Source organism: Thioclava sp. JM3 (assembly GCF_002213185.1).
Classification (GTDB): Bacteria; Pseudomonadota; Alphaproteobacteria; order Rhodobacterales; family Rhodobacteraceae; genus Thioclava; species Thioclava nitratireducens.
On record NZ_NBOB01000005.1, the window covers coordinates 110,663 to 219,451 of the forward strand.

Genomic DNA, 108,789 nt, shown 5'->3' on the forward strand with positions numbered 1-108,789 from the left:
CAGCCGCCCGTGATCGGCCTCCTTGCGCTCGGGCGGGGCGAGCCCTTCGTCGATCTGGGACCGGCGCAGCTTGATGTCGTCGGGCCCATACAGTGTCAGCGTCTCGGCGGCGGCACCGTCGCGACCCGCGCGCCCGATCTCCTGATAGTAAGCCTCGATGCTCTTGGGCAGATCAGCATGGGCGACCCAGCGGATATCGGGCTTGTCGACGCCCATCCCGAAGGCGACCGTCGCGACCACGATCAACCCGTCTTCCTGCTGAAAGCGGGTCTCCACAGCGCGGCGGTCATCGGCCTCCATCCCGCCGTGATAGTGACAGGCGAGATGCCCGGCCTCGCTCAGCGCCTTGGCCAAGCTCTCGGTCTTCGCCCGCGTGCCGCAATAAACGATGCCGGATTGCCCTTTTCGCGCGGCCGCGAAGCGCAAAATCTGTTGGCGTGGCTGATCCTTGGGCGAAAAGGCCAGATGGATATTCGGTCGGTCGAAGCCGCGCAGGAAGCTCTCGGGGGGCTGGCCGTCGAACAGGCGCGTGACGATCTCGGTCCGGGTTTCTTCGTCGGCAGTCGCGGTAAAGGCCGCAAGCGGTACGCCAAGGCTGCGGCGCAGCTCGCCGATGCGCAGGTAGTCGGGGCGGAAATCATGGCCCCATTGGCTGACGCAGTGCGCCTCGTCCACCGCGATCAGACTGACGCCTGCGCGCTTCAGCAGGTGCTGCGCCCCGCCAGAGGCCAGACGTTCGGGCGCCATGTAGAGAAGCTTCAGCCGTCCTTCGTCGATCGCGGTGAAGACCTCTTCGGTCTCCTCCTCGGTATTGCCCGAAGTCAGCGCGCCCGCCTCGACACCCGCCTGCCTCAATGCGCGGACCTGATCGCGCATGAGCGCGATCAGCGGCGAGATCACCACGGTCACGCCCTCGCGCGCCAGCGCAGGCAATTGATAACACAGGGATTTCCCGCCGCCCGTCGGCATGATCGCCAGCACGTTCCGGCCCTCGATCACCGCGCGCACGATCTCTTCCTGACCGGGTCGGAAGGCGTCGAACCCCCAGACTCGCGCCAGTAGCTCTGCGGGGGCTTCGGCTGCCACAGCCGCAGGCATCAGAAGCTGTTGCCGTAGAAGAAGGCCGCGTTGTTGAACAGCGCCTGACGGATGATGATCAGGATGATGAAGGCCACCAGCGGCGCCAGATCGAGCCCGCCCGTGTCGGGCAGGAAGCGACGGATGCGCCCGTAGATCGGCTCCAGCAGGTTATTCAGGCCGAACCAGATTTGCGCCACCAAGGGTTGGCGCAGGTTCAGTACCTGAAAATTGATAAGCCAGCTCATGATGATATGGGCGATCATGACGAACCAGATGACGTTCAGGATCAGCACCAGGGCCTGAAAGAGCGTGACCATCGAAACCTCCGCTTTGGATCGCAAAGACAGGTAAGCGAGGCGCCGCGGCATTGCAACCGCAGGCTCACGCGCATTTTCCGTAACGTCTCTCTTGACCGTCCCGCGGCGTCGCAGCACCAGTGCCCGCATGTACCCCGTTATCCGTATGGCCAAAGAGATCGTGAAGTTCCGCAACGCCCCGGCGCTGCCGATCACGGGTACCCATGTCAGCCAGCATATCTGCTGGCCGTGGGACATCGACCTCTGGATGGAGCTGAACAACGGGCGCACGCTGACGCTCTACGATCTCGGGCGAATTCCGCTTGCGATCCGCACAGGGCTCTGGGGCGCACTGAAGCGCAACAAATGGGCCATCGTGGTCGCCGGGAACACCACGCGCTATCGCCGCCGGGTGCAGGCCTTCCAGAAATTCGAGATGCGCTCGCGCTGTCTTGGCTGGGACGATCGCTGGATCTGGCTAGAGCATGCGATGTTCACCGAAAGCGGCGAATGCACCTCGCATGTGCTGATCCGTGGTGCCGTGACCTCGAAGAAGGGCATGATCCCACCGGCGCAGGTTCTGGGCGAGATGGGGCAGGACGCGACCTCGCCGCCGCTGCCCGAATTCGTGACCGCCTGGGCCGAGGCCGACCTCAAGCGTCCCTGGCCGCCGCAGATGTGACACTGCCGCGCCCGCGGCATGCCCCGACCGTCGAACCCCTTGCCAGACCGTCCCTTTTCGGGCTTGATCGCCGCAATTGCTGGCGCGGCGGGGAGAGGGCGACATGATCACGGCGAAGAAACGCATCTGGGGCTGGTGGTTCTTCGACTGGGCGAGCCAACCCTATAACACGCTGCTGATCACCTTCATCTTCGCGCCCTTCGTGAAAGACCTGATGGGCTCGGGCACCGCAGCGCAGACCGTCTGGGGCTATGGCGTGGGCATCGCGGGGATCATCATCGCGCTCGGCTCGCCCTTCCTCGGCGCGATTGCCGACCGGTCGGGGCGGCGGATGCCGTTCATCTGGGTCTTCTCGGTAATGTACGTTCTGGGCGCGTGGGGGCTATGGTACGCGGTGCCGGGCGATTTCAAGCTGATGGCGATCATGATCAGCTTCGCCATCGGCATGATCGGTATGGAATTCGCGACCACCTTCACCAATGCGATTCTGCCCGATCTGGGGCCCCGCGAAGAAATCGGGCGCATCTCCGGCTCGGGCTGGGCGTTCGGCTATATCGGCGGAATGATCACGCTGTTCATCATGCTTTTGCTGCTGCAGGCGAGCCCGACGACCGAGAAAACCATGCTCGGGATCGAGCCGCTGTTCGGCCTCGACGTCGCCACGCGCGAGGACACCCGCGCGGTCGGGCCGCTCACCGCGATCTGGTACGCGGTATTCATGATCCCCTTCTTCCTCTGGGTGCGCGAGCCGCGCAAAGCCGACGCGCTGCCCATCGGCACGGCTCTGCGCGGCGCATGGCCGGAACTGCGCGCGACGCTCCGCGCGCTGCCACATCGGCGCTCGCTGACCTCGTTCCTGCTCAGCTCGATGTTCTATCGCGATGCGCTCAACGGCATCTACACCTTCGGCGGGCTCTACGCGGCGGGCGTGCTGAACTGGTCGATCACCCTGATCGGCATCTTCGGCATCCTCGGCACGATCACCGGCGCGACTTTCGCATGGCTCGGCGGCAAGGCGGACGACCGCTGGGGGCCGCGCACGGTCATCATCACGACGCTCGTGATCCTCACGCTCGTGGTGCTCGGCATCGTGATGATCTCGCGCGAAAGCGTCTTCGGCATGGCCGTCACCCCCGACAGCAAACTGCCCGACATCGCCTTCATGGTACTTGGCGGCATGATCGGGGCCTGCGGCGGCGCGCTGCAATCGGCCTCGCGCACGATGATGGTGCGTCAGGCCGACCCGGAAAAGATCACCGAGCATTTCGGCCTCTACGCGCTGTCTGGCAAGGCCACGGCCTTCATCGCGCCGCTTGCAATCGGGATCACGACGCAGATAAGCGGAAATCAGTCGACCGGCATCACGCCGATCATCGTTCTTTTGCTTTTGGGCCTGGTCCTGCTAGGCTTCGTGAGAAGCCACGGAGACCCTGCGCCCGAAGGACCCCCCTCACCATGATCGCGAAATTACTCGCCGCCGCTCTTTCTTTCAGCCTGATTGCCGCCCCCGGATTCTCCGAACCGCTCGCCCGCCAGCTTTTTGGCGCGGAAGCGGTAGCCTCGGCGCAGGCGCCCTCTGCCATCGGCTTCTATTCGCGCGGCTGCGCCGCCGGGCTGCAACGGATGCCCGAGAGCGGGCCGACATGGCAGGCGATGCGCCTGTCGCGCAATCGCAACTGGGGCCAGCCTGCAATGCTGACCTATCTGCAGGACCTGTCGCGCTACGCCGCGACCCTGCCGGGGTGGAACGGGCTCTATATCGGTGACATTTCCCAGCCGCGCGGCGGCCCGATGACCGGCGGCCATGCCAGCCACCAGATCGGGCTGGATGCCGACATCTGGATGCTGCCGGCCACGAACCTCAATCTCAGCCGCGCCCAGCGGGAGAAGATCTCCTCGATCTCGGTGCGCACCGCCGACCAGCGCCATATCAACGGCAACTGGACGCGGCAGCATCTCGAGCTGATGCGCCATGCCGCCGCCGATCCGCGGGTCGACCGCATCTTCGTCGCCGCTGCGGTGAAAATCGCGATGTGCAACACGGTGCCGCGCAACGACCGCGCTTGGCTGCAGAAAATCCGTCCGATGTATGGCCACAACACCCATTTCCATGTCCGCCTGAAATGCCCGCCCGGTGCGCGCTATTGCCAGACGCAGAAGCCGACCGTGGCGCAGCTGTCGAAGGGAGGCGACGGCTGTGACGAGACGCTGAACTGGTGGGTGACGGATTACCTCAACCCGCCGAAAACCGCAGCGAAGCCCAAGCCGAAAGGGCCGCCGAAAAAGAACGCCAAGACCTACGTCATGTCGGACCTGCCTAGCCAATGCCGCGCCGTTCTGTCTTCGCGCTGATCGCGGGGGCGGGGCTGGCGGTTCTCGCGGGGCTCGCGCCGGCCGGACCGGAACCGCGCGCCCGCTTCCTGCAAAGCTATCACTGGACGATGCCGGGCGTGAGCGTCTTCGGCGGCTTCTCGGGGCTCGAGCTGGGCCCCGACGGGCGCAACTTCATCACCCAATCCGACCGCACGACAATCTGGCGCGGGCGGCTGGACCGGGACGCGCAGGGCCGGATCAGCGACGTCGAAATCACCAACGGGCCGAACTGGCTTCACAGCTCCAAGGGCCGCGTGCTCAACCGCCATCAGGGCGACAGCGAAGGCTTGGCCCTGGCGCCCGACGGCTCGGTCTACATCTCCTTCGAAGGGCTGGCGCGGGTGTCGCATTTCCCGACCGACGGCGGTCCGGCCGAGCTACTGCCGCGCCCGGATGCCTTCGCGAAGATGCAGAACAACTCCTCGCTCGAGGCGCTGGCGATCGACGATCAGGGCACGCTCTACACGATGCCCGAACGCTCGGGCGCGAAGGACAGGCCCTACCCGGTCTGGCGCTATCGCGATGGCAAATGGGATCAGCCCTTCGCCATCCCGCGCTCCGATAACTGGCTGCCGGTCGGTGCGGATTTCGGGCCCGATGGCCGCTTTTATCTGCTGGAGCGCGACTTCTGGGGCCTTCTGGGCTTCCGCTCGCGCGTGCAGGTCTTCGACATCAACGGCGATTCGATCTCGGGCGGCGAGGTTCTGCTGGAAACCGGCGCGGGACGACACGACAATCTCGAGGGCCTGTCAGTCTGGCGCGACGACGAGGGTGCGATCCGCCTGACGATGATCTCCGACGACAATTTCCGGTTCCTGCAGCGCACCGAAATCGTCGAATACGTCCTGCCCAACACGCGCCGCACCGCCAAGAAGGATTGACGCGCGCGTCGTGACGGCGTATCGCGCGCCCTTGCCCGGGCTGATCCGGGCCATGTCTCCGCTACCATGTAAAAACGGTTGAACATCATGACCCGCTATATTCCTGGCATCATTGCCATGGCCGCAATCGTCGTGGCCTCGAACATCCTGGTGCAATTCCTCGTCGGCGACTGGCTGACCTGGGGCGCCTTCACCTACCCCTTCGCCTTCCTCGTCAATGACGTGATGAACCGTGTCTACGGCCCCGGTGCCGCGCGTCGCGTGGTCTTCGCGGGTTTTGTCGTGGGGGTGATCTGCTCGCTCATCGGCAGCCAGATCATGCTGCAGGGTGACGGCTTCACCTATCCGGCGGTGACGCTGCGCATCGCGCTCGGCTCCGGCGCGGCCTTCCTCGTGGCGCAGATGACCGACATCTTCGTCTTCGACAAGCTGCGCGACGGCGTCTGGTGGCGCGCCCCGGCGATCTCGACCCTGATCGGCGCCTCGCTCGATACGCTGATCTTCTTCTCGGTGGCTTTCTCGGCCGGGCTGACCTTCCTCGATCCGGGCAACGACGTGTCCTGGGCGAATGAGACCCTGCCCCTGTTGGGCGTCGGGCCGACAGTGCCGCTCTGGGTGTCGCTCGCCACCGCCGACTGGCTTGTCAAACTTGCCCTGACTTTGATCGCACTGCTGCCTTTCAAGGCACTCGTCACGAAACTTTCTCCAAGACTTGCGTGATTTTTCTTGCCACACACAAAATCTGTGGCACGCTGTGGATAACGGCAACGCATGAAAGGAGGTGGTCCAGTGTCTAGAGTGATAGTGGAGAGAGGTGTCGGGACAGTGAGGGGGGCCGTGGCCTGAGGGCAAACCCTAGGGCAAAGAACCCTGACTGGGACGGCTGGATCCTTCGGACCCTAACCGGACCATCTCCGTAGATCTCGGAGGGTCATCTCGAATAGAGATGGCCCTTTTCGTGGGGCGCTCCGTAGCATACGGGGCGCCTTTCTTCGTTGACGCCGATCACAGACGTGATCACGTTTCGCGCCTACCCTTCCCCTGCGTCATCTTTGTGGGAGGATACAATGCGCTTCACTTACCTCATCGCCGCGGCATGTCTCGCGGCGACGCCGGCCATCGCTCAGAACGCCGATGTCGGCAAAGTTCTCTACGACCAATATTGCGCCAGCTGTCATGGCGACGACGGCACCGGCACCGGGCCGATGGCCGAATATCTGACCGTGAAACCTGCCGATCTGACCGGGCTTGCCGCCGCGAATGACGGCGCGTTCCCGATGCTCAAAACGATCCACATCATCGACGGGCGCACGGGCGTGCGGGCACATGGCGGGCCGATGCCGGTCTTCGGCGAGGTGTTCATGGACCAGGGCGGGCACGGCGCGCCGTATTACACCGACGTGCTGGCCACGCGTGGGCGCGTCCTCTCCCTCGCGACATATCTCGAATCGCTCCAGAAATAGGCGACAAGACGTTCACTGCTGGGCCGGGTTCGCGGGGTGATCTCGACTCCGCGAGCCGGATATGGTTTGCAGGAAGCCGGGCGTCAGAGCCTTATTGGACGACATATCACCGGGAATGCAGATTGATGAGCGATATTAACGCGCTGAGCTTCGAAGAGGCGATGAAGGCCCTCGAGGAAGTCGTGGGCAAACTTGAACACGGCGACGTGCCCCTCGACGAGTCGATCAAGCTCTACGAGCGCGGTGCCAAGCTGAAAGAGCATTGCGCCAAGCTTCTGAAGGAGGCCGAGGCGCGGGTCGAGAAGATCACGCTCAATGCCGACGGCGCACCGCAAGGCACGGCCCCCGCCGAAGGTCTGTAAATGTTCTCCTCCCGTTTGAAAGAGGTGCAGGCGGCCGTTCAGGTCGCGCTCGATGCCGCCGTGGCGCGCCAGCCGGAGGGGCCGTTGCGCGACCCGATGCATTACGCGCTGCAGGGCGGCAAGCGGCTGCGCGCCTTCCTCGCGATCGAAAGCGCCGCGATCTTCGGAATTCCCGAAGCTCAAGCGATGCCCGCCGCCGCCGCGGTCGAGGCGCTGCACGCCTACAGCCTCGTGCATGATGATCTTCCCTGCATGGATGACGACGATCTGCGCCGCGGCCAGCCGACGATTCACGTGAAATGGGACGAGGCCACCGCCGTGCTCACCGGCGACGTGCTGCAGACGCTTGCGTTTGAGCTTTGCGCCGATCCCCTCCTCGGCCCGGCAGAGCGGCGCATCGCGCTCAGCCTCGCGCTTGCGAAAGCCTCCGGCGCGGCGGGCATGGGCCACGGTCAGGCGCTCGACATCGCGGCGGAAAGTGCCACCAATCCCCTTTCGCTGAGCCAGATCACCGCGCTGCAGGCGGGCAAGACCGGGGCGCTGATTTCGTTCGCGTCGCGCACCGGCGCGATCCTCGCGGGCGAAGACGAGGGCCCTCTGAGCGATTTCGCCGATGCGGTCGGTCTGGCCTTTCAAATTCACGATGACATCCTAGATGTGACGGGCTGCGAAAAGGCCGCCGGGAAGCGGGTCGGCAAGGACGCCGAGGCCGGCAAGGCGACCTTCGTTTCGCTGCTCGGCCTTGCTGGCGCGCGGCTCCGCGAGGGCGAGTTGATCGACCAGGCGATAGACGCGCTTTCACCTTACGGCGAGGAAGCGGAAAACTTGCGGGCCGCTGCGCGTTTCGTTATCTCCCGCGAAATGTAGCGCGCCTAGGGGGCAGCCAATGAGCGACAACCCGAACGACCAAACGGCCACGCCGCTCCTCGACAAGGTGCGACTGCCGTCCGATCTGAAAGGCCTTTCCGATGCCGAGCTGAAAACGCTCGCCAACGAGTTGCGCGCCGAGACGATCTCGGCGGTGTCGCAAACCGGCGGGCATCTGGGCGCGGGTCTCGGCGTCGTCGAGTTGACGGTCGCGCTGCATGCCGTGTTCGACGCGCCGCGCGACAAGATCGTCTGGGACGTCGGTCACCAGTGCTACCCGCACAAGATCCTGACCGGGCGTCGCGACCGCATCCGCACGCTGCGCACCAAGGGCGGGCTGTCGGGCTTCACCAAGCGCTCCGAATCTCCCTACGACCCGTTCGGCGCGGGCCATAGCTCTACCTCGATTTCGGCCGCGACCGGCTTCACGATGGGCCGCGAGCTGGGCGCTGAAACTGGCGACGCGATTGCCGTGATCGGTGACGGCGCGATGTCGGGCGGCATGGCTTTCGAGGCGATGAACCACGCAGGCCACCTGGGCAAGCGCATGTTCGTCGTGCTCAACGACAACGAGATGTCGATCGCCCCGCCCGTCGGCGCGCTGTCGAGCTATCTCACGCGGCTTTACTCCGAGGCCCCGCTGCAGGACCTGAAATCCGCCGCCAAGGGCGCGGTCGGTCTGCTGCCGGTGCCGTTCCAGCTGGGCGCGCGCCGCGCGAAAGAGATGCTGAAAGGCATCGCGATGGGCGGCACGCTGTTCGAGGAGCTCGGCTTCTCCTATGTTGGCCCGGTCGACGGACACGATCTCGATCAGCTTCTGCCGCTGCTGCGTACGCTCAAGGCGCGCGCGACCGGCCCGGTATTGATCCATACGCTGACGAAGAAGGGCAAGGGCTATGCCCCCGCCGAGAGCCGCCCCGATGGCGGTCACGCCACCGCGAAATTCGACCTCAACACCGGCGAGCAGAAGAAATCGCCCTCCAACGCCCCGAGCTACACCAAGGTCTTCGCCGAAAGCCTGATCAAGGAAGCGGCGAAAGACGAGAAGATCGTCGGCATCACCGCCGCCATGCCGGACGGGACCGGACTGAAGCAATTCGCGGGCGTCTATCCGCGCCGCTGTTTCGACGTGGGCATCGCCGAGCAGCACGCCGTCACCTTCTCTGCCGGTCTCGCGGCCTCCGGTATGAAGCCGTTCTGCGCGATCTACTCGACCTTCCTGCAACGCGGCTACGACCAGATCGTCCATGACGTCGCGATCCAGCGCCTTCCCGTGCGCTTCGCCATCGACCGCGCCGGTCTGGTGGGCGCGGATGGTGCGACCCATGCGGGCTCGTTCGACGTGGGATTCATGTCCTCGCTGCCCGGCATGGTCGTGATGGCCGCCGCCGACGAGGCGGAGCTGGTCCATATGGTCGCCACCGCCGCAGCATATGACGACGGCCCGATCGCCTTCCGCTATCCGCGCGGAGAAGGCATGGGCGTCGACATGCCCGAAGAAGGCGTGCCGCTGGAGATCGGCAAGGGCCGGATGATCGCGGAAGGCGCGCGCGTTGCGATCCTCTCCTACGGCACCCGTCTCGCCGAGGTTCTGAAAGCCCGCGAAGCGCTGCAAGCCCGCGGCCTTGCGCCGACCATCGCCGATGCGCGTTTCGCGAAACCGCTCGACACCGATCTGATCGACCGGCTGGTGGCGGAGCACGAGGCGCTGATCTGCATCGAGGAAGGCGCGGTGGGCGGCTTCGGCAGCCATGTCGCGCAATACCTCTCGGATCAGGGCGTCTTCGATCACGGATTCAAGTTCCGCTCGATGGTGCTGCCCGACACGTTCATCGATCACGCCTCGCCCGAAGATATGTATCACTCGGCGGGCATGGATGCGCCGCAGATCGAGGCGAAGGTGCTCGAACTTCTGGGCGTTGCGGTCGCGAAACGCGCCTGAGATAAGTTTTCCTTATTTTCGAGGCGGCTGCATAAGTTCAACTTATGCGGCCTCCGCCTCCTCCAGCAGCCCTTCCTCGACCAGCCGCCGCGCCCAGCCTTCGGGCCCATCGAAAAGATGCGTCTTCCAGCCGAAGGTATGCGCCGTCGCGATATTGTCGGCGCGGTCATCGGTGAAGATCAGATCCGAGCCGGACAGCCCCGACGCGTCCTCGACCATCTGATAGATCTTCGGATCGGGCTTCGTGACGCCCATATGGCCAGAGATGAAATCGCGGTCGAACTCGCGCAGGAACGGGTAATGCGTTGCCGCGAAATCGTAGCTTTCGATCCCGAAATTCGTCAGCGAGAAGACCGGTATCCCCTTGGCCTGCAGGGCTTTCATCAGCCGCTGCGAATGCGGGATACCCGGCGAGGCCATCTCGATCCAGTCGTCGTGCCAACGCCGGATCGCATCGCGCCAGCTCGGGTATTTCTCGGCCCATGCGTAGATCGTCTCGCGGAAGGGCGCGCCGCGGTCGATCTCGTCATTCATGCCGTGCAGATCGACCTCTGTGAACATCTGCTCGCAGGTCTCGCGCGGCATGATCCGGTCGTAATGCCGCTCGGGTTGCCATTCGATCAGCACGTTTCCGATGTCGAAGATAACTGCCTCAACCATTCTTAACCTCTCTTGCCGCCGCCCGCGCCACCCGGTCGAGCGCATCCGAGAACCGCGCCCGATCCGCCTTGGAGAACGGCTTGCCGCCGCCCTGCCGGAACGGATCGGCAGAGCGCAGATCCGCCATCAAATCCCGCGTTGCCAGAACGTTGCCGATATTGGCGGGCGTCAGCGCCTCGCCATCGGGGCGCAGGACGCGCGCGCCGGACTCGACGCATTTTGCCGCCAGCGGAATGTCATTGGTGATCACCACATCACCCACGGTCGCCCGCTCGGCGATATACATGTCGGCCACGTCCGGCCCCTGATCGACATAGACCATCTCGACCAGCGGATTGGGCGAGGGCCGCAACCCGCCATTGGAGACCAGCATCAGCTTGATCCCGAGACGGGTCGCGACCTTCTCGGCCTCGGCCTTCACCGGGCAGGCATCGGCATCGACCCAGATCACGCCCAGAGCGCCTCGGCGTGGAACTCGATGTGATCGGGAATGAAGGTCGAGACGAAATAGTAGCTGTGATCGTAACCTTCCTGAATCCGGAAGGTGCCGGGCTGACGGCGCGCGGCCATCGCCTCGGCAAGCGCCTCGGGCTTCAGGAGATCGAGGAACTGATCCGAGCCGCCCTGATCGATCAGCACTTCGCCGTCGAACCCACGCTCGCGCATCAGAAGCGTGGCATCATGCGCGGCCCATGCGGCCTCGTTGTCGCCCAGATAGGCGCTGAACTGCTTGCGGCCCCAGTCGCTTTGCGTCGGGTTCGCGATCGGCGCGAAGGCCGAGACGGACCGGAAGCGCTCGGGCTGGTGCATCGCCAGCGTCAGCGCGCCATGCCCGCCCATCGAATGGCCGGTGATCGCCTGCCGCTCGGGATCGATCTCGAAAGCGGCGTCGATGGCGTTCGGAAGTTCCTCGGCGATGTAATCCCACATCCGGAAATGCGGCGCCCACGGATCCTGCGTCGCGTTGACGTAAAAGCCCGCGCCCTGCCCCAGATCGTAATCCTCATGGTTGGCGACGCCCTCGCCGCGCGGCGAGGTGTCGGGGAACACGAGCGCGATCCCGTGCTCGGCCGCGAAAGCCTGTGCGCCCGCCTTGGTCATGGCGTTCTCATGGGTGCAGGTCAGTCCCGAGAGATACCACAGCACCGGAACCGGCCCGTCCTCGGCCTCGCGCGGCAGGAACAGCCCGAAGGTCATCTCGCAATCGTTGACCTTCGAGGCGTGCGAGTAGACGCCTTGGACGCCTCCGAAACAGCGGTTTTCCGAGATCGTTTTCATCAGAGCCTCCTTAGCCGTGAACCCAGTGGATGACCGCCGGAACCGTGAGGATCGAGACGGCGGTCGAGACGAGGATGGACGCCGAGACGCGCTGCGGCGCCACCCCGAAATGCTGCGCCAGAATATAGACATTGCCCGCGACCGGAAGGGCGGCGGCGGCGATCATCACGCCTGCCGCGAAGGGATCGACGTCGAAGATCAGAAGCGACGTGATCGCGATGGCCGCCGGATGCAGGAAGAGCTTGCCGAAGGACAGCCAGACCGCCGGCGCGGGTTTCTCCGCCGATTTCCCCGCGAGCGACGCGCCAATGGCGAACAGCGCGCCCGGCGTGGCGGCGGCGCCCAAAAGCGTCATGAATTCCTCAAGCGGACCCGGCATCGGCAGCTTCAGCCCCGCCCAGGCGAGCCCCGCCACCATCGAGACGATCATCGGGTTCTTCACAAGCCCCAGCGCGATCGGCGCGAGAGAGACCTTCCCGTGCCGCGCGGCGGTGATGAAGATCGTGATGATCGAGGAGAAAACGATCAGATCGCAGCTCAGCACCATCAGCACCGGCCCGACCGCTGCCGGTCCCAGCAGCACCACCAGCATCGGCACGCCGAGGAAGCCGGTATTGCCGGTCATCGAGGTATGCGCCTCCATCGCCGAAAGCGCGGTGGGAAGTTTGCGCGCCTTGGCGACGGCGAAAGTGATCAGCCAGACCGCGCCGGAGCCGGTCAGATACGCAAGGATGAACTGCGGATCGACGAGCGCGTCCAGATCGAGATTGGCGGAGAATTTGAACAGCATCGCCGAGAGCGCGAAGTAGAAGACGAACTTCGTCAGCCACGCGGTCGCCTCGGCGGTGAAAAAGCGGATCTGTCCGGCGAACCAGCCAAGCCCGATCAGGGCGAAAAAGGGCAAGGTCTTCAGAAAGATCTCGAGCATGGCCAAGGGCTAGCATGCGCCTTTGGCAAGTGCCAGATACGGAATGTGACCCATGTACCCGTGGAAAGGCGGGGATGCCTCCGGCGGGGATATTTTCGCCAAGCCGAAGGCAAATCGCAGGTCGGCGTCAGCCGCCGCCGATCAAGACACCGGCCGCAAAGACCAGCGCACCACCGAGCACGACCTGGAAGGCCGCGCGCAGGAAGGGCGTTTCCATGAAGCGGTTCTGGATCCACGCGATCGCCCAGAGCTCGATGAACACGACGATGATCGCGATGGTGGTCGCGGTCCAGAAATCGGGGATCAGGTAAGGCAGCGCGTGGCCCAAGCCACCCAGCATGGTCATCACGCCCGAGGCGATGCCGCGCTTGATCGGCGAACCGCGGCCCGAGATCACGCCGTCATCATGCGCGGCTTCGGTGAAGCCCATCGAGATGCCCGCGCCGACTGAGGCCGCGAGGCCCACGAGGAAGGTGGTCCAAGGATTTTGGGTCGCGAAGGCGGTGGCGAAGATGGGCGCGAGGGTCGAGACCGAACCGTCCATCAGCCCGGCGAGCCCCGGTTGCACCCAAGTCAGGATGAACTGGCGATGGGCCTGACGGTCTTCTTCTTCCTTCTCGCTCTCGGGCAGATGCGTGCCGGTCAGCTCTTCGGCCTTCTTCTCGTGGCCGAGTTCGGCTGCGGCGAGATCGCCCAGCAACTCGCGCGTGCTGGCATCAGAGCTACGCTGGGCGGCGAGCGTATAGAACTTGCCCGCCTCGCGCTCCATCGCCTCGGCCTCGCCGCGGATCGTATCGAGTGATAGGTTCTTCGTCAGCCAGATCGGTTTGCGGTTGTAGAAGCCCGCGACATGCTCGCGACGGATCAGCGGGATTACCTCGCCGAAACGCTCCGTGTGCCGGGCGATCAAGAGGCGGCGATGCTCGTCTTCCTCTTTCGCCATCTCGTCGAAAATCTTCGCGGAGCCCGGAAACTCATCGCGCAGATGCTCGGCATATTGGCGATAGATGCGCGCGTCGTCCTCCTCGGAGGAAATCGCGAGCGCAAGCACTTCCTGTTCGGAGAGATCGTCGAAACGGCGGCGTGACGCGAAACCGGGAAGCATGGGAGGCCCTCTTTTTTAGAACGGTTCTAAAATAGGCGGCTTTGCCTCCAGTGCAAGGCAGTATTTTGAACCATTCAGTTCATTAGGTCTTGATTTCCGAACCGAACGGTTCATATTGCATTCCGAACCAAGTAGTTCAGTTATGGAGAACCGCTATGAAACGTCTCGCTTACGCCCTTGTTCTGTCCGTGTTTGGCGCGACTGCCGCGTCGGCTGGCGTCGGGGATTTCTCGCTGCCGCGTCTGGACTTCCCGACCACCGGCGCTCCGACCGTCACGCAAGGCTGCAACGATCTGACGCAGGTCTGCGCGGATAATTAATCGCGTCCGAGATGCGCTTCGCCCCGCTCGGCGGCGAGGCGCATCTGACGTTCGCGCTCGCGGAAGCGGTCGCGATCGGCATCGGAATACTCGCCGATGCAGCGGTGACAGGAGACGCCTTCCTCGTAATCGGGGTGGCGTTTGTCTTCCGCGGAAACCGGACGGCGACAGGCGTGACAGCTGTCGTAATCGCCTTGCTTGAGGCCGTGGCGCAGGCTCACGCGCTGATCGAAGACGAAGCAGTCGCCCTGCCAGAGCGAGCCGTCTTCGGGCATGTCTTCGAGATATTTCAGGATGCCGCCCTTGAGGTGATAGACCTCGGGCACCCCTTCCGAGAGCAGGAAATTCGTCGATTTCTCGCAGCGGATACCGCCGGTGCAGAACATCGCGACGCGCTTGTTATGGAAGCGATGCGCATTGTCGCGCCACCATTGCGGAAATTCGCGGAAGCTCTTCGTGCCGGGATCGATGGCACCCTCGAAAGTGCCGATCTCGATCTCGTAATCGTTGCGCGTATCGATCACCACCGTGTCGGGCGAGGAGATCAGCGCGTTCCAGTCCTGCGGCTCGACGTAATGGCCGACGCGGGCTTTGGGATCGATATCGGGCTCGCCCATCGTGACGATCTCGCGCTTGAGCCGCACCTTCATCTTGCCGAAAGGCATCTCGGCCGCCGCGCTTTCCTTCCACTCCAGATCGGCGCAGCCCGGCAAGCCGCGGATATGCGCCAGCACCGCATCGATCCCTTCACGAGTCCCGGCGATCGTGCCGTTGATCCCTTCGCGCGCGAGCAGGAGCGAGCCTTTCACACCTTGCGCGCAGGCAAGCTTCGCCAGCGGGGCCTTCAAGGCCTCGGGGGACTCGAACCGGGTAAAATGGTAAAGGGCGGCAACGGTGAACATGGGCCCCGCATTAGCGCCGTGCAGGGGCATTAGGCAAGAGCCGTTGACCATGTGGGGCCCGCGCCCTACCCATGGAGAGACCCGCGGGAGAGACAAAATGACCAAAGCCCTGATCGTGATCGACGTGCAAAACGGTTTCTGCCCCGGCGGCGCGCTGGCGGTAGCGGGGGGCGACGAGATCCTTCCGCGCGTGAACACGCTGATGACCGAGTTCGACACCGTGGTGCTGACGCAGGATTGGCACCCGGCGGATCACTCCTCTTTCGCGAGCCAGCACGAAGGCGGCGCGCCCTTCACGCAGATCCACATGGAGTATGGGCTGCAGACCCTCTGGCCGGACCATTGCGTCCAAGGCAGCAAAGGGGCGGAGTTCCACCCCGATCTCGCCGTGGACCGGGCGCAGCTGATCATCCGCAAGGGATTCCGGCGCGGCGTCGACAGCTATTCGGCTTTCTTCGAGAACGACCACAAGACGCCGACCGGGCTTGCAGGCTATCTGCGCGACCGGGGCGTCGAGGATCTGACCTTCGTGGGGCTCGCCACCGATTTCTGCGTCGCGTGGTCGGCGCTGGATGCGGCGAAGCTGGGCTTCCGCGCGACCGTGATCGAAGGCGCCTGCCGGGCGATCGACCTCGACGGCTCGCTGCAGGAGGCGCATAGCGAGATGCGCTCTGCCGGTGTAAAGCTGGAGGCCTGATCCATGGTCGACATCGCGAGCCGCGTCTATAACCACAAGTGGAAGATCGACCCGATCGTGCGGTCCCTGATCGACACAGATTTCTACAAGCTATTGATGTGTCAGTCGATTTTTCGCAACAAGCCGGAGACGCGGGTCAAGTTCAGCCTGATCAATCGCAGCAAGTCGATCCGGCTGGCGGAGTTGATCGACGAGGCGGAACTGCGCGAGCAGCTCGATTATGCACGCTCGTTGAAATTGTCGCGCGGGGAGAGCACCTGGCTGCGCGGCAACACGTTCTACGGCAAGCGGCAGATGTTCCGCTCGGATTTCATGGAATGGTTCGAGGGCTATCAACTGCCGCCCTACCATCTGGAAAAGCGCGACGGGCAATATGAGCTGACCTTCGAGGGCAAGTGGCACGAGGTCATGCTCTGGGAGATTCCGGCGCTCGCGATCCTGATGGAGCTGCGCGGCCGGGCAGTGCTGAACACGATGGGGCGGTTCGAGTTGCAGGTGCTTTATGCCCGCGCGATGACGAAGGTCTGGGAGAAGATCGAGGCGCTGCGCGAGTTGGATCACCTGCGGATCGCGGATTTCGGCACACGGCGGCGGCACAGCTTCCTGTGGCAGGACTGGTGCGTGCAGGCGATGCTCGAAGGCTTGGGCGACATCTCCGAAGGGGGCGCGTTCACCGGGACCTCGAACTGCCTGATCGCGATGCGGCGCGACATCGAGGCCGTGGGCACCAACGCGCATGAGATGCCGATGGTCTATGCGGCGCTGACCAATAGCGATGCGGAGCTGGCAAAGGCGCCCTACAAGGTGCTCGCCGATTGGCACGAGGAGCATGACGGCAACCTGCGTATCATCCTGCCCGACACCTACGGCACGAAGGGTTTCCTCGATCACGCACCGGATTGGCTGGCGGGCTGGACCGGTATTCGCATCGATTCGGGCGATCCGGCGACCGGCGCGGATATCGCGATCGACTGGTGGAAGGCACGCGGCGAGGATCCGCGCCAAAAGCTGGTGATCTTCTCGGACGGGCTGACCGTCGACAAGATTCGCGAGTTGCACGCGCAGTTCGCCGGGCGCGTGAAGGTCAGTTTCGGCTGGGGTACGCTGCTGACGAACGACTTCCGCGGGCTGGTGCCGCATGACGCGCTTGCGCCGTTCAGCCTTGTCTGCAAAGCGGTCGAGGCCGATGGGCGTCCGACGGTGAAATTGTCGGACAATCCCGAAAAGGCGATGGGGCCGGAGGCGGAAATCGCCCGCTACAAGCGCGTCTTCGACGTCGGCCAGCAGCAGGCGATGAAGGTCATGGTCTGAGCGATCAGGTCATCGCGTTGAGGATCAGGTAGAACACCGCCGAGAGCGCGGCCGAGGCCGGGACGGTCACGATCCACGCCGTGGCAACCGTCATCATATGCGAGCGGCGCACCAGTAGGCGGCGTTTGCGCTCTTCCGGCGGGACGGGTTTGCCCTTGCGGGTGCCCAGCTCACGCGCGCGTTTCTCGGCGTGCCACTCGCGGTAGAAACCCACGCCGAAGATGCCGCCGACCGCGATATGCGTCGAGGAGACCGGCAGACCCAGCCAAGAGGCCACGATCACCGTGATTGCCGCCGAGAGCGCCACGCAATAGGCGCGCATCGGGTTGAGCTTGGTGATCTCGTTGCCGACGAGGCGGATCAGCTTGGGCCCGAACAGCAACAGACCGAAAGAGATGCCAAGCGCACCCACGGCCATCACCCAGAACGGGATGTCGACCTGCGCCGCGATATCGCCCTGCTCCACCGTGTGCACGATGGCGGCGAGCGGACCCACCGCATTGGCGACGTCATTCGCACCATGGGCGAAGCTCAGCAGCGCAGCAGAGACGACGAGCGGCAGGCCGAACAGCGTCTTGAGGGACTTCTTGCGATTCTCCATCCCCTCGGATTGGCGGCGGATCATCGGGATCGTGATCAGCCAGCCCACAAGACCGACGACGAGCCCGATCAGAACGGCCTCGACGATCGTGATCTTGAACAGGTGCTTCAGGCCCTTGAGCGCGAGATAGGCAGCGAAGGCCCCCGCCATGATCCCGATCAGGATCGGCACCCATCGCCGGGCGGCCGCGATCTTGTCGTCGACATAGATCACCTTGGACTTGATAAGCGCGAGGAAGGCCGCCGCGATCACCCCGCCGAGGATCGGCGAGATCACCCAGCTTGCCGCGATCATCCCCATCGATGCCCAGTCGACCGCGCCGAAGCCCGCGGCCACGATGCCCGCGCCGACGACGCCGCCGACGATGGAGTGCGTGGTCGAGACCGGCGCGCCCAGCCATGTCGCGAGGTTCAGCCACAAGGCCGCCGCCAGAAGCGCCGCCATCATCGCCCAGACGAAATGCCCGGAATCGGGCAAGGCGGTGGGTTCGATGATGCCTTTCGCGACGGTCTTGACGACATCGCCGCCCGCGACGAGCGCGCCCAAGCTTTCGAAGATGGCGGCGACGATCAGCGCCCCGATCAGCGTCATCGCGCGTGAGCCCACGGCGGGGCCCATGTTGTTGGCCACGTCATTGGCGCCGATGTTGAGCGCCATATAGGCCCCGATCGCGGCAGCGAAGATCACCACCAGCTGGCCAGGCTGACCTCCCACCAGCACGGCCGCCACCAGTCCGGCGAGCACGATGAAGGCCAGCGCGACTCCCGGCGCAACCATGCCGCGCGCCACGAATTGCGCGGCGCTTTCGACACGACCGATCCGCTTGAGATCCTTGTCGAGCGTTTTCCACTGATTGACGCGGGACTCGTTGTCTTGATTGGCCACCGTCACGAACCTGTCATCTAATTGTCAGAACCCGCGCGGGGTAACGGGTTTGACCCGCTGTGACAAGGCGTCAGGCCCGTTTCGGCGCTCAGAGCTTGCGCAGAATTTTTTGCAGCCCCTCTTCCGCCACAAGCTTCGCGGCCTCCTTCGGCGCGAACCATTTGCGCTTGCGCTGATGTTCTTCGGGATAGGACTTCATCAGGGTCTCCACCCGCAGCGGGAAGACGACGACATCGGTGGGCGTCGCCAAGCCGCTATCGAGGATCTTGTCATAACGGAATGCGCCGGCGGGCTCCTTGTCGATCTTGCCGACGACTCCGGCCTCTTCCCACGCCTCCTGCTTGGCTGCGCCGGACAGCGAGCGTCCCCGCATCGGCCAGCCTTTGGGGATGACCCAGCGCCCGGTATCGCGGGAGGTGATCAGCAGAACCTGGGTCTTTCCGTCACGGATGCGCAGACAGAGCGCGCCCACCTGCAAAGAGGCGGGACGATAGCCCAGCAGGCCCTTGGCGACGGATTTCGCCCATTTCATCGACTGGTCTCCCATGGCGGCGTACGGTTCTCCAAATGCTGTGCGAGATCAAGCGCACGTTCTACATATAGTTTTTGGCGCGGATCGGAAGGCAGGGCCCGGGTCACAATCCAGCCAGCGGAGGCGAAGGCCCTCAGCGCCACGAAAAGCGGCAGGAGTGCCTCCTGATCGGGCGGAAGCGGTCGCAGGCTGCGATAGCCCTCGACGAGCCCTGCCGCCTGTTCGCCCCAAAGCGGGTCGCCCCAGCCCTGCACCAGCGCTGTCGCGAGGTCGTAGAGCCGGTAGCCCGGCCCGCAATCGTCGAAGTCGATCAGGGCGAGCCCGTCCGGCGTCGACAACACGTTCTCACGCAGGCAATCGGCGTGGATCGGACCATAGTCCTGTGCCTGTGCCAAAAGCACACGCGCAAGGTCGCGGCCCGAGGACAGCGTTGTGGCCTCAACTTCCGAAAGCTGAGGATGTTCCCAGAAACGACCCCAAAGCGGACGCTCCCCCAGAAACCCCTCGCCATCCCACGGGTTCCGGTCGAACCCGTCGGGCGGGGCGGCATCGCTGCTGATGTGAAGCTGCGCGATGAGGCGACCCAGCGCCTGGGCCTCGGCGCGCACTGCTTCTGGCGTCCCGGCGAGGGGCTGATCGCCCGCGCCGATCGGCGTCCCGTCCAGCCAACCCACGCAAGAGGTGACGCGGTCCTCCACGAGCCCTGTCAGAGCGCCCTCGCTCGTGCGCACCGGGCGCGGCACCGGCATCCCCTGATCGGCGAGGCTTTCGCACCAGCGCAACTCGGCCTCGACCCCTTCGCGGCCCTGATAACCGGGCCGGTGCAAACGCAACGCGACATGGCGACCATCCTTCAGATACGCCTCGAAGACGATATTCTCGCGGTTCTTCACCAGTCGCGGCGGCTCGGGCGCACCTCCCCATGAAGCGAGGGCAGACTCCGCCATCGCCTGTGCGGTCTCGTCCGAGATCATGCAGGAAGCTCCTCGAAACTCTGCGAAAGTTTCTCAAGCATTTCATCGGCATCGCTGCGATTGAAGACCATCGGCGGGCGGATCTTGATAATGTGTTGTGCCCGGCCCACGCGGCCCATCAAGACATGGCGCTCGCGCATCGCCTCGACGATCCGGCCCGCGGCTTCGCTGGCGGGCTTGCCGTCCTGCGCCAGTTCGATCCCGAGGAACAGGCCAAGGCCCCGCGTGTCGGCGATCAGCGGATGGGACAGGTCGCGCAGCCCTTGCAGAAGGTAGTCGCCGACCTGTGCCGCGTGCTCCTGCAAGCCTTCGTCCTCGATCACCCGCAACGTCTCCATTGCGGCTGCGACCGAAACGGGATTCCCGCCGAACGTATTGAAATAGCCGAAAGCCTCGCGGAAGGCGCCCATCACCTCGGGCGTCGCAACAAGGCCCGCGACCGGGTGCCCATTGCCCATCGGCTTGCCCATCGTGACCACGTCAGGCGTGACGCCCAGCCATTCGTGCCCCCAGAAATGCGAGCCGATCCGGCCGAAACCCGGCTGCACCTCGTCACACAGGATCAGCCCGCCCGCGCGGCGGATCGCCTCGACGGTCGGGTCTAGGAAACCGGGCGCGATGCCGGGCATCCCCTCATTGGCGAAGATCGGGCAGAGCATGAGCCCCGCGAAGCCGTGGCCGCTCTCTTCCAGCTCGGCAATCGCCTGCGCGACGTTGGCCGCAAAGGCTTCGGACTGCGCCTCAAGCGATTCGCCCAAGGGGGTAAGACTGTCGGGCGCCGGCACCCGGCGGATATGGTCCGGCCAGCCTCCGATCGGCGGGCGACGCGTCGACAGATGCGCCACGGCGGTGGTGTTGCCGTGATAGGTGTTGTCGGTCGCGATGAAGCCGCGCTTGCCGGTCACCGCCTGCGCCATGCGCAAAGCGACGTCATTGGCCTCGGACCCGGTGCAGGTCATGAGAAGCTGGCCGTCAAAGCCGAACTTGCCCAGCAACGCCTCGGCATAATCCAGAATGCCCTCATGCAGATAGCGCGTGTGGGTGTTGAGCGTCGCGGCCTGTTCGCAGATCGCCTTCACGATGCGCGGATGGCAATGGCCGCAATGGGCGACGTTGTTATAGGCGTCGAGGTAGCGCTGGCCGTCGGCGTCGAAAAGCGAAGCGCCCTCTCCCCGCACGATCTCCACCGGGCGGTCGTAGAAGGTCGGCACGTTCGGCCCTAAAAGCCGTTCGCGCCGGTCCAGCAGATCACTCCCCATCCGAGACCTTCCCGCGCAGCGCTTTCTTCTCGCCGTGAATCGCCTTCGCCTTCAGACGCCGCTTCTTCGAGCCGAGCGTGGGCCGGGTCGGGATGCGTTTCTTGGGCTTTTCGCAGGCCTTTCGGATCATCTCGGCGAGGCGGTCGCGCGCGATCTCGCGGTTGCGCGCCTGACTGCGCGTGTCCTGCACCAGCAGCAAAAGCGCCCCGTCGCTGGTCCATCTGCGCCCCGCGATCCGGCGCAAGCGGTTCTTCACCGGTTGCGGCAGGTGCGGCGAGCGTTCGGCCTCGAAGCGCAGCTCCACCGCGGTCGAAACCTTGTTCACATTCTGCCCCCCTGGACCTTGCGCCCGGGTGAAGGTTTCGGTGATTTCCCAATCCTCGATGGTTATCTGATCGTTGATCCGCAGCATGGGCCACAAGCTAGCTCACGCTGCGAAAAACGAAAGCCCCCTTCAGCCCGCCAGCAACCGCGCCCCGTCATGGCCAGTGATGCGCACGCTCATCAGCGTGCCTTCGGGCTGGTCCGCCTCGAACGTCACCTCGGCAAAGCCTTCGGTGCGCGCGACGCGCGGGGTCTCGGTCAGCACGCGCTGTTCGGTGCCGACCTGCGCGTCGAGATGGGCGGCCAGCGCGGCCTCGCCCTTCGCGCGCAGCCGGGCCGCGCGCTCCTTGACGATGGGGCCTTTCACGGCAGGCATCCGCGCGGCGGGCGTGCCCTTGCGCGCGGAATAGGGGAAGACATGCAGGAAGGTCAGCCCGCAATCGTCGACGAGCCGCAGGGAGTTTTCGAACATCTCCTCGGTCTCGGTCGGGAAACCCGCGATGATGTCCGCGCCGAAGACGATCCCGGGGCGCAGCTTGCGCGCTTCCTCGGTAAAGGCGATGGCGTCGTCGCGCAGGTGGCGGCGCTTCATCCGCTTGAGGATCATGTCGTCGCCCGCCTGAAGGCTGAGATGCAGATGCGGCATCAGACGCGGCTCACTCGCGATCGCCAGCATCAGGTTCTCATCCGCCTCGATCGAGTCGATGGAGGAGATGCGCAGGCGCGGCAGGTCCGGCACGAGGCGCAGGATTCGCATAACCAGATCGCCCAGACGCGGCTCGCCCGGCAGGTCCGCGCCCCAGGAAGTCAGATCGACCCCGGTGAGGACGACCTCGTTGAAGCCGCGATCCACGAGGCGCTTGATCTGCTCGACCACGACGCCCGCCGGGACGGAGCGCGAATTGCCGCGTCCGAAGGGGATGATGCAGAAGGTGCAGCGGTGATCGCAGCCGTTTTGCACCTGCACATAAGCGCGATGGCGGCCGAACCCATCGATCAGGTGACCGGCGGTCTCCTTCACCGACATGATGTCGTCGACCATCACCCGCTCGGTCTCGCCGATGAAATCGGGGCCTTGCGGGGCGAGCTGCGCCCAGGTGTCGGCCTGCATTTTCTCGTGATTGCCGATGATCTTGGTGACCTCGGGCATCACGGCGAAGGTGTCGGGCTCGGTCTGCGCAGCGCAGCCGGTCACGATCACCGGCACGTCCGGATTCTCGCGCGCGAGACGGCGGATTTCCTGCTTGGCCTTGCGCACGGCCTCGGCGGTCACGGCACAGGTATTGACGACCACGGCTCCTTCGAGCCCGGCGCCTGCAGCCAATTCCTTCATCGCCTCCGTCTCATAGGCGTTGAGACGGCAGCCGAGAGTCGAGAAAACGGGCGGTTTCATATCGCGTCCAGAAAATCTTGGGTGAGGGTCGCATCGAACACATGCGCGGTGGGGCCGGTCATCCAGACGCCATCGTCGCGCCAGTCGATCTCCAGCTGGCCGCCATCGACATCGACGAGGACACGCTTGCCGGTGAGGCCACGCAGATGCGCGGCGACGGCGGTGGCGCAGGTGCCCGAGCCGCAGGCCAGCGTGATGCCGGTGCCGCGCTCCCAGACGCGCATCCGCAGATGGTCGAGGCCGATCACGCTGGCAAATTCGACATTGGTGCGCTCGGGGAACAGGGGATCATGCTCGATCACCGGGCCCTGGCGATCCACTTCGACCGCCTCGGCATCGTCCACGAAGAAGACGCAATGCGGGTTGCCCATGCCGACCGCGATCGGGTCGCCGCCCAGCGGCAGATGCGCGGGATCGATGCCGGGCAGAATCGGAATTTGCGCCGCTTCGAGAATCGGCGCGCCCATATTGACCGAGACCATCCCGTCCTCGCGCCGCACCGCGCTGAGTTGCCCGCGTTCGGTGAGCAGCGTGACATCGGCCCGACCAAGCTGGCGCATCATGTAATCGCTCACGCAGCGGGTCGCATTCCCACATGCACCCGCCCGCGTGCCATCGTTGTTCCAGAAATCGAGCGTGAAATCAGCCCCTTGGGCGGGGCGGATCACCGCGAGCTGGTCGAATCCCACGCCGCGATGCCGATCACCGAGCGCACGCGCGAGCGAAGGCGTGACCGGATCGACGCCCGCGCGGGCGTCGATCACGACGAAGTCATTGCCGAGCCCATGCATCTTCATGAAGGGCAGTCCGCTCTGTATGCGCTTTGTATTCATGGCGCGCGATATACGCCCGCGCCAAGGTTTTTTCCAGATGTGCAATTTTTGTGAATTTTATGCCTTGACCCCCCCGGCGGGGGTTTGTAGAGACGCGCCCTGTGATGGGCCGTTAGCTCAGTTGGTAGAGCAACTGACTTTTAATCAGTGGGTCGCAGGTTCGAATCCTGCACGGCTCACCATCACCCTCAGAAACCCGGGCTTCGGCCCGGGTTTTTGCGTTTTGGGGTCTGCGGTTACGTGAGCCGCCCTCGGCGTCAGAAATAACTGCGCACCAAGGCCCCCGAGAGCAGCACCCAGCCGTCGGCCACCACGAAAAAGGCGAGCTTGAACGGAAGCGCCACGACCGCAGGCGGCACCATCATCATCCCCATCGACATCAGCACCGCCGAGACGACGAGGTCGATGATCAGAAACGGCAGGTAGACGAGGAAGCCGATCTGGAAGGCGCGCGTGACCTCGGACAGCATGAAGGCGGGCACGAGGGTCGAGAGCGGCGCGGCATCGAGGCTTGTCGGGGCTCCCGTCGCGGCGGTGCCGTTGCGCAGATCGGCCAAGGCCGCGAAGGTGTCGGGATTCGTGCGCCCTGCCATGAAGATGCGGAAAGGCTCTATCCCCTTCGTAAACGCCTCCTGCCAGTCGATCGCGCCTTCGACCAGGGGCTGGCCCGCGACGCGCCAACTCTCAAAGAAGACAGGCTCCATGATGAACCATGTCAGGAATAGCGCGAGGCTGATGATCAACATGTTTGGCGGCGACTGCTGAAGCCCGAGGGCTTGGCGCAGAATCGACAGCACCGTGACGATGAACGGGAACGCAGTCACCATGATCGCGAGCCCCGGCGCGAGGCTGAGAAGTGTGATTGCCGCGATGATCAGCAGCGAGCGCCCGGCGAGGCTGTCGCCCTCCCCGACAGAAAGCGTGATGTCCTGGGCCTGCGCCGGCAGGGCCGCGAGGATTAAGGTTAAGGCTGCCAGCAGGACAAACCTTGGCGCGGGAGAGCGCGCGAGGCGGACGTCGGGAACGGCAAAGGGTAGGCGGCGAGGCATGTCACAGGCCGTTTTGCAGATCGGCCACCTCGGTGAGCCGTACCGCAAGCTGCCCGTCGCTGCCGTCAATCTCGGTCAGTTCGCCGCGCGCGATCAGCTTGTCTCCCACGTAGAGTTCAACCGGGTCGTCCACTTTCCGGTCGAGGGACAGCACCGCATCGCGCTTCAGGCGCAGCAAATCGCGCACCAGCGGGCGGGCCTTGCCGACCGAGATGGTGATCTCGATCGGCACCTGCGTGAAGGGATTGGCGGTCGAGGCATTCGGCGCGGTCTCATTCATCGGGCTTGTCCTTCGCGGTGGCGGTGAAATAGGTCGTGACCGCGCGCGAAATGGCGGCGATGACGGCGTCGAGATCGACGCGGGTCTCGGTATCGGCGAAGCGCAGATAGACCTGCCCTTCGCCAAGGCTGGGCTCCGCGACGAATGCGAGCGGCAAGTCTGCGCGCGGCGCCAGCGCCTCTTGGATCTGCGGCAATGCGGTCGGATTGCCGACCACCGTGATCGGCCTCGCGCAGAGATCCCCGGCAATCGGCATCAATTGCTCGGCCACGACGGCGCCAAGCGACGCACGCGCGAACTCGGGCAACAGTTTTCCGCAGATCTCGAGCAGAAGCGGCTCGAGCGCACCGAGCATGTGCTGGCGCGCCTCGTTATAGGTGAAGCCCAGCGCCTGCAGGTTGCGCCCGAGATCGCCGTGAAGTCGCGCGGTTTCGGCGTTTTGCGCGGCGACCGCATCGTCCCAGCCTGCCTGGTAACCGGTCTCGAACGCAGCCAGCTTGGTCTCTTCCAACTCGGCCGGGTCGAGCGCGATTTCACCCGCCTCGCTCGCCTTCGGCTCAAAGGATTCGAGTTTCAGCTTTTGGCCCATCACGCTTTCTCCGACGGTTCTTCCATCCAGCTACGCAGGATTTCGACGGTTTCGGCCTGACGCTCCTCGATCATCTTCTTGAGGCGGTCAACCGGATCGGCAGGGCGGTCGAGATCGAAATCCGTCTGTCGCGCCATCGGTAGATCCCCGAGGTCGAAGTCGGACACCAGCTGCATGTTCATATCGGGCATCTCCCCATCGTCGATTTCACCGGTGAGCGTCGTTGAAGACCGGGAGTTCTCCTCTGACGTGGCATTTGGCGCCGGCAGTTCCGCGGCTCCTTCTCGGTTTTTCTGCAGCAGGATCGGGCGCGCGACGAAGAGGCCGAGCACCAGCGCAACGATTGCGAGCACCGCGATCTGGATGATCTGCGTCAGATCGAGGGCCATGCTGTCGATGAATCCGGCGCCAGCGAGGGTCCCCGCTTCCGGCAGCGCCTCGAACTGCATGGAGCGCAGCGTGATCACGTCGCCCCGCGCCTCGTCGAATCCCACCGCGGAGGCCACGAGCTCGCGCAGATCGGCCAGTTCGGCATCGCTGCGCGGCGTCCAGCTAGGTGTCCCGTCGGGATTGGTGCCGCGCACCCCATCGACCAGCACCGCGACGCTAAGCCGCTTGAGAGCGCCGGGCTTGCGAAGCAATTCACGACGCGTCTCAGATACTTCGAAGTTGGTGCGCGCGCGCGTCTCGCTCGTACGGCTTTGCGACTTGCCGGTCGCGCCAGTCCCGTTGTCGGGCAGGTTGGAGGCCACGGTCGTCGCCGGGGGTGTCGTCGAATCGGAGGTTTTCGAGGTTTCGGACGTGTCGGTCGCGATCGCCACCCGGCCCTGCGGGTCGAAGCGACGCTCGGTGATCGCCTCGCGCTCTGTCACGGTGTCGAGCGCCACCTCGACCACGGCATTCCCGGGACCGACGCGCGCCTCCAGCAGCCGTTCGACGTTCCGCTTCAGCGCCAGAGCGCGAGTCTCCCCGCCGCCGGGCAGCGCGGGATTGTCGCTGAAGGGAATGAGCCCACGCGCCGAGTCGATTACCGAGACATCTTCGGGCGTCATGCCGGTTACCGCCGAGGCCACGAGATAGCGAACGGCCTTCGCCTGCGCAGCGCTCAGCCCCGCAAGAGCCGGCGTGATCGTCACAGAGGCCGTCGGCTCAAGCGTTCCGCGAAAAGGCGCATTCGTCGGATGCGCGATATGCACGCGCGCCGACCGAATAGACGGCACCGCAGCGATGGTTCGCGCCAATTCCCCTTCTTTCGCGCGCCAATAGGCGGCGTCAAACATCTGCGAGGTCGTGCCGAAGCCCGAGAGCGAATCGAGCAGCTCATAGCCCGCGCCACCGGTCGCGGGCAGACCTTGCGAGGCGAGAGTCATGCGCAATTCGTCCCGCTTCGGCGCGGCGACAAAGATCGAATCGCCACGCACCTCGTAGGCCACCCCGCGCTGTTCGAGCGCGGAGATCACCTCGCCCGCCTCCGCGCTGCCGAGGCCCGCGTAAAGCAAGGCCAGCGTCGGCTTCGACGCGATCGATCCGATTGAGAAGACCGTGGCGACCATCGCAATCACACCGAAAACCGCGGCGAGTTTCCGGCGCATATCCAGGCCAGCCCAAGTGTCGATGAGTTGCTGCAAGACGAACCTCCAGAGAGCGGGCGTTCTGCCCGGCGTCACGGGCACCTTCCTTCATTGCGATTAACAATCGGTTAGTCCGACTCGGCTATTCCAAGCCTCGACCCGACACAGCGAGGCCCCCATGACGGAAGCAACTGCCGAGGCGGATGAGCCGCCGAAGAAGAAGACCAAGCTGATGCTCCTGATCGGCCTCGTCCTCATGCTTATGCTGGGGAGCGGTGGGTTCTACGCGGTCTATTCGGGGCTGGTTCTCGCGCCTCCAGAGGCCACGCATGCCGCCGCTGCGCCGGAGGCGCATACACCGGAGGCACTTCCCGACATCGCCTATGTCGCACTCGACCCGCTCGCAATTACGCTGAGCGGCGCCTCCGCGCGCCATCTGCGCTTCGCGGCGCAACTCGAAGTGCCGAGCGCCTATGAACATGACGTAGAGCTGTTGAAGCCGCGCGTGATGGACGTGCTGAATGGGTATTTGCGCGCCGTCGACGTCAGCCTTCTGGAAGACCCGAGCGCGATGATGCGCCTGCGCGCGCAGATGTTGCGACGGATTCAACTGGTCACCGGAGACGGGCGCGTGCGCGACCTTCTCGTCATCGAATTCGTGCTGAACTGAGGGAGAGGCTGATGCAATTCCTTGCCGAAATCACATCCGGGCTCGCAGCCTTGGCGGCGGCGACCTATTGCTTCGTGCTCGCGCGCAGGCTCAAGCGTTTCAACCAACTCGAAACCGGGATGGGCGGGGCCATCGCCGTGCTGTCCGCGCAGGTCGACGACATGACTCGCGCGCTTGAACGGGCGCAGGCCACCGCGGGCACATCCGAGCGACAATTGCGCGCGCTGACCGAACGCGCGGAGGCGGGGGCGGAGAAGCTCGAGCTGCTTCTGGCCTCCCTGCATGATCTTCCCGAAGACGGTGAACCACGCCGCCGCGTGCTGCGCCGGCGGCAACGCGAAACGGATATCGAGGCCGCGCAATGAACCGCGCAGCCGAACGCAAACCCGGTAGGCGCAGGCCCCGCCCGGGCCGCGGTGCCCTCTGGATCATCGCTGCGCTTTTTGTCCTCTCCGGCGGCATGCAGCTTGCACAGAGCGGAGCTTGGGCGCGCGATACCGCGGAACCAGTGCACGAGACAAAGGCGACAAAACCGCAGGACGGTTGTATCGACGACGCCGGGTTCACGGCGATGCTCGCCGATCTCAAGGCGCGGGAAGCGAAACTGGTCGAACAGGAAGGACTGCTTACTGACCGCCGCAATGCGCTCGCCCTTGCCGAAACCCGCTTGGAAAAGCGACTGAACGATCTCGTCGCGGCGGAAGAGGCGCTGTCCAAGACCGTCGCCGTGGCGGAAGAGGGTGCCGACAAGGATGTCGGAAAGCTCGTTGCGCTGTACGAGAACATGAAGCCGAAACAGGCCGCGCCGCTTTTCGCCGAAATGGACCCGAATTTCGCCGCCGGTTTCCTCGCGCGCATGCGCCCCGCCGTCGCTGCTGCGGTCATGGAGAGTCTCGAACCCAAAACGGCCTACGCGATCAGCGTGCTGATGGCAGGCCGCAACGCGGGCGCACCGCGCAACTGAGCGAGCGTTTAAGGCTCTTGGGCCTTTCTTAAACCGAATCATCCAAAGTCGCCCGAGAGAAACGGAAGGGGCTTTCCATGATCGGCGTCATCGGGATCGTGATCATCTTCGTGATGGTGTTCGGCGGCTATGTCGCGGCGGGCGGCAAGATGGGGATTATCCTCAAATCCCTGCCTTTCGAGATGATCATGATCGGCGGCGCAGCTGTGGGCGCCTTTGTACTCTCGAACGACCTGGCCTCGATCAAGCATACGCTGAAGGATGTCGGGAAGGTCTTCAAAGGCCCCAAATGGAAACCCGACGACTATCGCGATCTTCTGTGTCTTCTGTTCGAATTGATCCGGCTCGCCCGACAGAACCCCGTCGCAATCGAAGAACATATCGAAGATCCGGAAAAATCCTCGATCTTCGGAAAATATCCGAAAATCCTCCACGATCACGAGGCGGTCGACATCATATGTGACACGATGCGATCGGCTTCGATGAACTACGACGATCCCATGCAGGTGGAAGAGGTGCTCGACAAGCAACTCGAGGCAAATTACCACCATGCCATGCATTCGAGCCACGCTATGCAGTCGGTGGCCGACGCGATGCCCGCCCTCGGGATCGTCGCGGCAGTGCTCGGCGTGATCAAGACGATGGGCTCGATCGATCAGCCTCCGGAAATTCTCGGCAAGATGATCGGCGGCGCGCTTGTCGGAACCTTTCTCGGCGTGTTCATCGCCTACGGATTCATCGCCCCTTTCGCGAGCCGGATGAAAGGGGTGACCGACGAAGACAGCCACTTCTACAAGCTTATCCGCGAGGTGTTGATCGCCAACCTGCACAACCACGCGACCAATATCTGCATCGAGGTCGGTCGCCAGAACACGCCCCACCATATTCGCCCCAGCTTCTCCGACCTTGAGGAGGCCTTGAAGTCGGTGAAGTCGGAGGCGGCATGAGGCTCTGGTTCGCACTTCTATTTCTGCTGCCCCTCGCGCCGGCACATGCAACGGTGATTCCGGTCAAATCGGGGGAGCATGACGGCTTTTCCCGCCTTGTCGTCTATCTACCGGCATCGGCGAGCCGGGCGATTACGCCTGTCGATGGGGGGATACGGATAGATACTGACGCCCCCGAGCCGCAATTCGCGACCCAGAACGTTTTCGAGTTGATACCCCGTGACAGATTGCAGGCGCTCGCGGCACAAGCCGATGGCGGGTTGTTTCTGAAACTCGCGCCCGGGGTCGCGCCTGAAACCTTCTCGCTCGAGAGCGGCGCGTTTGTCATCGACCTCAAGGATTCTTCTCCAGGTCAAACCGTCCCCCCGGTAATTGCGACGGGTGAAGATCGATCGCAGACCACGTCAACGAAGCCCCCACCAGCCTCTCGGCCCCGCCCGAAAACCGTTCAACCCGTGAGGATCGGAGACGACTACCTCGACCTGTTCTGGCGAGCTACGACTGCACAAGAGGAGCCTGCCAACGCGCCGGTGAATATCTCTGATGGCGCGCCCAAACCGCCCCTCCCCCCGAAACCCGATCCACGGCTCGATGGCATTGAAGAGCGCCTTCTACGCCAGATGTCGCGCGCGGCATCGCAGGGGCTCGTCACGCCACAGATGACGCCGACCGTGGAAAAGCCCGCGCAAGGGCGACACGCTGCACCACCCACAGGCGACAGGGCCGCCGAAACGGCTGAAATTCCGCAGGCGCCTCAGGGCCCGACACCTCCACCGCATCTTGCGATCGACTCGGTTACAGCGATCGACCGTGACCAACTTGCCACAGGCCTTCAGGCGCCTTCCGAGGTATCCGGGTGCCCGCCCGACCGATATTTCGAGCTCGCGAACTGGGTCGACGAGCGTCCGGCCTTCGCTCAGATCAGCGATGCGCGAAAAGGCCTCTTGGGCGAATTCGACGCACCCAATCCACGTAAGGTGACAGCATTGGCGCGGCTTTACATCGCCTTCGGCTTCGGGACGGAGGCCCGCGCGCTGTTGCGCGATATGGGCAAGGATGGACCGAGCAAAAATGCGCTGCTATTCGTGGGAGCGGTGCTCGACGCCGATCCTACCGCCGCCACCTCGCCGCTTGCTCAGCTCACCGATTGCAATGGCGCGGTCGCGCTTTGGGCCTTCCTCGCAGCTGACCCGCTTCCCGAAAAACGCGATGTTGCCTTCGCGGCGCTTCGCCGACATTTCGAGGCGCTTCCAGCCGATTTGCGACGGTCTCTGGCGCCAAACCTTGTGGCCCGCCTCACGCAGATCGGAGCGGCGGATGTGGCACGATCGCTCGAGCCGGCTGTCAGCCGGATCACGACCGGGGATCGACGTGCGCTCGACACGATGGAAGCCGAAATCCAAGTGGTGGAAGGCGATCCGCAAGCTTCGGGGCGCCTTGAAGCGCTTTCGAAGACGAACTCGGCGCAAGGGCTGCGCGCGTTGATCTTGTGGCTAAACAGCCAGATCGACGCGGGTGGAGCGGTCGACCCGGCAGCTCTCGCGAATGCAGAGGCCTTGGCTTTCGAACTCGCCGACGCGCCGGAGGCTCCGGAATTGCGTCGTATCGCCGCGATTGGCCACGCCGCGAATTCCGAATTCGGCAAAGCCTTCGAGATTTACTCAGATGCGACCGAGATCGCGGATTCGAAGGGCACGCTCGAAGCGATATTCTCGCGGTTGGTTGGGCAAGCCGGCGACGGGGATTTCCTTCGAACCCTTTATGACCAATTGCCCCTAGCCGAGAAAGCCGCGCAGACCTCCGGGCTGCGACAAGAACTGGCCGGACGTGCAATATCTCTGGGAATGCCTGCCGTTGCCGTGCGCCTTCTCGGACAGGCCGATCCGTTGTCGGTGCAGGACAAAACTCTGCTCGCGCGGGCCGCGCTCCTCGAACTGGATCCAGCTGCCGCCGTCGCGCATCTGAAGGATTTGGAGGGTAAACAGATCGAGCAGATCAGAGCCGCTGCCTTGTCTCGACTCGGTCGCCACGACGAGGCGCGCGCCGCCTACCTTCGCGCGGGCAATCCGGAAGGGGCCCGCGCGCAATCCTGGCACAAGGGCGATTGGTCAAGCCTGGACGCCCCTCCAGATGCGGTAGAACAGCGTTTTCTGGAAACTTTCGGGGCGACGTCCTCACAAACGAAGGAGGTGAAAGGCGGGCCGCTCACGCGGGCCCGCAGCCTGTTGGAGCAAAGCCAGGCAGAACGCGAAACGCTGTCGAAAATGCTCGATCGCCTTGCTTTGCCCCCTGTTCAGCAGTGACGGGCAAAATCTTCGGAAACGGATTCTAAAGCTTTGCCCGCTAGGTTTGGGGTCGCAAGAATTGCACTGCAAAGGGAAAATCCCATGCCTTGGTTTCGGCGGGCACTTTATATCTTATGTCTTACCCTCACCCCGCTATCCGCGGCGGGACAGCCCCAGCTATGCGAGGCCGCCGCGAAACAAGCGTCGCGCGAAAGCGATGTGCCTTACGCGGTGCTCATGGCGATTTCGTTGAATGAGACGGGTCGCAAGGGAGCAGGTGGCTTCCAGCCCTGGCCCTGGACCGTGAACATGGAGGGCGCGGGACACTGGTTCGATTCCCGGGATTTGGCGCTGGCTTACGTATTCAAGGAATTCAAACGCGGCGCGCGAAGTTTCGATGTCGGCTGTTTCCAGATCAACTTCAAATGGCATGGGCAGCATTTTTTTTCGATCGAAGACATGTTCGACCCGCTGACAAATGCACGATATGCGGCGCGGTTTCTGAAATCTCTCTATGCCGAAACCGGGGACTGGACAAAGGCTGCCGGGGCCTATCATTCGCGCACGCCGAAATATGCGAGGCGCTATTCTGCACGCTTCGCGCGTCTTCATGCCCAGCTCGCAGGCAAGGTCGAACCTGAAAAGGTGGTGAATACCTCCGCCACGCGGGCAACCGCCGGGGCACCTGAGATTCCGGAGATAATATTGGCACGAACCGAACCTTCGGCGCAAAGCAGGGATAACCAATATCCCCTCCTGCTTCGCTCGGAAGGAACAGAGCCTCCAAGCGTGGGCGGTGCTCCGGGAGCCTCGCTCTTCATCCGAGCCGCGCAAAAAGCGCGAGGAATGTGATGGCGTCGCCGCTCGTGCACCGTGCGTTTCAACCCACCATCATGCTGGCGCTCGCACTGATGGCGGTCATCGCGATGATGATCCTGCCGGTGCCCTCCTGGATTCTCGACATCGGCCTGGCGACCTCCTTCGCCCTCGCGATCCTGATCTTCACTGTCACCTTGTTCATCGAACGACCGCTCGATTTTTCCGCCTTTCCGACGATTCTCCTCGCAACGCTGATGTTGCGGCTCTCGCTTAACGTTACCTCGACGAAACTCATCATCGGCAACGGCCATACAGGCACCGGCGCGGCAGGTGGCGTGATCGAGGGGTTCGCGAATTTCATCATGAGCGGCTCGGTCCTGATCGGGCTCGTCGTGTTCTGCGTGATCCTGATCGTGAATTTTATCGTGATCACGAAAGGCGCCGGGCGCATGGCAGAAGTCGGCGCGCGTTTCGCGCTCGACGCCATGCCGGGCAAGCAGCTTGCGATCGATAGCGACATGAATGCGGGCGCGATCGACCACGCCGAAGCGCGGGAGCGGCGCGAACGCGAACAGGCGGAAACCACTTTTTTCGGCTCGCTCGATGGCGCGTCCAAATTCGTGAAAGGAGACGCGGTCGCAGGGTTGTTGATCACGTTGCTCAACCTCGTCGTCGGTCTGATCATCGGCACGGTGGTGCATGGAATGCCGCTCGATCGCGCGCTCGAAACCTATGCGATCCTCACGGTCGGCGACGGCCTCGTCAGCCAGATACCCGCGGTCATCATCTCGATCGCAGCGGCGATCCTGCTTTCGCGTGGCGGTGCGAAAGGCTCCGCCGATCTGGAATTGTTTCGCCAGCTTGGTAAATATCCGGCCGCGCTGACCACCGTGGCGGTCCTGATGGCGCTGTTCGGTCTCGTGCCGGGGCTGCCTTTCGTGCCCTTCACCGCGGGAGCCGTCCTCCTTGGCGGGTCTGCCTTCATGCTGCGGCGCGCAGAGCGGGCGCGCGCCCGGCGCGAGGCGATGAAGATGCCCACGTCCGAAACCGGGCCGAAACAGAAGTCCATGGGCGACGTGCTCGACATCGACGACATCCATGTCGAATTCGCCCCCGATCTGGTGAAGATGGCGCTCGATCCCGCCACAGGCCTCGACGCGCGGATTTCGAACATGCGCAACCATGTCGCGGCGAGTTTCGGGCTGATCCTGCCGGAAATTCGGTTGACCGACGACGCGACCTTGCCGCCTGGACATTACCGGATCCGCGTTCAGGGGGTGGAGCAGGCGCGCGACCGGCTGATGCCGGAGCATGTGCTGGCACTGATCGCGGACAATCGCGATTTCCTGCCCGACGGGGAAGAGGTGCGCGAACCCGTCTTCCACGCCCCAGCCCTTTGGGTGCCCGCTCATCAGCAGGAGGATGCGGCGCTCGCAGGCTCGACGGTGGTCGGGCCGACGGAGGTGCTCGCGACGCACCTTCTCGAGGTAATCAAGGCGAATTTCTCGCGTTTGATGACGTTACGGGCGTTGCGGCGGCTGCTAGACGAGGTCGCGAACCTCTCCGATCCGACGCGCGCGCAGGCCAATCGGCGCGTCCTCGACGAGTTGATACCCGACAAGGTTCCGATCGACCTGCTTCTAGCGGTCCTGCGCTTGCTGCTCGATGAACGGGTCTCGATCCGAAACCTTCTTTTGATCGTCGAGGCGATCTCGGAGGCCCGCCACCTGCAAACCCCGGAGCAGATTTGCGAGCACGTTCGCCAGCGTCTCGGTTTCCAGCTCGTCGCCGATCTGCGGCGCGACGACGGCACGATCCCCCTGATTCAACTGGCGCCCGATTGGGAGGAGCGGTTCGGCAAATACACGATCGGCGGCGACGCGAGCGGCGATGTCGCTTTACCGCCCGATCTCTTCAACAAACTCGCTGCGAATATCGCCGAAAAACTTGCCGGCGCGGCACAGGCGGGCACGTTCCCGGCGCTCGTCTCTTCGGGACGCAGGCGACGGTTTCTGCGCACCGTCATCAACGCAAAAGGTCTGAACGCGCCGGTTCTGAGCTACGAGGAAATTGGCCTCGAGGCGCGGCCCGCGATGGTCGGGCAGGTTCCGGCATGAGCCCGCCGCTTCTAGATCAACTCGCAGAGATTCTGCAGAAAACGCAAAGTCTCTTGTTGATAGGTTTCGTCATCTTGCTTCGGGTCGGCGGGATCGTCGCAATGGCCCCGGGATTTGGCGAAACCAGCCTGCCGGCGCGGATCAAGACCGGCGTCGCACTCGCGATAACGCTCGTGATGATCCCGGCTCTCGTCCCCAGGCTCGCCATTGTCGATCTTGGGGCAAGCCCGCCGATCTGGCTGATCTCGGAAATCGCGATCGGCCTGTTCCTTGGGTTCGGCTTGCGCGCTTTCGTATTCGCCTTGCAGATTGCGGGCACGATGGCGGCACAGTCGAGCTCGCTCGCGCAACTGCTTGGCGGTATGAGCGGCGAGCCGCAACCCGCGATCGGAAACCTGCTGATGATCGCCGGAATCGCGGTGCTTATGAGCCTCGGGTTTCATGTCCGGCTCATCGAGTTCATGATCGGCACCTACGACGTTCTGCCCGTCGGCGAGTGGCCCAACCCCGAGGCATTGCGCGGCTGGGGCGTCTCGGGCATCGCGCAAGCGTTTTCGCTGGCCTTCACGCTTGCCGCCCCTTTCGCGGTCACCGGGTTGATCTACAACGTCGCGCTCGGCGCGATTAACCGTGCCATGCCGCAGCTCATGGTGGCTTTCGTCGGCGCTCCGGCGCTGACAGGGGGCGGGCTGATCCTGCTCGCGCTTTGCGCTCCGACCGCGACCGCGATCTGGCGCGAGGCGGTCATGGCCTTCCTCGCCAACCCGTTCGGAGCGGTGCGATGAGCGAGGACGAAGGCGGCGAGAAGGAATTCGACCCGACACCGCACAAGCTGGAGGCCGCGCGGCGCAAGGGCGATCTGGTGCGCTCCTCCGATATTTCGGTCGCTGCCGTTTACGGCAGTTTTCTCGCGACGCTCTTTGGCCTTGGCATCTTCAACCTCACGCGGTTCGGCAGCGGCGCGATGGCAATGCTCGATCGCGCCGATGAGATGGCCGCGCAGTTCTTCGGTGGCGGGACGGCCATGGGCGGGCGCGTGATCGGAGAACTCCTGCTGCCGCTCGCCCCGTTTTTCGTGGTGCCGATGGTCGCCGCGCTGGTCGCCTATTGGGCGCAACGCGCGGTCGTTGTCGCGCCTGACAAGATCCAACCGAAGCTCAACCGGATCAATCCGCTGAAAAATGCTGCGCAGAAATTCGGCCGCAGCGGATTGTTCGAATTCGCCAAGAGCGTGACGAAACTCGCCGTGATCGCGACGACTCTCTTTCTCTACCTCAGGGCGCGCGCGGAGCTGATCTTTCTGACGCAGCATCTCGAACCGGTGCAGATCGCGGGCGTGTTGTTTCGTATGATCGCCGAGTTCCTGATGATCGTAACCGCGCTCGCCGCAGCGATAGGCGTCGTCGACTATCTCTGGCAACGAGTGGAATTCCTGCGGCGCAACCGGATGACGCGCAAGGAACTGACCGACGAGATGAAGCAATCCGACGGCGACCCCCATCTCAAGGCGCAGCGGCGCCAGAAGGGGATGGAGCTTGCGATGCGGCAATCGGTTCCCGACACCGCCAAGGCCGACGTCGTGATCGTCAACCCGACCCACTATGCGGTCGCGCTGAAATGGAACCGCGCCTCGGGTCGCGCCCCGGTCTGCCTTTCGAAAGGGGTCGATGCGATCGCGGCGCGGATACGCGAAATCGCGGCGGAGAACGCGGTACCCTTGCATTCGGATCCACCGACCGCGCGCGCGCTCTTCGCGGCAATCGAGATCGGAGAGGAAATCCGTCCCGAGCATTACAAACCCGTCGCGGCCGCGATCCGCTTCGCGGAGAAGATGCGCAAGGCGGCGGGTAGAGGCGCGGCATGGCGCAAATGAGCAAACTGCAGGTCGCGCGTCTAACGAAACTCACCCGGTTGACGCGCATGCAAAGCGAGGCGGAACTCGCCGCGCTCGCACGGCTGAACGCCCAGGCCCGCGCGCTCGATTTGCGCATTGCGAGCCTGCAAGCAGAAGAGCGGTCGAGCCGGGCGACGCTCGCGCTGGACCCGACATTCGGGCAAAACACGCTCGCTTATCTCCGGTATCTCTCGCTGGAAGAAACGCGGCTTCGCGCTGCGCGTGACGAGCTGAATCCCGCGATCGCGAAGCAGCATGACGCGACTGCACGCGCGGTCGGCCGACATGACGTCGTCACGAAACTCGGTCGCCCGAAACGCGAAATGCCCCGCTGAGGCGCGGAGGCTCTGGTTTTTCGCGGTGCGCCGCTGGGCGGCCTGCGCTCAACTGTCCTGACGCACGATATCAGAAACCAGAACCGCAAGAACACTCGGGCCCAGAATGTTGCGGGCCGTCTCGGTCAGGGCCCGGCGCAAGCGCGACATGTTCGCAGAATCGGTGAACAGACCCTGAAACCCGCCGGTATTCGCGTGATCGAACAGCACCTGCAGGAACGCATCACGCAGTTTCGGCTCGGCGCGATAAACGGCTTCGGTTTCGCCCGCCTTCACCTCGAGGCTCAGCGAAAGGATAACCATTCCGGAGATGTGCGACTCGGTCACCAGCGGCACGATGAACTGGTTGTTGAGCTTGACGAATTCGGAGGTGACCTCGCCTCCGGCGCCATTAGCGACGGCGACCGGGTCACCATGCGAGTCGGTTGCGGCAGCAGACTTGCCCGCCTCCGCCTCCGCAGCGGCGGGGGCCGTCGGGGGGGCTGCGGGCGGCGGAGCGGGACGCAGAAAATAGCCAGCCGCGCCACCACCGGCGAGGCCGATCAGACCAAGGAGAAGCGGGAGAAGTTTGCCAAGCATCAAGGCACCTCAGAACGGCAGAAGAACATCGGCGATCTGCTGGCCGTAACGCGGCTGCTGCACATCGGTGATCTGCCCGCGCCCACCATAAGAAATCCGCGCCCCCGCGATCTTGTCATAGGTGATTTCGTTCTGGCGGCTCACATCCTCGGGGCGCACGAAGCCGGTGACGATCAACTCGCGCACTTCGAAATTCACTCGCACCTCCTGGCTCCCCTGAATGCGCAGCACGCCGTTCGGGAGTGTCTCGATGATCGTGGCGGCCACGCGAAGGGTCAGCTTCTCGTTGCGCGACACTTGCCCGTCGCCGGAATAGGAGGAGTTCGAATTGGTCGCGACGGCATTGGCCATGTTCGCTCCCGCAGGCAGCCGCTTGTCGATGCGCTGCGGAATGCCCAGCATCGAAGGCACCCCCATCGTTTCGGAGCCGTTACGCGAGCGGCCTGTGGAATTCGAGATTTCAGCCTTGTCGTTAATCTCTATCACAACCGTGAGAATGTCACCGCGCTGGGCGGCGCGCTGATCGCCCAGAAGCGAGTTGCGCGCGCCCGACCAAAGCGAAGCTTCCTGCTCGGGCGTGCGGGCCACGGTCGTGGCGGGCAGCGGCGAGGAGGCCATGGCATAGAACTCGTTCCCGCCTTCGACCGGCGTGAAATCGGGGGCCTTACCGACCTGTTCGAGCCGCCCGCAGGCGACAAGCGCAATCGAAAGAAGCAACAGTGCAGGAGATTTCATCGCGAATTCCTCTTTCGGATCCCGTCATCTCGCGACATGGGCGGTTCCATCCGCGCCAAGCGTTGCTGACACCACGGTTTTGGAGGCGGCGTTCATCACGCGGATCGTCTCTCCGATCCCGGCACGGTCGAGCGCGCGGCCTTCGGTACGGATCTCAAGCGATCCGAGGCGGAACAGCAGCGGGACGATCTGGTTACGCTCGACGATCGCGGGTTGGCCGAGATCGCGCGCGCGGATCGGGCGCCCGGCATAGATCACCGTGCGCGTCTCGAGGCCGACGGCCTTCTCCGACCCGCTCAACGCCCCGACCACTTCGCCCGGCCGCAGCCCGACATCCGCCCGCGTGACGATCGTGCGCGCGCGCAAAGTGTGGAGCGCGACGAGCGTGTCCGCCGAAGCTTGGCCTGTCAAAAGGCCGGCTAGCGCAATCAGGATCGCCCGAAACAGCATCAGCGCACCTGCGTCGTTGCGCCGAGCATCTGGTCCGCGGCCGAAATCACCTTCGCGTTCAGCTCGTAGCCGCGCTGCGCCTTGATCAACTCCGTGATCTCGCGCACCGGATCGACCGAGCTTTCCTCCAGATAGCCCTGCCGCAGCGTGCCCAATTCGTCCGCGCCGGGCGTGTTTACGTTGGGTGGCCCCGAGGCCCCGGTTTCGAGAAACAGGTTCGAGCCCATCGCCTCGAGCCCTTTCTGGTTCGAGAAATTCGCGAGGGTGAACTGTCCCAATAGTTGCGGCGCCACCTGATTGCTGAAATAGGCATAGACCTCGCCCTGAGCGTTGATGGCGATCGCTCGAGCATCGTTCGGGATCGTCATCTCGGGCACGACCGGGTAGCCGTCGGAGGTCACGATCTGGCCTGTGCCGTTGCGTTTCAGCCCACCATCGCGCGTATAGGCGGAGATGCCCGATGGCAGCATCACCTCCAGATATCCATTGCCATCGATCGCGACGTCCAGATCGCCGCCCGTGGCGCTGAGCGAGCCCTGCGCGACATTGACCGTCACCGCGGTCGGGCGCACCCCGAGGCCGAGTTGAACGCCGGCGGGAATGGTCGTCCCGTCGGTCGCGTTGATCGTGCCAGGGCGGGTCGCCTGCTGATAGAAGAGATCGGCGAATTCGGCGCGGCGCGCATTGTAGCCGGTGGTCGACATGTTCGCGAGGTTGTTGGAAATCACCTCGACGCGCATCTGTTGCGCGCTCATGCCGGTGGCCGCGATCTGAAGCGCTCTCATGTCATGGTCTCCTGTTAGCGGGCGAGCGTCTGGATGACGCTGCGAATTCGTTCGTCTTCGCGTTCGAGAAAGGCCTGTCCCATTTCGTAGGCGCGCTGGACCTCGATCATGCGTGCGATCTCGGTGACCGGATCGACGTTGCTGTCTTCGAGAAAACCTTGCATCAGCACCGCGCCCTCGACGGGTTCGGCGCCCGCCTCGGCGGTGAACCGCGTGCCGCCGACGTGGCGCAATCCGTTGGGATCTGTGGGAAGATAGACGCCGACCTGCGCGATCGGCTGGCCATTGTTGGACAGCGTGCCATCGGCCGCGAGCGCGACCGAGCTCGCCCCGGACGGGATCGCCACCGGGGTGCCGCCGGAATCGAGGAGGCGATAGCCGTCGGGCGTCAACAACTCGCCTGCGGCGGAAGGAATGAAGCTTCCCGCCCGCGTCAGCTGATTGCCCTGCGGGGTCTCGATCATGAAGAACCCCTCGCCCTCGATCGCGAAGTCAAAGGCCCCCCCCCGTCCGGGTCAGCCCCCCCTGGCTCCGGTCGATCATGCGGCCATGCGCGCGCGCCATCGACAGCGAAGGCTCGTTGCCCTCGAGCCCCGAAAGGTATTCGGAGAAGATCACCCCTTCGCGCCGGAAGCCCATCGTCGAGACATTCGCGATGTTGTTGGCGACAGTGCGCATTTCGCGCATCAGGCCGGATTGCCGCGTCAGCGTGGCATAGATCGCGTTATCCATCTTAGCCCCCGGCGATGATCGGCAGGAGGGTGCGGGTGAAGAACTCCACCAGCTTTTCCGACATGAAACTCATCGACACCCAGAACACGACGAGCATCGCGCCCACTTTCGGCACGAATGTCAGCGTCATTTCCTGCACCGAGGTCAACGCTTGAAAGAGGCCGATCGTCACCCCGGCGACGAGGGCGACCGACAGCAGCGGCGCCGCGATCAGCACGGCGATCCACAGGCCCTGCCGAAGCGTGTCGAAGAAGATCGCGTCCTGCATCAGACCGGCATCCTGAGAATTTCCTGATAGGCCTCGACGACCTTGTTGCGGACGGTCACCGCGGTCTCGATCGCGAGTTCACTCTGCGCGAGGGCCTGCACCAGCGCATGCGGATCGGCCTTGCCCGTCATTGCAGATTTGGCGGCGTCTTCGCCTGCCTTTACCGCATCGACGAAAGAACTCGCCGCCTGTTCGAAAAGGGGGCCCGGCCCGGAACCACCCGTTTTCGGCGGGACAGCGGCCCGGGCCTGGGCGTAGCTTTGCGTTGCAAGGGAGGTGTTCAAATCCATTCTAGATCTCCTCGGTCCTTAGCGGCGAAGCAGTTCGAGCAGGGAGACCGACATTTGCCGGGCCTGATCGAACATGCGCAAATTCGCCTCGTAGCTGCGCTGCGCTTCGCGCGCGTCAGCGATTTCGACCACCAGATCGACATTCGAGCCGTCGTAGTAGCCGTTCTCGTCGGCCATCGGATGGCCAGGATCGTAAATACGTGTGAGTTCCGTACGGTCGAGCCGGACCGGGCCGAGCGCAACCTCGCCGGTTCGTCCGCCCGCCTCGACGACCTCCTCGAAGGCCGCCATCTTGCGGCGATAGCCGGGGGTGTCGGCATTCGCGATATTTTCGGAGCTGTGCCGAAGCCGCATCGCCTGCGCTTTCATGCCCGAGGCGGAGAGCGCCATGGATTGGGTGAAATCGGTCATCCTCATCCCCTCCCAAGCGAACTGCGCAAGATGTTGAGTGAGGAGCGGTAGATCGCGAGCGACAGGTCATGCTCGCGCTTCACCTCGACCGAGCGGACCATCTCCTCTTCCAGCGAAACGGCATTGCCATCGGGCGAGGTCACCCCGGGGGAGGCGAGCGGTTCCGGTCCGGTCGTGATCGTCGACGCGGCGCCGATATGGCCGGGCCGCGTCGCGCGCAGGTCGCCGCCGACCTCGCTACGATAGAGGTCTTCGAAAGGCGGCAGATCCCGCGCCGCGTAGCCGGGCGTGTCCGCATTGGCGATATTTTTCGCAACCGCGTTCTGGCGGGCTGCTGCGTGTCGGGCCATCGCACTGGCCATTTTCATGATCTCAATCTTCTCGAACATCGGGGCTTCTCCTCCGAGCTATCAACCAAGCTTTAAGAGCGAATCGTTTAGAAAACCTTTCGAGAACATCGGAGGCCAGAATGGCATTTGCGGGATTCGACCTGTTGCACGCCGAAATGCGCGCTATCGCCAGCGCCCACGCCGTCGGGCGCGTGCGCGAGGTGCGGCGCGGGATGATCGAGGTCAGCGGTCTCGACCGTTCGGCGGCCCTAGGCGACCGCGCGACGATTCGCTGCCAAAGCGGGCGCGAGATCGGCGCGGAAGTTCTGTCGCTGACGCGCGGGGCGGTCACCGTGCTGCCAGACGGAGCCGCCGATGGCGTGGCGATCGACGACGAGGTGGAGCTGCTCGGTCAGGGCGGGATCGCTCCGCATGACAGCTGGGTCGGGCGCATCATCGACCCGTTCGGAAAGCCGCTCGACGGGCAACCGCTGATCCACGGCGCGCGCGAGCGCGAATTGCGCGCAAGCCCTCCGCCTGCCGCCCAGCGCAAGCGGTTGGGCGGCCGGTTGGAGACGTCACTCGCCGCTTTCGACACGATGCTGCCATTGGTCCAAGGCCAAAGGGTCGGCCTTTTCGCGGGATCGGGCGTCGGAAAATCCTCGCTATTGGCGAGTTTCGCGCGCGGGGTGTCTGCCGATATCGTCGTCATCGCGCTGATCGGCGAACGCGGCCGGGAATTGCGGGAATTCGTCGAAAAGACCCTTGGCCCGGAGGGGATGGCCCGCGCGGTGATCGTCGCCGCAACCTCGGATCAGTCGCCGCTGGTGCGCCGCCGCTGCGCCTGGGCCGCGATGGCGGTGGCCGAGCATTTCCGCGATGCGGGCCAGCACGTGCTGTTCCTCGCCGACTCGATCACGCGCTTTGCCGAAGCCCATCGTGAGGTCGCTTTGGCCGGGGGCGAGCCCGCCTCGCTGCGCGGCTATCCGCCCTCGACCTCCTATCAGATCATGGCCTTGGGCGAGCGCGCGGGCCCCGGCGCCGAAGGTCAGGGCGACATCACCGGTGTCTTCTCGGTCCTCGTGGCCGGTTCCGATATGGACGAGCCGATCGCCGATATCCTCCGCGGCGTGCTCGACGGGCATGTCGTGCTGGAGCGCGAGATTGCGGAGCGTGGGCGCTTCCCGGCGATCAATATGCTGCGTTCGGTCTCGCGCTCGCTGCCCGACGCGGCGGATCCCGAGGAAAACCGGCTGATCGGCAAGGCGCGCAGCCTGCTCGGCGCCTATGACCGGGCCGAGATGATGATTCAGGCGGGGCTATATGCGGAAGGCTCGGACAAACGCATCGACGCGGCGATCAAGGTCTGGCCCGAGCTGGACGCCTTCATTGCCGAACCCGCCCCCGACGGCATCGCGGGCAGTTTCGCGCGGCTGCGCACGATCCTGTCGCAGGTGCCGGGATAGGGTCTACATCAGGTCCCAAAGCAGCTTCGCGGCCAGCAGCGTCGAGGTCGTCACCAGCAGCGGCTTGATCAGCCGCGCGCCCACCCGCATCGCAAGCCGCGAGCCCAGCCGCGCCCCGGCGATCTGCGCCAGCCCCATCGCGATGCCGAGCACCCAGAGCGGCGAGCCGACCAGCAGGAACCCCGTCAGCCCCCCGATATTCGACGAGAAGTTCAGCAGTTTCGTATGCGCCGTCGCCTTGAGCACGCCGTAACCCGCCAGCGTCACGAAACCGATCATGAAGAACGAGCCCGTCCCCGGCCCGATCAGACCGTCGTAAAAGCCGATCACCGGCACGAAAGCGGCAGTGAACAGGCCGGGCCGAATACGCTGCACCCGATCCGTGTCGTCCAAACCAGGCCGCAAAGCGAAAAACGCGGCGATTGCGACGAGGATGAACGGCAGGGCGATCTCGATCTTGTCGGTCGGGATGCGCGACACGAGAAGCGCCCCCGCGAGCCCTCCGAGGAACCCGATCACGGCGGCCAGTAGCTGTTTTCGCAGCACCACATGGCCCGAAGCCGCGTAGGAAATCGCCGCCGTCGCCGCGCCGAACGTGCCCTGAATCTTGTTCGTCGCGAGCGACTGCACCGGCGGCACGCCCGCCAGCAAAAGCGCCGGCACCGTGATCAGCCCGCCCCCGCCCGCGATGGAATCGACTACCCCCGCCGCGAAAGCCGCGCCGATCAGCATCACCACCAGATCGAGAGGAAGTTCAAACATTTGCACCCCGGTCAGAAGACAGCCGCCTCTTGTCCTGCCCGCGCCGCAAAAAGTAAAGCCGTTGCCTCAACGGGGCCGCAGCCGCTATCACCGACCCATAGCCTTGCGGAAGACCCAGATGACCCACTCGCGCTCCGAAACCGTCCCCCTCTCCGCGAAGGCCGCGTCGTGATCGCGCGGACCCACCGATATGCGCCGCTCGACGCTTTCGCGGCCCCTGCGAAACCCTATTCCCAGATCTGGCGCGGGATGCTCGGACTGGGCGTGATCGTCGCCTTCTACCTGCTCAGCGGCTGGGCGATGATCCTGTTCTTCTCCTCGATGCTCGACGATTTTTCGATGCTCAGGCTGTTTCAGGAAATCGCCCATGGTTCGACCCCGCGCGGCCTCGCCATCCTGCTTGCAACCTTCGCGCCGCTTCTGATCGCGACCTTCCTCGTCAGCCGCCACTTGCACCACCGCGCGGCGGCGACGTTGTTCGGAAAGCAGAGCCTCTCGACATTCGCGAAGGTGCTGCCGACGCTGTTGCTCTTTGCTTTTTTCTCCTTCGCGCTCACCCAGCTCAGCGAATCCACGGCCCGCTCCAATCCGCTGATGAACGTGCTGGGCTGGGCGCCGATCGCACTGCCGCTTCTGTTCGTCCAGATCGCCACCGAAGAGGTCCTGTTTCGCGGCTACCTGCTGCAGCAGCTCTCAGCGCGCTGGCGCAGCCCCCTGGTCTGGATGGTCCTGCCCTCGACGCTCTTCGGGGCGCTGCACTATTCGCCCGGCACTTATGGCAGTAACGCGTTCTGGCCCGCGCTCTGGGCCTTCGGCTTCGGCTGCCTCGCGAGCGACCTGACCGCGCGCACCGGCAATCTCGGCGCCGCTCTCGCGCTGCATTTCGCCAATAACTTCGGCTCGCTTTTCCTCGTGGGCTTCTACGGCCAGCTCGACGGGCTGGCGCTCTACACGATCGTGATCAATACGCGCGACTTGTGGGACCTCTTGCCGTGGCTCGTTCTCGACATGCTGCATCTGTTGATCGCGTGGCTGTTGATCCGCCTCACCCTGCGCGTCTGATTGCAATTCACGCAGGGGCGGCGTATTTCAAGCCAAACCGACCTGCCCCAGCGAGAGGCTCTTACGATGAACTGGATCACCAATTACGTCCGTCCTCGGATTAACTCGCTGTTTTCGCGCCGCGAAGTGCCCGAGAACCTTTGGACGAAATGTCCCGAATGCGGGACGATGCTGTTCCACCGGGAGCTGTCGGACAATCTGAACGTCTGCACCAATTGCGACCATCACCTCGCGATCACGCCCCGCGTGCGCTTCGAGGCGCTGTTCGACGGTGGCATCTTCTCCGAAGTGAAAGTGCCCGAACCGATCGCCGATCCGCTGCATTTCAAGGATCAGAAACGCTATCCGGACCGGATGAAGGCGGCACAGAAATCGACCGGCGAGAAAGAGGCGATGCTGGTGGCCGAGGGCGAGATCGGGCGCACGCCGATCGTCGCGGCCGCGCAAGACTTCACCTTCATGGGCGGATCGATGGGCATGTATGTCGGCAACGCGATCATCGCGGCGGCCGAGCGTGCGGTGAAGCTCAAGCGTCCGCTGGTGCTGTTCTCGGCGGCTGGCGGCGCGCGGATGCAGGAAGGTATCCTGTCGCTGATGCAGATGCCGCGCACCACCGTCGCCGTGCAGATGCTCAAGGAAGCGGGCCTTCCCTATATCGTCGTGCTGACCCATCCGACGACCGGCGGCGTGACCGCCTCCTACGCGATGCTGGGCGACGTGCATATCGCCGAACCCAACGCGCTGATCTGCTTCGCGGGCCCGCGCGTGATCGAACAGACGATCCGCGAGAAGCTGCCCGAGGGCTTCCAGCGCGCCGAATATCTGCTCGATCACGGGATGCTCGACCGCGTGACGCATCGCATGAAGATGCGCGACGAGCTGATCACCATCCTGCGCATGCTGATGAACCTGCCGCCTGCGGTGAAGGGCGATCTGCCCGCGCCGGAGAAGGCCCCCGAGGTAGCGGTGGCCGAGGCAGCTCCCGAGGCCGAGGCGAAGCCCAAGACCTGATCTTCGTATTGGCTGAAATATCCCGGGGGGCGGCGCCAGCCGCGGGGGCAGCGTCCCCTCTCCGGTCCGCCATCTAAGGCCGGAGGGGCCGATGACACAAAGCTCCGATGACATTCTCGACCGCCTGATGGCGCTGCATCCCAAGGTCATCGACCTGTCTCTCGACCGGATGGAGCGGCTGCTTGAGGATCTCGACCATCCCGAGCGCGACCTGCCGCCGGTAATCCATATCGCGGGCACCAATGGCAAGGGCTCGACCCAGGCGATGATCCGGGCCGGGCTGGAGGCTGCGGGCAAGCGCGTCCACGCCTATACCTCGCCTCATCTTGCGCGCTTCCACGAACGTATCCGGATCGCCGGAGCGCTGATCTCAGAGGACGATCTCGCCGCGCTTCTCGATGAGGTCGAGGCGGCGAATGGCGGCAAGCCGATCACCTTCTTCGAGGTGACGACGGCGGCGGCGCTTCTGGCCTTTGCCCGGACGCCTGCGGACTACACGCTGCTGGAAGTGGGTCTCGGCGGGCGGCTCGACGCGACCAATGTGATCGACAAACCCGCGCTGAGCATCATCACGCCGGTCTCGATCGACCATCAGCAATTCCTTGGCGAGACGCTGGCCGAGATCGCGGGCGAGAAGGCCGGGATCCTCAAGCGCGGCGTGGCCTGCGTGGTCGGTCCCCAGCAGGAGGGGGCGCTCGACGTGATCGAAGCGCGGGCGGAAAAGCTCGGCGCGCCACTTCTGGTGCATGGCCAGCATTGGCAGGTCTGGGAAGAGCGCGACCGGTTGATCTTCCAGGACGAGAACGGCTTGCTCGATCTGCCGCTGCCGAACCTGCCCGGCCCGCATCAGATCGCGAATGCCGGGGCAGCGCTCGCGGCGCTGCGGCACCTGGGCTTTGACGAAGCCGCCTGCGAGGCAGCCGTGACGAAGGCCGAATGGCCCGCGCGGATGCAACGGCTGCGCCACGGACCGTTGGTCGACGGCGCGCCCGAGGCCGAGGTCTGGCTCGATGGCGGGCATAACCCGGCGGCGGGCGACATGATCGCGAAGACGCTGGGCACGCTGCCGCAGCGCCCGACCCACCTGATCTGCGGCATGCTGAATACCAAGGACGTGACCGGGTATCTGCGTCCCCTGGCCCCTCACGCAGCGAACCTTCTAGCCGTGTCGATCCCTGGCGAGGCGAACACCCTCTCGGCGGAAGACACCGCCGAAGCGGCGCGCGCGGTCGGCATCGAGGCACGCCCGGCGGCCTCAGTCGGCTCGGCCATCGCGGGGATCGTCGCGATCCATCCGCATGCCCGCATCCTGATCTGCGGCTCGCTCTACCTTGCGGGCCGGGTGCTGCGCGAGAACGGCTGAAGCTGCGGCCTTGCACGAGCTCTGTGCGAGTATGCCGGTGGCTCACCTGCGCCCGCGCCCCTATCTTCGCGTGAACAGGAAAGGAGACCACCATGCAGCTTGAGCTTGGGATCGACACGTTCGGCGATGTGACGCGCGGCGAGGACGGCCTGCTGCGCAGCCATGCCGAGGTGATCCGCGACACGCTGGCCGAAGGCGAGCTCGCCGATCAGGTCGGGCTCGATTACATCGGTCTGGGCGAACATCACCGCCCCGATTTCGCAATCTCCTCGACCGAGCCGATCCTCTCTGCGATCCTCGCGCGCACCGAAAAGATCAAGGCGGGCACCTCCGTGACGGTTCTGTCCTCGGACGATCCGATCCGCGTGTTCCAGCGCTTCGCCACTCTGAACGCGCTGGCGCCGGGGCGGGCCGAGATCACCATCGGGCGCGGCTCCTTTACCGAGAGCTTCCCGCTCTTCGGGCTCGACCTGAACGATTACGAGGCGCTGTTCGCCGAGAAGTCGCAGATCCTGCATCTGCTTGCGACGCAGGAGAAGGTCAGCTTCGATGCGCAGATGCGCCCGCCGCTGAAGAACGTCACAGTCTATCCCCGCCCCGAGACGCCGCTGCGCATCTGGCGCGGGGTCGGTGGCTCGCCGCAATCGGTGGTCGAGACCGCCGCGATGCAGATGGATCTGATGCTGGCGATCATCGGCGGGGATTCGACCCGGTTCAAACCGCATGTCGACCTCTATCACCGCGCGCATGAGCAGCTGGGCACCAAGCCCGGCAAGATCGGTGTCCACTCTCCCGGCCATATCGCCGAGACCGACGAGATCGCGCAGGAAGAGTTCTACGAAGGCTACGCGCGGATGCATGACATGATCGGGCGCTCGCGCGGTTGGCCGCCATTCCGGCGCGAGGCCTACCTGTCGGAGATCGAGCATGGCTCGCTCTACGTCGGCAGCCCGGAAACCGTGGCGCGCAAGATCGCGCGGACGGTGAAAGCCTTGGGTCTGTCGCGATTCACGCTGAAATACAGCGGCGGGCCGCAGAACCCCGCGCATCTGCGCAAGACGATCGAGCTTTACGGCACCAAGGTGCGCCCGCTTCTGGCGGAGATGCTGGCTTAAGCCTCCGCCGCCCAGCCGTCTGCCTGCATCTCGCGCAGGCGGCTGGCGGTGCGCTCGAATTCGAACGTGCCTTCGCCTTCGACGTAAAGCCGCTCGGGCTCGTCCGCGGCCGAACAGATCAGCCGGACCTTGGCCTCGTAGAGCGCGTCGATCAGCGTGACGAAGCGCTTCGCCTCGTTGAAGTTGGAGGCCGAGAGCAGCGGGATATCATCGAGCAACAGCACCTTCACCGCATCCGCGATGGCGAGGTAATCCGCAGGACCCAGCGGCTGCGCGCAGAGATCCCAGAAGCTCGCACGACCGACCCCGTTGTGGAAATGCGGGATTTCGACCGTGCGTCCCTTCACCGGGATATCGAGCTTGCCGTGATGATCGCCCCCGGTCAGCTCGTCCCAAAGCGCATCCATCTTCGTGCGCGCTTCGCGGCCCGCAGGCGTGAAATAGACCTGTTGGCCTGCCAGACGGTTCTGTCGGTAATCGTTTTCGGAGGCCAACTCGTAGACGTCGAGCTTCTCGCGGATCAGCCCGATAAAGGGCAGGAATAGCTGCCGGTTGAGCCCGTTCTTGTAGAGGTCCTCGGGCACGCGGTTCGAGGTGGTGACGATGGTCACGCCGCGCTCGAACAGAGCCTCGAACAGACGCCCCACGATCATCGCATCGGCAATGTCCGTGATCTGCATCTCGTCGAAGCACAGCAGCCGCAGCGAGCCCGCCACCTCTTCGGCCACGGGGCGCATCGCATCCACGGTATTGGCGCGGCGCGCATCGTCGAGTTTGCCTTGGACTTCCTGCATGAAGGCGTGGAAATGCACCCGGCGTTTCGGCACGTCGGTCTGGCCGAAGAACAGGTCCATCAGCATGGATTTTCCGCGCCCTACACCGCCCCAGATATAGAGTCCGCGCACGCCTTCGACCGGCTTGATCTTGCGCTTGAAGAAGCCGCGTTTCACCGGCTCGGCGGCGGGGGCATTTTCCAGCGCGCGGCGCACGCGCTCCAGTTCGGGCAAAATGGAGCGTTGGGCGGGATCGGGGTTGAGATCCCCGTTCTCCACCATGGACTCGTAAAACTCGGGCAAGCTGCGTTTCATGACGTTCCGATATAGCGCGCTCACGGGATTGAAAAGCCCCGCGGCTTGCGCGAGCATCCGATCCGGAGGAGGACCCCATGGCCAAGGAATTACCGCTGCTCGGCGCTGCGCTGAGCCTCGATATGCTCGCGCATCATCGCGACTGGATCGTCGCCGATCAGCGCGATCTGGAATTGCAGAGCTTCTGCTGGCCGAACGCGACGGATGCGGACCTGCGCAAGATGGTGGCACGCGCGAAAGACCTGCTCGACGGCTATACCGGACGGCTGGGGCTGCATGGGCCGTTCACCTCCTTCAACATCGACTGCGCCGACCCGGAGATCGTCGAGATCATTCGCGACCGGATGCTGCGTGTGCTGGAGATCACGGCGGAACTGGGCGGCGATCAGATGGTGATCCACTCGCCCTACACCCTCTGGAAGGAGGCCGATCTGGAGCAGAACCCCGCGAACGCGTTCATTCAGGTCGAACGCGTGCGCTATGTCCTCACCCCGGTGATCGAAAGGGCAGAGGAACTGGGCGTGACGCTGGTCATCGAGAATTGCGAGGACATCACGCCGAACCTTCGCGTCGAACTGGCCGCGAAGATGAAGAGCGAAGCGGTGAAGGTTTCGCTCGATACGGGCCATGCGCAGTTCATGCATCGCCGCTGCGGCGCGCCGCCGGTCGATGTGTTCGTCCATGCGGCGGGCGCGGCGCTGGAGCATGTCCACCTGCAGGATATCGACGGCTATGGCGACCGCCACTGGCACCCGGGCGAGGGCACGATCGCGTGGCATTCGGTGTTCAAGGCGCTTGGCAAGCTGCCCAAGATGCCTCGCCTGATCCTCGAAGTGAATGACGAGATTGGGGTGAGAAAAGGCGCGGAATATCTGGAGTCTCTGGGACTGGCGCGGTAACGGCTACGTGCGGCCCCGGCCCTCTCCTTGTGAAGGGTGAGGGCAAAGCGTAATCTCTGCGCCGCAGAAAAGCCGACAGGAGTTCACATGGCCAAAAAGACCCCGCAACGTCTTCACCTCGTCTTCGGCGGCGAGCTGGTGACCCCGAGCCGCACCGAATTCAAGAATGTCGACGATATCCATATCGTCGGGATGTATCCGAACTACGCTTCCGCCTATGCCGCGTGGAAGGCCGAGGCGCAGCGTACCGTCGACGACGCCCACACTCGCTACTTCATCGCGCACCTGCATCGCCTGCGCGACGAAGAGCTCGAGGTTTCGACCACCGAAGAGCTCGGCAGCTAAGGCTGGCATGGCGGGCTCTCTTCCTCTCTGGCTCAGACTGCGGCTCTCGGCCCTGCGTCCTGCGGGACCCAAGGCGAAAGCCGCGGTCGAGGCCGGTCAGGGGGAAGATCGCGCCGACGCCCCGCTACTGTGGATCTGGGCTGCGGGGACATGCGCGGAGGCCGCCGGGCTGGTCGCGCGCAGGGTCGCGGCGCGGATGCCCGATATCCGCATCGCGATGACGGTGCGCGGCTCGGAGAGCGCGCCGGATGGGCTGCCCGATCAGGTTTTCCTGCGCGCCGCCCCCGAGGATCGCCCTGCCTCCGTCCGTCTCGTGCTGGATGCGTGGCGCCCCGATCTCGTGCTCATCATGGACGAAACGCTGCCCGCCGCCCTGATCGCGGAGACGCAAACCCGCGGTATCGCCAGCGTGCTGGCCGACGCGAAATTCGGCGGGCAGGACGGGCTGCGGCTCGACGACGTCTCGCTGGCGCTGCTGGGCCGAATCGACCGCATTTACCTGCGAGACGAGGCGAGCCTAGAACGGGTGGACGACCGATTGAGCGGCCCGGTAATCGTGGTCAATGATGGCGCGCTCGGCGAGCCACCGCAGCCGCTTCACGGGTCCGAGGCCGAGCGCGCCTCGATGGCCGAGTCGATGGGCGCGCGTCCGGTCTGGCTGGCCGCAGCCGTGCCCGAGGCCGAAGTCGGCCCGGTGACGGCGGCGCATCGCTACGCTCAGCGCCACGCGCATCGGCTGCTGCTTCTGCTCGTGCCGGATGATGAATCCCAAGGCGAAACCCTTGCCGCGCAACTGACCGCCGAGGGCTGGTCGGTCGCGCGCCGCTCTCTCGAGGGCGAGCCGGAACTGACGACCGAGATTTTCATCGCGGACGACGCGCAGGAATACGGGCTGTGGTATCGGCTCGCCGCGCTCAGCTACATGGGCGGCACTCTGTCCGGGACCGCACAGTCGCCGCGCTCACCGGTCGAGGCGGCGGCACTTGGCTCGGCGATCCTGCATGGCCCGAAACTTGCGCCTTTCCGCGAGGATTACCTGCGGCTCGAGGCCGCGAAAGCCTGTCGCGGCGTCGTGGTGCCGGAGGATCTGCCCGAAGTGGTGGCCGACCTGATCGCGCCCGAACGCTCCGCCCAACTCGCCCATAACGCCTGGGCCGTGACGTCTGGCGGGGCCGGTGCGGTGGAGACCATCGCCCGCGATCTTGCCGAGATCCTGTCGGGCACTCAGCCCGCAAGGGTGGCGTGATGGGCGCGCCCGGTTTCTGGTTCAACGCCCCCGATGCGCCGGGCTTGCGGGCGCGGCTGCTGTCTCCGCTTGGGGCAATCTACGCAGCGATGACGAAGCGGCGTGTGGCGCAGCCGGGTCTGAGGCTCGACGTGCCGGTGATCTCGGTCGGCAATATCAACGCGGGCGGGACGGGCAAGACGCCGACGGTGATCTGGCTGGTGCAGCGGCTGGCGGCACGCGGTGTGACGGCGCATGTAGTCACACGCGGCTATGGCGGATCGCTCGAAGGGCCGGTGCGGGTCGACGAGCGCAGCCACCGCGCCGAAGAGACCGGAGACGAGCCGTTGCTGCTTTCCGCCTTCGCACCGGTCTGGGTCGCGCGAGACCGCGCTGCCGGGGCGAGCGCCGCGGTCGCCGCCGGGGCACAGGTGATCGTTCTGGACGACGCCCATCAGAACCCCATGCTGGAGAAAGACATCTCCATCGTGGTGGTCGACGCCCATAAGGGTTTCGGCAACGGGCGGTGTCTGCCCGCCGGACCGCTGCGCGAACCGATCGAGGCTGGGATGGCCCGCGCGGACTTCCTGCTGTCTATCGGACCGGAGACCGCACAAGAAGATTTCACGAATTTCTGGGGTTCCAGAATTTCGAAACCGCACCTGACGGGCCAACTCGCGCCGCTGCAGACGGGCATGGATTGGGAAGGGCTTCCCGTCCTCGCCTTCGCGGGCATCGGCCATCCCGAGAAATTCTTCGCCACGCTGCGCGGTCTCGGGGCTAACCTGCTGCGCGGCGAGGCGCTGGAAGATCACCAGCCTTTCACGGCGCGCCTCTTGCAGCGGATCGAGACGGAGGCCGACATGCTCGGCGCGCAGATGGTCACGACCGAGAAGGATGCGGTGCGCCTGCCCGACAGCTTCCGTCCGAAGGTTCTCGCGCTGCCCGTGCGACTTGCGATCGACGACTCCGCAGAGCTCGACGCCGCGCTCGACCAACTCGGGATATGAGAAAGGCCGGCCCCGCGGGGCCGGCCTTCGCTTGATCTGTACAAAAGCTCAGTTGGCTTGCTTCGCCAGCTCGTCGTCGAGAATCTTCTTGAAGTCGTCCCAAGCCATGTTGGAATGCTTTTCGCCATCGATGATGAAGGTCGGCGTCGCGTCGATCTTGTCGTCGCCCGCGTTCTTCTGGAAGGTCGCGACCATCTTCTCAGCGCGCTTCTCGTCGTTCATGCAGGCGGTGACCTGATCGTTGCTCAGCCCGGCCTGCAGGCCGATCTTGCGCAGATTGTCCGCGATGGTCTGCGGCTTGCCGTCGCCGATCCACTCCTTCTGCTTGTTATAGATCATGTCCGAGATCGCGTAATATTTCGGGTCGCCGCCGCACTGCGCGATCAGACCCGCCCAGACGCCGAACTTGTCGAAATAGACTTCGCGCTGGATGAACTTCACCTTGCCGGTATCGATGTAGTTCTTCTTCAGTTGCGGATACTCGACCTTGTGCCATTCCGCACAGTGCGGGCAGGTGAAGGAGGCGTATTCGATCACCGTGACCGGCGCATCTTCCTGACCGAGAACCACGTCGGGCAGAGTCTCGACATCTTTGCTCGCCGTGGCTTCCTGCGCTTGCGCCGCAGTGATCAGGCTCGCTTCGCTATGCTGGCTGGCGTACCAGCCGCCCGTAGCGAGGAGGCCCATAACGGCCGCGCCGCCGAGGATCGAAAGAGTTTTGCTCATTTATCTGCCTTTCTTCTGTCCAGCCCGCTCTGCGGACTTCGATAGAACGTTTCTTGCCAGTTCTTCCAGCGCCGATTTCAGACCGGCATCGCTACATTCCGCAACGCGCGCCTTCGCTTCTTCGATGATACGGGGATCGGGCGCCTTGGGTTCAGGTTTCGGTTTCGGTGCGAATTGCGCCTGACCATCGGCAAAGCCGGTCGGCGCCGTCTGCGTCAGCGAGATACGCGAGATCGCGTTATAGCCGTAGCAGGCATTCACCTTGTCACGGATTTGCGGCAGCTGCATCTGCAGCATCGGCGCCGCCGCCCCGGTGGTCAGCAGGGTAAGGGTCGCCCCGAAGCCGCCTTTCGTGTAGCCGATCTTCACCGGGCGGCATTGCGCCGCCGTCTCAGGACCCACGACTTCGGCCCAATGGGTCAGCAGACGCGACACCGCGAAACCCCGCGCTTCGCCCGCGGCTCGGATCCGGTTGCGCAGCAGCCCGCCCGCGGCTTCAAAGCCACGCATCCGCCGATCCGGCGTCTTTTGCGGGTCGCTTTTACTCATTCGGGGCGGTTCCTCTTGATCCATCCCATTCTAGGCAGCACATCGGGCCGGGCCAACCGGTCGGCAAGAGGGGAGCATAAACATTGCGTGACGGTAAAGGGGCAATCGGCGAAACCCTGCTCAACTGGTACGACACCCATGCCCGCGTCATGCCGTGGCGCGTATCGCCTGCGGATCGGGCAGAGGGCGAGCGACCCGACCCCTACCGCGTCTGGCTCTCCGAGGTGATGCTGCAGCAGACCACGGTCGCCGCCGTGCGCGACTATTTCCGCCGCTTCACCGAGCGCTGGCCCGATGTAGGTGCATTGGCGGCAGCCGAAGACGGCGACGTGATGGCAGAATGGGCGGGGCTCGGCTATTACGCCCGCGCCCGCAACCTGCTGAAATGCGCGCGTGTCGTGGCGGATGAGATGAACGGGCGCTTCCCCGAGAGCGCAGCGGAACTGCAAAAGCTGCCCGGCATCGGCCCCTATACCTCCGCAGCCATCGCCGCAATCGCCTATGACGAGCCCGTCGCCGTGGTCGACGGCAATGTGGAGCGCGTGGTTTCGCGCCTCTTCTCCGTCGACACGCCCCTTCCCGGCGCGAAAGCGGAACTGACCGACCTGACCGCGCAGATCACGCCCGAGGACCGACCCGGAGATTTCGCTCAGGCGATGATGGATCTGGGCGCGACGATCTGCACGCCGCGCAACCCGGCCTGTGGCATCTGCCCGCTGATCGACAGTTGCACCGCGCGTGCCGCCGGTATTGCCGAGACGCTGCCGCGCAAAGCCCCAAAGAAAGAAAAGCCGACCCGTCGCGGCTTTGCCTATGTGGTGATGAACGCTCAAGGCGACGTGCTGCTGGAACGTCGCCCGGACAAGGGACTTCTGGGCGGCACGCTGGGCTTTCCCGGCTCGGACTGGTCCGACGCGCCGACACCCGCCCCGCCGGTGCAGGCCGACTGGATTCTCTCCCCCGTCGAGGTGCGCCACACCTTCACCCATTTCCATCTGATCCTTCAGGTCCATGTCGCCCGCAAGGAGACCGAGTCCATGACCTCGCGGACAGATTTCCGTCCGGGCGATCTACCCATCCTGATGCGCAAGGTCTGGGATGCCGCGCAGAGCGCCGATGGGTCGCAAGCTGAATGATTGTATCGGGTTAGCGTTCGGCTAGTATGACCGCGCCCGCATCGCTCACGAGGCCCCGATGTCCAGCCGCGACGAAATCCGCCGCCCCTCGCACGCCCTGCCCTTCTGGCTATCGCTCGGCACCGTGCCGCTGGCGGGGATCGAGGCGTGGGTCGGCGGCTGGACCCTGATCCTGCTGCCCGCCTATGCGTGGTGGCTGACGACGGTGCTCGACCAGCTGCTGGGGCATAACGAGGACCAGCCCGACACGGAAACGCCCGAGGACGACCTGTTCTGGTACCGCGCAATCACGTTGATCTGGTTCCCGATTCAGGCGGCAGTGATCTTCGGCACGATCTGGTGGGTGACGCATACCGATCACCTGAACGGCTTCGAGATCGTCGCCCTGATGTTCGGCGTGGGCGTGATCTCGGGCACGATCGGCATAGTCTACGCGCACGAATTGCTGCACCAGAAGTCCAGGCTGGAACGCTGGCTGGGCGACCTGCTGCTGGCCACAGTCCTTTATTCCCATTTCCGGACCGAGCATCTGCTGGTCCATCACCTCTGGGTCGGCACGCCGCGCGATGCGGTCTCGGCACGCTACAACGAAGGGTTTCACCGCTTCTTCTGGCGGGTGATCTTTGAATGCCCCCGCTCCGCCTGGAAAGCCGAGAAGCTGAAACTGAGCCGCGCGGGCCGCCCGGTCTGGCACCGCTCCAACCCGTTCTGGCGCTACGGCGCATTGCAGGTGCTGGCGCTGGTCGTGGCGGCGCTGCTCGGCGGATGGATGGGGCTCGGCCTGTTCCTGCTGCAGGCCTTTTTCGCGGTCTGGCAGCTGGAGCTGACCAACTATGTCGAGCATTACGGCCTGACCCGGCAATACAAGGGCGAGGGGCGTTACGAACATGTCCTCCCGCGCCATAGCTGGAACGCCGATCACACGGCCTCGAACTGGCTGCTGATCAACCTGCAGCGCCACTCAGATCACCATTACAAACCCGATCGCCGCTTCCCGCTGCTGCAGACCTACGATGCCGAGGAAGCCCCGCAGCTGCCCTTCGGCTATCCCGGTATGACGGCGCTCGCGATGATCCCGCCGCTCTGGCGCCGCCGGATGAACCCGCGCGTGCGGGCGTGGCGGCGGAAATACTACCCGGATGTCGAGGACTGGACGCCCTATAACACGGGCACGACGCCGTTGCCGCGCGGCTCTTTCTGACGCGCCCCTTCCTCTTGATGAAAATATCCCCGCCGGAGGCTCCCGCCGGCGCAGCCCGCACAGGCCTCAGGTCACGACGCGCATCGTCAGGTTGATCCGCCCGCCCTTCGGCATCAGCGGCGAGGTGCCGGGCTTCACGCGGTCGATTCCATGATAAAGGAGCCGCGCCTCGCCCCCCATCACCATCACGTCGCCCGAACGCAGCCAGATGCTTTCGGTCTTTCCGCCGCGGGTACGGTTGCCGATGCGGAACAGCCCGTCATCGCCCAGCGAGACCGAGACAACGGGCTGGTCGAAATCCTGCTCGTCGCGATCCTGATGCATCCCCATCTTCGCACCTTCGCCGTAGAAGTTGATGAGGCAGCATTCGGGGGCGCGACTCGTGCCCGAGACCGCCTCCCAGATATCGAGGATCGGTTGCGGAATCGCGGGCCACGGCTGCCCGTCGGGATGAGTCTCGGAATATCGGTAGCCGCGTCGGTCGGAGATCCAGCCGAAGCGCCCGGCCGAGGTCATGCGCACCGACATCGGCTTGCCGTAAGGGGTCATCGGCGAGAAAAGCGGTGCCTGCGTCACGACGCTACGCAGCGTCTCGATCAGCGCCTTTTGCTCCTCGAGACCGAGCCAGCCGGGGTAATGCCGGAAGCCACGGATCTCCTGCGGGTCGGGGCGAGATATTGCGTGTTTCGGATTTTCTGTCATTTTCTCGCAATCTTCCTCGGGGGAGCCTTCTTGCAGGCCGATTTTCCCCTCCTTATATACGCTTCGAAGCCGATGGCGGACCACACCGCCAGATAGCAGAACATGAAACCGAAACCCAAGGGATAGGGGCCGGGGGCCTGAATGGACCCGTTCCCCGTCATATCGCCAAGAGAGGTAACATCATGGGTAAAGTCATTGGTATCGACCTCGGGACCACGAACTCCTGCGTCGCCATCATGGATGGCGCACAGCCCCGAGTGATCGAAAACTCCGAAGGGGCACGCACCACCCCCTCGATCGTCGCCTATACTGACGACGAACGTCTGGTCGGCCAGCCGGCGAAACGCCAGGCGGTCACCAACCCCTCGAACACCGTCTTCGCCGTGAAGCGCCTGATCGGTCGCCGCACCACGGACGCGGAAGTCGAGAAGGACAAGAAACTCGTTCCCTATTCCATCGTCGACGGCGGCAATGGCGACGCATGGGTCGAAGTGAAGGGCGAGAAATATTCCCCCGCACAGGTTTCGGCCGTGATCCTTCAGAAGATGAAGGAAACCGCCGAGAGCTATCTGGGCGAAGAAGTCACGCAGGCCGTCATTACCGTGCCCGCCTACTTCAACGACGCTCAGCGTCAGGCCACCAAAGACGCTGGCAAGATCGCCGGTCTCGAAGTGCTGCGCATCATCAACGAGCCGACCGCGGCTGCGCTGGCCTATGGCCTCGACAAGAAAGAATCGAAAACCATCGCGGTCTATGACCTCGGCGGCGGTACCTTCGACATCACCATCCTCGAGATCGACGACGGTCTCTTCGAAGTGAAATCGACCAACGGCGATACGTTCCTCGGCGGTGAAGACTTCGACATGCGCATCGTCAACTACCTCGCTGACGAGTTCAAAAAAGAGCATGGCGTTGACCTCACCAAGGACAAGATGGCGCTGCAGCGTCTGAAGGAAGCTGCCGAGAAAGCGAAGATCGAACTGTCGAGCTCGAGCCAGACCGAGATCAACCAGCCCTTCATCTCGATGGGCAAGGACGGCACTCCGCTGCACATGGTCATGAAACTGACCCGTGCGAAGCTGGAGAGCCTCGTGAGCGATCTCATCAAGGCCTCGCTGAAGCCCTGCGCCGCCGCGCTGAAGGATGCCGGCGTCTCCAAGGACGAGATCGACGAAGTCGTGCTCGTCGGCGGTATGACCCGTATGCCGAAAGTCGTGCAGGAAGTGACCGGCTTCTTCGGCAAGGAGCCCCATAAGGGCGTGAACCCGGATGAGGTCGTGGCGCTCGGTGCGGCCATTCAGGCGGGTGTTCTGCAAGGTGACGTGAAAGACGTCGTCCTGCTCGACGTGACGCCGCTGTCGCTCGGCATCGAGACGCTGGGTGGCGTGTTCACCCGCCTGATCGATCGCAACACGACGATCCCGACGAAGAAGAGCCAGGTGTTCTCCACTGCGGAAGACAACCAGAACGCGGTGACGATCCGGGTCTTCCAGGGTGAGCGCGAGATGGCTGCCGACAACAAGATGCTCGGCATGTTCAACCTCGAGGACATCCCGCCGGCCCCGCGCGGCATGCCGCAGATCGAAGTGACCTTCGACATCGACGCGAACGGTATTGTCTCCGTTTCGGCGAAGGACAAGGGCACCGGCAAGGAGCAGAAGATCACGATCCAGGCGTCCGGCGGCCTGTCCGACGAAGAGATCGAAAAAATGGTTCAGGACGCCGAGGCGAACGCCGACGCGGACAAGTCCCGCAAGGAACTGGTCGAAACCAAGAACCAGGGCGAATCGCTGCTGCACTCGACCCGCAAGTCGCTCGAAGAGCATGGCGACAAGGTCGATGCCTCGACCGTCGAAGCGATCGAACTCGCGGCCAACGCGCTTGAGGAAGCCCTCAAGACCGATGAAGCCGGCAAGATCAAAGGCGCGATCCAGAACCTGACGGATGCGGCGATGAAACTCGGCGAGGCCATCTACAAGGCCGAGCAGGAGAAAGCCGGTCAGGGCGAGAGCTCCAACGACGAAGACAGCCCGCGCGATGTCGATGACGATATCGTCGACGCTGACTTCGAAGATCTGGGCGAGGACGAGCGCAAGTAATTGCGCATGGAATGTCGGGCGGGCCTGCCTTTTCCAAGGGCGGGCCCGCCTGCGTTCCGCCAAGGGGGTAACCAATGGCAAAACGCGACTATTACGACGTTCTGGGAACTGCCAAAGGCGCCTCGGCCGAAGAGATCAAGAAAGCCTATCGCAAGAAGGCGAAAGAGCTTCATCCCGATCGCAATTCCGACAATCCCGATGCCGAGGCCCAGTTCAAGGAAGTGAACGAGGCTTATGACGTCCTCAAGGACGCCGAGAAGAAGGCGGCTTACGACCGGTTCGGTCATGCGGCGTTCGAAGGCGGCATGGGCGGCGGGCGTCCGGGCGGCGGTTATGGCGGCGCGGGCGGTCAGGGCGACTTCGCCTCCGCCTTCTCCGACGTCTTCGAAGACCTGTTCGGCGACTTCATGGGCGGCGGCAGAGGCGGTCCCGGCGGTGGGCGTTCGCGCGCACAGCGAGGCTCCGACCTGCGCTACAACATGCGCGTCACGCTTGAAGAGGCGTATCGCGGCACCCACAAGACGATCAACGTGCCGAGCTCGGCCGCCTGTACGGCGTGTAACGGCTCCGGCGCGGAGGGCGGCTCCGAGCCGCAGACCTGTCCGACCTGTTCCGGTCTGGGCAAGGTGCGCGCGCAGAACGGCTTCTTCACGGTAGAGCGGACCTGCCCGACCTGCGGTGGTCAGGGTCAGGTGGTGAAGAACCCCTGCAAGGTCTGCCATGCCGCAGGCCGCGTGGAGGTTGATCGCCAGCTTCAGGTCAACATCCCTCCGGGGGTCGAGACCGGCACCCGCATCCGTCACGCCGGCGAAGGCGAGGCGGGGCTGCGTGGTGGTCCGTCGGGAGATCTCTACATCTTCATCGAGGTCCAGCCGCACGCGATCTTCGAACGCGAAGGCACCGATCTGCATTGCCGCGTGCCGGTCAGCATGGCGACCGCAGCCCTTGGGGGCGAGGTCGAAGTGCCGACGATAGACGGTGGCCGCAGCCGCGTTAAAATCCCGGCAGGCAGCCAATCGGGCCGCCAGATGCGCCTTCGCGGCAAGGGTATGCCCGCGCTGCGCGGCGGCGGGTCCGGCGACATGTTCATCGAACTGGCCGTCGAAACCCCGGTGAACCTGACCGCACGGCAGAAGGAAATCCTCAAGGAGTTCCAGGGGATCGAAGCCGAGAACAACCCGGAAGGTGCGAGTTTCTTTAAGAAAGTCAAAAGCTTCTGGGATGGCATGACCCAGTGACAGACATAGGAAAGGCGCCTTCGGGCGCCTTTTTTCTTGGTCTGACCGAGGGCGATTAAGGCTTTCTTCAATCCGAATCGTTCATGGTCTGTTTCATGGACCAGACGCCGCATCATATGCAGGAACCTCCACTACCGCTGTTTGCCGGTAGCACCGCGATCCGCCCCCCGACACGTGCGTCCAAACCTTCCTATCTGCTTGACCACCGGCACCGGCTGCGCACGCGGTTCATGGAAGGCGGCGCGCGGGCCCTGCCCGATTACGAGCTACTCGAACTGGTGCTGTTTCGCGCCATTCCCCGGCAGGATGTGAAGCCCCTCGCCCGCCGCCTGATCCAGACCTTTGGCGATTTCGGGCGGGTGATCTCCGCCCCGCCGAACCGGCTGCGACAGGTGACCGGTGTCGGGGAGGCTGTGGTGATCGAGTTGAAGCTGATCGAGGCGTCAGCACAAAGGCTCGCGCGGTCGAAGGTGATGCATCGCCCCGTGCTCAGTTCGTGGCAGGCGCTTGTCGATTACTGCCACATGGCGATGTCCCATGCCGAGACGGAGCAATTTCGCCTGCTGCTGCTGGATCGGAAAAACGCGCTGATCGCGGATGAGGAACAGGGCCGCGGCACGGTCGATCACGTCCCGGTCTATCCGCGCGAGGTGATGAAGCGTGCGCTGGAGGCAAATGCCTCGGCGCTGATCCTCGTCCATAATCATCCCTCTGGCGATCCCACTCCGTCAGAGGCGGACATCGTCCTGACCCGACAGATCGACGAGGCAGCGAAGCTCTTCGGCATCGTGCTGCATGATCACCTGATCCTCGGCAAGGATTGCGAGATCAGCCTACGCTCGGAGGGTTATTTTTGAGCGGTCAGGCCCTGAATTTCGAACCCGTCAAGCGGCAGAACCACCGTGCCGCCATCGGAGGGGCAAGCGGGCAGATCGAGCGTGATCGGCATCGCGGCAGTCCCCGTGCCATGCATCCGCATCAGACGCCCGCCGACGGATTTACCGCAATCCTCGGGCGGAAAACTCGCCTCCAACTGCAGCCGGAGATCTGTAAGGGTCTTGGGCGCAGTATAGATCTCGATGCGCTTGCCATCGGCGGCGGTGAAGCTTTGCATATACCCGCCCAGCGACGTGTCCGGCGAACGCGGCTTCGTCGCGTCGAGGTGGCCAGCGTCGTCGAACTGCGCGCCGTTCTCATAGGCGTTGAGATGCAAAGGGCTCTCGGCCTTAGTCACCCAGATCGCCCGGTTGATCTTATCAAGGCCGGAGGCTCCGGCTTCCAGCTGCGCGATCATCGCACCGTCAGCAGTGACTTGCAGCGATGTCGTGGGCGCGAGAAGCGGCAGTACCGCCTCGAAAACCCCCGACGCATCCGTTTGCCCCGCGATCGAGAGCGATTCGTCACGGATCGCCAGATTCGTATCGGGATGGCACGGCGCGTTCAGTTCCAGCTTGGTCAAGCCGTCTCCGACTGGGCTCACCGACAGCACCGCGTTGTCGCAATCGGCGGCACCGGTTTTCAGCGGCATCGGTTGCGGCAGAGGCGCGTTGAACTGGTCGCCAGAGGTGCGCACAGTCGCCGGAACGATCCCGACGCCGGGATCGGCCGCAAAATGATAGACCGGAGGATTGCGCAGCACGGTTTTCGAAATCAGCCGGACCTTTGGCTCTTCGCGGGGCGGCGCGACACGCTTTTCCCACGACTCGCTTCCGACCGAGCTGGCGACCAAAGACGCACCGAGTTGCGGACGCGGGCCCACGCTTTGCATCACATGACCAGTCGCGGCGGCGAGCAGGAATGTCGCTCCGATCATGGAAATCTTGCGAATGGTGCGCATCGCCGCCTCGAACTCGGTCTTAGAAAACTGCTTAATTTTTTCCTAATGGCCGAAAGCGGCGAAGCTGGGGCGCGATTGGGGAAATCGTGCACCCATAGCTGGCTTTGGGTGGGGTCACCCTGCCAAGAGAGTCAACGACTCCAACAAGATATGGAAAAGGCGGCCGAAGCCGCCTCAACTTTGCCATATTCTCGTCAGAGTTGTGTCAAACGAGCTGCCCGTGGCAATGCTTGAACTTTTTGCCCGAGCCGCAGGGGCAGGGATCGTTCCGCGACGGCTCGCCCCAGGTTGCCGGATTGGTCTCGTCGAAGCCCGGCAGCGGCTCTCCCACCACCTCGACCTCGGGCGCAGCCTCGGCCGCCGGCGCCTCGGCGGGCGCGAGCTGCTGCTGTTGCGCTTGCATCATCTGCGCCTGCTCTTCTTCGGTTAGCGGGCGGATGCGGGCCAGCTGCTGGGTCACGTCCGAGCGCAAGCTGTCGAGCATGATCTCGAACAGCTGGAAGCCCTCGGTCTTGAATTCCGACAGCGGATCGCGCTGCGCATAACCGCGGAAACCGATGGTCTGGCGCAGCTGATCGAGCGTAACCAGATGTTCGCGCCATTTCGCGTCGATGATCTGCAGCAGGACCTGCTTTTCGATCATCTGCATCGTGTCGGCACCGAAGGCTTCGGCTTTCTCGGCCATCAGCGTATCGGTCGCCTCTTCGAGACGCTCGGTGACGACCTCCTGATCGACGCCCTCTTCCTCGGCCCATTCCGCGATCGGAACGTCGAGGTTGAGCTGCTCGATCACCGCCTGATGCATCCCTTCGACATCCCATTGATCGGCATAGGATTTCGGCGGCATGTAGCGGTCCACGAGATCTTCGATCACTTGCACGCGCATGTCGCGGGTGATCTCGCCGACCTCTTCGGTTTCCATGATTTCGCGACGCTGCGAGAAGACCGCTTTCCGCTGGTCGTTCATCACGTCATCGAATTTCAGAAGCTGCTTGCGGATGTCGAAGTTGCGGCCTTCGACCTTCGCCTGCGCACGCTCGAGCGACTTGTTCACCCACGGGTGGACGATCGCTTCGCCCTCTTTCATGCCCAGCTTCGAGAGGACCGAATCGAGCTTGTCGGAGCCGAAGATCCGCATCAGGTCGTCTTCCAGCGACAGGAAGAACAGCGAACGGCCCGGGTCACCCTGACGGCCCGAACGGCCGCGCAGCTGGTTGTCGATGCGGCGGCTTTCGTGGCGCTCGGTCGCGAGAACGAACAGGCCGCCCGCTTCCAGAACCTTCGCCTTTTCCTCGGCGGTCGCCGCGTCGATCCGCTTGCGGACCTCTTCGGGATCGGCGTCGGGATTCGCAGCGAGTTCGTCCTGAACGCGCATCTCGACATTACCGCCGAGCTGAATGTCAGTGCCGCGGCCAGCCATGTTGGTCGCAATGGTCACCGCACCCAGACGACCGGCCTCGGCGACGATGGTCGCTTCCTGCTCGTGCTGACGGGCGTTGAGGACGTTGTGCTTGATACCGGCCTTCTTGAGCATATCCGAGAGCATCTCGGATTTCTCGATCGAGGTGGTGCCGACCAGCATCGGCTGCCCCTTCTCGTGGGCCTTCTTGATCGCCTCAACGACAGCGTCGTATTTCTCCTGCGCCGTGCGGTAGACGCGGTCATGTTCGTCTTTCCGCGCGATCGGACGGTTGGTCGGAATCTCGACCACGCCCAGCGAGTAGATCTCGGCGAATTCCTCGGCCTCGGTGGCCGCGGTGCCGGTCATGCCGCCCAGCTTTTCGTAGAGACGGAAGTAGTTCTGGAAGGTGACCGAGGCGAGCGTCACGTTCTCGGGCTGAATATCGACGCCTTCCTTGGCTTCGATCGCCTGATGCAGCCCTTCCGAGAGGCGGCGCCCCTTCATCATGCGGCCAGTGAATTCGTCGATCAGCACGACCTCGCCCGATTGCACGACGTAGTTCTGATCCTTGAAGAACAGCTTGTGGGCGCGCAGGGCCTGGTTGACGTGGTGCACGATGGTCGTGCTTTCCGGATCGTAAAGCGACTGCCCCTCGGGCAGAACGCCTGCCTCCAGCAGGAGGTTTTCGAGGAAGTCGTTGCCCTCTTCGGTGAAGGTCGCTGTGCGGGCCTTCTCGTCGATGGTGTAATGATCTTCGGTCAGGCTCGGGATGAACTTGTCGAGCGTGATATACAGCTCCGAGCGGTCGTCGGACGGGCCCGAGATGATCAGCGGCGTGCGCGCCTCGTCGATGAGGATCGAGTCGACCTCGTCGATGATCGCGTAGAAATGGCCGCGCTGCATCATCTGGTCGACCGAGGTCTTCATGTTGTCGCGCAGATAATCGAAGCCGAGCTCGTTATTCGTAGAATAGGTGATGTCGGCGGCGTAGGCCTGCTTCTTCTCGGGCTCGGCCTGGAAGGGCACGACGACGCCGGTGGTCAGACCCAGCGCACCGTAGACCTTGCTCATCCATTCCGCGTCGCGCCGCGCGAGATAGTCGTTCACGGTGACGACATGCACGCCCTTGCCCGCCAGCGCGTTCAGGTAGGCCGGGAAGGTCGCGACGAGGGTTTTCCCTTCGCCCGTCTTCATCTCGGCAATGTTGCCCTGATGCAGGAAGATGCCACCGATCAGCTGCACGTCGAAGGCCCGCAGGCCGAGTGCACGCTTCGCGGCTTCGCGGCAGTTGGCGAAGGCTTCGGGCAGAATCTTGTCGAGGCTCTCGCCCTCTTCCTGCACGCGGCGCTGAAAATCGCGCGTCTTTTCGATGATCTGTTCGTCGGAGAGGGCTGCGTATTCCTCCTCCAGCGCGTTGATCTTGGCCACCAGCGGGCGCACCGATTTCACCTTACGATCATTCGACGTGCCGAAGACCTTCTTCGCGAGTGTTCCGATGCCGAGCATGTAATCTCCGAGGGTAGCTGACCAGATCGTTATTCCCTGTGCCTTGCCGCATAGGGTTTGCTTGCCTAGAAGAGCTAGCGAAACAAGGCCGAAACGGCTCTTACAGACCCTTGGCGATGTAAGGGGCGACTGCCAGAGTGTCAACGCCGCCTAAAGACGCGGCAGAAAGGAAGTGGCAAGGATGCCGAATCTGACGAAACTGCTTGCGAGCGTAGCGATCTGCGCGATGACTGCCGGAATCGCACAGGCAGAGGACGCAAAAGCGCCTGCACCCGCTGGGGATACCGCGAAATCGGAAACCGCCGCCAAGCCGCGCACCGACCTGAGCGCCGACACTGTCGTGGCTACCGTCAATGGCCAGGACATCACGCTTGGCATGATGCAAACCGTGCGCGACGGCCTGCCCGCGCAATACCAGCAGCTCCCCGACGACAAGCTGTTCGACGGCGTCCTGCAGCAGCTGATCCAGCAGACCGCCCTCGCACAGCTCGAGGAAAAGCGCATCACCCAGCGCGATAAGATCGCCCTCGAAGTGCAAAAGCGCGCTTACCTGTCGGGTGCGTTCCTCAACTACACCGCCGACAAGGCCGTGACCGACGAAGCCGTGCAGAAAGCCTATGACGCGAAATACGCCAAGGCCGAGCCGACCAAGGAATATCACGCCGCCCATATCATCGTGAAAACCAAGGAAGAGGCCGAGAAGATCAAGAAAGAGATCGATAACGGCGCCGACTTCGCGGAACTGGCGAAGAAGAACTCGACCGATGGCGCTGCGGCGAATGGCGGCGATCTGGGCTGGTTTAAGCTCGACGCGATGGTCAAGCCCTTCGCGGACGAGGTCGCGGGCATGAAGGAAGGCGAAGTCGCCGGTCCGATCCAGACCCAATACGGCTGGCACGTGGTGAAGCTGCTCGGCACCAAGATGGTCGATGCCCCGAAACTGGCCGATGTGCGCAAGAAGCTGGTGGGCGATATTCGTCAGGAGGCTGTGCAAAACCGCGTAAAGGCTGTTGTGGACGAAGCCAAAATCGACAAGATGACCGACGGGATTGATCCGAGCGTTCTGAAAGATCAGTCCATTCTGGGTAGCAACTGATCGATCAAAAGGCGGGCGCGATGGCGAAGAAAAAGTCGAAGGACACCAAGGAGCTGAAGGCCAAGGTCAAAAAGCTCCGCGCCAAGGTGAAGGCGCTGAAGTCCGACCTTTCCGACGCGCCCGCCCCTGCCGCGCCTGCGGCACAGACCAAGGCGAAATCGGTCACGATCTCGCCGCTCGCCCCCGCGAAATTTCCCGATCTTCCGGAAATCGCGGGGGTCGAATTCGCCTCCGCTGCGGCGGGGGTCAAATATGCCGGTCGCACCGACGTGATGCTGGCGCGGATTGCGCCGGGCGCTTCGATCGCGGGCGTGTTCACCACGTCCTCCACCCGCGCGGCCTGCGTTCTCGATTGTCAGGAAAAGCTTGCGATGCGCGCGCCGGACGACGCCGGTGCCGCGATCATTGTCAACTCCGGCAATGCCAACGCGTTCACCGGGAAAAGCGGTCAGGAGAGCGTCGACAAGGTCACCGGAGCGGTGGCTCAGGCGCTCGACATGCCGATCAGCCGCGTGTTCTCCTCCTCCACCGGGGTCATTGGCGAGCCGCTTCCCCATGACAAGATCGTCGCGGTGATCGACAGCCTGACGCAGCGCCTCTCCCCTGCCGGGATCGAGGATGCCGCGCGCGCGATCATGACGACCGATACCTATCCCAAAGGCGCCTTTGCCGAAGTTCAGGGCGAGGGCGGCAAGATCAAGATCGCCGGGATCGCCAAAGGCTCCGGGATGATCGCGCCGAACATGGCGACGATGCTGGTCTATATCTTTACCGATGCGAAAATCACGCCGGCGCGGCTGCAAAAGATGCTGTCGCGGCAGGTGGATGACACGTTCAACGCGATCACCGTGGACAGCGATACGTCAACCTCGGATGCGCTGATCGTCGCGGCGACCGGGAAATCCGACGCCGCCGAGATCGCCGATCTGCGCTCGGAGCCGGCGAAGGCGTTCGAGGCCGGTCTGCGCGGCGTGATGATGGATCTCGCGCATCAGGTCGTGAAAGACGGCGAAGGCGCCACCAAGTTCGTCGAGATCCGCGTGACGCGGGCGCGCTCGAACGAGGACGCACATAAGATCGCGATGTCGATCGCGAATTCGCCGCTGGTGAAGACCGCAATCGCGGGCGAGGATGCGAACTGGGGCCGCGTCGTGGCGGCCGTCGGCAAGTCCGGGGCCGAGGCCGATCGCGACAAGCTCAAGATTTCCTTCGGGGACATGGTGGTGGCCGAGAAAGGCTGGCGCGTGCCGGATTACTCCGAGGAGGCCGCGAGCGCCTATATGAAGAATGACGAGTTGGTGATTGGCGTCGATCTCGGGCTCGGTCGCGCATCGAAATCGGTCTGGACTTGCGATCTCACCCACCGCTACATCGACATTAACGCGGATTATCGTTCGTGAAGATGGTTCTGGTATCCGCCGTCGCCCTGATCGACGCCGACGGGCGCGTGCTTCTGGCACAGCGCCCCGAGGGCAAGTCGATGGCAGGTCTGTGGGAGTTTCCCGGTGGCAAGGTCGAGCCGGGCGAGACTCCCGAGGCCGCGCTGATCCGGGAGCTGGACGAAGAACTGGGCATCCAGACCCATCAGAGCTGCCTCGCGCCGCTGACCTTCGCCAGCCACGCCTATGACGACTTTCACCTGCTGATGCCGCTCTTTGCCTGCCGCCGGTGGCAGGGGATCGTCAGCCCCCGCGAGGGACAAACGCTCGCCTGGGCGCGGGCGCGCGATCTGCGCGATTACGAGATGCCGCCAGCGGATATCCCGCTGATCCCCATCCTGCGCGACTGGCTCTGAGCGGAGTCCGGACGCGATTAACCTTAGTGATCCTGTCCGCAATCTCTCGCACCTGCCCCGCCTCGGTTCACTTATTTGTCGCGGATCCTCCAGAGCTTGCGCTTCTAGCGGGCGCGCAAAGTAAGAACCGCACGCCCAGAGCCCGCAAATCACAACCACAAATGCAAAACGGGGGCGCGAAGGCCCCCGTTTTCATATCTGTAGGATGGTCCCGAAGGATCAGAGCGTCCGCTCGACCTCTTCGCGCTCGAAAATCTCGATGACATCGCCGGGGCGGATATCGTCGTATTTCTCGAAGGCCATGCCGCATTCCTGACCGGAGGGCACTTCCTTGACCTCGTCCTTGAAGCGCTTGAGCGTCTTCAGCGTGCCTTCGTGGATCACCACGTTGTCACGCAGCAGGCGCACGCCAGCCGAACGACGGGCGACACCCTCGGTGACGCGGCAACCAGCAACCTTGCCTACGCCGGTGACCTTGAACACTTCGAGGATCTCGGCATAGCCGATGAAGTGTTCGCGGATCTCGGCCGACAGGAGGCCCGAAGCGGCAGCTTTGATGTCGTCCACCAGATCGTAGATGATCGAGTAGTAGCGGATCTCGACGCCCTTCTGGTTCGCGGCGTTGCGCGCAGGCGCATTGGCACGAACGTTGAACCCGATGACCGGCGCGTTGGACGCCTCGGCCAGCGTGATGTCGGATTCGGTGATTGCACCGACGCCCGAATGCAGCACACGGACGCGCACCTCTTCGTTGCCGACCTTCTCGAGCGCCTGAACGATCGCTTCCGCCGAGCCCTGCACGTCGGCCTTCACCAGCACGGGCAGTTCGGTGACGCTTTCGTCGGCCTTGGCTTTCGCCATCAGCTGTTCCAGCGTCGTCGCGGCACCGGCAGCGGCGCGTTTGTCCTTCGCAGCCTGCTCGCGGTATTCGGCGATCTCGCGGGCCTGCGCCTCGGTTTCGACGACGTTGAGAACGTCGCCAGCCTCGGGCGTGCCGTTGATGCCGAGCACCTCGACCGGAACCGACGGACCGGCCTCATCGACGCGGTCGCCCTTGTCGTTGATCAGCGCGCGGACCTTACCCCACTGCTCGCCGACGACGAAGATGTCGCCTTTGCGCAGCGTGCCATTCTGCACCAGCACCGTCGCGACCGGACCGCGGCCAACGTCGAGCTTCGCCTCGATCACCGCACCTTGCGCGGCGCGATCGGGGTTCGCCTTCAGTTCGAGCAGTTCGGCCTGAAGCGCGATCGCTTCGAGCAGTTCGTCGAGACCCTTGCCGGTCTTCGCCGAAACTTCCACGTCCTGCACGTCTCCCGACATCTCTTCGACGACGACTTCGTGCTGCAGAAGCTCGGTGCGGACCTTCTGGGCGTTCGCCTCGGGCTTGTCGCACTTGTTGATCGCGACGATCATCGGAACGCCAGCGGCCTTCGAGTGATTGATCGCTTCGATGGTCTGCGGCATCACCGAGTCATCGGCCGCCACTACGAGCACCACGATATCGGTGACATTCGCACCGCGTGCACGCATCGAGGTAAAGGCCGCGTGGCCGGGCGTATCCAGGAAGGAGAGCGTCGCGCCGCTCTCGGTCTGCACCTGATAGGCGCCGATGTGCTGCGTGATCCCGCCAGCCTCACCCGAGACGACGTTCGCCTTGCGGATCGCGTCGAGCAGCGAGGTCTTGCCGTGGTCGACGTGACCCATGATCGTGACGATCGGCGGGCGCGGCTGCAGATCTTCTTCCTTGTCGTCGACCTGATCGATGACCTGCTCGACATCCGCATCCGACACGCGCACGGCCTTATGACCGAATTCCTCGATCACATATTCGGCGGTATCGGCGTCGAGCGTCTGGTTCGCGGTGACCATCATGCCCATCTTCATGAGCGTTTTGACCACATCCGCGGCGCGCTCCGCCATACGGTTGGCGAGTTCCGACACGATGATCGTCTCGGGGAGCTGCACTTCGCGGGACTGCTTTTCAGCACGCTGCGTACCGCCCATCGCCTTCTGGCGCGCTTTTTCCTGCTTGCGCTTCATCGCGGCAAGCGAACGCTGGCGGCCTTCGCCACCCGAAAGCGCATCGCTCAAGGAGAGCTTGCCCGAACGGCGGTTGCCGCGGTCGTTGCCCTTGTTGTTACGATCGTTGTTGCGATCGTTGCGCGTGTCACGCTCGCGATCCGTCTTGCGCGGACCCGAGGAGGAGACGCCCTTGGTCTCGGCGCGGGCAGCCGCTGCTTCGACCGCGGCCTGATCGACCGGCGCATCTTTCTTCGGTCCGCCCTTGCGGATCTCTTCTTTCTTCTTGTCGCGAAGTTCGGCCTCGCGCTTCTTGCGCTCGTCCTCTTCTTCCTTGGCCTTCAGGGCCGCTTCGCGTTCTCGCTCCTCGCGCTCCTTGGCCTCAGCCTCGGCGCGACGACGCTCGCGCTCTTCTTCGCGGGCTTTTTCCTCGGCCTCGCGGGCGGCGGCCTCTTCGGCCTCGCGCGCCTTCGCGGCCTGAAGCGCCTTCAGGCGACGCTCCATCTCGGCGTCGGAAATCCCGGCGGGGCGCTTCGACGGATCGCCAAGGGAGGGTTTGTTGCCCCCGCCCTTACCAGCGCCTGCCGCCGGTTTGTTCAGCACCCGCTTCTTGCCTTTCGTCTCGACCACGACGTTCTTAGTGCGCCCGTGCGAGAAGCTTTGCTTCACCTGCCCGGGGCGCCCGCCGCCCAGTCCGAGAGTCTTTTTGCCGTCCGTATCGCTCATGCCGTCTTCGTATCCTTCATGGCGGTCTTGCCGCCGTCCTGCTTGCGTACGCCCGCAAGCCTCGATGCGTCTTCAATTACGCGCCGGGTGAGGCCACCGGCTGCAAGCGCGCCGTGTATCGCACGATCGCGGCCGAATGCCAAACCCAATTCCTGAGAGGTGAGGCAGCCGAACCAGCGCCCGCCTTCGGGCGTCCAAAGCTTGCCCTTGCCCCTGTCCGAGCCGTCGCTTGCCTGTAGCAGCACTTTCGCGCGCCCCTCGGCCAGCCAGCCCTTGACCTTCTCGAAGCCGACAATCGCTTTGCCGGCCTTTCGCTCCAGAGAAATAAGCTCCACAACGCGAGAGGCAAGGGCCTGTTCCACCAATTCCACCAGATTCTCAGGGGTTTTGACCGCCTGCTTGGCTGCACGGGGGAACAATCCCTTTTTCATCGCCGTCTCGATGATGCCGCGATCGGACGTCACCCAGATCCCGCGGCCGGGCAGCTTGCCCGCCACGTCCGGGTAGACCATCCCGTCGGGTCCGACCACGAAGCGGACAAGCCCCGCCTTCGGCTGAACATCGCCGGTGACGATGCAGCGCCGTTCGGGCTCGTCGTGATTTTTCGGCTTTCCGCCGCGACTCATCTAAGCTCCTCTCCGGTCGGGACCGAGGCTTACGCCTCGGCCTCCTCCGCGGTTTCCTCTTCGCCTTCGTCTTCCGCGTCGCCTTCCAGCTCGGACGGGTCGACCCAGCCCAACTGAATACGCGCGGTCATGATCAGGTTCTGCGCCTCTTCGAGGCTCACGTCGAATTTCTCGAGCAGACCTTCATCCTTCACGCGCTGACCGTCGACCGTGGTCCAGCCACCGGCCAGTTCCCAGTCGGCGCAGGTCGCGAAATCTTCCAGCGTCTTGACGTCGTCTTTCGCGAGCGCCTCGATCATCTGCGGGGTCAGGCCTTCGAAGTCGAACAGCGACTGCTCGACGCCCATTTCCTTCGCCGCCTCCAGCGCCTTGCGGTTCTGCTCTTCGATCACGTCGCGGGCACGGGCCTGCAGTTCGCCTGCAGTGTCCTCGTCCACGCCTTCGATCGACAGCAGCTCGTCCATCTCGACATAGGCCACTTCCTCGAGCGAGGTGAAGCCCTCGGCCACGAGGAGCTGCGCGAAGAACTCGTCGAGGTCCAGCGCGTCGACGAACAGCTTGGTGCGCTCGGCGAATTCGGCCTGACGGCGTGCCGATTCCTCGGCCTCGGTCAGGATATCGATGTCGAGACCGGTCAACTGCGAGGCCAGACGCACGTTCTGACCGCGGCGGCCGATGGCGAGCGACAGTTGCTCGTCCGGCACCACGACTTCGATCTTCTGCGCTTCCTCGTCGATCACCACTTTCGACACTTCGGCCGGCTGCAGCGCGTTCACGAGGAAGGTCGCCTGATCTTCGTTCCACGGGATGATGTCGATCTTCTCGCCCTGAAGCTCGCCGACGACGGCCTGCACGCGCGAACCGCGCATACCGACACAGGCGCCGACCGGATCGATCGAGTTGTCATAGGAGATGACGCCGATCTTCGCGCGCGAACCCGGATCGCGGGCCACGGCCTTGATCTCGATGATGCCGTCGTAGATTTCCGGCACTTCCATCTTGAACAGTTCGGCCATGAATTCCGGCGCGGTGCGGCTGAGGAAGATCTGCGGGCCACGGGTCTCGCGGCGCACGTCTTTCACATAGGCACGGATACGGTCGTTCGGGCGATAGCTCTCGCGGCCGATCTTCTCGTTGCGGCGCAGAATCGCTTCGCCACGGCCCACATCGACGATGATGTTGCCGTATTCCTCGCGCTTGACGATGCCGTTGATGATCGTGCCGACGCGGTCCTTGAACTCTTCGTACTGGCGATCACGCTCGGCTTCGCGGACCTTCTGCAGGATGACCTGCTTGGCCGATTGCGCGGCGATGCGGCCCAGATCGACCGGCGGCACCTCGTCGACGATCTCATCGCCGACCGAGGGATTTTCGAGATACTGCTTCGCCTGCTCGACGGTCAGCTCGGCCTGATAGTTCTCCAGATCCTCGTCTTCGACGACGGTGCGGACACGGGTGAAGGTCGCCTTGCCGGTCTTGCGATCGATCGAGACGCGGATGTCCATCTCCGCGCCGTAACGCGACTTCGCCGCACGCGCGAGACTCTCTTCCATCGCCTGGATCACCAGATCCGGGTCGATCATCTTTTCGCGCGCCACCGCCTCGGCGGTCTGCAGAAGCTCAAGCTGGTTGGCTGCCGTGATGGCCATCTCAGTTCTCCTCCTCGGGGGAATCGTCAATCTCGTCAAATTCAGCTTCGTCGACGCCTTCGGTCGCCTTCTTCTGGCGCAGCATCTCGTCGATCAGCTCATCGGTCAGCACCAGCTTCGCATCTGCGAGCCAGTCGAACTGGAGGCCGATCACGACGTCTTCGCCGTTCTCGTCCAGCTCGATCAGGATTTCCGAGCCTTCGGTGCCGCGCAGGATACCCTTGAAGCGCTTGCGCCCGTCGATCTGCTCGGAAGTCTCGATCTTCGCCTCGTAGCCTTCCCAGATGTCGAAATCCTTGAAGCGCGTCAGCGGGCGATCGATGCCGGGCGACGACACTTCGAGCGTATATTTGTCCTCGATCGGGTCTTCTACGTCGAGGGCCGCGGACACGGCAGTCGAGATCGCGGCGCAATCGTCCACGACGATGCCGCCATCGGGGCGGTCTGCCATGATCTGAAGCGTGGCCGTCTTGCCGCCCTGCAGCCGCAGCCGCACGAGCTCGAAGCCCAGCCCCTCGATCACGGGGGTCACGATCTCGGCCAGACGCCGGTCGATGGCGGTCTTGGCGATCAGGTCGGTCATGTCTCTCTTTCCGATCCTACAAAAACAAAAAACGGGCCGTTGCGGCCCGTCACACGTTTCCGGTGGGCGTCAGGTTTGGACCCCGGCGCGCCGCTGTTGAAGGCGATATAGTCCTGTATCGCAGATTCCGCAAGTGGAATCAGGTTTGGGCACCCGCCCTCGGGTTGTCGCGCCAGACGCGGAAGTTCAGCGCGCCCGCCAATGTCAGCCAGACGAGATAGGGGAAGACCAGCAATCCGGCCAGCATATCGAGCTGCAGGAATGCCAGCATCATCGCCGCTACTGCGACCCACATACAGATCAGGACGAGGAGGCCGAGCCACAACCGATGCGCCCCGAAGAACACCGGCGTCCAGAGCGTGTTCAGCGCGATCTGCACCGCAAACAGCGCAAGCGCGATCTGGCTTCCGGCCTCGGGGGCGATGCGCGCCGCAGCGTAGGCGACCGAGACATAGAGATAAGTCCAGGCCACGGGAAACACCCAGTTCGGCGGCGTGAAGCCCGGCTTCTTCAAGCCGACATACCATTCGCCCGGCTTGAAGATGATGCCGGTTGCAGCCGCAGCCGCGGAGGCCGCGAGAAACAGCAGGAAATAAGTGAGCGTCATGGCGGCCTCGATGGAAATCCGGTGTCAGATCAGGATCTAAGCTCATCCATCGCGCGGACAAGCCCGGCCGTGATCCCCGGCTCGGAAAGCGCATGTCCTGCCATCGGCACCAGCTGAAGCTTCGCCAGCGCCCAGCCCTGCGCCAGCCGATAGGCCGAAGTCGGCGGACAGATCATGTCGAGCCGCCCCTGCACGATCGTCGTCGGGATATGCTCGATCTTGTAGCGGTCGCGCAGGATCTGGCCGTCCTCTTCAAGGAAGGCCGCGTTCTGGAAATAGTGGTTCTCGAGCCGCGCGAAGGCACGCGCGTAATCGGGCGAGGCTTCGCCCGGCGGACCGTCATAGCGCACCGACGCCAGCGCGTTCTCCCACATCGCCCAGTGCCGCGCATAGCGCGCTTCGGCCATGTAGTCGCCCGAAAAGAGCCGCTTGTGATAGGCGCCGATCAGATCGTGCTGCTCGTCCTCCGGAATCGGACGCCGGAAATTCGCCCAGAGGTCGGGATAGAAATTCCCCGCGCCGCCGCCGTAGAACCAGTCGAGCTCCGCCTGCGTCGCAAGAAAGACGCCCCGAAGAATCAGGTTCGAGGCCCGGTCGGGATGCGCCTGCGCATAAAGCAACGCCAGTGTCGCCCCCCAACTGCCGCCGAAAACCATCCACCTGTCGATGCCGAGCGTCCGGCGGATCTGCTCCATATCCGCGATTAGATGCCATGTCGTGTTGTCGGCGACGCTGGCATGCGGGCGCGACAGACCGCAGCCGCGCTGATCGAACAGGATGACCCGGTAATGCTGCGGATCGAAGAATCGCCGCATCGTCGGCGAGCAGCCGCCGCCCGGTCCGCCGTGGCAGACGACGACCGGCTGGCCCTCGGGATGGCCGGATTGCTCGACATAAAGAATATGGCCATCGCCCACGTCGATCCGGCGCTGATCGAAAGGCTCGATCGGCGGATAAAGATGGGCGCCCGATGCGCGCTTTTGCCCTGCAGTTCTGTCCATATCCGGACTATATAGAGCAAAAGGCGCGCCCGCCATGGGCTGCCCTAAAATCAATGCGAGGAGAGCAATGGCAGATCCGGCAAACAGCATCGACCCGTCCGAAGTCGCCAAATTCGAAGCGATGGCCGCCGAATGGTGGGATCCGAACGGCAAGTTCAAACCGCTGCATATGCTCAACCCCTGCCGTCTCGACTACATCACCACCCAGATCGCCACCCAGTTCGGTCGTGACCTGAAAGCGCCGCGCCCGTTCGAGGGGCTGCGCCTGCTGGATATCGGCTGCGGCGGCGGGCTTCTGTCCGAACCGATGGCGCGGCTCGGGGCCGAGGTCGTGGGGGCGGATGCCGCCGAGCGAAATATCCCCGTGGCGCGGCTGCATGCCGAACAGTCGGGGCTCGAAATCGACTACCGCCATTGCGCGGCGGAAGATCTGGCCGCGAAGGGTGAGCAATTCGATGTCGTCCTCGCGATGGAGATCATCGAACACGTCGCCGATCCGCAGGGCTTCGTGAACACGATCCAGAGCCTGATGAGGACGGGCGGGCTGATGATCTGCTCGACGCTGAACCGCAATCCGAAAAGCTATATGGTCGCGATCATCGGCGCCGAGCGGGTGATGCGCTGGCTGCCGGTGGGCACGCATGAATGGTCGAAATTCGTCACGCCCGACGAGCTTTACGAGCTGTCGCGCAACGCAGGGCTCGACCCGGTCGACCGCCGTGGGATGGTGTTCAACCCGCTGGCGTGGACATGGTCACTCTCGGAGCGCGATCTTTCGGTGAATTACGCCATCGCAGCGGTGAAGCGGTAAGGGGCGCTGCCCCTCTGCCTTCGGCATTCACCCCGGGATATTTCGGCCAACACGAAGAGAGGTGATTTTCGCCCCGGGTCAAATATCCCGGGGGTCTCTCTGAAAGAGACGGGGGCAGCGCCCCCTCTTACTTCTTCTTCGGACGGAAGGCTTTGATCCGGGCAGGATCGGTCTCGATATAGCCCGCGCCGATCAGGTCGAGGCAATAGGGCACGGCGGCGAAGACCGCATCGAGGCAGGTCGCGATGGCCGAGGGTTTTCCCGGCACCATAATGATCAGCGATTTTCCCGCGATCCCGGCCGACTGGCGCGACAGAATGGCGGTCGGCACTTCGAGCAGCGAGGCGCGGCGCATTTCTTCGCCGAAGCCCGCGAGTTCCTTCTCGATCACGTCGAAGCAGCCCTCGGGCGTCTCGTCGCGCGGCGCGGGACCGGTGCCGCCGGTGATCAGGATCAGATCGGCTTCCGCCTCGACCAGCTCGCGCAGCTTTGCCGCGACGCTCTCGCGCCCATCGGGGATGATGTGACGCTCGATCTCCAGCGGCGAGGTGACCACGCCGCGGAGATAGTCCTCGCAGCCCGGACCGCCCTTGTCCTCGTATTCGCCCCGGGACGCGCGGTCGGAGACGGTGACGATGGCGGCCTTGGGCTGCGAAAAACTCATTTCTTCACTCGCGCGTTGCGGGTTGCGATCAGCTTCAGGCGCAGCGCGTTGAGCTGGATGAAGCCCGCCGCGTCTTTCTGATCGTAGGCACCTGCGTCCTCCTCGAAGGTCACATGGGCCTCGGAATAGAGCGAATAATCCGACCAGCGCGCCACGGTCCGGGCCGCACCCTTGAAGAGCATCAGCTTCACCGTGCCGGTGACATATTCCTGCGTCTTGTCGATCAGCGCCTGCAGCGCCTCACGCTCGGGCGAGAACCAGAAGCCGTTATAGATCAGCTCGGCATAGCGCGGCATGATCGAATCCTTCAGGTGGCCCGCGCCGCTGTCGAGCGTGATCTGCTCGATGCCGCGGTGGGCCTCCAGCAGGATCGTGCCGCCGGGAGTCTCGTAGACGCCGCGCGACTTCATGCCGACGAAGCGGTTCTCGACGAAATCGAGACGGCCGATGCCGTGCTTTTTGCCGTATTCGTTTAGCTTGGTGAGGATTGTCGCGGGCGACATCGCCTCGCCGTTGATCGAGACCGCGTCACCCTTCTCGAAACCGATCTCGATATATTCGGGCTCGTTCGGAGCCTGCGTGATCGGATCGTCGGTGCGCTGGTAGACGTAATCGGGCGCCATATCTGCCGGGTCTTCCAGCACCTTCCCCTCGGACGAGGTGTGCAGCAGATTCGCATCGACCGAGAAAGGCGCTTCGCCGCGCTTGTCCTTTGCGATCGGGATCTGGTTGGCCTCGGCGAATTCCAAGAGTTTGGTGCGCGAGGACAGATCCCATTCGCGCCACGGCGCGATCACCTTGATCGACGGGTCGAGGGCATAGGCCGACAGCTCGAAGCGGACCTGATCGTTGCCCTTGCCGGTCGCGCCATGCGCCACCGCATCGGCGCCGTGCTGATGCGCGATCTCGACGAGATGCTTGGAGATCAGCGGGCGCGCGATCGAGGTGCCCAGCAGATAGAGCCCCTCGTAGACCGCATTGGCGCGGAACATCGGAAAGACGAAATCGCGGACGAATTCCTCGCGCGCGTCGAGAATATGGATATTCTCGGGTTTGATGCCGAGCATCTCTGCCTTCTTGCGCGCCGGCTCGAGTTCCTCGCCTTGGCCGAGATCGGCGGTGTAGGTGATGACCTCGCAGCCGTATTCGGTCTGCAGCCATTTCAGGATGATCGAGGTATCGAGGCCGCCCGAATAGGCAAGCACGACTTTCTTGGGCGCGGACATACGGCATCTCCCGGTTTTCTTGTTCCGCGACGGAATAGAAGCTTTTTTTCCAATGAACAAGGGCCGCCCCGAAGGACGGCCCTTGTTCATTGGCTTTAAGCGAGATCAGCTCTCGGTGGACGGATCCACGAGCGGATCGGTGGTTTCCCCGGTCGCGGCGAGATCGCCTTCGACGGTGCCGTCCCCGGTCGTGCCGTCGCCGGTCGCCACATCGCCATCGGCGGGCGGCTCTGCCGTCGCGGTCTCCGGCGGGGGCACGTCAAGCAGTTGGTGCAGATAGGCGAGCGCCTCGGGCGAAAGCTCGCGACCGTTCGAAGCGGCGAGAAGCGCATCGTTTTCGTTCGAGGCGGAGTTCGCGATCTCGGTTTCCAGATCGGTGACCTTCTGCTGCGCAGCGGCCAGATCGGCCTCATAGGTCGTCGCTGCCGCCAGTTCTTCCTCCAGCGGCGCGAGCTGCGTAGCATAGTTCGGGTCGTCTGGATTGAGCTCATCGATCGCTGTCTGGATATCCTCCACGCTGCGGACATCCTGCGATTCAAGTGCCGCCAGCGCATCCTGCGCGTCAGTCAGGTTCTGCTCGGCCTCGGCCGCAGACAGAACCGTGTCGCGATAGGCTGCAATCCGACCCACCTGGCTGTTCGGCGAGGCGTTGGCGAGCGCTGTCGCGCTGGCATGGGCGGCATTCAGGCCTTTCAGCTCGGAGGCCAGCGCGCCGTGATTGCGCAGCTCATCCTCGCTCAGGCTCGGCTTGCCGTTCGGACGCGGCGACTCGTTGACCGCGTATTCGGTCGGGGTGGTCGAGCGTTTCTTCGTCGCGGTCGTACCGCGCGACGCCGTCTTCACGGTGGAGCGGCTGGTGTGTTGCGACTTGTTGTTAAGTTTGCCGGAGAAGAGATCGTCGAGGAATTTCGCCGGGCCGCCGCCATGCGTGGCAGCTTTGCCGGAATTGCCCGGGCTCGTGGGACGCCCGGCCGATGCGGATGTACCCGCCGCGCCGGATTTGCCGCCCGCGTGGCCGTTGCCGCCCCCGTTGCCGCCGCCATGGCCACCGCCATTGCCGCCACCGTTCCCACCGCCATTGCCGTTCTTGGCAAACGCGGCATCCGCGCCGGTGAAATGGCTGGTCGCCACCGGGGCGACGACGAAGCTCGCCGCGACAAGGGCGACGATCGAAGTTTTTCTCAGGCGCATGCGGCCCTCCTCTTTTTATTGCTCGCGACACGTTTTCAGCACGAATACCGTCGAAAGTGGGCAAAAAAGCGGCGGCCTTTGCAAAATGCGCAAAGCTTCGCCCAAAGCGCCCCCGGGTTGCGCGTAGTCCCGCCGAACGGCCTTCCCCCTTGCAAGAGCGGTGCAGCTTCGTCATGGCTTTCCTTATGAGTGAGTTCGCCCTTTCCGCCCAAGCCGCCACCCGCGCGCTGCGTGCGCTCTTCGAGCCGACGCCGCTGCAACTCAATGCGCATTTGTCGAAACGCTTCGAGGCGGAGGTCTGGCTCAAACGCGAGGACCTGACGCCGGTGCGCTCCTACAAGATTCGCGGCGCCTTCACCGCCATGCGGAAATTGCGCGAACGCGACCCGTCGGCGGCGCATTTCGTCTGCGCGAGCGCCGGAAACCATGCGCAGGGCGTGGCCTTCGCCTGTCGGCATTTCGGCGTGAAAGGCACGATCTTCATGCCGGTCACGACGCCGCAGCAGAAAATCGACAAGACCAAGACCTTTGGTGGCGATGCGGTCGAGATCGTTCTGACCGGCGACTATTTCGACGACACGCTCGCCTCGGCGCAGGAATTTTGCCGCGACGCCGGAGCGCATTTCCTCGCCCCGTTCGACGATCCGGATGTGATCGAGGGACAGGCCTCGGTCGGGGTAGAGATCCTCGACCAATTGGGCGGCGCGCCGGATATGGTAATCCTGCCAGTGGGCGGCGGGGGCTTGGCCGCGGGCGTCACCGGCTATCTTCGTGCGACCGCCCCCGGGACGGAATTCCGCTTCGTCGAGCCCTTGGGCGGTGCGAGCCTGACCGCAGCGGTCAAGGCGCATGAGCCCGTGACGATTTCACAGGTGAACAGTTTTGTCGACGGTGCCGCAGTCGCCCGGATCGGCGCGCGTCCCTTTGCGGAGCTTGGCTGGGTCACGCCCGAGCAAGTCCATCTTGCGCCGGAGGATCGCATTTGCATCACGATGCTCGAGATGCTCAATGTCGAAGGCGTTGTATTGGAACCCGCCGGCGCGATGTCGGTCGATATTCTCCCGGAACTGGCCGATACGATCCGCGGCAAGCGCGTGGTCTGCGTGACCTCGGGCGGCAATTTCGATTTCGAGCGGCTACCGGAAGTGCGCGAACGCGCCCAGCGCTATTCGGGCCTGAAGAAGTATTTCATCCTTCGCCTGCCGCAACGGCCCGGTGCCCTGAAGGATTTCCTTCAGATGCTTGGCCCCGACGACGACATCGCGCGCTTCGAATACCTGAAGAAGTCGGCGCGGAATTTCGGCTCGGTCCTGATCGGGATCGAGACCAAACGCGCCGAGAACTTCACAGAGCTCTTCGCTAAGCTCGACGCCGAGGGCTTCGTTTGGCGCGACATCACCGAAGACGAGACCTTGGCCGAGTTTCTTATTTAACGCCTCCTTTCCGATAGGCCGCCCATCATATGGGGGCATTAGATTTTCGTTGTCCTTGCACTGCGCCGCATTGATGCGTCCGCAGTTCGATAGTTACGGCCCCGCTTCGGTAGCCGAACGAATTTTCGAACTCTGGCCGTAACCACGCTTGTGATCTTCCGTTCTGCGCAATGCAGCGCTTGGCGCGATCTAGCTGGCACATTACCTATGCGGCCGGGGTGAATTCCGATAGCCGCCCCATGAATTGCAGTTTGGACAAGCTGTAGGTCTCGCGGATCGCGCCCAGATCGACCTCCGCGGAGCGTCCGGCGGCCGCCATGCGCTCTCCTTTCTGACAGGCACCACCGAAATCGCGAAAGCCGAGATTCCAGGCAGAGCCTTTCAGGAAGTGCAGGTCTTCTTCGACCCGATCTGGGCGCCCGCCAAGCGCCATCACGACGGCCTCGACCTCGTCGAGAAATAGATCCACGACCTCGGAAAAGCCCTCTGCGCCTATTTCAGAGCGCAATTCCTGTACCCGTTCCCAATCAATCATCGCGCCCTCCAGGCCAATCGATCCGACACCAACCGACGCTGACCATAGGGCCGCACCCTTTCGATTTTCTTAACGTCTGAGCCGGCCGGTTTTCACCGAATCTTAGGGACTCTGCGGTTTCAATGGTTGCAGAGGTTTCGGATGATGCAGATGGCGCAAAGACACGAGGTTCCCGTTGGCGCGAGCCGACCACCCTTGGCGGGCACGACGCGGCACGTTCTGGTCGTGGACGACAGCCGGATGCAGCGCCGCATTCTGTCGGCGCAATTGTCGCGCTCCGGCTATCAGGTGAGCGAGGCTGAAAGTGCGGAAGAGGCAATCGCGATCTGCGCCCAGTGCGAGCCGGATATCGTGATCTCGGACTGGATGATGTCGGGGATGAGCGGCCCCGAATTCTGCCGTATCTTCCGTGACTTGCCACGACGCAGCTACGGCTATTTCATCCTTCTGACCACCAAGGCCGAGAAGACGGACGTCACGCGCGGTTTGGAAAGCGGGGCCGACGATTTCCTCTCGAAACCAGTCAACGGAGAGGAGCTTCGCGCAAGGCTCAGCGCGGGAACCCGCATCCTCAAGATGCAAGAGGAACTGACCGAGAAGAACCGACTGCTGCACGCGGCGCAGGAGGTGATCGACCGCGACCTGCAGGAGGCACGCAAGCTACAGCAGAGCTTGGTGCGGGTACGTCACGCACAGTTCGAAGCGGCGGACGTCTCGTTGCTCTTGCAACCGGCGGGCCATGTCGGCGGCGACCTCGTCGGGTACTTTCCGATCAACGAACGCCGGGTCGGCCTTTACGGCATCGACGTGTCGGGACATGGCATCACCTCGGCTCTGATGATGGCACGGATTGCGGGCTACTTCTCCGCCGCCACCCCCAGCCAGAACCTCGCAATCTACCGCAACGCACAGGGTGAATTGCGCGGCCGACGCCCGGCGGACCTTGCGCGACATCTCAACGAGCTCGTGCTGAGCGAGATGAACACCGAAACATATTTCACACTAATCTATGCCGATATCGACCTGCGCACCGGCAAGGCGGCACTGGTGCAGGCCGGGCACCCCTATCCGGTCCTGCAACGGCGCAATGGTACGGTGGAGTTTCTCGGCGAGGGAGGACTACCGATTGGTCTGATCGAAGGCGCCACCTACGAAACCTTCACCGTTCAACTGACCCCGGGAGACAGGCTGGTTCTGGTCTCGGACGGAATCACCGAAGCCTGTGACCGAGACGGCGAGATGATCGATCAGACCCGACTGGCCCGGATGCTCCGCAAGTTTTCCGGGATGGCGGGCCCAGCGCTGCTGGATGCGATATATCGCGAAACCGAGCAGTTCGCCGAGGGCGAAATCGCGGACGATGTCTCGGCGGGCGTTCTGGAATTTCACGGCCCCGGCAGCACCGCGCGACGATCGGTGCTCGTTTCGGACAATGGCGAATGTGACCCGATGGCAGAAACGACAGGAGGATGAACCACCGCAACTAAGCTCCCACCGAATGAAACGACCCCTGCTTTTCAGCGGCGAAGCACCCGCCGGAAAAACGCGCGCTCGCCTTCATTTGCAAGCAAACCGAGCGCCTCCTCGGGATCGGCCCAATGCGCCGTATGACACGGCTCCGGCGGGAGGCCGCGCTTCAAAACCGGGCGCGCCAGCCAGATCGAACACAGCTTCTCCGCCCAGAACTCGTATTCGGGCATGTAGGTGAAACGCCGATAGGCCCCAACGCGGCGCAACCCGGTGATCGCCCAACCGGTCTCTTCGAAGACCTCACGGTGCAGCGCTTCGATCGGCCCCTCGCCCGGATCGATCCCGCCGCCCGGCAATTGAAACTCCGGCACGGGATGGGACTGATGGGTCAGAAGCACCCTGCCGTCGCGGATCAGGATCGCGTAGGCACCGGGGCGCAAACGATACCGCTGACCGGATTTCACCCGCTCTCCGAACCTCGCGATCATGTGCTCTCCCTTGGGTCTGCGGTTGCCGCGCCTATATTGGGGCTGTATGGCAGGCTCCGCGCTGCCCGAAAACCCCTCTGAGCCTCTCAGGAGCACCATGTCCAAGTTATCCCAAATCGCATGGGACGATACAGTTCTGCCGTTTCAGCTCGACCGCTCTGACATCCGCGGCCGGGTTGCCCGCCTCGACGGCGTGCTAGACACCGTCCTGTCGCAACATGATTACCCCCGCGCGGTCGAAATGCTGGTGGCCGAAGCCGCCCTTCTGACCGCGCTGATCGGCCAGACTGTCAAACTGCGCTGGAAGCTGTCGCTGCAAATCCGCGGCAACGGCCCGATCCGCATCATCGCCACCGACTACTACGCCCCCGAGAAGGAGGGCGCGCCCGCCCGCATCCGCGCATGGGCGAGTTTCGATGACGAGAAGCTCGATCCCAAGGCCGACCCGTTCGAACAGATCGGGCAGGGCTATTTCGCGATCCTGATCGATCAGGGCAAAGGCACGACCCCCTATCAGGGTATCACGCCGCTGACCGAGGGCTCGCTGCGCGCCTGCGCCGAGGCGTATTTCGCGCAATCCGAGCAGCTGCCCACGCGATTCTCGCTGTCCTTCGGGCGCTCGATCCTGCCCGGTCAGGGCGAAAGCTGGCGCGCGGGCGGCGTGATGCTGCAGCATATGCCCCCAGCCTCGCCCTTCGCCGCCCAGGAAGGCTCGGGCGATCAGGGCCTGCTGACCGCCGACGACATCCTCGATGGCGAGGAAGGCGAGAACTGGGCCCGCGCCAATATCCTGCTCGACACGGTCGAGGATATGGAGCTGATCGGCCCGACCGTGCAGCCGACCGAGTTGCTGGTGCGCCTGTTCCACGAAGAGCGGCCGCGCGTCTTTGATCCGCAGCGGGTGGAGTTCGGCTGCACCTGTTCGGCCGATCGCGTGCGTCAGTCGCTCTCGATCTACTCGGCGCGCGACATCGCGCATATGACCACCGATGAGGGTACGGTCACCGCGGACTGCCAGTTCTGCGGCGCACATTACATTTTCGATCCGCTGACGCTTGGCTTCGAGGCGCAGAAGAACCCCGACGGGTCGCTGCGCGAAGCGGGAGGCAAGGGAACGAATGAGTGATCCGCTCGCCCCGGTTCTGGACGCCTTAGCGCGACCGGGGCGGCCCTCTTCGGATTACGATCTGAATCCGGAAGTGATCCTGCCCGAGGGACGCAAGCTGCGGCCCGCAGGCGTTCTCGTCGCCTTCGATACGTTCGGGCCGGAGCCGCGTCTGCATCTGACGAAGCGCAGCTCGCATCTGCGCCACCATCCCGGCCAGATCGCCTTTCCCGGCGGCAAGGTGGATCCCGATGACGAAGGCCCGGTCGGCGCGGCGCTGCGCGAGGCGCAGGAAGAGATCGGCCTGCCTCTTGACCATGTCGAGGTGCTGGGCACGTTCGCTCCCCATGAGACGGTGACGTCCTTTCTGGTGACGCCGGTGCTCGCACGCATCCATACCCCGTTCGAGGTCATCCCCGAAGCGGGCGAAGTGGCCGAGGCGTTCACCGTGCCGCTGTCGCATATCACGCCCGAGAATTTCCGCGTCGAGTCGCGCCGGTGGCGCGGCACACGGCGCAGCTATTTCGTGGCGCCTTACGGGCCCTATTACATCTGGGGCGCCACCGCGCGTATATTGCGCTCATTGGCGGACCGGATGGCGGGATGAGACTGACCGGAGACTGGATCGAGGCAGAACCGACCCAACGCGTGCTGAAGATGCTCGAAGAGGGCGGGCATCAGGCGCTTCTGGTGGGCGGCTGCGTGCGCAACAGCGCCTTGGGCGCGCCGGTCAACGATATCGACATCGCCAGCGATGCGCGGCCCGAACGGGTGATCGAACTTGCGAAGGCGGCCGGACTGAAGCCGGTGCCGACCGGGGTCGATCATGGCACGGTCACGGTGGTCGCCGACGGGCATCCGCATGAGGTCACCACCTTCCGCCGCGATGTGGAGACCCATGGGCGGCACGCCACGGTCGCGTTTTCCGACGACATCGCGGAGGACGCGGCGCGGCGCGATTTCACGATGAACGCGCTCTATGCCCGCTCGGACGGCACGGTTCTTGATCCGCTCGGCACGGGACTGGAGGATCTGGCGGAGCATCATGTGCGCTTCGTCGGCGAGGCGGAGGAGCGGATCCGCGAGGACTACCTGCGCATCCTGCGCTTCTTCCGCTTTACCGCCTGGTATGGTCACGATCTCGACCCTGACGGGCTGGCCGCCTGTGCTGCGAATATCACTGGAATAGAGACGCTTTCGCGCGAACGCCTTGGCGGCGAAATGCTCAAATTGCTGGCCGCACCCGATCCCGTTCACGCTGTGGCGGCGATGGAGCAATGCGGGGTTCTCACGGCCGTGCTGCCCGGCGCGGACGCGACCGCGCTCGGGCCGCTCGTGCATCTCGAAGATCGCCCAGCGGATCCGATCCGCAGGCTGGCAGCGATTGGCGGCGAGGACGTGGCCGAGCGGCTGCGTCTGTCGAAGAAGGACACACGGCAGCTCGGGGCCCTGCGCGCCTCGCTGTCCGACAGCGACGACCCGGCTGTCCTCGGCTATCGGCTCGGCGCCGACACTGGGGCCGATGCGTTTTTGCTGCGCCATGCGCTGATGGGGCTGGAAATGCCGGAGGGCTGGCAAAACAGGGTCTATTTCGGCGCGAAACAGCAATTTCCGGTGCAAGCGCGGGATCTGATGCCCCGCTATGAGGGCAAGATGCTGGGAGATACACTGAAAGCTCTCGAGGCGCGCTGGATCGACTCCCGTTTCACGCTGACGCGCGAGGATTTGCTCGCCGCGCTTTGAACCGCGCAGCAATCGACTATATCGGGAGAGGAAAGAGAGACCCATGTTCGATCCCTTCTCCCCCGCCGAAGGCGCCCCGCCGCGCCAGCTTGGCGCCTTCTTCCGCTGGTGCCTCAAGGGCAGCTGGGGCGCGATTGCCGTGGCCAGCTTCGGCACGACCATCGCCGGCGTGATGGAAGTCGTCTCGGCCTGGCTTCTGGGGCAGGTGATCGACGCTGCACTGAACAGCGAACGGGCCGCAGTGATCGGGGCAAATGTCGGGCTTCTCGTCCTGTTCGTCGCGTTCTTCTTGCTGATCCGCCCTCTGACCTTCGGCATCAGTTCTGCCACCAACAACCTGCTGATCAGCCCCAACGTGATGCCGCTCGTGCTTTCGCGGCTGCATCGCTGGACGATGGGCCAGTCGGTCACCTTCTTCGACAACGACTTCGCCGGCCGCATCGCGCAAAAGCAGATGCAGACCGCCCGCGCGGTAACCGACACGGTCACCGAGATCATCAACACCGGCCTCTTCGCGCTGGCCTCGATCGTCGGCTCGCTGATCGTTCTGGCCCAGATCGACCGCTGGGGGGCCGTGGGCCTCGTATTCTGGACCTTCGGGCTCTACCTGATCATCCGCCTCTTCCTGCCGCATATCCGCGGACGCTCGCGTGAGCGGGCGTCCGCCCGGGCGATGGTGACGGGACAGGTCGTCGACACGGTCACCAATATCAAGACGGTAAAGCTGTTTGCCCATGCCGAGCACGAGGATCGCGCGGCGCTAGAGGCAATGCAGAAGTTCCGCCAGAAGACCTATTCCTTCGGCATGGTTCAGAGCCTCTATCGCGTGGTGCAGATGGCCTATGCAGGGATCGTTCCGGTGATGCTGGTCGGCGGCGCGATCTGGCTCTGGTCGCAGGGCGAGGCGACTGCGGGGGCCATCGCGACCTCAGGCGCCATCGCGATCCGGCTGTCGCAGATGTCGGGCTGGGTGAGCCAGGCGTTGATGTCCGTCTGGACCCATATCGGCGAGGCCGAGGATGGGATGCGAACGCTTGCCCATATGCATGACCTGACCGACGCGCCCGATGCCCGGACGTTGCGCCATGTCGAAGGCGAGATCCAGTTCGACAATGTCGACTTCGCCTATGGCCGTCGCAGCGGAGGGATCGCGGATATCAACCTGACCATCGCGGATGGCGAGCGGATCGGGATCGTCGGGGCCTCGGGTGCAGGGAAATCGACGCTCGTTGCGTTGCTGCTAAGGCTCTATGACGCTGAAAAAGGGTCTATTCGGATCGACGGGCAAGATATTCGCGAGGTCACGCAGGAAAGCCTGCGCCGCAATATCGCGATGGTTACGCAGGAAACCGCGATGTTCAATCGCTCGGCGCGGGAGAACATCCTTTACGGCAAGCCCGACGCGACCGAGGAGGAGATGATCGCCGCCGCGAAACAGGCCGAGGCGGATCACTTCATCCGCGGCCTCGCCGATCACGAAGGCAATCGTGGCTACGACGCCAAGCTGGGCGAGCGTGGGGTGAAGCTGTCGGGCGGGCAGCGCCAGCGGATCGCCCTTGCGCGCGCCTTCCTGAAGAACGCGCCGATCCTTGTGCTGGACGAGGCGACCTCGGCACTCGACTCGGAAGTCGAGGCGCAAATCCAAACCGCCCTTCACCGGGTCATGGCGGGCAAGACTGTTCTGGCGATCGCGCACCGCCTCAGCACCATTGCCGAGATGGACCGGATCGTCGTGCTGGAGGAAGGGCGGATCGTCGAACAGGGCAGCCATGACGAATTGCTGGCGATGAACGGCCTCTACGCGCGCTACTGGGCGCGTCAGTCCGGGGGCTTCCTGACCTGCGACGACGCGGAGGATGCGGCGGAATAGGGTCTTTTCTGACCGACGCCACGCCGCTAGAGAATGCGCATGACCTATGAAATCGAGCGACTGTCCCTGCATGCCGACGGCGTGACCCATGGCCCCGATGGGACCGTGCATGTCGCCATGGCGCTTCCCGGCGAAGTGGTCGAGGGCGAGGTGGTCGACGGCCGCATCGCTCAGCCGAAGATCGTGACGCCCTCGCCCGATCGCGTCAAAGCGCCCTGCCCGCATTACCGCTCCTGCGGGGCCTGCTCGATGCAGCACGCGTCGGAGGCGTTCACCGCCGAATGGAAAATGGACGTGGTACGTCAGGCGCTGACCGCGCGCGACCTGCCCGTGCCGGAGATGACCATCGCGACCTCGCCGCTGAATTCCCGCAGGCGGGCGACGCTGTCGGGGCGGCGCACCAAGAAAGGCACGCTGGTCGGCTTTCACGCCCGCGCCTCGGACACGGTCGTCGAGATTCCGAACTGCCTGATCCTGCGGCCCGAACTGCTGGCCGCGATACCGATGCTGCACGAGGCGACCGCGATCGCAGGCTCGCGCAAAGGCGAGATCGCTTTCACACTGACGCTTTCGGAGGCAGGTCTGGAACTCGCGGCACAGGGCGGTAAAGACCCTGATACGGCCCAATTCGAGGATTTGTCGGGGCTGGCGCATCGCCACGATCTCGCACGGCTCAGCTGGAACGGGCAGATCATCGCGGGGCGGCGACCGGCGATCCAGCAATTCGGCAAAGCCAAGGTCGTGCCGCCGCCGGGTGCTTTCCTGCAAGCCACCCATCACGGCGAAGCGGTGCTGACCGCCTTCGCCAAGGCGGCGATTGGCGATGCGAAAAAGGTGGCCGATCTCTTCGCGGGCTGCGGGACGTTCTCTCTGCCGCTGGCCGAGCTTGCCGAAGTGCATGCGGTCGAAGGAGTCGCAGCGATGACCGAAGCGCTCGATCAGGGCTGGCGTCAGTCGCAGGGCCTGCACCGGGTCTCCACCGAGGCGCGCGACCTGTTCCGCCGACCGCTTCTGCCGGATGAACTGGCGAAGTTCGATGCGGTGTTGATCGATCCGCCGCGGGCGGGCGCGCAGGCCCAGATCGCCGAGATCGCAACCTCGCAGCTCAAGCGCCTCGTCCATGTCTCCTGCAATCCTGTGACCTTCGCGCGCGACGCCGAGACGCTGATCGCGGCGGGCTTCACGCTCGATAAACTACTGGTCGTGGATCAGTTCCGGTTTTCCGCTCATGTGGAGCTCGCGGCGCTTTTCACCCGCTAGATGCGAGGCCGAAAATCGGTTAGAAATGTGGCAAAACAGCAGCTTTCGAATACAGGCCGAACATGAATCGTCGAACCCTCCTCTTGGGCGGATGCGCCCTCGCAACGCTGGCCGCCTGCGGCGATTCCAGCAAATTCAAATCCTATAACGGCCCCGCCGTGACCCAGATCCAGCTCTTCAAGTCGCAGCGGATGATGTACCTGCTGCATGGCGACAAGGTGCTGGAAAGCTACAAGGTCGGCCTTGGCGGTGATCCTGTCGGACCTAAGCAATTCGAGGGTGACGGCAAGACGCCGGAAGGGCTCTATTACATCAACCGGCGCAATCCGAATTCTGCCTATTACCTGTCGATCGGCATCAGCTATCCGAACCCGCAGCAGGTGGCCTTCGCGGAGTCGCAGGGCAAGAAGCCGGGTGGCGACATCTTCATCCATGGCCGCGACGGCAAGAACAAGGGCAAGGGCCGAGACTGGACCGCTGGCTGCATTGCGGTGAAGGACAAGGAAATCCGCGACATCTACGCGATGGTCCGCGACGGAACGCCGATCTTCATCTTCCCCTGATTGCCCCCCGAAAATTACAAAGGGCCCCGCATGGGGCCCTTTTTTGCTTGCGGCGGGTCTTCGGCTCAGTTGCCGGTGACCATCGTCCACCAGATCTTGCCGGAGGGCTCCTGATACCACGAGAAGCCCATCTGGGTCGCCGCCGGGTTCAGGATCACGTCGCGCGTATCCGCGACCTTCATCCAAGCTGCGAGGGTCTCCATCTCGGTTTCGTAGGTCTCGGAGATATTCTCGCCCAGCACCTGCCCCGGATAGCCAGCACGCTGCGCCCGGGTCAGCGGCGAGGAGCCGTCGGAACCCCAGTGCCACGGGCGGTTCTGCGCGGCCATGTCCTTGGAATGCGCGAGTGCCGCCGTCGTCAGTGCGTCATTCAGCACCAGCGGCGCGGCCCCGCGCGCCGAGCGCAGGCTGTTCACAGATTCCAGCACACGCTGCGGGATCACCGAGCGGTCACTCGCGGTGATGTTGTAGACTTTCGGCAGCGGCAGGCCATCGGGGCCAAGCTTCGGCTGCGTGTCGGTCGGCTGGCAAGCTGCCAGAGCCACAGTCGCAGAGATCGCAAATACGGTAGCGCGCAACATCTTTGGTCAGTCCCTCGTTAAACCGTCAATCCGCATTACACGCTTGTACTCAGCCGCGCAAACCCCTCTGTCGATTTGCGGGCCGATCCCCGCCAGTTTGATTTGCCGCGGCCGTGCGATCACATTATATTTATCACAATCGTCCCCGTCGCGAACCCGGAGCCTGAGATGTCCCACACGCGCAAGCCCTTCGACCGCCGCGCCTTTCTCGGCGCCGCCGCCTGCCTTGGGGCGGGGCTCGCGCTGCCCGCCGGAGCGCAGACGCCCGATGCCGGGCAGGAGCAGTTCGAGACCACGGCCTTCACCAACCAGCGGCGCAATATCTCGAGCTTCCAGAACCGCGACTGGCAGTCCTATTTCTCGAATTTGCGCAACGGCGCGATCCTCGTCGACACCCATTCGCGGGCGCTGCATTACTGGTCAGAGGATCGCTCGATCTACCGGCTCTACCCGACCTCGGTGCCGGTCTCCGAGGAACTCACCCGGCGCGGCCGCACCGAGGTGATCCGCAAGGTGAAGGGGCCGAGCTGGGCGCCGACGCCTTCGATGAAGAAGCGCAATCCGGAATGGCCCGATTACGTTCCACCGGGTCCGGACAACCCGCTGGGCACCCACGCGCTTTACCTATCGTGGCGCTATTACCGCATCCACGGCACCCATGACACGCGCAAGATCGGCCGTAAAAGCTCGAACGGCTGCATCGGGCTTTACAACGAACATATCCAGGAGCTGTTCGGCTTCGCGAAGATCGGAACGCAGGTGCTGCTGATCTGAGGCGCGCCGCTCGACCGACACGGAAAACCCCCGGCTCCGCGTAGGACCGGGGGCATTTCAATCTGCGTAGTGGTCAGTCGTTTCCACCCGTGGCGTGGGCATGGTCGGACGCGCCGCCCGAGCCATCGCCCGAAACATCGCCGGCTCCCGAACCGCCCGACAAGCCGTCGAGCTTGCCACGGGCGCTTTGCACCATGACGCCCAGCATCTCGTCTTCGCCGGGAGTGTCGACCGATTGCACGAGGTTTTCCTCGTGATTTTGGGAGTAAATCACGTCGTCTTCCGTCGCCCACGGATTTGCATGGCCGGCCCAGGACGCGCCAGCATGGAGAGCCGCCAGAGCGGCCAGTCCGATAGTCTTGATCATTCTCGTTCCTTTCTGCTCTGCGCGTCCCGATCGTTGCCGGTCCGCAGGATGCGCCTTCACGGCGATCCCTTTCCCCAACGTCAGGAACATATAGGAAGAGAGCCCCACTAATCTGTGAGACAGGTCGTCGCAGATTGCGAAAGTCGTATCAGTCCAGCCAACCGGCGAGGTTTTCCTGCACGACGTCCATCAGCGCCTTGATGTGCAGATCGTCGTCGTTGAGGCAGGGGACATAGGTGAATTTCTCGCCGCCCGCATGCTCGAACGCCTCGCGGATTTCGCCGTTGATCTCCTCAAGCGTCTCGATGCAATCCGCGCTGAAGGCGGGCGAGATCACCGCGATATTCTTCTTCCCGGCCTTCGCCAGTTCCGCCACATGCTCGACGGTGTAGGGCTTGAGCCATTCCTCGGGACCGAAGACCGACTGGAAGGTGGTGTCGATTCCGTCCTTGTCCCAGCCGAGCCGTTCGCGCAGCAGGCGCGAGGTCTTTTGGCACTGACAGTGGTAGGGGTCGCCCTCCATCAGGTAGCGCTTGGGCATCCCGTGATAGGACGCGACCAGCACGTCGGGCTTTTCGTCCAGCGTCGCATAGACCCGCTCCACCGATTGCGCGAGAGCGTCGATGTAGGAGGGCCTGTCGAAATATTCAGGCGCGACGCGGGCGGCGGGCTGGCGCTTCTGTTTCATCAGCGCGCGGAAGAACTGGTCGTTCGCGGTGGCCGAGGTTGCCCCTGCATATTGCGGATAAAGCGGCAGGAACAGGATCTTCTCGCAGCCTTGCTCGACCATCTTGTCGACCACCGACTGGGTCGAGGGGTTGCCGTAGCGCATGCAGTAATCGACGACGACTTCCTGCCCGTAGCGCGCCGAGACCGCATCGCGCAGCTTTGCGACCTGCTGCTTGGTAATCGTCATCAGCGGGCTTTCGTCGGCCTCGTTGTTCCAGATCGTTTTGTAGTTCGCGCCGGAGGTGAAAGGCCGCCGCGACAGGATGATCAGCTGCAGCAGCGGCTGCCACTTCCATGCCGGATAATCGATCACACGCCGGTCCGAGAGGAACTCGTTCAGGTAGCGGCGCATCGACCAGTAATCGGTATTGTCCGGGGTTCCGAGGTTGGCGACGAGCAGACCGATCTTCGCTTCCTTGACGGGCGGATGATCGGCGGGGGCGTGGGCAAGGCGCGGATTTGCGGCGTTGGTCATCGTGTCACTGTCCTGTCGTCAATTATCGCGGAACTTCCACCCGACTTAACGGGTTTCCCGATCTGTGCCAATGCGGCCTATTCAACCGGGACAGGATCACTTACGGTCTTCACATGGCAATGGATGACATGACCGGGAAAAAACCGGCACCGCCCGCGCTCGACCCGTCACGGGACGCGCTGTTCCTCGATTTCGACGGATGTCTCGTGGATATCGCGCCGCGCCCGGACGCGGTGATCGTGCCGCGCGATCTGCCCGGCATCCTGACCGAGCTGTCAGAGGCGCTCGACGGCGCGCTCGCGGTCGTTTCGGGGCGGTCGCTGCACGAACTGGAACGGTTTCTCGAGGGGTTCGAAGGCCTGATGGTCGGATCGCACGGCTCGGAGGCGCGCGGGATGGAGCCGCCGATGGCCCAGGCGCCGCAGCATCTGGGCGCGGTGAAAGAGGATCTGGCGGGCTTCGCGCAGGAGCATGATCTCATCTTCGAGGACAAGAGCCACGGCGCCGCGATCCATTTCCGCTCCAACCCCGCCAAGCAGGGTCAGGTCGAAGCCTTCACCGAGGCGCTGACCGAGCGCTATGACGGCTTCATGATCCAGCCCGCGAAGATGGCCGTCGAAATCCGCCCCCAGGGGTTCTCGAAGGACGGCGCCTTGGCGATCCTGTCCGACCTCGTGCAGTTCGACGGGCGCAAGCCGGTCTATGCGGGCGACGACACGACGGACGAGCCCGCGCTGGCCTGGGCCGAGGAACATGGCGGCTTCGGAATCAAGGTCGGCGACGGAGAAAGCGTCGCCCGCTATCACCTCGCCGCACCGACGAATGTGCGCGACTGGATGGCCGCCGCGTTGCGCGTTGAATGAGGAACGTCACATGGGTCGCCTGATCTGCATCTCGAACCGTATTCCGACCGGGGCCAATCCTTCGGGCGGGCTGGTCGTGGCGCTTGGCGATGTGCTGGAGGAGACCGGCGGCATCTGGATCGGCACCTCCGGCGAAATCGCGGAGAAGCCCGCCGCGGAGCTGCGCGAGATCGAGGGCGGGCCGTTCAGGCGCTACTGCTTCGATCTGACCCAGGAAGAGCAGGACAACTATTACGCGGGCTATTCCAATTCGGTCCTTTGGCCGCTGTTCCACGGGCGCGCCGATCTGATGGATATCCACCACCTCTATCTGGGCGTCTACAAGCAGGTGAATCGGCGGATCGCGAAGCTCGTGGCGCCGTTTCTCAAGCCCGACGACAGGATCTGGGTGCAGGATTACCACCTGCTGCCGCTGGCCTACGAGCTGCGCCTGATGGGCGCGACCAACCCGATCGGTTTCTTCCTTCACACGCCCTTCCCCGGGCCGACCGCGATGCAGGCGCTGCCCAACGGGCGCGAAGTCTGCCAGTGGATCGCGAATTACGACCTCGTGGGGCTGCAGGCAGAGCGCGACGTGCGGGCCTGCCTCCACTCGATGATCGAGATCGCCGGGGCTTCCGATCTGGGCGCGGGCTATGTGCATCTCTCGCCGCGCCAATGTCGGATCGCCGCCTTCCCGATTTCGATTGATGCGCGGGAATTCCAGGACCTGGCAGAGGCCGAGTTCGAGAACCTCCCCGCCGGGATCGTGAAGGATCATCGCCGGCTGGTGATAGGCGTCGACCGACTGGATTATTCCAAGGGCGTTCCGCACCGCTTCCGCGCCTTCGGCGAATTTCTGGAGCGGCACGAGGATTGGCATCGCCACGTCTCGCTGCTGCAGATCTCACCGCCGACCCGCGAGGGCGTGCAGGCCTATGACGATATCCGCGAAGAGACCGAGCATCTCTCGGGCCGCATCAACGGCCAATTCGCAGACATCCAGTGGGTCCCGATCCGCTTTATCAACCGGGCGGTGCCGCGCGAGGTTCTGGCGGGGCTCTATCGCGCCTCGCATGTCGCGCTGGTGACGCCGCTGATGGACGGGATGAACCTCGTCGCGAAGGAGTTCATCGCAGCACAGAACCCCGACGATCCCGGCGTGCTGATGCTGTCGCAATTTGCCGGCGCGGCCGAGCAGATGGACGCGGCGCTGATGGTGAACCCGCACGACCCGGAACAGGTCGCGACCTCGATGCTGACCGCGCTGATGATGTCGCGCGGCGAGCGGCGGGAACGCTACCGGTCGCTGATGGAAGGGCTGACCACTTATGACGTGCATTGGTGGTCGAAGTCCTTCCTCGACGCGCTAGGCTGAGCCGGGCTTGTCGCCGCTCGGCCGCTCGGTCGTGCCAAGCGCATCTGCGAGCCGCTGCGCCGCCGATCCCGGGCGCAACGGTTTTTGCTGATCGGGATGCGGCTTCCAGCCGGTGAGCCAGACCATGTCGAAGGTCGCGCGCACCCGGCCATCGGGCTCCTGATAGGTCTCGATATAAAGACGCAACGCCTCGGTCAGCACATCGCGGCGCAGGAAGCGGCGATCACGGGCGGCGAGCGCATTGGTCTCGCCCATCGCGCGCAGGTCCGAAAGAAGGCGCAGCGGCGTCTCGTAGGTCACCTTGCGCGTCACCGCATCGGCGACCGGCAGCGCCAACCCGGCTCGCTGGATCAGCGCGCCGAGATCGCGGATTTCGCCCATCGGCACGATCCGCGGGCTCAAGCCTCCGGTGATCGTGGCTTCGGCCTGCGCCAGCGCCGCGCGCAGCTCGTTGAGCGTCTGGCCGCCGAACATCACGCCGATGAACAGCCCGTCGGGTTTCAGCGCACGCGACGCCTGCACCAGCTGTCCGACCGGATCGTTCGCCCAATGCAGACACAGCGCGTGAACCACGAGATCATGCGCGCCTTCCTCGAGATCGAGCACATCCGTATCGGCCACCACCTTCGCGTCGGGAAGGATTTCGAGCCAAGGTTCGGGAAAAGCGGAGATCAGGGCCGGCTCCGTAAAGGTCCTGTTAACCTCTAGCAGCCTTTCCTCGATCTCAGCCGCCGCGTCCTCGTGCAGGAACAGTTCGGGCGCGCGGGCGGCGCGTTTCCTGTGGCGCTCGAGCGCCTCGCGGTCGGTCAGAAGGGGCGGCGTATCCATGGCAGATACCCTTAACGAGGTTCGGGGCCGGATGCTAGCGGCGGGACGTCTGGGATTGCGCACCCTCTTCCCGCCGCGCTGCATCGCCTGCGGCGACGCGGTGGGCACCGATTTTGGCCTCTGTAGCGCCTGCTGGTCGGATGCCACTTTCGCGCGCGGCACGGTCTGCGACGCCTGCGGTACGCCCCTGCCCGGAGAAAGCGAGACCGCCATCCTTTGCGACGACTGCCTCACCCATCCGCGCCCATGGGCGCAGGGCCGCACGGTGATGCATTACTCTGGCACCGGGCGCGATCTGGTACTGGCGCTGAAACATGGCGACCGGCTCGATCTGGTGCCGCCGCTGACCGACTGGATGGCACGCGCCGCCGCGCCGCTTCTGACACCCGACACGCTGATCGCGCCGATCCCGCTGCATCGGCTGCGACTGCTGCGACGACGCTACAACCAAGCGGCGGAACTCGCGCGCGCGCTGGCCCGGCGCACCGAGCACGCCTATTGCGCCGATCTCTTCAACCGCACCCGCGCCACCGCGAGCCAGAAAGGGAAAAGCCGCGAGGAGCGCCGCACCAATCTCGACGGTGCGATCACCGTCGCGCCGCGCCGCGCCGCGCTGCTGCAGGGGCGCCCGCTTCTCATCGTCGATGACGTGATGACTTCGGGGGCCACGCTTTCCGCTGCGACGGAGGCAGCGCAAAATGCCGGGGCAGAGCGGATCTGCGCTGTGACACTGGCACGCGTTGCGAAGGCGCCCTAAATCCCTATAGTCTCGCAGACCAAAGGGAATACACTATGAAACGCGTCGAAATCTACGTCACCAGCACCTGCCCCTTCTGCATCCGGGCCAAGCGCCTGTTGGACAAGAAGGGCATCTCCTACGAGGAAACCGATGTGGGCCGCGAGCCGCAACTGCGCGCCGCGATGACCCAACGTGCCAATGGCCGCCGGACCGTCCCGCAGATCTTCATCGGCGGCGAGCCGATCGGCGGCTGCGACGAGCTGCATGCGCTCGAACATTCGGGCAAGCTCGATCAGATGCTGGCGGGCTGACAATGAAGGCGGCGCTCGTTCAGCTTTCGGTCACGGATGATCCGGCACGGAACCTGCCGGTCACGATCGATTTCATCCGCGATGCCGCGTCGAAAGGCGCGCAACTGATCGCGACGCCCGAGTGCACCAACCTGATCTCGTCGGATCGCGCACATCAGAACGCGGTCCTGCAGCACGAGCATCACGATCCGACGCTGGAGGCGCTTTGCAACGAGGCAGAGCGCCTCGGCGTCTATATCCTGATCGGCTCGCTCTGCCTGAAATCCGGAGACGATGCGCGCTTCGCCAATCGCTCCTTCCTGATCGGGCGCAAGGGCAATATCAAAGCCCGCTACGACAAGATCCACATGTTCGACGTGGATGTGTCCGAGACCGAGCGCTACCGCGAATCCGAAGCCTACCGGCCCGGGCGCGAGGCGGTTCTGGGCGCCACGAAATACGCCCAGCTGGGCCTGTCGGTCTGCTACGACCTGCGCTTCCCGCATCTCTACCGGACGCTGGCGCAGGCCGGGGCGCAGGTGCTGACGATCCCGGCGGCGTTCAACGACACGACCGGGGCCGCCCATTGGGAGGTTTTGGTACGTGCCCGCGCGATCGAGAACACATGCTTCGTGCTCGCGCCCGCGCAATGCGGAACCCATGCCGCGCATGGCGGTCGACCGCGCCGGACCTGGGGCCATTCGCTGGCGGTCGATCCGTGGGGCAAGGTGCTGGCCGATGGCGGCACCGAGCCCGGCGTGACGCTCGTTGATCTCGATCTCGACCAGGTGGACGCGGTGCGCTCGCGGCTGCGCTCCTTGTTCCATGACCGGAGCTTCGACGGACCGTGAGCACCTTGCCCGAGAACGATCCGCTCGCCGCGACGCTGTTCGCCGAGGTCTTCATGGCCGATCAACTGGCGCGCAACGTGGTGAGCCGCGCCCTGCCGAAGGGTATGGAAATCTCGCATTTCTCGGTGCTCAACCTGCTGGCCCATATCAACGAGGAACGCACGCCCGCCCAACTGGCCGAGGCGCTGCATGTCACCCGCGGTGCGATGACCAACACGCTCGCCAAGCTGGAATGGGCGGGGCATGTGCATATCCGGCCCGACTGGGACGATGCGCGGCGCAAATGGGTCTCGCTCTCGCCCTCGGGACGGCGCGCGCGTGATGCCGCGCTGGCCTCGCTGATGCCGATCATCGGGGGGATCGTGCGCGACCTCGGTCCCGAAAAGGTCCGAGCCACCCTGCCGGTGCTCCGCGAATTGCGCGCCCGCCTCGGTCAGGCCTGAACGGATCGGGGGGCTCTGCCCCTCTGGCCTGCGGCCATTCACCCCGGGATATTTCCGCCAAGCCGAAATCCGGATTTTCGCTCTTCTTCAAATACCCTAGGAGAGCGCGGTACGCTTGAGGTCGGAGTTCCCTTTTTCCCTTTTGATTGTCGTCCTCCGGCAACGGCGGCGGAGCCCCCTTTCAACGTTGCGAAAACGAAAAGACCCCGCCGTTTCGCACGGCGGGGCAAGGCGCGTGCCGAGGAGCGGTCCTCAGGCACCGGCGGTAACTTCTAATTCTTGGAAGAGGGCGGAGCCTCAGTTCATCTCGGCGCGGATCTGCTGGCGCAGCAGGTCGATCGGGACCTGTTTGCCGTCGCGCTTGAACGTCCAGTAGGTCCATCCGTTGCAGGAGGGCGCGCCTTCGAGATGGGCACCGACCTGATGGATCGAGCCTTTCACGTCGTCGCCGATCAGCGTGCCGTCGGCGCGGACCTTCGCCTTGTGGCGACCGTTGAGCGAGTAGAGCTCCTCGCCCGGGCGCAGCATCCCGCGTTCGACCAGCTGGCCGAAGGGCACTCGCGGCTCGGCGCGTTTCGAGGTGGAAACCTCCAGAGCTTCCTTGTCGAACTTGCGGATCTTGGCGAGGCGCTTGAGCGCGACTTCGCGATAGGCTTCCTCGCGTTCGATACCGATGAAATCGCGGCCCAGCATCTTCGCCACGGCGCCGGTCGTGCCGGTGCCGAAGAACGGGTCGAGGATCACGTCGCCGGGGTTGGTGGTGCCGACGAGCACGCGGTGCAGCAGCGCCTCGGGCTTTTGGGTCGGGTGGGCTTTCTCGCCGTTCGAATCCTTCAGACGCTCGCCGCCATTGCAGATCGGGATCACCCAGTCGGAGCGCATCTGCACCCCTTCGTTGAGCGATTTCAGCGCTTCGTAATTGAAGGTGTATTTCGCGCCTTCGGATTTCGACGCCCAGATCAGCGTCTCATGCGCGTTCGTCAGGCGCTTGCCGCGGAAGTTCGGCATCGGGTTCGATTTGCGCCACACGACGTCGTTCAGAATCCAGAAGCCTTGGTTCTGCAGCTCTGCGCCCATGCGAAACACGTTGTGATAGGAGCCGATCACCCACATCGCGCCGTTCGGCTTAAGGATGCGGCGTGCGGCCTTCAGCCATTCGCGGGTGAAGTTGTCGTAATGCGCGAAGGAGCCGAACTGGTCCCACGCGTCATCGACCGCGTCGACCTTGGAATTATCGGGGCGATGCAGGTCGCCGCGCAACTGTAGGTTGTAGGGTGGATCGGCGAAGATCAGGTCTACACTGTCCTCGGGCAGCGAGTTCATCATCTCGATGCAATCGCCTGCGAGAATTTCGTTCAGGGGCAGTGCATTGCGCACCACCGGAGTCTTGGTCTTTGCCATTTTTAGCCTCTTAACTGCCCGCCTCAGGGCCCAATATCTGGGTGCCGGCTTTGTGCCGATCTATGGCTATAAAAATGAGTCAAAGCCGATTCATCGTCAATTTCTTTTTTGAATCAAGGGCTTATATAATTCGCTTGGCACAAGATATTGTGGACCGGCTTGAAGCTTCGTCTATGAACGGGGGTAACCCCTAAATCTAGAAGCGCCTGCAGATGATCCTTCGTCGCGTAGCCCGCATTTCGTTCCCAGCCGTAGCCAGGATACTGTTGCGCCAAATCCACCATGAGCAAATCGCGGGCCTCTTTCGCGAGGATCGAGGCCGCCGCGATCGACAGGCAGCGCGCGTCGCCCTTCACGATCGGCTCGCAGGAAAGTTGCAGATCGGACGGCACGCGGTTGCCATCGACGAGGACGTGATCGGCGAGCCGGGCGAGGCCTGTGACCGCCCGGCACATCGCGAGATGCGAGGCGTGATAGATATTAAGCGCGTCGATCTCCTCGACGCTGGCATGGGCCACGCAGAACTCGGCGCAGTCCATGATCCGGGCCGCCAGATCGGCGCGGCGCTTCGCGCTGAGCTTCTTCGAATCGTTGAGCCCCTCGGGAATGCAGGCGGGATCGAGAATGACCGCAGCGGCGGTGACGGGCCCGCAAAGCGGTCCGCGGCCGACTTCGTCCACGCCCGCGACGACGATCAGGCCGCGCGCGAAGGCGGCTTCTTCGAAGGAAAAGTCAGGTGAGTCTGCCATGCGTTGGGAATGCCCCGAACCGGCAGGTCTGTTCAATGAAAAAGCGGGGACCCGAAGGCCCCCGCACTGCTCGACGACGCTCTTCTTGGCGTCTGCCGCATGTCTTAACGCCGACGGAGACGGATACCGCGATCCTCCAGGCAGTTGCTGCCGTAGACTTTCTCGACCCCGTGACGCCCGGTGCGCATCGTGAAGGCGCAGTTGGCGGGCAGCGTACGCTCGGTGCGGCGGTCGAGGCAGGAGGCGGAAACCACCTCGCCCCAGCCGCGGCGGGTCTTCACGCGCTGCACGCATTCCGCAGGCAGGTAGATGCGGTCTCGGTCATGGCGATAGCGGTCGTGGTCGTAGCGTTCCTGCGCGCGCTTGCGGCGGGCTTCGGCGGCGCGACGCTCGCGCTCGCGGCGTTCACGCTCCAGTCGGCGCTGCCGGTCCTGCCAGCTTTCATAGCGCGGCTGCGCCTTCTTCGCCTTGTGGTCGTTCTTGTTCATACCGTCGAGCAGCAACGCGGCGGCACCGACCCCAAGCAGGATGGTTAGCGCCTGACGGTCCTTCTTGCCCAGCGCGGCGGCGGGCGTGGCACTGATCGCGACGGAGCCCAGCGCGAGGGCGAGGGCGGTGATGGCGGCGGTGGCCTTGGTCTTGAGGCTCATGGCTTCGGTCCTTTCACTCGGCAGCCCGAAGGCCGCGTGACGTCGATGAACCGAGATTGGGCCGGGGGTCGAAAGTCAGGCAATAACGGCCCCCTGCTATCGGATAACAGACCGGCCAACCCCCTTTGGCTATTGAATAACACGGGCATTGCGCGCAGCGTGTTCCACATGAAACATGCAGTCCTCATATTGGCGTTTCTCGCCTCTGCCTCGGCCGCGCAGGCCGAGTGCTATGCCGACTACAAGGCCAAGCGCGACAACCCGTTGCAGCTGCAATACGGGGTTGCGCAGGTCTCGGACTCGGCCTGTTCGAAAAAGGCGGCGGCGCGCGAATTGGCGCCGAAGCTGAAAGCCGATGGGTGGACCTTGCTGACGGTTCTCTCCACATTCGGCCCCGATGGCTTGGAGCAAAGGAAAGCCAGTGCCGGACAATATTTCCTCCGTTACTGACAGTCTGCGATTGGGCTCGCGCGCAGTCGTGGGCGGGATCGTCGCCGTGGTTGCGATTCTCGCGGTCGCTGCGGTGCTACTATTCGCGAACCTGCCGAATGCGGATGCGTTCAACGCGCGAGTCGAGCAGATCTTCGTGCAAAACGACAACCTGACCTCGCAGGCCGAAATCAAACTGCTTGAGGTGCTCGCGCAATCGGGCACCGCGTTCTCTGATGTGCTGGCGAATTACCGGGTAATCATCTTCATCCTGCTGATCTTCGCCGCCGCGTTGCTGATCGCGACGATCGTCTTCCTGCTGCTGCTGATCGCGCTGAACAAGCGCATGACCGAGATCCGCCGCGCCGGGATCGAGGTGCAGAGCCTGCGCATCCTGCGGGGCGAAAACGCGGTGATGCTCAATGATATGGGCTTCACACTGACCCCGGCCGCGATCGAGACGCTGTCTGTTCTGGCCGAAGCGCGGATGGATGACGACATCCTCACCGGCGCGCAGATCGAGGCGATGATCTCGGGCCGCGACGAGGCCGATTGCGACGAGGCGGCGGGCGCCACGCGGATCAAACGGCTGCGCGACAGCCTCGGAAATCAGCTCGTCAGCGAGCTTCTGGTGCGCAACATTTCCCGCAAAGGCTATGCGCTTAGCGTGGCCAAGGATGCGATCCGAGTCGACTGATCCGGTTGCGCCACTGTCACATGGGCCCTATATCGCAGGGTCTGTTGACCTGCGGGGGAGCCATGTCCGATACGCCCTTCTACCTGATCGACGAGGCCCGACTGCGCGAGAACATGCGCAAGATCGAGCGTCTGCGCGAACGTTCCGGCGCGAAAGCCCTGCTGGCGCTGAAATGTTTCGCGACGTGGTCGGCCTTCGACATCATGAAGCCCTACATGGATGGCACGACCTCCAGCTCGCTGTTCGAGCTGCATCTGGGACGTGAGAAATTCGGCAAGGAAACCCATGCCTATTCGGTCGCCTGGGCCGATCACGAGATCGACGAGGCCATCGGGTATGCCGACAAGATCATCTTCAACTCGCTGAGCCAGCTGGATCGCTTTGGCGAGAAGGCGGCGCATATCGAGCGTGGCCTGCGCCTGAACCCGCGATTTTCGACCTCCGGTTTCGATCTGGCGGACCCGGCGCGGCCGTTCTCGCGTCTGGGCGAATGGGATGCCGAGCGGCTCGAGGCGGCGATGGATCGCATCTCGGGCGTGATGATCCACTACAATTGCGAGAACGCCGATTTCGCGCTGTTCGACCATCAGCTTTCGCGGATCGAAGCCGAGTTCGGCGATATTCTGAAGCGCCTGAAATGGGTGAGCCTTGGTGGCGGCATCCATTTCACCGGCGAAGATTACCCGCTCGACGATCTGGCCGACCGGTTGAAGAAATTCTCCGAAGATTTCGACGTGCAGGTCTATCTCGAGCCTGGCGAGGCCTCCATCACGCAGAGTGCCTCGCTCGAAGTCACGGTGCTCGACATTCTCGACAACGGCAAGAAGATCGCCATCGTCGACAGCAGCATCGAGGCGCATATGCTCGACCTGCTGATCTATCGCGAGACCGCGAAGCTGCCGCAACAGGGCGAATACGAATACCAGATCGCGGGCAAAACCTGCCTCGCGGGCGACATCTTCGGAGAGGCGCGGTTCGACAAACCGCTCGAAATCGGCGACCGTATCTCGATTGCCGATGCCGCCGGTTACACGATGGTCAAGAAGAACTGGTTCAACGGCGTTGCGATGCCTGCTATCGCCATCCGCCGCGAAAATGGGAACATCGACCGGATTCGCGACTTCACCTATGAGGATTATCGCGCCTCATTGTCCTGAGGGCCCACAAGAGCCCCCTTCCCCTGTCCGCAAACAAAGGAGACAGCCGAAGTGAAAAAGAACGTGCTCATCATCGGAGCGGGCGGCGTCGCCCAGGTCGTGGCGCATAAATGCGCGCAGAACAACGACATCTTGGGCGATCTGCACATCGCCTCGCGCACCAAATCGAAATGCGATGCAATCATCGAAAGCGTGCATGAGAAAGGCGCGATGAAGGTCGAGGGCACGTTCGAGGCGCATGCGGTGGATGCGACCGATTCCGAGGCCGTCGCCGAGCTTATCCGCAAGACCGGGTCCCAGATCGTGATCAACGTCGGCACCGCCTTCGTGAACATGCACGTCCTCGATGGCTGCATCGCCACCGGCGCAGCCTATATCGACACCGCGATTCATGAAGAGCCCGACAAGATCTGCGAAACCCCGCCTTGGTATGCCAATTACGAATGGAAGAAGCGCGACCTGTGCGCCGAACATGGCGTGACTGCGATCCTCGGCGCGGGCTTCGATCCGGGCGTGGTGAACGCCTATGCGCGTTTCGCCATCGACCAGATGGACGAGGTGAGATCGATCGACATCGTCGACATCAACGCGGGCTCGCACGGCAAGTATTTCGCGACCAATTTCGATCCGGAGATCAACTTCCGCGAATTCACCGGGGTCGTCTATTACTGGGAAGACCAGCAGTGGAAAGAGACGAGCATGTTCGCCTCGGGCCACGAATGGGATCTGCCCGTCGTAGGCCCCTCGCAGGCCTACCAGTCGGGCCATGACGAGGTGCACTCGCTCGCCACCAACTATCCGCAGGCCGACGTTCGCTTCTGGATGGGCTTCGGCGATCACTACATCAACGTCTTCACCGTGCTGAAGAACCTCGGCCTGTTGTCGGAACAGCCGGTGAAAACCGCCGAGGGTCTGGAAGTCGTGCCGCTGAAAGTGGTGAAGGCCGTGCTACCCGACCCGTCGAGCCTCGCGCCGAACTACACCGGCAAGACCTGCATCGGCGATCTGGTGAAAGGCACGAAGGACGGCAAGGACGTGGAGTATTTCGTCTATAACGTCGCCGATCACAAAGAAGCCTACGAAGAGGTCGGCTCGCAGGGCATCTCCTATACGGCAGGTGTGCCGCCGGTTGCCGCCGCAATCCTGATCGCGCAGGGCGACTGGGATGCGAAGACGATGAAGAACGTCGAAGAGATGGACCCCAAACCCTTCTTTACCGAGCTCGACCGCATGGGCCTTCCGACCCGCGTGATGGTCGGCGGCCTCAAGGGCGAGGACAAATCCTGGACCGAGGTTTGAGCGGTCGCACCAGAAACACGAAAGGCCCGCATAGCGCGGGCCTTTTTCATGCCTGATTGGCGATCCCGGCAGGATTCGAACCTGCAACCTGCCCCTTAGGAGGGGGCTGCTCTATCCAGTTGAGCCACGGGACCGCACAGCGCCTTTGATGCCGCCAAAGAGCTTGTGGCGCAAGTCCATCGCGGTGGTGCTGCGAAAAACCGCAGCCGCTATGCCGCGCATCTAGTGCGGTCGTGAATTCGGGAACTGGTTGGGAAGAAAGAAAAGGGAGCGCAAATTGGCCCACTGCGCCCCCTTTCGCGTCCCTCGCCCTGACGAATCCGACAGGGGCGCGGGTCTGTCCAGGTATCGAGCGGAGATTATCCGACCCTATAACCGTTAACGCTAACATACTGGTCATCATTCGCTTGCGCAAGGGAAATGTTTGGCGCTAACAAGAGGTGAACCTTGAGGAACTGCCCTTGTCCCGCCCCATCGAAACCCGCCGCCCCTTGACCCTGCGCGATGTCTCCGAAGCCTCCGGCGTCTCCGAGATGACCGTGAGCCGCGTGCTGCGCAATCGCGGCGATGTCTCTGATGCGACACGCGAAAAGGTCCTGCAAGCCGCGAAGGCGCTTGGCTACGTGCCCAACAAGATCGCCGGCGCGCTCGCCTCGCAGCGGGTGAACCTCGTGGCCGTGATCATCCCGTCGCTGTCGAACCTCGTCTTCCCGAAAGTCCTGTCGAGCGTATCCGACGAGCTTGAGGATACCGGGCTGCAGCCGGTCGTGGGCGTGACGAATTACTCGCCCGAGAAGGAAGAGCAGGTTCTCTATGAGATGCTCTCGTGGCGCCCCTCGGGGGTGATCATCGCGGGGGTCGAACACACGCCCGCCTCTCGCGCGATGCTGCAGAACGCGGGCATTCCGGTGGTCGAGATCATGGATGTCGATGGTGAGGGGATCGACTCGGTCGTCGGTATCTCGCATCGCCGCGCCGGGCTGCACATGGCCGAGGCGATCATCGCCGCGGGCTATCGCAAGATCGGGTTCCTCGGGACGAAAATGCCCGAGGATCACCGGGCGCGCAAACGGCTCGAAGGGTTCAAGGAAGGGCTCGCCAAGGCAGGGATCGAACTGGCGGATACCGAGTTCTACGGCGGGGGATCGGCACTCGCGAAGGGCCGCGAGATGACGGAGACGATGCTCAAGCGCTCGCCCGATCTCGATTTTCTCTATTATTCGAACGACATGATCGGCGCAGGCGGTCTGCTTTGGTGCCTCGACAATGGGATCGACGTGCCCGGCAAGATGGGTCTCGCGGGGTTCAACGGGCTCGAACTGCTCGACGGTCTGTCGGTGCGGCTCGCCACGATGAATGCCTGCCGGGCCGAGATCGGGCGCAAGGCGGCGCAGATCATTTCGGGTCGCTCGCAAAGCGGGATGATCGGCGGCGAGGTGATCGAGCTGGAGCCGACCCTCGATCCCGGCGACACGATCCGTAAAGTCTGATCAGTCGAGGCGGCAGCATCCGGTCAGCGCGCGACGACCTGCGGGTGTCTTCAGGAAGAGATCGAGCCCGATCGCGTAAAGCGCATCGCTCATGCCATCGGAACACGTGCCGCCCTTGAACACCACGAAGCCCTCCGTGCCTTTTCCCGACAGTTTCATCCCCACCGTCTCGGCCTTTCCGTTTTGCGGAGCCCCTGACCATTCGACATCGAGGTTTTGCGCAGCCTCCCCCGCCATCTCGAACCGAAAGAGCCCCGGCGCGTAGCGCAGCGACCAGAACGGCTCCGTCCCGGAACAGGCGAGCGGCACCTGTTCGGTCCACCACGGCGGCATCGGAACGTCCTTGAGAAATCGCGCCGCAGCCCACCCCGTGCGTCCATCGACATTCAACCTCAGCCATTTTTCGTCCGCGGATGCGCCCGTTATCTCGATGCCTGTCGCTCCGGGGGACAATGTGCCTAGGACGGGCGCCGATGCGGTCGGCTCCGCCCGGAGATTGAGAACATCGTCGGCAGCGACGCCGGTGACCGCCGCGTAGTGGGGAAAGTCCTCTGCCAGAACGGATCCGGCAGAACTCATCGCAAGGGCCAGACCGAGGCCAATCGTTCGGATGGTATTCGCGGCCATAACAGCGCTCCTTTTCGAAACGAGCCTGCCTGAAAAGGCACTAACGCCGCGCCCCCCAGCTGATCGAGGCGTATTGACGCGTGTAGAATTCGCCCAGAAGGCCGATCATCAGGATCGCTAGCCCGACATAGAGCGGATATTCCCAGTTCGAGAAATGCGGATTGTAATTGATGAAGGTGAAGCCGCGCGCTTGATCGATCGTGTGGAACAGCGGGTTCCAGTTGAACAGGATCAGCATCTTGTGCGGCAGATTGTTCGCGAGAAACATCTTTCCCGAGGCGATCATGTTGGCACGGGTGTAGACCTGCTGGATCACGCCCACCACTTCGGGCGCCCAGGGCTTCGCCGCCAACAGCACAACCCCGACCGCGAGCCCCGTGAACCACGCCAGCAACACCATCCCGAAGGCACCGACCCAATCGTAGATCTCGATCGGCTTGAAGGCCGCATGGTAGATGTAGAGCACCGTCACCATCGACAGCACCTGGATGTAGAGCGCGCTCAGCGCCGCCGCGGAGATCGAGACCGCGGTGGTCATCGGCGCGTGTTTCATCATCGCCGAGGTCGGCCCCTCAGATCCGAAGACCGCGCCCAGGGTCTTGGTATGGGTCATGTAGAGGAAAATGCCGGTCATGATGTAGAGCAGGAAATCGCCGCGCACCGAGCTGGACCGCATCCCCAATATGCTGAACATGACGTAGAAAGAAATGACCAGCATCATCGTCTGGACCATGTTCAGCAGCAGGCCGATCAACGCATTGCCGTGGGTCTTGCGCAGATTGCGCACGGTCGCATGGTAGATCAACTCCAGCAGGCTGAAGGTCGTCCCGAGCTTGGTCGCTTTCGTCTCCGGTCTGAACATGTTCCTGCCGATTCGGGCGCGTTGCGGCCCAAGCTAGGTCGGATTGCTTGCTCAACCCTTGTCGCCGCATCATAAGGGGGGAGTTGGAGCATAGCAATTGGGCCTTAACAAGGCCGGGAGAGGCGTGACGATGGATTTCGAACATCTGATGCGAGTGATGCGGCGACTGGCGCTCGAGGCAGGCGACAAGATCATGGAGATCTACGACTCGCCGGATTTCGAGGTGAAGTCGAAGTCGGACAACTCGCCGGTGACCGAAGCCGACGAGGCCGCCGACGCGCTGATCTCCGCCGGGCTGCGCGCCGAATTTCCCGACGTGCCGCTCGTCACCGAGGAACAGGCCGCGAGCCATTCGCAGGAGGTGTCGACCTTCCTCATCGTCGATCCGCTCGACGGCACGAAGGAATTCGTGAAGCGCCGCGGCGATTTCACCGTCAACATCGCCTATGTCGAGAATGGCAAGCCGGTGCGTGGCGTGGTCTATGCGCCCGCCAAGGGGCGGCTGTTCTACACACTGGCCGAGGGCCGCGCGGTCGAAGAAGACGGCCCCTTCGACAAGGAGCGCCCCGGCAAGCAGCAGCCGATCACGGTTTCGATGCCCGACAATCGCGGTCTGATGGTGGTTGCGTCGAAATCGCATCGCGATCAGGCGACCGACGAATACATCGGCAAATACGCGGTGAAGGATATGGCCTCGGCCGGGTCGTCGCTGAAATTCTGCCTTGTCGCGACGGGCGAGGCAGACCTCTATCCACGTCTGGGCCGCACGATGGAATGGGACACGGCGGCAGGTGACGCGGTTCTGCGCGGCGCGGGCGGCGAGATGATCCGCTTCGAAGATCACGCGCCCTTCACCTATGGCAAGCCTGGCTTCGAGA

The 108,789-nt window shown here is 63.8% G+C and carries 116 protein-coding genes, 2 tRNA genes and 1 pseudogene (2 of these 119 only partly in view); 62 read left to right on the forward strand and 57 right to left on the reverse strand.

Annotated features, from left to right (window positions below; genetic code table 11):
- Together recQ and B6V73_RS10480 are read right to left on the reverse strand one after the other, a co-directional pair.
- On the reverse strand, positions 1-1,098 hold the 5' portion of the coding sequence (gene recQ, locus B6V73_RS10475; RefSeq protein WP_088725205.1) for a DNA helicase RecQ. 966 nt of this gene lie to the left of the window's left edge; the window shows 1,098 of its 2,064 coding nt (coding positions 1-1,098); it begins with the start codon at positions 1,096-1,098; its stop codon lies off the left edge, out of view.
- On the reverse strand, positions 1,098-1,397 hold the full coding sequence (locus tag B6V73_RS10480) for a YggT family protein (protein WP_075775346.1): 300 nt from the start codon (positions 1,395-1,397) through the stop codon (positions 1,098-1,100). Before B6V73_RS10480 ends, recQ begins: the two co-directional genes overlap by 1 nt.
- A gap of 127 nt (positions 1,398-1,524) precedes the next feature.
- Here B6V73_RS10480 and B6V73_RS10485 point away from each other — a divergent pair, with 127 nt between their 5' ends.
- The 9 genes from B6V73_RS10485 (at position 1,525) to dxs (ending at position 9,946) form a co-directional block, all read left to right on the forward strand.
- Positions 1,525-2,058, forward strand: coding sequence for an acyl-CoA thioesterase (locus tag B6V73_RS10485; protein ID WP_088725206.1), 534 nt, complete (start codon positions 1,525-1,527; stop codon positions 2,056-2,058).
- A 103-nt stretch (positions 2,059-2,161) separates the two neighbouring features.
- Positions 2,162-3,517, forward strand: coding sequence for an MFS transporter (locus tag B6V73_RS10490; protein ID WP_088725207.1), 1,356 nt, complete (start codon positions 2,162-2,164; stop codon positions 3,515-3,517).
- Positions 3,514-4,410 carry a penicillin-insensitive murein endopeptidase gene (mepA, locus tag B6V73_RS10495; protein ID WP_088725208.1) on the forward strand — a complete coding sequence of 299 codons (897 nt, stop codon included), beginning with the start codon at positions 3,514-3,516 and terminating at the stop codon, positions 4,408-4,410. Before B6V73_RS10490 ends, mepA begins: the two co-directional genes overlap by 4 nt.
- Positions 4,383-5,312, forward strand: a complete 930-nt coding sequence (locus B6V73_RS10500) for an esterase-like activity of phytase family protein (RefSeq protein WP_075775342.1) — start codon at positions 4,383-4,385, stop codon at positions 5,310-5,312. Before mepA ends, B6V73_RS10500 begins: the two co-directional genes overlap by 28 nt.
- 87 nt (positions 5,313-5,399) lie before the next feature.
- The gene (locus tag B6V73_RS10505) at positions 5,400-6,032 is read left to right on the forward strand and encodes a queuosine precursor transporter (RefSeq protein WP_088725355.1); all 633 of its coding nucleotides are present in this window, start codon (positions 5,400-5,402) and stop codon (positions 6,030-6,032) included.
- Between the two features lie 347 nt (positions 6,033-6,379).
- Positions 6,380-6,775 carry a cytochrome c gene (locus B6V73_RS10510; protein WP_088725209.1) on the forward strand — a complete coding sequence of 132 codons (396 nt, stop codon included), beginning with the start codon at positions 6,380-6,382 and terminating at the stop codon, positions 6,773-6,775.
- A gap of 125 nt (positions 6,776-6,900) precedes the next feature.
- The gene (locus tag B6V73_RS10515) at positions 6,901-7,137 is read left to right on the forward strand and encodes an exodeoxyribonuclease VII small subunit (protein WP_075775339.1); all 237 of its coding nucleotides are present in this window, start codon (positions 6,901-6,903) and stop codon (positions 7,135-7,137) included.
- Positions 7,138-8,004, forward strand: coding sequence for a polyprenyl synthetase family protein (locus B6V73_RS10520; protein ID WP_088725210.1), 867 nt, complete (start codon positions 7,138-7,140; stop codon positions 8,002-8,004).
- 19 nt (positions 8,005-8,023) lie between these two features.
- The gene (gene dxs / locus B6V73_RS10525; RefSeq protein ID WP_088723138.1) at positions 8,024-9,946 is read left to right on the forward strand and encodes a 1-deoxy-D-xylulose-5-phosphate synthase; all 1,923 of its coding nucleotides are present in this window, start codon (positions 8,024-8,026) and stop codon (positions 9,944-9,946) included.
- Positions 9,947-9,988: 42 nt separating this feature from the next.
- Here the strand turns inward: dxs and B6V73_RS10530 are convergent, their stop codons facing one another.
- The 5 genes from B6V73_RS10530 to mbfA all read right to left on the reverse strand — a co-directional run bounded on the left by B6V73_RS10530 (position 9,989) and on the right by mbfA (position 13,917).
- Positions 9,989-10,606 carry an HAD family phosphatase gene (locus tag B6V73_RS10530; RefSeq protein ID WP_088725211.1) on the reverse strand — a complete coding sequence of 206 codons (618 nt, stop codon included), beginning with the start codon at positions 10,604-10,606 and terminating at the stop codon, positions 9,989-9,991.
- A complete protein-coding gene (locus B6V73_RS10535) occupies positions 10,599-11,057 on the reverse strand; it encodes a YaiI/YqxD family protein (protein ID WP_075775335.1) in 459 nt (152 codons plus the stop codon). Before B6V73_RS10535 ends, B6V73_RS10530 begins: the two co-directional genes overlap by 8 nt.
- Positions 11,054-11,884: an S-formylglutathione hydrolase gene (fghA, locus tag B6V73_RS10540; protein WP_075775334.1), complete on the reverse strand. Its 831-nt coding sequence runs from the start codon at positions 11,882-11,884 to the stop codon at positions 11,054-11,056. The genes B6V73_RS10535 and fghA overlap by 4 nt, the downstream gene beginning before the upstream one ends.
- 10 nt (positions 11,885-11,894) lie before the next feature.
- Complete coding sequence (locus tag B6V73_RS10545; RefSeq protein ID WP_088725212.1) at positions 11,895-12,812, reverse strand: AEC family transporter; 918 nt, start codon at positions 12,810-12,812, stop codon at positions 11,895-11,897.
- A 127-nt stretch (positions 12,813-12,939) separates the two neighbouring features.
- Positions 12,940-13,917 carry an iron exporter MbfA gene (gene mbfA / locus B6V73_RS10550; RefSeq protein WP_075775332.1) on the reverse strand — a complete coding sequence of 326 codons (978 nt, stop codon included), beginning with the start codon at positions 13,915-13,917 and terminating at the stop codon, positions 12,940-12,942.
- Between the two features lie 155 nt (positions 13,918-14,072).
- On the opposite strand from mbfA, the gene B6V73_RS20785 reads away from it, so the two are divergent.
- Positions 14,073-14,237, forward strand: coding sequence for a hypothetical protein (locus B6V73_RS20785; RefSeq protein ID WP_157771528.1), 165 nt, complete (start codon positions 14,073-14,075; stop codon positions 14,235-14,237).
- Here the strand turns inward: B6V73_RS20785 and B6V73_RS10555 are convergent.
- Positions 14,234-15,139, reverse strand: coding sequence for a rhodanese-related sulfurtransferase (locus tag B6V73_RS10555; protein ID WP_088725213.1), 906 nt, complete (start codon positions 15,137-15,139; stop codon positions 14,234-14,236). The genes B6V73_RS20785 and B6V73_RS10555 overlap by 4 nt on opposite strands.
- A 97-nt stretch (positions 15,140-15,236) precedes the next feature.
- Between B6V73_RS10555 and pncA the strand changes: the two genes are divergently transcribed.
- Both pncA and pncB read left to right on the forward strand, forming a co-directional pair.
- Positions 15,237-15,836 carry a bifunctional nicotinamidase/pyrazinamidase gene (gene pncA / locus B6V73_RS10560; RefSeq protein ID WP_088725214.1) on the forward strand — a complete coding sequence of 200 codons (600 nt, stop codon included), beginning with the start codon at positions 15,237-15,239 and terminating at the stop codon, positions 15,834-15,836.
- A gap of 3 nt (positions 15,837-15,839) precedes the next feature.
- A complete protein-coding gene (gene pncB, locus B6V73_RS10565; RefSeq protein ID WP_088723143.1) occupies positions 15,840-17,147 on the forward strand; it encodes a nicotinate phosphoribosyltransferase in 1,308 nt (435 codons plus the stop codon).
- A 4-nt stretch (positions 17,148-17,151) separates the two neighbouring features.
- Here pncB and B6V73_RS10570 read toward each other — a convergent pair whose 3' ends face one another.
- From B6V73_RS10570 to dapF, 7 genes are all read right to left on the reverse strand, one after another.
- Positions 17,152-18,633, reverse strand: a complete 1,482-nt coding sequence (locus tag B6V73_RS10570; protein WP_075775461.1) for an inorganic phosphate transporter — start codon at positions 18,631-18,633, stop codon at positions 17,152-17,154.
- A gap of 88 nt (positions 18,634-18,721) precedes the next feature.
- The gene (locus B6V73_RS10575) at positions 18,722-19,165 is read right to left on the reverse strand and encodes an NUDIX hydrolase (protein ID WP_088719854.1); all 444 of its coding nucleotides are present in this window, start codon (positions 19,163-19,165) and stop codon (positions 18,722-18,724) included.
- Positions 19,162-20,139 (reverse strand): phosphotransferase, encoded by a 978-nt coding sequence (locus B6V73_RS10580; RefSeq protein WP_088725215.1) that lies wholly within the window; start codon positions 20,137-20,139, stop codon positions 19,162-19,164. Before B6V73_RS10580 ends, B6V73_RS10575 begins: the two co-directional genes overlap by 4 nt.
- The gene (locus tag B6V73_RS10585) at positions 20,136-21,398 is read right to left on the reverse strand and encodes an aminotransferase class III-fold pyridoxal phosphate-dependent enzyme (RefSeq protein WP_088725216.1); all 1,263 of its coding nucleotides are present in this window, start codon (positions 21,396-21,398) and stop codon (positions 20,136-20,138) included. Before B6V73_RS10585 ends, B6V73_RS10580 begins: the two co-directional genes overlap by 4 nt.
- Positions 21,388-21,810 (reverse strand): alternative ribosome rescue aminoacyl-tRNA hydrolase ArfB, encoded by a 423-nt coding sequence (arfB, locus tag B6V73_RS10590; protein ID WP_075775325.1) that lies wholly within the window; start codon positions 21,808-21,810, stop codon positions 21,388-21,390. Before arfB ends, B6V73_RS10585 begins: the two co-directional genes overlap by 11 nt.
- A gap of 42 nt (positions 21,811-21,852) precedes the next feature.
- Complete coding sequence (gene mtaB, locus B6V73_RS10595) at positions 21,853-23,115, reverse strand: tRNA (N(6)-L-threonylcarbamoyladenosine(37)-C(2))-methylthiotransferase MtaB (RefSeq protein ID WP_088725217.1); 1,263 nt, start codon at positions 23,113-23,115, stop codon at positions 21,853-21,855.
- Positions 23,112-23,948: a diaminopimelate epimerase gene (gene dapF, locus B6V73_RS10600; protein ID WP_088725218.1), complete on the reverse strand. Its 837-nt coding sequence runs from the start codon at positions 23,946-23,948 to the stop codon at positions 23,112-23,114. The genes mtaB and dapF overlap by 4 nt, the downstream gene beginning before the upstream one ends.
- A gap of 106 nt (positions 23,949-24,054) precedes the next feature.
- Here dapF and B6V73_RS10605 point away from each other — a divergent pair.
- Positions 24,055-24,130: transfer RNA gene (locus B6V73_RS10605), tRNA-Lys, on the forward strand.
- Between the two features lie 75 nt (positions 24,131-24,205).
- Here the strand turns inward: B6V73_RS10605 and fliP are convergent.
- Genes fliP through fliF form a run of 4 tightly spaced genes read right to left on the reverse strand, consistent with a single transcriptional unit; the run spans position 24,206 to position 27,494 of the window.
- Positions 24,206-24,997, reverse strand: coding sequence for a flagellar type III secretion system pore protein FliP (gene fliP, locus B6V73_RS10610; protein ID WP_088725219.1), 792 nt, complete (start codon positions 24,995-24,997; stop codon positions 24,206-24,208).
- 1 nt (position 24,998) lies between these two features.
- A complete protein-coding gene (locus B6V73_RS10615) occupies positions 24,999-25,277 on the reverse strand; it encodes a FliM/FliN family flagellar motor switch protein (protein ID WP_075775273.1) in 279 nt (92 codons plus the stop codon).
- Positions 25,270-25,866 (reverse strand): flagellar biosynthesis protein, encoded by a 597-nt coding sequence (locus tag B6V73_RS10620; protein WP_088725220.1) that lies wholly within the window; start codon positions 25,864-25,866, stop codon positions 25,270-25,272. The genes B6V73_RS10615 and B6V73_RS10620 overlap by 8 nt, the downstream gene beginning before the upstream one ends.
- Complete coding sequence (fliF, locus tag B6V73_RS10625; protein WP_088725221.1) at positions 25,866-27,494, reverse strand: flagellar basal-body MS-ring/collar protein FliF; 1,629 nt, start codon at positions 27,492-27,494, stop codon at positions 25,866-25,868. The genes B6V73_RS10620 and fliF overlap by 1 nt, the downstream gene beginning before the upstream one ends.
- A gap of 121 nt (positions 27,495-27,615) precedes the next feature.
- Between fliF and B6V73_RS10630 the strand changes: the two genes are divergently transcribed.
- From B6V73_RS10630 to motA, 4 genes are all read left to right on the forward strand, one after another.
- Positions 27,616-28,107 (forward strand): flagellar basal body-associated FliL family protein, encoded by a 492-nt coding sequence (locus tag B6V73_RS10630; protein ID WP_075775270.1) that lies wholly within the window; start codon positions 27,616-27,618, stop codon positions 28,105-28,107.
- 11 nt (positions 28,108-28,118) lie between these two features.
- Positions 28,119-28,472 (forward strand): hypothetical protein, encoded by a 354-nt coding sequence (locus tag B6V73_RS10635; RefSeq protein WP_075775269.1) that lies wholly within the window; start codon positions 28,119-28,121, stop codon positions 28,470-28,472.
- Positions 28,469-29,071, forward strand: coding sequence for a hypothetical protein (locus B6V73_RS10640; RefSeq protein ID WP_088725222.1), 603 nt, complete (start codon positions 28,469-28,471; stop codon positions 29,069-29,071). The genes B6V73_RS10635 and B6V73_RS10640 overlap by 4 nt, the downstream gene beginning before the upstream one ends.
- 77 nt (positions 29,072-29,148) lie before the next feature.
- Positions 29,149-30,018, forward strand: a complete 870-nt coding sequence (gene motA / locus B6V73_RS10645) for a flagellar motor stator protein MotA (RefSeq protein ID WP_075775267.1) — start codon at positions 29,149-29,151, stop codon at positions 30,016-30,018.
- 1,079 nt (positions 30,019-31,097) lie between these two features.
- On the opposite strand, the gene B6V73_RS20450 is transcribed toward motA, so the two are convergent.
- Positions 31,098-31,421, reverse strand: a complete 324-nt coding sequence (locus tag B6V73_RS20450; RefSeq protein ID WP_143597891.1) for a hypothetical protein — start codon at positions 31,419-31,421, stop codon at positions 31,098-31,100.
- Here B6V73_RS20450 and B6V73_RS20455 point away from each other — a divergent pair.
- The 6 genes from B6V73_RS20455 (at position 31,404) to B6V73_RS10675 (ending at position 37,468) form a co-directional block, all read left to right on the forward strand.
- The gene (locus tag B6V73_RS20455) at positions 31,404-32,321 is read left to right on the forward strand and encodes a hypothetical protein (RefSeq protein ID WP_143597892.1); all 918 of its coding nucleotides are present in this window, start codon (positions 31,404-31,406) and stop codon (positions 32,319-32,321) included. The two genes, B6V73_RS20450 and B6V73_RS20455, sit on opposite strands and share 18 nt — an antisense overlap.
- Positions 32,322-32,405: 84 nt before the next feature.
- Positions 32,406-33,155, forward strand: a complete 750-nt coding sequence (locus B6V73_RS10655) for a transglycosylase SLT domain-containing protein (protein WP_088725224.1) — start codon at positions 32,406-32,408, stop codon at positions 33,153-33,155.
- Positions 33,155-35,239, forward strand: coding sequence for a flagellar biosynthesis protein FlhA (gene flhA / locus B6V73_RS10660; RefSeq protein WP_088725225.1), 2,085 nt, complete (start codon positions 33,155-33,157; stop codon positions 35,237-35,239). The genes B6V73_RS10655 and flhA overlap by 1 nt, the downstream gene beginning before the upstream one ends.
- Positions 35,236-36,024: a flagellar biosynthetic protein FliR gene (locus B6V73_RS10665; protein WP_088725226.1), complete on the forward strand. Its 789-nt coding sequence runs from the start codon at positions 35,236-35,238 to the stop codon at positions 36,022-36,024. Before flhA ends, B6V73_RS10665 begins: the two co-directional genes overlap by 4 nt.
- Positions 36,021-37,112 (forward strand): flagellar type III secretion system protein FlhB, encoded by a 1,092-nt coding sequence (locus B6V73_RS10670; protein ID WP_088725227.1) that lies wholly within the window; start codon positions 36,021-36,023, stop codon positions 37,110-37,112. Before B6V73_RS10665 ends, B6V73_RS10670 begins: the two co-directional genes overlap by 4 nt.
- The gene (locus tag B6V73_RS10675; RefSeq protein WP_088725228.1) at positions 37,100-37,468 is read left to right on the forward strand and encodes a hypothetical protein; all 369 of its coding nucleotides are present in this window, start codon (positions 37,100-37,102) and stop codon (positions 37,466-37,468) included. The genes B6V73_RS10670 and B6V73_RS10675 overlap by 13 nt, the downstream gene beginning before the upstream one ends.
- Positions 37,469-37,516: 48 nt before the next feature.
- Here B6V73_RS10675 and B6V73_RS10680 read toward each other — a convergent pair whose 3' ends face one another.
- The 9 genes and pseudogenes from B6V73_RS10680 to B6V73_RS10720 all read right to left on the reverse strand — a co-directional run bounded on the left by B6V73_RS10680 (position 37,517) and on the right by B6V73_RS10720 (position 42,107).
- Positions 37,517-38,047: a flagellar basal body-associated FliL family protein gene (locus B6V73_RS10680; RefSeq protein WP_075775260.1), complete on the reverse strand. Its 531-nt coding sequence runs from the start codon at positions 38,045-38,047 to the stop codon at positions 37,517-37,519.
- Between the two features lie 9 nt (positions 38,048-38,056).
- Positions 38,057-38,782, reverse strand: coding sequence for a flagellar basal body L-ring protein FlgH (flgH, locus tag B6V73_RS10685; RefSeq protein WP_075775259.1), 726 nt, complete (start codon positions 38,780-38,782; stop codon positions 38,057-38,059).
- A gap of 24 nt (positions 38,783-38,806) precedes the next feature.
- Positions 38,807-39,232 (reverse strand): flagellar basal body P-ring formation chaperone FlgA, encoded by a 426-nt coding sequence (gene flgA, locus B6V73_RS10690; protein WP_088725229.1) that lies wholly within the window; start codon positions 39,230-39,232, stop codon positions 38,807-38,809.
- Positions 39,232-40,017, reverse strand: coding sequence for a flagellar basal-body rod protein FlgG (gene flgG, locus B6V73_RS10695; protein WP_088719871.1), 786 nt, complete (start codon positions 40,015-40,017; stop codon positions 39,232-39,234). Before flgG ends, flgA begins: the two co-directional genes overlap by 1 nt.
- A 14-nt stretch (positions 40,018-40,031) precedes the next feature.
- Positions 40,032-40,749, reverse strand: a pseudogene (locus B6V73_RS10700) (flagellar hook-basal body complex protein).
- A 1-nt stretch (position 40,750) separates the two neighbouring features.
- The gene (locus B6V73_RS10705) at positions 40,751-41,017 is read right to left on the reverse strand and encodes a flagellar biosynthetic protein FliQ (RefSeq protein ID WP_088719873.1); all 267 of its coding nucleotides are present in this window, start codon (positions 41,015-41,017) and stop codon (positions 40,751-40,753) included.
- Entirely contained in the window at positions 41,017-41,307 is a 291-nt protein-coding gene (gene fliE / locus B6V73_RS10710) for a flagellar hook-basal body complex protein FliE (protein WP_088719874.1), read from the reverse strand. Before fliE ends, B6V73_RS10705 begins: the two co-directional genes overlap by 1 nt.
- An 18-nt stretch (positions 41,308-41,325) precedes the next feature.
- Positions 41,326-41,718, reverse strand: coding sequence for a flagellar basal body rod protein FlgC (flgC, locus tag B6V73_RS10715; RefSeq protein ID WP_088723162.1), 393 nt, complete (start codon positions 41,716-41,718; stop codon positions 41,326-41,328).
- A 2-nt stretch (positions 41,719-41,720) separates the two neighbouring features.
- The gene (locus B6V73_RS10720; RefSeq protein ID WP_075775252.1) at positions 41,721-42,107 is read right to left on the reverse strand and encodes a FlgB family protein; all 387 of its coding nucleotides are present in this window, start codon (positions 42,105-42,107) and stop codon (positions 41,721-41,723) included.
- An 80-nt stretch (positions 42,108-42,187) separates the two neighbouring features.
- Between B6V73_RS10720 and B6V73_RS10725 the strand changes: the two genes are divergently transcribed.
- Entirely contained in the window at positions 42,188-43,513 is a 1,326-nt protein-coding gene (locus B6V73_RS10725; protein ID WP_088725230.1) for a FliI/YscN family ATPase, read from the forward strand.
- A gap of 3 nt (positions 43,514-43,516) precedes the next feature.
- Here the strand turns inward: B6V73_RS10725 and B6V73_RS10730 are convergent, their stop codons facing one another.
- Entirely contained in the window at positions 43,517-44,275 is a 759-nt protein-coding gene (locus tag B6V73_RS10730) for a TSUP family transporter (protein ID WP_075775250.1), read from the reverse strand.
- Positions 44,276-44,443: 168 nt separating this feature from the next.
- Here B6V73_RS10730 and B6V73_RS10735 point away from each other — a divergent pair, with 168 nt between their 5' ends.
- The 4 genes from B6V73_RS10735 to B6V73_RS10750 all read left to right on the forward strand — a co-directional run bounded on the left by B6V73_RS10735 (position 44,444) and on the right by B6V73_RS10750 (position 48,826).
- On the forward strand, positions 44,444-45,337 hold the full coding sequence (locus tag B6V73_RS10735) for a type II CAAX endopeptidase family protein (protein ID WP_088725231.1): 894 nt from the start codon (positions 44,444-44,446) through the stop codon (positions 45,335-45,337).
- Between the two features lie 66 nt (positions 45,338-45,403).
- Positions 45,404-46,348 carry an acetyl-CoA carboxylase, carboxyltransferase subunit beta gene (gene accD, locus B6V73_RS10740; protein WP_075775248.1) on the forward strand — a complete coding sequence of 315 codons (945 nt, stop codon included), beginning with the start codon at positions 45,404-45,406 and terminating at the stop codon, positions 46,346-46,348.
- A gap of 91 nt (positions 46,349-46,439) precedes the next feature.
- Positions 46,440-47,711: a folylpolyglutamate synthase/dihydrofolate synthase family protein gene (locus tag B6V73_RS10745; protein WP_088725232.1), complete on the forward strand. Its 1,272-nt coding sequence runs from the start codon at positions 46,440-46,442 to the stop codon at positions 47,709-47,711.
- A gap of 92 nt (positions 47,712-47,803) precedes the next feature.
- Positions 47,804-48,826: an LLM class flavin-dependent oxidoreductase gene (locus tag B6V73_RS10750; protein WP_088725233.1), complete on the forward strand. Its 1,023-nt coding sequence runs from the start codon at positions 47,804-47,806 to the stop codon at positions 48,824-48,826.
- On the opposite strand, the gene zapE is transcribed toward B6V73_RS10750, so the two are convergent.
- Positions 48,823-49,914, reverse strand: coding sequence for a cell division protein ZapE (gene zapE, locus B6V73_RS10755; RefSeq protein ID WP_075775459.1), 1,092 nt, complete (start codon positions 49,912-49,914; stop codon positions 48,823-48,825). The two genes, B6V73_RS10750 and zapE, sit on opposite strands and share 4 nt — an antisense overlap.
- Positions 49,915-49,991: 77 nt before the next feature.
- Here zapE and B6V73_RS10760 point away from each other — a divergent pair, with 77 nt between their 5' ends.
- From B6V73_RS10760 to lpxK, 4 genes are all read left to right on the forward strand, one after another.
- Positions 49,992-50,813, forward strand: coding sequence for a sugar phosphate isomerase/epimerase family protein (locus tag B6V73_RS10760; protein WP_088725234.1), 822 nt, complete (start codon positions 49,992-49,994; stop codon positions 50,811-50,813).
- Between the two features lie 87 nt (positions 50,814-50,900).
- Entirely contained in the window at positions 50,901-51,158 is a 258-nt protein-coding gene (locus B6V73_RS10765) for a DUF4170 domain-containing protein (RefSeq protein ID WP_075775244.1), read from the forward strand.
- Between the two features lie 7 nt (positions 51,159-51,165).
- Entirely contained in the window at positions 51,166-52,404 is a 1,239-nt protein-coding gene (locus tag B6V73_RS10770; RefSeq protein ID WP_075775243.1) for a glycosyltransferase N-terminal domain-containing protein, read from the forward strand.
- Entirely contained in the window at positions 52,404-53,393 is a 990-nt protein-coding gene (lpxK, locus tag B6V73_RS10775; RefSeq protein ID WP_088725235.1) for a tetraacyldisaccharide 4'-kinase, read from the forward strand. Before B6V73_RS10770 ends, lpxK begins: the two co-directional genes overlap by 1 nt.
- 48 nt (positions 53,394-53,441) lie before the next feature.
- On the opposite strand, the gene B6V73_RS10780 is transcribed toward lpxK, so the two are convergent.
- Positions 53,442-54,119 (reverse strand): DsbA family protein, encoded by a 678-nt coding sequence (locus B6V73_RS10780; RefSeq protein WP_075775241.1) that lies wholly within the window; start codon positions 54,117-54,119, stop codon positions 53,442-53,444.
- Complete coding sequence (locus B6V73_RS10785; protein ID WP_075775240.1) at positions 54,120-54,668, reverse strand: DUF721 domain-containing protein; 549 nt, start codon at positions 54,666-54,668, stop codon at positions 54,120-54,122.
- 83 nt (positions 54,669-54,751) lie between these two features.
- Between B6V73_RS10785 and mutY the strand changes: the two genes are divergently transcribed.
- Together mutY and B6V73_RS10795 are read left to right on the forward strand one after the other, a co-directional pair.
- Positions 54,752-55,804, forward strand: coding sequence for an A/G-specific adenine glycosylase (gene mutY, locus B6V73_RS10790; RefSeq protein ID WP_088725236.1), 1,053 nt, complete (start codon positions 54,752-54,754; stop codon positions 55,802-55,804).
- 58 nt (positions 55,805-55,862) lie between these two features.
- Positions 55,863-57,005 (forward strand): alkane 1-monooxygenase, encoded by a 1,143-nt coding sequence (locus B6V73_RS10795; protein WP_088725237.1) that lies wholly within the window; start codon positions 55,863-55,865, stop codon positions 57,003-57,005.
- A gap of 66 nt (positions 57,006-57,071) precedes the next feature.
- On the opposite strand, the gene B6V73_RS10800 is transcribed toward B6V73_RS10795, so the two are convergent.
- Entirely contained in the window at positions 57,072-57,707 is a 636-nt protein-coding gene (locus B6V73_RS10800) for an alpha-ketoglutarate-dependent dioxygenase AlkB (protein ID WP_075775237.1), read from the reverse strand.
- Between the two features lie 182 nt (positions 57,708-57,889).
- On the opposite strand from B6V73_RS10800, the gene dnaK reads away from it, so the two are divergent.
- The 3 genes from dnaK (at position 57,890) to radC (ending at position 61,901) form a co-directional block, all read left to right on the forward strand.
- Positions 57,890-59,806, forward strand: a complete 1,917-nt coding sequence (gene dnaK / locus B6V73_RS10805) for a molecular chaperone DnaK (protein ID WP_088719886.1) — start codon at positions 57,890-57,892, stop codon at positions 59,804-59,806.
- 74 nt (positions 59,807-59,880) lie between these two features.
- Complete coding sequence (gene dnaJ / locus B6V73_RS10810; RefSeq protein WP_088725238.1) at positions 59,881-61,044, forward strand: molecular chaperone DnaJ; 1,164 nt, start codon at positions 59,881-59,883, stop codon at positions 61,042-61,044.
- Between the two features lie 95 nt (positions 61,045-61,139).
- Positions 61,140-61,901 carry a DNA repair protein RadC gene (gene radC / locus B6V73_RS10815; protein ID WP_088725356.1) on the forward strand — a complete coding sequence of 254 codons (762 nt, stop codon included), beginning with the start codon at positions 61,140-61,142 and terminating at the stop codon, positions 61,899-61,901.
- On the opposite strand, the gene B6V73_RS10820 is transcribed toward radC, so the two are convergent.
- Positions 61,892-62,881, reverse strand: a complete 990-nt coding sequence (locus tag B6V73_RS10820) for a hypothetical protein (RefSeq protein ID WP_088725239.1) — start codon at positions 62,879-62,881, stop codon at positions 61,892-61,894. The two genes, radC and B6V73_RS10820, sit on opposite strands and share 10 nt — an antisense overlap.
- Positions 62,882-63,086: 205 nt before the next feature.
- Positions 63,087-65,789, reverse strand: a complete 2,703-nt coding sequence (gene secA / locus B6V73_RS10825; protein WP_088725240.1) for a preprotein translocase subunit SecA — start codon at positions 65,787-65,789, stop codon at positions 63,087-63,089.
- 181 nt (positions 65,790-65,970) lie between these two features.
- Here secA and B6V73_RS10830 point away from each other — a divergent pair, with 181 nt between their 5' ends.
- Genes B6V73_RS10830 through mutT form a run of 3 tightly spaced genes read left to right on the forward strand, consistent with a single transcriptional unit; the run spans position 65,971 to position 68,680 of the window.
- On the forward strand, positions 65,971-66,885 hold the full coding sequence (locus tag B6V73_RS10830; protein ID WP_075775232.1) for a peptidylprolyl isomerase: 915 nt from the start codon (positions 65,971-65,973) through the stop codon (positions 66,883-66,885).
- Between the two features lie 20 nt (positions 66,886-66,905).
- Positions 66,906-68,285, forward strand: coding sequence for a bifunctional glutamate N-acetyltransferase/amino-acid acetyltransferase ArgJ (gene argJ, locus B6V73_RS10835; RefSeq protein ID WP_088719889.1), 1,380 nt, complete (start codon positions 66,906-66,908; stop codon positions 68,283-68,285).
- Positions 68,282-68,680: an 8-oxo-dGTP diphosphatase MutT gene (gene mutT, locus B6V73_RS10840; RefSeq protein WP_088725241.1), complete on the forward strand. Its 399-nt coding sequence runs from the start codon at positions 68,282-68,284 to the stop codon at positions 68,678-68,680. The genes argJ and mutT overlap by 4 nt, the downstream gene beginning before the upstream one ends.
- A 219-nt stretch (positions 68,681-68,899) precedes the next feature.
- On the opposite strand, the gene infB is transcribed toward mutT, so the two are convergent.
- From infB to pip, 6 genes are all read right to left on the reverse strand, one after another.
- Positions 68,900-71,428, reverse strand: a complete 2,529-nt coding sequence (infB, locus tag B6V73_RS10845; protein ID WP_075775230.1) for a translation initiation factor IF-2 — start codon at positions 71,426-71,428, stop codon at positions 68,900-68,902.
- Positions 71,425-72,054, reverse strand: coding sequence for an RNA-binding protein (locus B6V73_RS10850; RefSeq protein ID WP_075775229.1), 630 nt, complete (start codon positions 72,052-72,054; stop codon positions 71,425-71,427). The genes infB and B6V73_RS10850 overlap by 4 nt, the downstream gene beginning before the upstream one ends.
- Before the next feature lie 29 nt (positions 72,055-72,083).
- Positions 72,084-73,703, reverse strand: a complete 1,620-nt coding sequence (nusA, locus tag B6V73_RS10855) for a transcription termination factor NusA (RefSeq protein WP_075775228.1) — start codon at positions 73,701-73,703, stop codon at positions 72,084-72,086.
- 1 nt (position 73,704) lies between these two features.
- On the reverse strand, positions 73,705-74,286 hold the full coding sequence (gene rimP / locus B6V73_RS10860) for a ribosome maturation factor RimP (protein WP_075775227.1): 582 nt from the start codon (positions 74,284-74,286) through the stop codon (positions 73,705-73,707).
- 139 nt (positions 74,287-74,425) lie between these two features.
- Positions 74,426-74,893: a TspO/MBR family protein gene (locus B6V73_RS10865; RefSeq protein WP_088725242.1), complete on the reverse strand. Its 468-nt coding sequence runs from the start codon at positions 74,891-74,893 to the stop codon at positions 74,426-74,428.
- Positions 74,894-74,922: 29 nt separating this feature from the next.
- Positions 74,923-75,894, reverse strand: a complete 972-nt coding sequence (gene pip / locus B6V73_RS10870) for a prolyl aminopeptidase (RefSeq protein WP_075775225.1) — start codon at positions 75,892-75,894, stop codon at positions 74,923-74,925.
- 67 nt (positions 75,895-75,961) lie between these two features.
- Here pip and ubiG point away from each other — a divergent pair, with 67 nt between their 5' ends.
- Positions 75,962-76,705, forward strand: a complete 744-nt coding sequence (gene ubiG, locus B6V73_RS10875) for a bifunctional 2-polyprenyl-6-hydroxyphenol methylase/3-demethylubiquinol 3-O-methyltransferase UbiG (protein ID WP_088725243.1) — start codon at positions 75,962-75,964, stop codon at positions 76,703-76,705.
- Between the two features lie 127 nt (positions 76,706-76,832).
- Here the strand turns inward: ubiG and mog are convergent, their stop codons facing one another.
- The 3 genes from mog to B6V73_RS10890 all read right to left on the reverse strand — a co-directional run bounded on the left by mog (position 76,833) and on the right by B6V73_RS10890 (position 79,786).
- Positions 76,833-77,369 carry a molybdopterin adenylyltransferase gene (mog, locus tag B6V73_RS10880; protein WP_075775223.1) on the reverse strand — a complete coding sequence of 179 codons (537 nt, stop codon included), beginning with the start codon at positions 77,367-77,369 and terminating at the stop codon, positions 76,833-76,835.
- Positions 77,366-78,595, reverse strand: coding sequence for an argininosuccinate synthase (locus tag B6V73_RS10885; protein WP_075775222.1), 1,230 nt, complete (start codon positions 78,593-78,595; stop codon positions 77,366-77,368). The genes mog and B6V73_RS10885 overlap by 4 nt, the downstream gene beginning before the upstream one ends.
- A gap of 105 nt (positions 78,596-78,700) precedes the next feature.
- Positions 78,701-79,786, reverse strand: coding sequence for a hypothetical protein (locus B6V73_RS10890; RefSeq protein WP_088725244.1), 1,086 nt, complete (start codon positions 79,784-79,786; stop codon positions 78,701-78,703).
- A gap of 185 nt (positions 79,787-79,971) precedes the next feature.
- Between B6V73_RS10890 and ilvA the strand changes: the two genes are divergently transcribed.
- Positions 79,972-81,219, forward strand: coding sequence for a threonine ammonia-lyase IlvA (gene ilvA, locus B6V73_RS10895; RefSeq protein ID WP_075775456.1), 1,248 nt, complete (start codon positions 79,972-79,974; stop codon positions 81,217-81,219).
- Between the two features lie 205 nt (positions 81,220-81,424).
- On the opposite strand, the gene B6V73_RS10900 is transcribed toward ilvA, so the two are convergent.
- Complete coding sequence (locus B6V73_RS10900) at positions 81,425-81,754, reverse strand: histidine kinase (protein WP_075775220.1); 330 nt, start codon at positions 81,752-81,754, stop codon at positions 81,425-81,427.
- Positions 81,755-81,904: 150 nt separating this feature from the next.
- Here B6V73_RS10900 and B6V73_RS10905 point away from each other — a divergent pair, with 150 nt between their 5' ends.
- The gene (locus B6V73_RS10905; protein ID WP_088725357.1) at positions 81,905-83,227 is read left to right on the forward strand and encodes a fused response regulator/phosphatase; all 1,323 of its coding nucleotides are present in this window, start codon (positions 81,905-81,907) and stop codon (positions 83,225-83,227) included.
- 44 nt (positions 83,228-83,271) lie between these two features.
- Here the strand turns inward: B6V73_RS10905 and B6V73_RS10910 are convergent, their stop codons facing one another.
- Complete coding sequence (locus B6V73_RS10910; RefSeq protein WP_088725245.1) at positions 83,272-83,712, reverse strand: NUDIX hydrolase; 441 nt, start codon at positions 83,710-83,712, stop codon at positions 83,272-83,274.
- Between the two features lie 97 nt (positions 83,713-83,809).
- Here B6V73_RS10910 and B6V73_RS10915 point away from each other — a divergent pair, with 97 nt between their 5' ends.
- The 6 genes from B6V73_RS10915 to B6V73_RS10940 all read left to right on the forward strand — a co-directional run bounded on the left by B6V73_RS10915 (position 83,810) and on the right by B6V73_RS10940 (position 90,253).
- Positions 83,810-84,838 (forward strand): Hsp33 family molecular chaperone HslO, encoded by a 1,029-nt coding sequence (locus B6V73_RS10915; RefSeq protein WP_088725246.1) that lies wholly within the window; start codon positions 83,810-83,812, stop codon positions 84,836-84,838.
- Positions 84,831-85,424, forward strand: coding sequence for a CoA pyrophosphatase (locus B6V73_RS10920; RefSeq protein WP_088723181.1), 594 nt, complete (start codon positions 84,831-84,833; stop codon positions 85,422-85,424). Before B6V73_RS10915 ends, B6V73_RS10920 begins: the two co-directional genes overlap by 8 nt.
- Positions 85,421-86,560 carry a CCA tRNA nucleotidyltransferase gene (locus B6V73_RS10925; protein WP_088725247.1) on the forward strand — a complete coding sequence of 380 codons (1,140 nt, stop codon included), beginning with the start codon at positions 85,421-85,423 and terminating at the stop codon, positions 86,558-86,560. The genes B6V73_RS10920 and B6V73_RS10925 overlap by 4 nt, the downstream gene beginning before the upstream one ends.
- 43 nt (positions 86,561-86,603) lie before the next feature.
- On the forward strand, positions 86,604-88,430 hold the full coding sequence (locus B6V73_RS10930) for an ABC transporter ATP-binding protein (protein ID WP_088725248.1): 1,827 nt from the start codon (positions 86,604-86,606) through the stop codon (positions 88,428-88,430).
- A 39-nt stretch (positions 88,431-88,469) separates the two neighbouring features.
- Positions 88,470-89,690, forward strand: a complete 1,221-nt coding sequence (locus B6V73_RS10935) for a class I SAM-dependent RNA methyltransferase (RefSeq protein ID WP_088725249.1) — start codon at positions 88,470-88,472, stop codon at positions 89,688-89,690.
- A 62-nt stretch (positions 89,691-89,752) separates the two neighbouring features.
- The gene (locus tag B6V73_RS10940) at positions 89,753-90,253 is read left to right on the forward strand and encodes a L,D-transpeptidase family protein (RefSeq protein ID WP_075775212.1); all 501 of its coding nucleotides are present in this window, start codon (positions 89,753-89,755) and stop codon (positions 90,251-90,253) included.
- A gap of 65 nt (positions 90,254-90,318) precedes the next feature.
- Here the strand turns inward: B6V73_RS10940 and B6V73_RS10945 are convergent, their stop codons facing one another.
- Positions 90,319-90,834 (reverse strand): CAP domain-containing protein, encoded by a 516-nt coding sequence (locus B6V73_RS10945; RefSeq protein WP_075775211.1) that lies wholly within the window; start codon positions 90,832-90,834, stop codon positions 90,319-90,321.
- A 168-nt stretch (positions 90,835-91,002) separates the two neighbouring features.
- Between B6V73_RS10945 and B6V73_RS10950 the strand changes: the two genes are divergently transcribed.
- Positions 91,003-91,608: a L,D-transpeptidase gene (locus B6V73_RS10950; protein WP_075775210.1), complete on the forward strand. Its 606-nt coding sequence runs from the start codon at positions 91,003-91,005 to the stop codon at positions 91,606-91,608.
- A gap of 73 nt (positions 91,609-91,681) precedes the next feature.
- Here the strand turns inward: B6V73_RS10950 and B6V73_RS10955 are convergent, their stop codons facing one another.
- Both B6V73_RS10955 and hemH read right to left on the reverse strand, forming a co-directional pair.
- Complete coding sequence (locus B6V73_RS10955) at positions 91,682-91,975, reverse strand: hypothetical protein (protein WP_088725250.1); 294 nt, start codon at positions 91,973-91,975, stop codon at positions 91,682-91,684.
- A gap of 148 nt (positions 91,976-92,123) precedes the next feature.
- Positions 92,124-93,179: a ferrochelatase gene (hemH, locus tag B6V73_RS10960; protein ID WP_075775208.1), complete on the reverse strand. Its 1,056-nt coding sequence runs from the start codon at positions 93,177-93,179 to the stop codon at positions 92,124-92,126.
- Between the two features lie 113 nt (positions 93,180-93,292).
- Between hemH and otsB the strand changes: the two genes are divergently transcribed.
- Positions 93,293-94,042, forward strand: a complete 750-nt coding sequence (otsB, locus tag B6V73_RS10965; protein WP_088725251.1) for a trehalose-phosphatase — start codon at positions 93,293-93,295, stop codon at positions 94,040-94,042.
- 10 nt (positions 94,043-94,052) lie between these two features.
- Positions 94,053-95,399 carry a trehalose-6-phosphate synthase gene (locus tag B6V73_RS10970; RefSeq protein ID WP_075775207.1) on the forward strand — a complete coding sequence of 449 codons (1,347 nt, stop codon included), beginning with the start codon at positions 94,053-94,055 and terminating at the stop codon, positions 95,397-95,399.
- Here the strand turns inward: B6V73_RS10970 and B6V73_RS10975 are convergent.
- Complete coding sequence (locus B6V73_RS10975; RefSeq protein ID WP_088725252.1) at positions 95,391-96,227, reverse strand: methyltransferase domain-containing protein; 837 nt, start codon at positions 96,225-96,227, stop codon at positions 95,391-95,393. The two genes, B6V73_RS10970 and B6V73_RS10975, sit on opposite strands and share 9 nt — an antisense overlap.
- Between B6V73_RS10975 and B6V73_RS10980 the strand changes: the two genes are divergently transcribed.
- The 4 genes from B6V73_RS10980 to B6V73_RS10995 are packed head-to-tail and all read left to right on the forward strand — an operon-like array spanning position 96,226 to position 98,550.
- Positions 96,226-96,984 carry a ComF family protein gene (locus B6V73_RS10980; RefSeq protein ID WP_240504126.1) on the forward strand — a complete coding sequence of 253 codons (759 nt, stop codon included), beginning with the start codon at positions 96,226-96,228 and terminating at the stop codon, positions 96,982-96,984. The two genes, B6V73_RS10975 and B6V73_RS10980, sit on opposite strands and share 2 nt — an antisense overlap.
- A 35-nt stretch (positions 96,985-97,019) precedes the next feature.
- Positions 97,020-97,277, forward strand: a complete 258-nt coding sequence (grxC, locus tag B6V73_RS10985; RefSeq protein ID WP_088725254.1) for a glutaredoxin 3 — start codon at positions 97,020-97,022, stop codon at positions 97,275-97,277.
- Between the two features lie 2 nt (positions 97,278-97,279).
- Positions 97,280-98,107 carry a carbon-nitrogen hydrolase family protein gene (locus B6V73_RS10990; RefSeq protein ID WP_075775203.1) on the forward strand — a complete coding sequence of 276 codons (828 nt, stop codon included), beginning with the start codon at positions 97,280-97,282 and terminating at the stop codon, positions 98,105-98,107.
- Positions 98,108-98,160: 53 nt separating this feature from the next.
- Positions 98,161-98,550, forward strand: a complete 390-nt coding sequence (locus tag B6V73_RS10995; protein ID WP_075775454.1) for a MarR family transcriptional regulator — start codon at positions 98,161-98,163, stop codon at positions 98,548-98,550.
- 297 nt (positions 98,551-98,847) lie between these two features.
- Here B6V73_RS10995 and B6V73_RS11000 read toward each other — a convergent pair whose 3' ends face one another.
- From B6V73_RS11000 to B6V73_RS11010, 3 genes are all read right to left on the reverse strand, one after another.
- Positions 98,848-99,951 carry a site-specific DNA-methyltransferase gene (locus B6V73_RS11000; protein ID WP_075775202.1) on the reverse strand — a complete coding sequence of 368 codons (1,104 nt, stop codon included), beginning with the start codon at positions 99,949-99,951 and terminating at the stop codon, positions 98,848-98,850.
- Between the two features lie 113 nt (positions 99,952-100,064).
- Entirely contained in the window at positions 100,065-100,700 is a 636-nt protein-coding gene (locus B6V73_RS11005) for a ribonuclease HII (RefSeq protein ID WP_088725255.1), read from the reverse strand.
- Positions 100,701-100,804: 104 nt separating this feature from the next.
- Positions 100,805-101,350, reverse strand: a complete 546-nt coding sequence (locus B6V73_RS11010) for a hypothetical protein (protein WP_075775200.1) — start codon at positions 101,348-101,350, stop codon at positions 100,805-100,807.
- A 168-nt stretch (positions 101,351-101,518) separates the two neighbouring features.
- On the opposite strand from B6V73_RS11010, the gene B6V73_RS11015 reads away from it, so the two are divergent.
- From B6V73_RS11015 to B6V73_RS11030, 4 genes are all read left to right on the forward strand, one after another.
- Complete coding sequence (locus B6V73_RS11015) at positions 101,519-101,800, forward strand: hypothetical protein (RefSeq protein ID WP_075775453.1); 282 nt, start codon at positions 101,519-101,521, stop codon at positions 101,798-101,800.
- Complete coding sequence (locus B6V73_RS11020) at positions 101,772-102,476, forward strand: helix-turn-helix domain-containing protein (protein ID WP_098409595.1); 705 nt, start codon at positions 101,772-101,774, stop codon at positions 102,474-102,476. The genes B6V73_RS11015 and B6V73_RS11020 overlap by 29 nt, the downstream gene beginning before the upstream one ends.
- Positions 102,477-102,538: 62 nt before the next feature.
- Positions 102,539-103,633, forward strand: a complete 1,095-nt coding sequence (nspC, locus tag B6V73_RS11025) for a carboxynorspermidine decarboxylase (RefSeq protein ID WP_075775198.1) — start codon at positions 102,539-102,541, stop codon at positions 103,631-103,633.
- A 51-nt stretch (positions 103,634-103,684) separates the two neighbouring features.
- Positions 103,685-104,932, forward strand: a complete 1,248-nt coding sequence (locus B6V73_RS11030) for a saccharopine dehydrogenase family protein (RefSeq protein WP_088719910.1) — start codon at positions 103,685-103,687, stop codon at positions 104,930-104,932.
- 57 nt (positions 104,933-104,989) lie between these two features.
- Here the strand turns inward: B6V73_RS11030 and B6V73_RS11035 are convergent.
- Positions 104,990-105,066: transfer RNA gene (locus B6V73_RS11035), tRNA-Arg, on the reverse strand.
- A gap of 327 nt (positions 105,067-105,393) precedes the next feature.
- Between B6V73_RS11035 and B6V73_RS11040 the strand changes: the two genes are divergently transcribed.
- Positions 105,394-106,422: a LacI family DNA-binding transcriptional regulator gene (locus tag B6V73_RS11040; RefSeq protein WP_088725257.1), complete on the forward strand. Its 1,029-nt coding sequence runs from the start codon at positions 105,394-105,396 to the stop codon at positions 106,420-106,422.
- Here the strand turns inward: B6V73_RS11040 and B6V73_RS11045 are convergent, their stop codons facing one another.
- On the reverse strand, positions 106,423-107,049 hold the full coding sequence (locus tag B6V73_RS11045) for an SH3 domain-containing protein (protein ID WP_088725258.1): 627 nt from the start codon (positions 107,047-107,049) through the stop codon (positions 106,423-106,425).
- A gap of 40 nt (positions 107,050-107,089) precedes the next feature.
- Positions 107,090-107,911: an ABC transporter permease gene (locus B6V73_RS11050; RefSeq protein ID WP_075775195.1), complete on the reverse strand. Its 822-nt coding sequence runs from the start codon at positions 107,909-107,911 to the stop codon at positions 107,090-107,092.
- A 130-nt stretch (positions 107,912-108,041) separates the two neighbouring features.
- On the opposite strand from B6V73_RS11050, the gene cysQ reads away from it, so the two are divergent.
- Positions 108,042-108,789, forward strand: the 5' portion of a protein-coding gene (cysQ, locus tag B6V73_RS11055) for a 3'(2'),5'-bisphosphate nucleotidase CysQ (RefSeq protein ID WP_075775194.1). Its footprint extends 47 nt past the window's final position; only the first 748 of its 795 coding nucleotides appear in the window; its start codon is at positions 108,042-108,044; the stop codon falls past the right edge of the window.

What these genes read in the sequence shown, in the direction of transcription:
- B6V73_RS10515 (WP_075775339.1), top strand. Translation starts at nt 6,901, where the DNA reads ATGAGCGATATTAACGCGCTGAGCTTCGAAGAGGCGATGAAGGCCCTC.
- dxs (WP_088723138.1), top strand. Translation starts at nt 8,024, where the DNA reads ATGAGCGACAACCCGAACGACCAAACGGCCACGCCGCTCCTCGACAAG.
- B6V73_RS10885 (WP_075775222.1), bottom strand. Translation starts at nt 78,595, where the DNA reads ATGTCCGCGCCCAAGAAAGTCGTGCTTGCCTATTCGGGCGGCCTCGAT.
- B6V73_RS10530 (WP_088725211.1), bottom strand. Translation starts at nt 10,606, where the DNA reads ATGGTTGAGGCAGTTATCTTCGACATCGGAAACGTGCTGATCGAATGG.
- B6V73_RS11015 (WP_075775453.1), top strand. Translation starts at nt 101,519, where the DNA reads ATGAAACATGCAGTCCTCATATTGGCGTTTCTCGCCTCTGCCTCGGCC.
- B6V73_RS10770 (WP_075775243.1), top strand. Translation starts at nt 51,166, where the DNA reads ATGGCGGGCTCTCTTCCTCTCTGGCTCAGACTGCGGCTCTCGGCCCTG.
- B6V73_RS10620 (WP_088725220.1), bottom strand. Translation starts at nt 25,866, where the DNA reads ATGGGCCAAAAGCTGAAACTCGAATCCTTTGAGCCGAAGGCGAGCGAG.
- B6V73_RS11010 (WP_075775200.1), bottom strand. Translation starts at nt 101,350, where the DNA reads ATGAGCCTCAAGACCAAGGCCACCGCCGCCATCACCGCCCTCGCCCTC.
- argJ (WP_088719889.1), top strand. Translation starts at nt 66,906, where the DNA reads ATGGCGAAGAAAAAGTCGAAGGACACCAAGGAGCTGAAGGCCAAGGTC.
- B6V73_RS10665 (WP_088725226.1), top strand. Translation starts at nt 35,236, where the DNA reads ATGAGCCCGCCGCTTCTAGATCAACTCGCAGAGATTCTGCAGAAAACG.
- B6V73_RS10830 (WP_075775232.1), top strand. Translation starts at nt 65,971, where the DNA reads ATGCCGAATCTGACGAAACTGCTTGCGAGCGTAGCGATCTGCGCGATG.
- nspC (WP_075775198.1), top strand. Translation starts at nt 102,539, where the DNA reads ATGTCCGATACGCCCTTCTACCTGATCGACGAGGCCCGACTGCGCGAG.
- B6V73_RS10510 (WP_088725209.1), top strand. Translation starts at nt 6,380, where the DNA reads ATGCGCTTCACTTACCTCATCGCCGCGGCATGTCTCGCGGCGACGCCG.
- nusA (WP_075775228.1), bottom strand. Translation starts at nt 73,703, where the DNA reads ATGGCCATCACGGCAGCCAACCAGCTTGAGCTTCTGCAGACCGCCGAG.
- ilvA (WP_075775456.1), top strand. Translation starts at nt 79,972, where the DNA reads ATGAGTGAGTTCGCCCTTTCCGCCCAAGCCGCCACCCGCGCGCTGCGT.
- accD (WP_075775248.1), top strand. Translation starts at nt 45,404, where the DNA reads ATGAACTGGATCACCAATTACGTCCGTCCTCGGATTAACTCGCTGTTT.
- B6V73_RS10575 (WP_088719854.1), bottom strand. Translation starts at nt 19,165, where the DNA reads ATGAAATGGGCGAAATCCGTCGCCAAGGGCCTGCTGGGCTATCGTCCC.
- B6V73_RS11045 (WP_088725258.1), bottom strand. Translation starts at nt 107,049, where the DNA reads ATGGCCGCGAATACCATCCGAACGATTGGCCTCGGTCTGGCCCTTGCG.
- B6V73_RS10915 (WP_088725246.1), top strand. Translation starts at nt 83,810, where the DNA reads ATGTCCAAGTTATCCCAAATCGCATGGGACGATACAGTTCTGCCGTTT.
- B6V73_RS10865 (WP_088725242.1), bottom strand. Translation starts at nt 74,893, where the DNA reads ATGACGCTCACTTATTTCCTGCTGTTTCTCGCGGCCTCCGCGGCTGCG.
- B6V73_RS10945 (WP_075775211.1), bottom strand. Translation starts at nt 90,834, where the DNA reads ATGTTGCGCGCTACCGTATTTGCGATCTCTGCGACTGTGGCTCTGGCA.
- flgH (WP_075775259.1), bottom strand. Translation starts at nt 38,782, where the DNA reads ATGAAATCTCCTGCACTGTTGCTTCTTTCGATTGCGCTTGTCGCCTGC.
- otsB (WP_088725251.1), top strand. Translation starts at nt 93,293, where the DNA reads ATGGCAATGGATGACATGACCGGGAAAAAACCGGCACCGCCCGCGCTC.
- lpxK (WP_088725235.1), top strand. Translation starts at nt 52,404, where the DNA reads ATGGGCGCGCCCGGTTTCTGGTTCAACGCCCCCGATGCGCCGGGCTTG.
- mtaB (WP_088725217.1), bottom strand. Translation starts at nt 23,115, where the DNA reads ATGAAACCGCCCGTTTTCTCGACTCTCGGCTGCCGTCTCAACGCCTAT.
- B6V73_RS10940 (WP_075775212.1), top strand. Translation starts at nt 89,753, where the DNA reads ATGAATCGTCGAACCCTCCTCTTGGGCGGATGCGCCCTCGCAACGCTG.
- flhA (WP_088725225.1), top strand. Translation starts at nt 33,155, where the DNA reads ATGGCGTCGCCGCTCGTGCACCGTGCGTTTCAACCCACCATCATGCTG.
- flgC (WP_088723162.1), bottom strand. Translation starts at nt 41,718, where the DNA reads ATGACCGATTTCACCCAATCCATGGCGCTCTCCGCCTCGGGCATGAAA.
- B6V73_RS10640 (WP_088725222.1), top strand. Translation starts at nt 28,469, where the DNA reads ATGAACCGCGCAGCCGAACGCAAACCCGGTAGGCGCAGGCCCCGCCCG.
- B6V73_RS11000 (WP_075775202.1), bottom strand. Translation starts at nt 99,951, where the DNA reads ATGGCAAAGACCAAGACTCCGGTGGTGCGCAATGCACTGCCCCTGAAC.
- B6V73_RS10925 (WP_088725247.1), top strand. Translation starts at nt 85,421, where the DNA reads ATGAGACTGACCGGAGACTGGATCGAGGCAGAACCGACCCAACGCGTG.
- B6V73_RS10505 (WP_088725355.1), top strand. Translation starts at nt 5,400, where the DNA reads ATGACCCGCTATATTCCTGGCATCATTGCCATGGCCGCAATCGTCGTG.
- B6V73_RS10750 (WP_088725233.1), top strand. Translation starts at nt 47,804, where the DNA reads ATGCAGCTTGAGCTTGGGATCGACACGTTCGGCGATGTGACGCGCGGC.
- B6V73_RS10800 (WP_075775237.1), bottom strand. Translation starts at nt 57,707, where the DNA reads ATGACAGAAAATCCGAAACACGCAATATCTCGCCCCGACCCGCAGGAG.
- B6V73_RS20455 (WP_143597892.1), top strand. Translation starts at nt 31,404, where the DNA reads ATGGAAGCCGAAATCCAAGTGGTGGAAGGCGATCCGCAAGCTTCGGGG.
- B6V73_RS10910 (WP_088725245.1), bottom strand. Translation starts at nt 83,712, where the DNA reads ATGATCGCGAGGTTCGGAGAGCGGGTGAAATCCGGTCAGCGGTATCGT.
- B6V73_RS10725 (WP_088725230.1), top strand. Translation starts at nt 42,188, where the DNA reads ATGGCATTTGCGGGATTCGACCTGTTGCACGCCGAAATGCGCGCTATC.
- B6V73_RS10480 (WP_075775346.1), bottom strand. Translation starts at nt 1,397, where the DNA reads ATGGTCACGCTCTTTCAGGCCCTGGTGCTGATCCTGAACGTCATCTGG.
- B6V73_RS10585 (WP_088725216.1), bottom strand. Translation starts at nt 21,398, where the DNA reads ATGGGGAGTGATCTGCTGGACCGGCGCGAACGGCTTTTAGGGCCGAAC.
- B6V73_RS10500 (WP_075775342.1), top strand. Translation starts at nt 4,383, where the DNA reads ATGCCGCGCCGTTCTGTCTTCGCGCTGATCGCGGGGGCGGGGCTGGCG.
- B6V73_RS10920 (WP_088723181.1), top strand. Translation starts at nt 84,831, where the DNA reads ATGAGTGATCCGCTCGCCCCGGTTCTGGACGCCTTAGCGCGACCGGGG.
- B6V73_RS10580 (WP_088725215.1), bottom strand. Translation starts at nt 20,139, where the DNA reads ATGATCTCGGACGAGACCGCACAGGCGATGGCGGAGTCTGCCCTCGCT.
- B6V73_RS10995 (WP_075775454.1), top strand. Translation starts at nt 98,161, where the DNA reads ATGGCCGATCAACTGGCGCGCAACGTGGTGAGCCGCGCCCTGCCGAAG.
- radC (WP_088725356.1), top strand. Translation starts at nt 61,140, where the DNA reads ATGGACCAGACGCCGCATCATATGCAGGAACCTCCACTACCGCTGTTT.
- B6V73_RS10705 (WP_088719873.1), bottom strand. Translation starts at nt 41,017, where the DNA reads ATGCAGGACGCGATCTTCTTCGACACGCTTCGGCAGGGCCTGTGGATC.
- B6V73_RS10765 (WP_075775244.1), top strand. Translation starts at nt 50,901, where the DNA reads ATGGCCAAAAAGACCCCGCAACGTCTTCACCTCGTCTTCGGCGGCGAG.
- B6V73_RS10980 (WP_240504126.1), top strand. Translation starts at nt 96,226, where the DNA reads ATGGCAGATACCCTTAACGAGGTTCGGGGCCGGATGCTAGCGGCGGGA.
- B6V73_RS10890 (WP_088725244.1), bottom strand. Translation starts at nt 79,786, where the DNA reads ATGCGCCTGAGAAAAACTTCGATCGTCGCCCTTGTCGCGGCGAGCTTC.
- fghA (WP_075775334.1), bottom strand. Translation starts at nt 11,884, where the DNA reads ATGAAAACGATCTCGGAAAACCGCTGTTTCGGAGGCGTCCAAGGCGTC.
- B6V73_RS10905 (WP_088725357.1), top strand. Translation starts at nt 81,905, where the DNA reads ATGGCGCAAAGACACGAGGTTCCCGTTGGCGCGAGCCGACCACCCTTG.
- dapF (WP_088725218.1), bottom strand. Translation starts at nt 23,948, where the DNA reads ATGAATACAAAGCGCATACAGAGCGGACTGCCCTTCATGAAGATGCAT.
- pncB (WP_088723143.1), top strand. Translation starts at nt 15,840, where the DNA reads ATGGTCGACATCGCGAGCCGCGTCTATAACCACAAGTGGAAGATCGAC.
- B6V73_RS10900 (WP_075775220.1), bottom strand. Translation starts at nt 81,754, where the DNA reads ATGATTGATTGGGAACGGGTACAGGAATTGCGCTCTGAAATAGGCGCA.
- zapE (WP_075775459.1), bottom strand. Translation starts at nt 49,914, where the DNA reads ATGAAACGCAGCTTGCCCGAGTTTTACGAGTCCATGGTGGAGAACGGG.
- grxC (WP_088725254.1), top strand. Translation starts at nt 97,020, where the DNA reads ATGAAACGCGTCGAAATCTACGTCACCAGCACCTGCCCCTTCTGCATC.
- fliE (WP_088719874.1), bottom strand. Translation starts at nt 41,307, where the DNA reads ATGGATTTGAACACCTCCCTTGCAACGCAAAGCTACGCCCAGGCCCGG.
- mbfA (WP_075775332.1), bottom strand. Translation starts at nt 13,917, where the DNA reads ATGCTTCCCGGTTTCGCGTCACGCCGCCGTTTCGACGATCTCTCCGAA.
- pip (WP_075775225.1), bottom strand. Translation starts at nt 75,894, where the DNA reads ATGGACAGAACTGCAGGGCAAAAGCGCGCATCGGGCGCCCATCTTTAT.
- B6V73_RS10720 (WP_075775252.1), bottom strand. Translation starts at nt 42,107, where the DNA reads ATGTTCGAGAAGATTGAGATCATGAAAATGGCCAGTGCGATGGCCCGA.
- motA (WP_075775267.1), top strand. Translation starts at nt 29,149, where the DNA reads ATGATCGGCGTCATCGGGATCGTGATCATCTTCGTGATGGTGTTCGGC.
- B6V73_RS10935 (WP_088725249.1), top strand. Translation starts at nt 88,470, where the DNA reads ATGACCTATGAAATCGAGCGACTGTCCCTGCATGCCGACGGCGTGACC.
- B6V73_RS10955 (WP_088725250.1), bottom strand. Translation starts at nt 91,975, where the DNA reads ATGATCAAGACTATCGGACTGGCCGCTCTGGCGGCTCTCCATGCTGGC.
- arfB (WP_075775325.1), bottom strand. Translation starts at nt 21,810, where the DNA reads ATGCTGCGGATCAACGATCAGATAACCATCGAGGATTGGGAAATCACC.
- pncA (WP_088725214.1), top strand. Translation starts at nt 15,237, where the DNA reads ATGACCAAAGCCCTGATCGTGATCGACGTGCAAAACGGTTTCTGCCCC.
- B6V73_RS11050 (WP_075775195.1), bottom strand. Translation starts at nt 107,911, where the DNA reads ATGTTCAGACCGGAGACGAAAGCGACCAAGCTCGGGACGACCTTCAGC.
- mepA (WP_088725208.1), top strand. Translation starts at nt 3,514, where the DNA reads ATGATCGCGAAATTACTCGCCGCCGCTCTTTCTTTCAGCCTGATTGCC.
- B6V73_RS10555 (WP_088725213.1), bottom strand. Translation starts at nt 15,139, where the DNA reads ATGTTCACCGTTGCCGCCCTTTACCATTTTACCCGGTTCGAGTCCCCC.
- hemH (WP_075775208.1), bottom strand. Translation starts at nt 93,179, where the DNA reads ATGACCAACGCCGCAAATCCGCGCCTTGCCCACGCCCCCGCCGATCAT.
- B6V73_RS10635 (WP_075775269.1), top strand. Translation starts at nt 28,119, where the DNA reads ATGCAATTCCTTGCCGAAATCACATCCGGGCTCGCAGCCTTGGCGGCG.
- B6V73_RS11005 (WP_088725255.1), bottom strand. Translation starts at nt 100,700, where the DNA reads ATGGCAGACTCACCTGACTTTTCCTTCGAAGAAGCCGCCTTCGCGCGC.
- fliP (WP_088725219.1), bottom strand. Translation starts at nt 24,997, where the DNA reads ATGCCTCGCCGCCTACCCTTTGCCGTTCCCGACGTCCGCCTCGCGCGC.
- B6V73_RS10745 (WP_088725232.1), top strand. Translation starts at nt 46,440, where the DNA reads ATGACACAAAGCTCCGATGACATTCTCGACCGCCTGATGGCGCTGCAT.
- flgA (WP_088725229.1), bottom strand. Translation starts at nt 39,232, where the DNA reads ATGCTGTTTCGGGCGATCCTGATTGCGCTAGCCGGCCTTTTGACAGGC.
- ubiG (WP_088725243.1), top strand. Translation starts at nt 75,962, where the DNA reads ATGGCAGATCCGGCAAACAGCATCGACCCGTCCGAAGTCGCCAAATTC.
- B6V73_RS10785 (WP_075775240.1), bottom strand. Translation starts at nt 54,668, where the DNA reads ATGAGTAAAAGCGACCCGCAAAAGACGCCGGATCGGCGGATGCGTGGC.
- B6V73_RS10615 (WP_075775273.1), bottom strand. Translation starts at nt 25,277, where the DNA reads ATGAATGAGACCGCGCCGAATGCCTCGACCGCCAATCCCTTCACGCAG.
- B6V73_RS10520 (WP_088725210.1), top strand. Translation starts at nt 7,138, where the DNA reads ATGTTCTCCTCCCGTTTGAAAGAGGTGCAGGCGGCCGTTCAGGTCGCG.
- B6V73_RS10780 (WP_075775241.1), bottom strand. Translation starts at nt 54,119, where the DNA reads ATGAGCAAAACTCTTTCGATCCTCGGCGGCGCGGCCGTTATGGGCCTC.
- B6V73_RS10850 (WP_075775229.1), bottom strand. Translation starts at nt 72,054, where the DNA reads ATGAGTCGCGGCGGAAAGCCGAAAAATCACGACGAGCCCGAACGGCGC.
- B6V73_RS10670 (WP_088725227.1), top strand. Translation starts at nt 36,021, where the DNA reads ATGAGCGAGGACGAAGGCGGCGAGAAGGAATTCGACCCGACACCGCAC.
- B6V73_RS10820 (WP_088725239.1), bottom strand. Translation starts at nt 62,881, where the DNA reads ATGCGCACCATTCGCAAGATTTCCATGATCGGAGCGACATTCCTGCTC.
- B6V73_RS10795 (WP_088725237.1), top strand. Translation starts at nt 55,863, where the DNA reads ATGTCCAGCCGCGACGAAATCCGCCGCCCCTCGCACGCCCTGCCCTTC.
- B6V73_RS10485 (WP_088725206.1), top strand. Translation starts at nt 1,525, where the DNA reads ATGTACCCCGTTATCCGTATGGCCAAAGAGATCGTGAAGTTCCGCAAC.
- B6V73_RS10490 (WP_088725207.1), top strand. Translation starts at nt 2,162, where the DNA reads ATGATCACGGCGAAGAAACGCATCTGGGGCTGGTGGTTCTTCGACTGG.
- B6V73_RS10730 (WP_075775250.1), bottom strand. Translation starts at nt 44,275, where the DNA reads ATGTTTGAACTTCCTCTCGATCTGGTGGTGATGCTGATCGGCGCGGCT.
- B6V73_RS10675 (WP_088725228.1), top strand. Translation starts at nt 37,100, where the DNA reads ATGGCGCAAATGAGCAAACTGCAGGTCGCGCGTCTAACGAAACTCACC.
- B6V73_RS10950 (WP_075775210.1), top strand. Translation starts at nt 91,003, where the DNA reads ATGTCCCACACGCGCAAGCCCTTCGACCGCCGCGCCTTTCTCGGCGCC.
- dnaJ (WP_088725238.1), top strand. Translation starts at nt 59,881, where the DNA reads ATGGCAAAACGCGACTATTACGACGTTCTGGGAACTGCCAAAGGCGCC.
- B6V73_RS10970 (WP_075775207.1), top strand. Translation starts at nt 94,053, where the DNA reads ATGGGTCGCCTGATCTGCATCTCGAACCGTATTCCGACCGGGGCCAAT.
- rimP (WP_075775227.1), bottom strand. Translation starts at nt 74,286, where the DNA reads ATGACCGACCTGATCGCCAAGACCGCCATCGACCGGCGTCTGGCCGAG.
- B6V73_RS10545 (WP_088725212.1), bottom strand. Translation starts at nt 12,812, where the DNA reads ATGCTCGAGATCTTTCTGAAGACCTTGCCCTTTTTCGCCCTGATCGGG.
- infB (WP_075775230.1), bottom strand. Translation starts at nt 71,428, where the DNA reads ATGAGCGATACGGACGGCAAAAAGACTCTCGGACTGGGCGGCGGGCGC.
- secA (WP_088725240.1), bottom strand. Translation starts at nt 65,789, where the DNA reads ATGCTCGGCATCGGAACACTCGCGAAGAAGGTCTTCGGCACGTCGAAT.
- B6V73_RS10655 (WP_088725224.1), top strand. Translation starts at nt 32,406, where the DNA reads ATGCCTTGGTTTCGGCGGGCACTTTATATCTTATGTCTTACCCTCACC.
- B6V73_RS10760 (WP_088725234.1), top strand. Translation starts at nt 49,992, where the DNA reads ATGGCCAAGGAATTACCGCTGCTCGGCGCTGCGCTGAGCCTCGATATG.
- B6V73_RS10680 (WP_075775260.1), bottom strand. Translation starts at nt 38,047, where the DNA reads ATGCTTGGCAAACTTCTCCCGCTTCTCCTTGGTCTGATCGGCCTCGCC.
- B6V73_RS10630 (WP_075775270.1), top strand. Translation starts at nt 27,616, where the DNA reads ATGACGGAAGCAACTGCCGAGGCGGATGAGCCGCCGAAGAAGAAGACC.
- mog (WP_075775223.1), bottom strand. Translation starts at nt 77,369, where the DNA reads ATGAGTTTTTCGCAGCCCAAGGCCGCCATCGTCACCGTCTCCGACCGC.
- B6V73_RS10930 (WP_088725248.1), top strand. Translation starts at nt 86,604, where the DNA reads ATGTTCGATCCCTTCTCCCCCGCCGAAGGCGCCCCGCCGCGCCAGCTT.
- B6V73_RS10975 (WP_088725252.1), bottom strand. Translation starts at nt 96,227, where the DNA reads ATGGATACGCCGCCCCTTCTGACCGACCGCGAGGCGCTCGAGCGCCAC.
- B6V73_RS10990 (WP_075775203.1), top strand. Translation starts at nt 97,280, where the DNA reads ATGAAGGCGGCGCTCGTTCAGCTTTCGGTCACGGATGATCCGGCACGG.
- B6V73_RS20785 (WP_157771528.1), top strand. Translation starts at nt 14,073, where the DNA reads ATGAAACGTCTCGCTTACGCCCTTGTTCTGTCCGTGTTTGGCGCGACT.
- dnaK (WP_088719886.1), top strand. Translation starts at nt 57,890, where the DNA reads ATGGGTAAAGTCATTGGTATCGACCTCGGGACCACGAACTCCTGCGTC.
- flgG (WP_088719871.1), bottom strand. Translation starts at nt 40,017, where the DNA reads ATGAGAGCGCTTCAGATCGCGGCCACCGGCATGAGCGCGCAACAGATG.